Origin of the sequence: Pelagibius sp. Alg239-R121 (genome assembly GCF_947331435.1) — a bacterium.
Classification (GTDB): Bacteria; Pseudomonadota; Alphaproteobacteria; order Kiloniellales; family Kiloniellaceae; genus Denitrobaculum.
In genome coordinates, this window is sequence record NZ_CAMZOF010000006.1 from 55,172 (window position 1) to 168,507 (window position 113,336).

General features: G+C 57.2%; 112 protein-coding genes and 1 tRNA gene (2 of these 113 running past the window's edge). 66 read left to right on the forward strand and 47 right to left on the reverse strand.

Features of this window, described 5'->3' with window-relative positions; all coding sequences use genetic code 11:
• From QMZ18_RS19280 to QMZ18_RS19300, 5 genes are all read left to right on the forward strand, one after another.
• On the forward strand, window positions 1–643 hold the 3' portion of the coding sequence (locus QMZ18_RS19280) for a flagellar motor protein MotB (RefSeq protein ID WP_282607978.1). 23 nt of this gene lie to the left of the window's left edge; the window shows 643 of its 666 coding nt (coding positions 24–666); its start codon lies off the left edge, out of view; it ends in the stop codon at window positions 641–643.
• Window positions 640–1,449: a flagellar motor protein MotB gene (locus tag QMZ18_RS19285; RefSeq protein WP_282607979.1), complete on the forward strand. Its 810-nt coding sequence runs from the start codon at window positions 640–642 to the stop codon at window positions 1,447–1,449. The genes QMZ18_RS19280 and QMZ18_RS19285 overlap by 4 nt, the downstream gene beginning before the upstream one ends.
• Window positions 1,449–5,108 (forward strand): lipopolysaccharide assembly protein LapB, encoded by a 3,660-nt coding sequence (locus QMZ18_RS19290; protein WP_282607980.1) that lies wholly within the window; start codon window positions 1,449–1,451, stop codon window positions 5,106–5,108. The genes QMZ18_RS19285 and QMZ18_RS19290 overlap by 1 nt, the downstream gene beginning before the upstream one ends.
• Window positions 5,109–5,344: 236 nt before the next feature.
• Entirely contained in the window at window positions 5,345–6,499 is a 1,155-nt protein-coding gene (locus QMZ18_RS19295) for an AAA family ATPase (protein WP_282607981.1), read from the forward strand.
• 297 nt (window positions 6,500–6,796) lie between these two features.
• On the forward strand, window positions 6,797–7,315 hold the full coding sequence (locus QMZ18_RS19300; RefSeq protein ID WP_282607982.1) for a GNAT family N-acetyltransferase: 519 nt from the start codon (window positions 6,797–6,799) through the stop codon (window positions 7,313–7,315).
• A 36-nt stretch (window positions 7,316–7,351) separates the two neighbouring features.
• Here QMZ18_RS19300 and fliP read toward each other — a convergent pair whose 3' ends face one another.
• The 5 genes from fliP to csrA all read right to left on the reverse strand — a co-directional run bounded on the left by fliP (window position 7,352) and on the right by csrA (window position 9,752).
• Complete coding sequence (gene fliP, locus QMZ18_RS19305) at window positions 7,352–8,098, reverse strand: flagellar type III secretion system pore protein FliP (protein ID WP_282607983.1); 747 nt, start codon at window positions 8,096–8,098, stop codon at window positions 7,352–7,354.
• Entirely contained in the window at window positions 8,095–8,430 is a 336-nt protein-coding gene (locus tag QMZ18_RS19310; protein ID WP_282607984.1) for a flagellar biosynthetic protein FliO, read from the reverse strand. The genes fliP and QMZ18_RS19310 overlap by 4 nt, the downstream gene beginning before the upstream one ends.
• A 103-nt stretch (window positions 8,431–8,533) precedes the next feature.
• On the reverse strand, window positions 8,534–8,848 hold the full coding sequence (locus tag QMZ18_RS19315; RefSeq protein WP_282607985.1) for a hypothetical protein: 315 nt from the start codon (window positions 8,846–8,848) through the stop codon (window positions 8,534–8,536).
• Window positions 8,845–9,228, reverse strand: coding sequence for an EscU/YscU/HrcU family type III secretion system export apparatus switch protein (locus tag QMZ18_RS19320; RefSeq protein ID WP_282607986.1), 384 nt, complete (start codon window positions 9,226–9,228; stop codon window positions 8,845–8,847). The genes QMZ18_RS19315 and QMZ18_RS19320 overlap by 4 nt, the downstream gene beginning before the upstream one ends.
• Before the next feature lie 269 nt (window positions 9,229–9,497).
• On the reverse strand, window positions 9,498–9,752 hold the full coding sequence (gene csrA / locus QMZ18_RS19325; protein ID WP_282607987.1) for a carbon storage regulator CsrA: 255 nt from the start codon (window positions 9,750–9,752) through the stop codon (window positions 9,498–9,500).
• 177 nt (window positions 9,753–9,929) lie between these two features.
• Between csrA and flgB the strand changes: the two genes are divergently transcribed.
• From flgB to QMZ18_RS19365, 8 genes are all read left to right on the forward strand, one after another.
• Window positions 9,930–10,334, forward strand: a complete 405-nt coding sequence (gene flgB, locus QMZ18_RS19330) for a flagellar basal body rod protein FlgB (RefSeq protein WP_282607988.1) — start codon at window positions 9,930–9,932, stop codon at window positions 10,332–10,334.
• A gap of 81 nt (window positions 10,335–10,415) precedes the next feature.
• Window positions 10,416–10,823 carry a flagellar basal body rod protein FlgC gene (gene flgC / locus QMZ18_RS19335; protein ID WP_282607989.1) on the forward strand — a complete coding sequence of 136 codons (408 nt, stop codon included), beginning with the start codon at window positions 10,416–10,418 and terminating at the stop codon, window positions 10,821–10,823.
• Between the two features lie 113 nt (window positions 10,824–10,936).
• Complete coding sequence (gene fliE / locus QMZ18_RS19340; RefSeq protein ID WP_282607990.1) at window positions 10,937–11,248, forward strand: flagellar hook-basal body complex protein FliE; 312 nt, start codon at window positions 10,937–10,939, stop codon at window positions 11,246–11,248.
• 124 nt (window positions 11,249–11,372) lie between these two features.
• A complete protein-coding gene (gene fliQ, locus QMZ18_RS19345; RefSeq protein WP_282607991.1) occupies window positions 11,373–11,639 on the forward strand; it encodes a flagellar biosynthesis protein FliQ in 267 nt (88 codons plus the stop codon).
• A gap of 6 nt (window positions 11,640–11,645) precedes the next feature.
• On the forward strand, window positions 11,646–12,410 hold the full coding sequence (gene fliR / locus QMZ18_RS19350; protein ID WP_282607992.1) for a flagellar biosynthetic protein FliR: 765 nt from the start codon (window positions 11,646–11,648) through the stop codon (window positions 12,408–12,410).
• Window positions 12,411–12,466: 56 nt separating this feature from the next.
• Window positions 12,467–13,555 carry a flagellar biosynthesis protein FlhB gene (gene flhB / locus QMZ18_RS19355; protein WP_282607993.1) on the forward strand — a complete coding sequence of 363 codons (1,089 nt, stop codon included), beginning with the start codon at window positions 12,467–12,469 and terminating at the stop codon, window positions 13,553–13,555.
• A 58-nt stretch (window positions 13,556–13,613) separates the two neighbouring features.
• Window positions 13,614–13,781, forward strand: a complete 168-nt coding sequence (locus QMZ18_RS19360) for a hypothetical protein (protein ID WP_282607994.1) — start codon at window positions 13,614–13,616, stop codon at window positions 13,779–13,781.
• A complete protein-coding gene (locus tag QMZ18_RS19365; protein WP_282607995.1) occupies window positions 13,771–16,152 on the forward strand; it encodes a PAS domain-containing sensor histidine kinase in 2,382 nt (793 codons plus the stop codon). Before QMZ18_RS19360 ends, QMZ18_RS19365 begins: the two co-directional genes overlap by 11 nt.
• A gap of 20 nt (window positions 16,153–16,172) precedes the next feature.
• On the opposite strand, the gene QMZ18_RS19370 is transcribed toward QMZ18_RS19365, so the two are convergent.
• Window positions 16,173–16,979 carry a DUF3108 domain-containing protein gene (locus QMZ18_RS19370; protein ID WP_282607996.1) on the reverse strand — a complete coding sequence of 269 codons (807 nt, stop codon included), beginning with the start codon at window positions 16,977–16,979 and terminating at the stop codon, window positions 16,173–16,175.
• Between the two features lie 361 nt (window positions 16,980–17,340).
• Between QMZ18_RS19370 and recA the strand changes: the two genes are divergently transcribed.
• On the forward strand, window positions 17,341–18,408 hold the full coding sequence (gene recA / locus QMZ18_RS19375) for a recombinase RecA (RefSeq protein ID WP_282607997.1): 1,068 nt from the start codon (window positions 17,341–17,343) through the stop codon (window positions 18,406–18,408).
• A 308-nt stretch (window positions 18,409–18,716) separates the two neighbouring features.
• Here recA and QMZ18_RS19380 read toward each other — a convergent pair whose 3' ends face one another.
• Window positions 18,717–19,349, reverse strand: coding sequence for an invasion associated locus B family protein (locus QMZ18_RS19380; RefSeq protein WP_282607998.1), 633 nt, complete (start codon window positions 19,347–19,349; stop codon window positions 18,717–18,719).
• A 364-nt stretch (window positions 19,350–19,713) separates the two neighbouring features.
• Here QMZ18_RS19380 and alaS point away from each other — a divergent pair, with 364 nt between their 5' ends.
• A complete protein-coding gene (alaS, locus tag QMZ18_RS19385; RefSeq protein WP_282607999.1) occupies window positions 19,714–22,368 on the forward strand; it encodes an alanine--tRNA ligase in 2,655 nt (884 codons plus the stop codon).
• 115 nt (window positions 22,369–22,483) lie between these two features.
• Here alaS and QMZ18_RS19390 read toward each other — a convergent pair whose 3' ends face one another.
• From QMZ18_RS19390 to QMZ18_RS19405, 4 genes are all read right to left on the reverse strand, one after another.
• The gene (locus QMZ18_RS19390; protein ID WP_282608000.1) at window positions 22,484–22,972 is read right to left on the reverse strand and encodes a peptidylprolyl isomerase; all 489 of its coding nucleotides are present in this window, start codon (window positions 22,970–22,972) and stop codon (window positions 22,484–22,486) included.
• Between the two features lie 82 nt (window positions 22,973–23,054).
• Window positions 23,055–23,603 carry a peptidylprolyl isomerase gene (locus QMZ18_RS19395; RefSeq protein WP_282608001.1) on the reverse strand — a complete coding sequence of 183 codons (549 nt, stop codon included), beginning with the start codon at window positions 23,601–23,603 and terminating at the stop codon, window positions 23,055–23,057.
• A 9-nt stretch (window positions 23,604–23,612) separates the two neighbouring features.
• Entirely contained in the window at window positions 23,613–24,827 is a 1,215-nt protein-coding gene (locus QMZ18_RS19400; protein ID WP_282608002.1) for an NADP-dependent isocitrate dehydrogenase, read from the reverse strand.
• Window positions 24,828–25,001: 174 nt separating this feature from the next.
• Window positions 25,002–25,586, reverse strand: a complete 585-nt coding sequence (locus QMZ18_RS19405) for a TIGR00730 family Rossman fold protein (protein ID WP_282608003.1) — start codon at window positions 25,584–25,586, stop codon at window positions 25,002–25,004.
• Between the two features lie 411 nt (window positions 25,587–25,997).
• Here QMZ18_RS19405 and QMZ18_RS19410 point away from each other — a divergent pair, with 411 nt between their 5' ends.
• From QMZ18_RS19410 to QMZ18_RS19425, 4 genes are all read left to right on the forward strand, one after another.
• Window positions 25,998–27,680 (forward strand): LysM peptidoglycan-binding domain-containing protein, encoded by a 1,683-nt coding sequence (locus QMZ18_RS19410; protein ID WP_282608004.1) that lies wholly within the window; start codon window positions 25,998–26,000, stop codon window positions 27,678–27,680.
• Window positions 27,681–27,976: 296 nt separating this feature from the next.
• Window positions 27,977–28,675 (forward strand): phosphatidylserine decarboxylase, encoded by a 699-nt coding sequence (locus QMZ18_RS19415; RefSeq protein WP_282608005.1) that lies wholly within the window; start codon window positions 27,977–27,979, stop codon window positions 28,673–28,675.
• Window positions 28,676–29,506: a CDP-diacylglycerol--serine O-phosphatidyltransferase gene (gene pssA / locus QMZ18_RS19420; protein ID WP_282608006.1), complete on the forward strand. Its 831-nt coding sequence runs from the start codon at window positions 28,676–28,678 to the stop codon at window positions 29,504–29,506. It begins immediately after the preceding gene.
• A 53-nt stretch (window positions 29,507–29,559) separates the two neighbouring features.
• Window positions 29,560–30,183, forward strand: coding sequence for a CDP-alcohol phosphatidyltransferase family protein (locus QMZ18_RS19425; protein ID WP_282608007.1), 624 nt, complete (start codon window positions 29,560–29,562; stop codon window positions 30,181–30,183).
• A gap of 24 nt (window positions 30,184–30,207) precedes the next feature.
• Here QMZ18_RS19425 and QMZ18_RS19430 read toward each other — a convergent pair whose 3' ends face one another.
• The 3 genes from QMZ18_RS19430 to QMZ18_RS19440 are packed head-to-tail and all read right to left on the reverse strand — an operon-like array spanning window position 30,208 to window position 35,382.
• The gene (locus tag QMZ18_RS19430) at window positions 30,208–33,651 is read right to left on the reverse strand and encodes an efflux RND transporter permease subunit (protein WP_282608008.1); all 3,444 of its coding nucleotides are present in this window, start codon (window positions 33,649–33,651) and stop codon (window positions 30,208–30,210) included.
• The gene (locus QMZ18_RS19435; RefSeq protein ID WP_282608009.1) at window positions 33,648–34,751 is read right to left on the reverse strand and encodes an efflux RND transporter periplasmic adaptor subunit; all 1,104 of its coding nucleotides are present in this window, start codon (window positions 34,749–34,751) and stop codon (window positions 33,648–33,650) included. Before QMZ18_RS19435 ends, QMZ18_RS19430 begins: the two co-directional genes overlap by 4 nt.
• A gap of 58 nt (window positions 34,752–34,809) precedes the next feature.
• On the reverse strand, window positions 34,810–35,382 hold the full coding sequence (locus QMZ18_RS19440; RefSeq protein ID WP_282608010.1) for a PadR family transcriptional regulator: 573 nt from the start codon (window positions 35,380–35,382) through the stop codon (window positions 34,810–34,812).
• Window positions 35,383–35,759: 377 nt separating this feature from the next.
• On the opposite strand from QMZ18_RS19440, the gene QMZ18_RS19445 reads away from it, so the two are divergent.
• Entirely contained in the window at window positions 35,760–36,155 is a 396-nt protein-coding gene (locus QMZ18_RS19445; protein ID WP_282608011.1) for a flagellar basal body rod protein FlgC, read from the forward strand.
• Between the two features lie 227 nt (window positions 36,156–36,382).
• Window positions 36,383–36,739, forward strand: coding sequence for a PilZ domain-containing protein (locus QMZ18_RS19450; protein ID WP_282608012.1), 357 nt, complete (start codon window positions 36,383–36,385; stop codon window positions 36,737–36,739).
• A 442-nt stretch (window positions 36,740–37,181) separates the two neighbouring features.
• Here the strand turns inward: QMZ18_RS19450 and QMZ18_RS19455 are convergent, their stop codons facing one another.
• Window positions 37,182–37,835, reverse strand: a complete 654-nt coding sequence (locus QMZ18_RS19455) for a hypothetical protein (protein WP_282608013.1) — start codon at window positions 37,833–37,835, stop codon at window positions 37,182–37,184.
• Between QMZ18_RS19455 and QMZ18_RS19460 the strand changes: the two genes are divergently transcribed.
• The gene (locus QMZ18_RS19460; RefSeq protein WP_282608014.1) at window positions 37,825–38,184 is read left to right on the forward strand and encodes a hypothetical protein; all 360 of its coding nucleotides are present in this window, start codon (window positions 37,825–37,827) and stop codon (window positions 38,182–38,184) included. The genes QMZ18_RS19455 and QMZ18_RS19460 overlap by 11 nt on opposite strands.
• A gap of 185 nt (window positions 38,185–38,369) precedes the next feature.
• On the opposite strand, the gene QMZ18_RS19465 is transcribed toward QMZ18_RS19460, so the two are convergent.
• Window positions 38,370–38,594, reverse strand: a complete 225-nt coding sequence (locus QMZ18_RS19465) for a hypothetical protein (RefSeq protein ID WP_282608015.1) — start codon at window positions 38,592–38,594, stop codon at window positions 38,370–38,372.
• 301 nt (window positions 38,595–38,895) lie between these two features.
• Here QMZ18_RS19465 and QMZ18_RS19470 point away from each other — a divergent pair, with 301 nt between their 5' ends.
• On the forward strand, window positions 38,896–40,284 hold the full coding sequence (locus QMZ18_RS19470; protein WP_282608016.1) for an FAD-linked oxidase C-terminal domain-containing protein: 1,389 nt from the start codon (window positions 38,896–38,898) through the stop codon (window positions 40,282–40,284).
• A 240-nt stretch (window positions 40,285–40,524) separates the two neighbouring features.
• The gene (locus QMZ18_RS19475; RefSeq protein ID WP_282608017.1) at window positions 40,525–41,016 is read left to right on the forward strand and encodes a hypothetical protein; all 492 of its coding nucleotides are present in this window, start codon (window positions 40,525–40,527) and stop codon (window positions 41,014–41,016) included.
• A 68-nt stretch (window positions 41,017–41,084) separates the two neighbouring features.
• Here the strand turns inward: QMZ18_RS19475 and QMZ18_RS19480 are convergent, their stop codons facing one another.
• The 6 genes from QMZ18_RS19480 to sfsA all read right to left on the reverse strand — a co-directional run bounded on the left by QMZ18_RS19480 (window position 41,085) and on the right by sfsA (window position 49,724).
• On the reverse strand, window positions 41,085–43,340 hold the full coding sequence (locus QMZ18_RS19480; protein WP_282608018.1) for a CHASE2 domain-containing protein: 2,256 nt from the start codon (window positions 43,338–43,340) through the stop codon (window positions 41,085–41,087).
• Between the two features lie 121 nt (window positions 43,341–43,461).
• Window positions 43,462–46,371, reverse strand: coding sequence for a FecR domain-containing protein (locus tag QMZ18_RS19485; RefSeq protein ID WP_282608019.1), 2,910 nt, complete (start codon window positions 46,369–46,371; stop codon window positions 43,462–43,464).
• 156 nt (window positions 46,372–46,527) lie between these two features.
• The gene (locus tag QMZ18_RS19490) at window positions 46,528–46,959 is read right to left on the reverse strand and encodes a hypothetical protein (RefSeq protein ID WP_282608020.1); all 432 of its coding nucleotides are present in this window, start codon (window positions 46,957–46,959) and stop codon (window positions 46,528–46,530) included.
• A 165-nt stretch (window positions 46,960–47,124) separates the two neighbouring features.
• The gene (radC, locus tag QMZ18_RS19495; RefSeq protein WP_282608021.1) at window positions 47,125–47,844 is read right to left on the reverse strand and encodes a DNA repair protein RadC; all 720 of its coding nucleotides are present in this window, start codon (window positions 47,842–47,844) and stop codon (window positions 47,125–47,127) included.
• Window positions 47,845–47,911: 67 nt separating this feature from the next.
• On the reverse strand, window positions 47,912–48,754 hold the full coding sequence (gene map / locus QMZ18_RS19500; RefSeq protein ID WP_282608022.1) for a type I methionyl aminopeptidase: 843 nt from the start codon (window positions 48,752–48,754) through the stop codon (window positions 47,912–47,914).
• A gap of 247 nt (window positions 48,755–49,001) precedes the next feature.
• Entirely contained in the window at window positions 49,002–49,724 is a 723-nt protein-coding gene (gene sfsA / locus QMZ18_RS19505) for a DNA/RNA nuclease SfsA (protein ID WP_282608023.1), read from the reverse strand.
• A gap of 266 nt (window positions 49,725–49,990) precedes the next feature.
• Here sfsA and QMZ18_RS19510 point away from each other — a divergent pair, with 266 nt between their 5' ends.
• On the forward strand, window positions 49,991–50,521 hold the full coding sequence (locus QMZ18_RS19510; protein WP_282608024.1) for a hypothetical protein: 531 nt from the start codon (window positions 49,991–49,993) through the stop codon (window positions 50,519–50,521).
• A gap of 177 nt (window positions 50,522–50,698) precedes the next feature.
• Entirely contained in the window at window positions 50,699–51,487 is a 789-nt protein-coding gene (locus QMZ18_RS19515) for a molybdopterin-binding protein (protein ID WP_282608025.1), read from the forward strand.
• Window positions 51,488–51,553: 66 nt separating this feature from the next.
• Here QMZ18_RS19515 and QMZ18_RS19520 read toward each other — a convergent pair whose 3' ends face one another.
• Window positions 51,554–51,913 (reverse strand): DOPA 4,5-dioxygenase family protein, encoded by a 360-nt coding sequence (locus QMZ18_RS19520; RefSeq protein ID WP_282608026.1) that lies wholly within the window; start codon window positions 51,911–51,913, stop codon window positions 51,554–51,556.
• 180 nt (window positions 51,914–52,093) lie between these two features.
• On the opposite strand from QMZ18_RS19520, the gene QMZ18_RS19525 reads away from it, so the two are divergent.
• The 5 genes from QMZ18_RS19525 to QMZ18_RS19545 all read left to right on the forward strand — a co-directional run bounded on the left by QMZ18_RS19525 (window position 52,094) and on the right by QMZ18_RS19545 (window position 56,110).
• The gene (locus QMZ18_RS19525; protein ID WP_282608027.1) at window positions 52,094–52,423 is read left to right on the forward strand and encodes a PilZ domain-containing protein; all 330 of its coding nucleotides are present in this window, start codon (window positions 52,094–52,096) and stop codon (window positions 52,421–52,423) included.
• 555 nt (window positions 52,424–52,978) lie between these two features.
• Entirely contained in the window at window positions 52,979–53,245 is a 267-nt protein-coding gene (locus QMZ18_RS19530; RefSeq protein ID WP_282608028.1) for a hypothetical protein, read from the forward strand.
• A 244-nt stretch (window positions 53,246–53,489) separates the two neighbouring features.
• The gene (locus QMZ18_RS19535; protein WP_282608029.1) at window positions 53,490–54,200 is read left to right on the forward strand and encodes an HAD family hydrolase; all 711 of its coding nucleotides are present in this window, start codon (window positions 53,490–53,492) and stop codon (window positions 54,198–54,200) included.
• 495 nt (window positions 54,201–54,695) lie between these two features.
• Window positions 54,696–55,250: an RNA polymerase sigma factor gene (locus tag QMZ18_RS19540; RefSeq protein ID WP_282608030.1), complete on the forward strand. Its 555-nt coding sequence runs from the start codon at window positions 54,696–54,698 to the stop codon at window positions 55,248–55,250.
• Complete coding sequence (locus QMZ18_RS19545) at window positions 55,247–56,110, forward strand: hypothetical protein (protein WP_282608031.1); 864 nt, start codon at window positions 55,247–55,249, stop codon at window positions 56,108–56,110. The genes QMZ18_RS19540 and QMZ18_RS19545 overlap by 4 nt, the downstream gene beginning before the upstream one ends.
• A 38-nt stretch (window positions 56,111–56,148) precedes the next feature.
• On the opposite strand, the gene QMZ18_RS19550 is transcribed toward QMZ18_RS19545, so the two are convergent.
• The gene (locus QMZ18_RS19550; protein WP_282608032.1) at window positions 56,149–57,351 is read right to left on the reverse strand and encodes a hypothetical protein; all 1,203 of its coding nucleotides are present in this window, start codon (window positions 57,349–57,351) and stop codon (window positions 56,149–56,151) included.
• Window positions 57,352–57,491: 140 nt separating this feature from the next.
• Window positions 57,492–57,578: transfer RNA gene (locus tag QMZ18_RS19555), tRNA-Leu, on the reverse strand.
• Window positions 57,579–57,736: 158 nt separating this feature from the next.
• Between QMZ18_RS19555 and QMZ18_RS19560 the strand changes: the two genes are divergently transcribed.
• Window positions 57,737–58,537, forward strand: coding sequence for an SDR family NAD(P)-dependent oxidoreductase (locus QMZ18_RS19560; protein WP_282608033.1), 801 nt, complete (start codon window positions 57,737–57,739; stop codon window positions 58,535–58,537).
• A 21-nt stretch (window positions 58,538–58,558) separates the two neighbouring features.
• On the opposite strand, the gene QMZ18_RS19565 is transcribed toward QMZ18_RS19560, so the two are convergent.
• A complete protein-coding gene (locus QMZ18_RS19565) occupies window positions 58,559–58,807 on the reverse strand; it encodes a hypothetical protein (RefSeq protein ID WP_282608034.1) in 249 nt (82 codons plus the stop codon).
• Window positions 58,808–59,093: 286 nt separating this feature from the next.
• Here QMZ18_RS19565 and QMZ18_RS19570 point away from each other — a divergent pair, with 286 nt between their 5' ends.
• Complete coding sequence (locus QMZ18_RS19570; protein ID WP_282608035.1) at window positions 59,094–59,612, forward strand: hypothetical protein; 519 nt, start codon at window positions 59,094–59,096, stop codon at window positions 59,610–59,612.
• Between the two features lie 52 nt (window positions 59,613–59,664).
• Here the strand turns inward: QMZ18_RS19570 and QMZ18_RS19575 are convergent, their stop codons facing one another.
• The 4 genes from QMZ18_RS19575 to QMZ18_RS19590 form a co-directional block, all read right to left on the reverse strand.
• Window positions 59,665–60,756: an AbrB family transcriptional regulator gene (locus QMZ18_RS19575; protein ID WP_282608036.1), complete on the reverse strand. Its 1,092-nt coding sequence runs from the start codon at window positions 60,754–60,756 to the stop codon at window positions 59,665–59,667.
• A gap of 47 nt (window positions 60,757–60,803) precedes the next feature.
• A complete protein-coding gene (locus tag QMZ18_RS19580) occupies window positions 60,804–61,403 on the reverse strand; it encodes an HAD family hydrolase (RefSeq protein ID WP_282608037.1) in 600 nt (199 codons plus the stop codon).
• A gap of 30 nt (window positions 61,404–61,433) precedes the next feature.
• Window positions 61,434–62,660, reverse strand: coding sequence for an acetylornithine deacetylase (gene argE, locus QMZ18_RS19585; RefSeq protein WP_282608038.1), 1,227 nt, complete (start codon window positions 62,658–62,660; stop codon window positions 61,434–61,436).
• A 135-nt stretch (window positions 62,661–62,795) separates the two neighbouring features.
• On the reverse strand, window positions 62,796–63,737 hold the full coding sequence (locus QMZ18_RS19590; protein WP_282608039.1) for a transcriptional regulator GcvA: 942 nt from the start codon (window positions 63,735–63,737) through the stop codon (window positions 62,796–62,798).
• A gap of 144 nt (window positions 63,738–63,881) precedes the next feature.
• Here QMZ18_RS19590 and QMZ18_RS19595 point away from each other — a divergent pair, with 144 nt between their 5' ends.
• Window positions 63,882–64,124: a DUF1127 domain-containing protein gene (locus tag QMZ18_RS19595; RefSeq protein ID WP_282608040.1), complete on the forward strand. Its 243-nt coding sequence runs from the start codon at window positions 63,882–63,884 to the stop codon at window positions 64,122–64,124.
• A gap of 269 nt (window positions 64,125–64,393) precedes the next feature.
• Here the strand turns inward: QMZ18_RS19595 and QMZ18_RS19600 are convergent, their stop codons facing one another.
• On the reverse strand, window positions 64,394–65,161 hold the full coding sequence (locus QMZ18_RS19600; RefSeq protein WP_282608041.1) for an NAD kinase: 768 nt from the start codon (window positions 65,159–65,161) through the stop codon (window positions 64,394–64,396).
• Window positions 65,162–65,371: 210 nt separating this feature from the next.
• Between QMZ18_RS19600 and QMZ18_RS19605 the strand changes: the two genes are divergently transcribed.
• From QMZ18_RS19605 to QMZ18_RS19620, 4 genes are all read left to right on the forward strand, one after another.
• Complete coding sequence (locus QMZ18_RS19605; RefSeq protein ID WP_282608042.1) at window positions 65,372–65,860, forward strand: hypothetical protein; 489 nt, start codon at window positions 65,372–65,374, stop codon at window positions 65,858–65,860.
• A 49-nt stretch (window positions 65,861–65,909) separates the two neighbouring features.
• Complete coding sequence (locus QMZ18_RS19610) at window positions 65,910–66,191, forward strand: hypothetical protein (RefSeq protein ID WP_282608043.1); 282 nt, start codon at window positions 65,910–65,912, stop codon at window positions 66,189–66,191.
• A 17-nt stretch (window positions 66,192–66,208) separates the two neighbouring features.
• Window positions 66,209–67,339, forward strand: a complete 1,131-nt coding sequence (locus QMZ18_RS19615; RefSeq protein WP_282608044.1) for a cupin domain-containing protein — start codon at window positions 66,209–66,211, stop codon at window positions 67,337–67,339.
• A 122-nt stretch (window positions 67,340–67,461) separates the two neighbouring features.
• Entirely contained in the window at window positions 67,462–67,596 is a 135-nt protein-coding gene (locus QMZ18_RS19620; protein ID WP_282608045.1) for a hypothetical protein, read from the forward strand.
• 28 nt (window positions 67,597–67,624) lie between these two features.
• Here QMZ18_RS19620 and QMZ18_RS19625 read toward each other — a convergent pair whose 3' ends face one another.
• From QMZ18_RS19625 to QMZ18_RS19635, 3 genes are all read right to left on the reverse strand, one after another.
• Window positions 67,625–68,344, reverse strand: a complete 720-nt coding sequence (locus QMZ18_RS19625) for a PEP-CTERM sorting domain-containing protein (protein ID WP_282608046.1) — start codon at window positions 68,342–68,344, stop codon at window positions 67,625–67,627.
• Window positions 68,345–68,725: 381 nt separating this feature from the next.
• On the reverse strand, window positions 68,726–70,090 hold the full coding sequence (locus QMZ18_RS19630) for a hypothetical protein (protein WP_282608047.1): 1,365 nt from the start codon (window positions 70,088–70,090) through the stop codon (window positions 68,726–68,728).
• A 2-nt stretch (window positions 70,091–70,092) separates the two neighbouring features.
• Window positions 70,093–71,091: a hypothetical protein gene (locus QMZ18_RS19635; protein WP_282608048.1), complete on the reverse strand. Its 999-nt coding sequence runs from the start codon at window positions 71,089–71,091 to the stop codon at window positions 70,093–70,095.
• 277 nt (window positions 71,092–71,368) lie between these two features.
• On the opposite strand from QMZ18_RS19635, the gene QMZ18_RS19640 reads away from it, so the two are divergent.
• From QMZ18_RS19640 to QMZ18_RS19690, 11 genes are all read left to right on the forward strand, one after another.
• Window positions 71,369–71,860: an Lrp/AsnC family transcriptional regulator gene (locus tag QMZ18_RS19640; protein ID WP_282608049.1), complete on the forward strand. Its 492-nt coding sequence runs from the start codon at window positions 71,369–71,371 to the stop codon at window positions 71,858–71,860.
• Between the two features lie 161 nt (window positions 71,861–72,021).
• Window positions 72,022–73,164 (forward strand): glycine cleavage T C-terminal barrel domain-containing protein, encoded by a 1,143-nt coding sequence (locus QMZ18_RS19645; protein ID WP_282608050.1) that lies wholly within the window; start codon window positions 72,022–72,024, stop codon window positions 73,162–73,164.
• A gap of 152 nt (window positions 73,165–73,316) precedes the next feature.
• Window positions 73,317–74,153 carry a TauD/TfdA family dioxygenase gene (locus tag QMZ18_RS19650; protein ID WP_282608051.1) on the forward strand — a complete coding sequence of 279 codons (837 nt, stop codon included), beginning with the start codon at window positions 73,317–73,319 and terminating at the stop codon, window positions 74,151–74,153.
• A 319-nt stretch (window positions 74,154–74,472) separates the two neighbouring features.
• The gene (locus tag QMZ18_RS19655; protein WP_282608052.1) at window positions 74,473–75,642 is read left to right on the forward strand and encodes a cupin domain-containing protein; all 1,170 of its coding nucleotides are present in this window, start codon (window positions 74,473–74,475) and stop codon (window positions 75,640–75,642) included.
• A gap of 84 nt (window positions 75,643–75,726) precedes the next feature.
• Complete coding sequence (locus QMZ18_RS19660) at window positions 75,727–75,972, forward strand: hypothetical protein (RefSeq protein ID WP_282608053.1); 246 nt, start codon at window positions 75,727–75,729, stop codon at window positions 75,970–75,972.
• 275 nt (window positions 75,973–76,247) lie between these two features.
• Complete coding sequence (locus QMZ18_RS19665) at window positions 76,248–76,562, forward strand: helix-turn-helix transcriptional regulator (protein ID WP_282608054.1); 315 nt, start codon at window positions 76,248–76,250, stop codon at window positions 76,560–76,562.
• Entirely contained in the window at window positions 76,559–76,918 is a 360-nt protein-coding gene (locus tag QMZ18_RS19670) for an SRPBCC domain-containing protein (protein WP_282608055.1), read from the forward strand. Before QMZ18_RS19665 ends, QMZ18_RS19670 begins: the two co-directional genes overlap by 4 nt.
• A 48-nt stretch (window positions 76,919–76,966) precedes the next feature.
• The gene (locus tag QMZ18_RS19675) at window positions 76,967–77,587 is read left to right on the forward strand and encodes an ATP-dependent Clp protease proteolytic subunit (RefSeq protein WP_282608056.1); all 621 of its coding nucleotides are present in this window, start codon (window positions 76,967–76,969) and stop codon (window positions 77,585–77,587) included.
• A 93-nt stretch (window positions 77,588–77,680) separates the two neighbouring features.
• A complete protein-coding gene (locus tag QMZ18_RS19680; RefSeq protein WP_282608057.1) occupies window positions 77,681–78,211 on the forward strand; it encodes a class IV adenylate cyclase in 531 nt (176 codons plus the stop codon).
• A gap of 203 nt (window positions 78,212–78,414) precedes the next feature.
• The gene (locus tag QMZ18_RS19685; protein WP_282608058.1) at window positions 78,415–78,828 is read left to right on the forward strand and encodes an ester cyclase; all 414 of its coding nucleotides are present in this window, start codon (window positions 78,415–78,417) and stop codon (window positions 78,826–78,828) included.
• A 49-nt stretch (window positions 78,829–78,877) separates the two neighbouring features.
• A complete protein-coding gene (locus tag QMZ18_RS19690; protein WP_282608059.1) occupies window positions 78,878–79,051 on the forward strand; it encodes a hypothetical protein in 174 nt (57 codons plus the stop codon).
• A gap of 133 nt (window positions 79,052–79,184) precedes the next feature.
• Here the strand turns inward: QMZ18_RS19690 and QMZ18_RS19695 are convergent, their stop codons facing one another.
• A complete protein-coding gene (locus QMZ18_RS19695; RefSeq protein ID WP_282608060.1) occupies window positions 79,185–79,415 on the reverse strand; it encodes a hypothetical protein in 231 nt (76 codons plus the stop codon).
• 234 nt (window positions 79,416–79,649) lie between these two features.
• Between QMZ18_RS19695 and QMZ18_RS19700 the strand changes: the two genes are divergently transcribed.
• The 3 genes from QMZ18_RS19700 to QMZ18_RS19710 all read left to right on the forward strand — a co-directional run bounded on the left by QMZ18_RS19700 (window position 79,650) and on the right by QMZ18_RS19710 (window position 82,673).
• Entirely contained in the window at window positions 79,650–80,354 is a 705-nt protein-coding gene (locus tag QMZ18_RS19700) for an ABC transporter substrate-binding protein (RefSeq protein WP_282608061.1), read from the forward strand.
• Between the two features lie 451 nt (window positions 80,355–80,805).
• On the forward strand, window positions 80,806–81,588 hold the full coding sequence (locus tag QMZ18_RS19705) for an MOSC N-terminal beta barrel domain-containing protein (RefSeq protein ID WP_282608062.1): 783 nt from the start codon (window positions 80,806–80,808) through the stop codon (window positions 81,586–81,588).
• On the forward strand, window positions 81,585–82,673 hold the full coding sequence (locus tag QMZ18_RS19710; RefSeq protein WP_282608063.1) for a ferredoxin--NADP reductase: 1,089 nt from the start codon (window positions 81,585–81,587) through the stop codon (window positions 82,671–82,673). The genes QMZ18_RS19705 and QMZ18_RS19710 overlap by 4 nt, the downstream gene beginning before the upstream one ends.
• A gap of 92 nt (window positions 82,674–82,765) precedes the next feature.
• Here QMZ18_RS19710 and QMZ18_RS19715 read toward each other — a convergent pair whose 3' ends face one another.
• On the reverse strand, window positions 82,766–83,986 hold the full coding sequence (locus tag QMZ18_RS19715) for an MFS transporter (protein ID WP_282608064.1): 1,221 nt from the start codon (window positions 83,984–83,986) through the stop codon (window positions 82,766–82,768).
• A gap of 109 nt (window positions 83,987–84,095) precedes the next feature.
• On the reverse strand, window positions 84,096–86,171 hold the full coding sequence (locus tag QMZ18_RS19720; RefSeq protein WP_282608065.1) for a 4Fe-4S dicluster domain-containing protein: 2,076 nt from the start codon (window positions 86,169–86,171) through the stop codon (window positions 84,096–84,098).
• Window positions 86,172–86,445: 274 nt separating this feature from the next.
• On the opposite strand from QMZ18_RS19720, the gene QMZ18_RS19725 reads away from it, so the two are divergent.
• The 14 genes from QMZ18_RS19725 (at window position 86,446) to QMZ18_RS19790 (ending at window position 104,152) form a co-directional block, all read left to right on the forward strand.
• On the forward strand, window positions 86,446–86,982 hold the full coding sequence (locus tag QMZ18_RS19725; RefSeq protein ID WP_282608066.1) for a DUF3305 domain-containing protein: 537 nt from the start codon (window positions 86,446–86,448) through the stop codon (window positions 86,980–86,982).
• A 1-nt stretch (window position 86,983) separates the two neighbouring features.
• Window positions 86,984–87,757 carry a DUF3306 domain-containing protein gene (locus QMZ18_RS19730; protein ID WP_282608067.1) on the forward strand — a complete coding sequence of 258 codons (774 nt, stop codon included), beginning with the start codon at window positions 86,984–86,986 and terminating at the stop codon, window positions 87,755–87,757.
• A gap of 343 nt (window positions 87,758–88,100) precedes the next feature.
• Entirely contained in the window at window positions 88,101–88,718 is a 618-nt protein-coding gene (locus tag QMZ18_RS19735; RefSeq protein ID WP_282608068.1) for a molecular chaperone, read from the forward strand.
• 146 nt (window positions 88,719–88,864) lie between these two features.
• Complete coding sequence (locus QMZ18_RS19740; protein ID WP_282608069.1) at window positions 88,865–89,089, forward strand: twin-arginine translocation signal domain-containing protein; 225 nt, start codon at window positions 88,865–88,867, stop codon at window positions 89,087–89,089.
• A 70-nt stretch (window positions 89,090–89,159) separates the two neighbouring features.
• Window positions 89,160–92,036, forward strand: coding sequence for a formate dehydrogenase subunit alpha (locus QMZ18_RS19745; RefSeq protein ID WP_282608070.1), 2,877 nt, complete (start codon window positions 89,160–89,162; stop codon window positions 92,034–92,036).
• 14 nt (window positions 92,037–92,050) lie between these two features.
• Window positions 92,051–92,647 (forward strand): formate dehydrogenase FDH3 subunit beta, encoded by a 597-nt coding sequence (gene fdh3B, locus QMZ18_RS19750; RefSeq protein WP_282608071.1) that lies wholly within the window; start codon window positions 92,051–92,053, stop codon window positions 92,645–92,647.
• A gap of 147 nt (window positions 92,648–92,794) precedes the next feature.
• Window positions 92,795–93,001, forward strand: a complete 207-nt coding sequence (locus QMZ18_RS19755) for a hypothetical protein (protein ID WP_282608072.1) — start codon at window positions 92,795–92,797, stop codon at window positions 92,999–93,001.
• Between the two features lie 191 nt (window positions 93,002–93,192).
• On the forward strand, window positions 93,193–94,317 hold the full coding sequence (locus QMZ18_RS19760) for a formate dehydrogenase subunit gamma (RefSeq protein ID WP_282608073.1): 1,125 nt from the start codon (window positions 93,193–93,195) through the stop codon (window positions 94,315–94,317).
• Window position 94,318: 1 nt separating this feature from the next.
• Entirely contained in the window at window positions 94,319–94,726 is a 408-nt protein-coding gene (locus QMZ18_RS19765) for a hypothetical protein (RefSeq protein ID WP_282608074.1), read from the forward strand.
• A 151-nt stretch (window positions 94,727–94,877) separates the two neighbouring features.
• On the forward strand, window positions 94,878–96,236 hold the full coding sequence (locus QMZ18_RS19770; protein ID WP_282608075.1) for a cytochrome C: 1,359 nt from the start codon (window positions 94,878–94,880) through the stop codon (window positions 96,234–96,236).
• A 66-nt stretch (window positions 96,237–96,302) separates the two neighbouring features.
• Window positions 96,303–96,431, forward strand: a complete 129-nt coding sequence (locus QMZ18_RS19775; RefSeq protein ID WP_282608076.1) for a hypothetical protein — start codon at window positions 96,303–96,305, stop codon at window positions 96,429–96,431.
• A gap of 528 nt (window positions 96,432–96,959) precedes the next feature.
• A complete protein-coding gene (locus QMZ18_RS19780; RefSeq protein WP_282608077.1) occupies window positions 96,960–97,133 on the forward strand; it encodes a hypothetical protein in 174 nt (57 codons plus the stop codon).
• 297 nt (window positions 97,134–97,430) lie between these two features.
• On the forward strand, window positions 97,431–100,694 hold the full coding sequence (locus tag QMZ18_RS19785; protein ID WP_282608078.1) for a M10 family metallopeptidase C-terminal domain-containing protein: 3,264 nt from the start codon (window positions 97,431–97,433) through the stop codon (window positions 100,692–100,694).
• Window positions 100,695–101,158: 464 nt separating this feature from the next.
• A complete protein-coding gene (locus tag QMZ18_RS19790) occupies window positions 101,159–104,152 on the forward strand; it encodes a M10 family metallopeptidase C-terminal domain-containing protein (RefSeq protein ID WP_282608079.1) in 2,994 nt (997 codons plus the stop codon).
• Between the two features lie 154 nt (window positions 104,153–104,306).
• Here QMZ18_RS19790 and QMZ18_RS19795 read toward each other — a convergent pair whose 3' ends face one another.
• The 10 genes from QMZ18_RS19795 to QMZ18_RS19840 all read right to left on the reverse strand — a co-directional run.
• Window positions 104,307–105,818, reverse strand: a complete 1,512-nt coding sequence (locus tag QMZ18_RS19795) for a bifunctional UDP-sugar hydrolase/5'-nucleotidase (RefSeq protein ID WP_282608080.1) — start codon at window positions 105,816–105,818, stop codon at window positions 104,307–104,309.
• Window positions 105,819–105,954: 136 nt separating this feature from the next.
• Window positions 105,955–106,608 carry a phosphoribosylanthranilate isomerase gene (locus QMZ18_RS19800; RefSeq protein WP_282608081.1) on the reverse strand — a complete coding sequence of 218 codons (654 nt, stop codon included), beginning with the start codon at window positions 106,606–106,608 and terminating at the stop codon, window positions 105,955–105,957.
• Entirely contained in the window at window positions 106,605–107,585 is a 981-nt protein-coding gene (locus tag QMZ18_RS19805) for an adenosine deaminase (RefSeq protein ID WP_322097243.1), read from the reverse strand. The genes QMZ18_RS19800 and QMZ18_RS19805 overlap by 4 nt, the downstream gene beginning before the upstream one ends.
• A gap of 2 nt (window positions 107,586–107,587) precedes the next feature.
• The gene (locus tag QMZ18_RS19810; protein ID WP_282608082.1) at window positions 107,588–108,499 is read right to left on the reverse strand and encodes a phytanoyl-CoA dioxygenase family protein; all 912 of its coding nucleotides are present in this window, start codon (window positions 108,497–108,499) and stop codon (window positions 107,588–107,590) included.
• The gene (locus QMZ18_RS19815) at window positions 108,496–109,722 is read right to left on the reverse strand and encodes a phosphopentomutase (RefSeq protein ID WP_282608083.1); all 1,227 of its coding nucleotides are present in this window, start codon (window positions 109,720–109,722) and stop codon (window positions 108,496–108,498) included. Before QMZ18_RS19815 ends, QMZ18_RS19810 begins: the two co-directional genes overlap by 4 nt.
• Complete coding sequence (gene deoA / locus QMZ18_RS19820) at window positions 109,719–111,047, reverse strand: thymidine phosphorylase (RefSeq protein WP_282608084.1); 1,329 nt, start codon at window positions 111,045–111,047, stop codon at window positions 109,719–109,721. Before deoA ends, QMZ18_RS19815 begins: the two co-directional genes overlap by 4 nt.
• Window positions 111,048–111,050: 3 nt before the next feature.
• Complete coding sequence (gene deoC / locus QMZ18_RS19825; RefSeq protein WP_282608085.1) at window positions 111,051–111,818, reverse strand: deoxyribose-phosphate aldolase; 768 nt, start codon at window positions 111,816–111,818, stop codon at window positions 111,051–111,053.
• Window positions 111,811–112,620, reverse strand: coding sequence for a purine-nucleoside phosphorylase (locus QMZ18_RS19830; protein WP_282608086.1), 810 nt, complete (start codon window positions 112,618–112,620; stop codon window positions 111,811–111,813). The genes deoC and QMZ18_RS19830 overlap by 8 nt, the downstream gene beginning before the upstream one ends.
• Window positions 112,617–113,009, reverse strand: coding sequence for a cytidine deaminase (locus QMZ18_RS19835; protein ID WP_322097244.1), 393 nt, complete (start codon window positions 113,007–113,009; stop codon window positions 112,617–112,619). Before QMZ18_RS19835 ends, QMZ18_RS19830 begins: the two co-directional genes overlap by 4 nt.
• Before the next feature lie 2 nt (window positions 113,010–113,011).
• Window positions 113,012–113,336, reverse strand: the 3' portion of a protein-coding gene (locus QMZ18_RS19840) for an ABC transporter permease (protein WP_282608087.1). Its footprint extends 650 nt past the window's final position; the window shows 325 of its 975 coding nt (coding positions 651–975); the start codon falls outside the window, past its right edge; its stop codon occupies window positions 113,012–113,014.

Genomic DNA, 113,336 nt, shown 5'->3' on the forward strand with positions numbered 1-113,336 from the left:
CTTCCTGGGGCAGAGCGATCCGAATGTGATCGCACTTCTGAGCCTTAAACTGCTCCTTCTGGCGTTCTTCATTCTGTTGAACTCACTTTCTGTCATTGAAGAAGACAAGCAGCGTGTCGTGATCGACAGCGTCAGTCAGGCCTTCGACGGGCGTATCCAGGCTTACAAAAATCTCTCTGAACAATCAGCCGCTGCCGGGCAACTCGCCGGCGCAAAAGACCTGGCGGAAGAGCTGGCCGATCTATTGGATTCGACTTTGCCCGCGATCCGGCTGAACGAGGGCGCCAGCCATAGTGAGGTTCGGGTCGAACTTCCTGCAAGCATGCTTTTTGCCCGGGGCGCGACCGAGCTGCAGCCTGGACGGGATCTGATGCTCCAGCGGCTTTCGGCTGCGCTATTGAGGGGCGACGGAATCGTCTTTATGACCGAGGTGCGCCACGGAGTGCCGGAAGGGGCGCTGGAGCGTCTTGACGATCTGAAAGAGCGGTCGGTCGAGCTTAGGCGGATCGGGCACTTGGCCCAAAATCTTGTCGAGCAGGGTTTGCCGCGGGAAAGAATTTCGACCGGGCTCGAGCTCGGCCGGCCGGGGGCTATAATTCTGAACTTTCGCGCTGTCGAAACAAAACCTGGAGGCGAGCCGTGACGCCCCCGGATCTCCATAGCGAGGAAACGCTTGATGTGGCGTCCCAGCAGCTACGGGTCGTTCGCCCATTGCTGACGGAAGCTCCTCGCCCAAGCAACTCTTCGACTGCCTGGATGGTGACCTTCACCGATCTTGTTGCCTTGATGCTGACTTTCTTCGTGTTGCTTTACTCCATGTCGCGCCTCGATGTAGTGCAGTGGCAGAACCTCACAGGCTCGCTGGCGCGCAGCCTCGACAGCGTAACGGAATCAACCGCTGTCAAACCGAAGGCGCAGTTGGATATCGCGCCCGTACGCTTCGTGCCGGGTGCAGACCTTGATTACCTTGCCAACGTTCTTTCCGAACGGCTGCGCACTGACGATACCTTGAGCCAGGCGCTGTTTCGAAATCAGGGCGATCGCCTGGTTATTTCCTTGCCGGACGCCTTGATCTTCGACGCTGGTTCCGAAGAATTGGGCGCGCAAGCCGAGCAAACCATGTTTGCGCTGGGCGGTGTCTTTCGGACCATCTCCAACAGCATCGAGATCGTCAGTTATCCGATCGGAAAAGATCGAAAAAACTCCTCCCCGGAGGAGAGTCGAACAGCCCGCGAAGCCGCTTGGACACAGGCTTTGAGCCGGGCCATTACGCTATCACGTCTACTAGCCGGGGCCGGTTACGCCGGTGCGATCCGGCCCAAGGGTGTGGCCTGGGATCCAGGCAATTCAGACGTTCCAGACAACGGCGGATGGGCCGCCGAAGGAACTGAACAAAGGAGCGGTCACCGCATCGACGTGATTGTTCTCGATACCGCAGGAGAGAGATGATGCGCCGACTGCAACGCGCATTCCTGACTTTGTGTTTGATCCTGTTCACGTCTGCGCCTGGGTTTGCGGCGGATGCAGTCAAGGTACGCGGCGGAGTCCATCCGGATTTTGGCCGACTCGTGTTTGACTGGCCAAACGAAGTTCCTTTCGAAGTGCGGCGGGATGAAAACACGCTCGTAGTCCGCTTCGAGGCGTCGGCCGACTATGACCTTTCCGCGGCTCAGAAAGCCCTGTTCCGCTATATCGGCGCCGGAAAGGTAGAGGCGGAAGGACGCGAAGTCCGCTTCCCGCTGAAAAGCGACTACGACGTCAGATCTGCGCGGATCGACGGTAAGGTCGTGGTCGACCTCTACGCGCCGTCGAAGAAAGAACAACCCGCTTCGCAGACGGCCAAGAGCAAAGATTCGAAAATCCGTGTCAGAGCAGGAGAGCACCCCGGCTTCAGCCGGCTTGTATTCGACTGGGACCGGCCCGTTGGTGCACGGCTAGAAGAGAGCGATGGTCAGGCGCGTATCGTTTTCGATCAGCCTGCGCAGTTCGGCGTGGATCGCGTCCAGCGTGATCTGCCGCGTGGAATAACGGGGCTTACCGCGCCAACGAAGACGGATGGCAATAAGGTCATCGTCCGGGCGCCTGTAAATTCAGGCTTTCGCCTGTTCCGGGACGGCAACAAAACCGTCTTGGACGTCACGCGCCCCGCGAATGCGCAGACAGCCGAAGTTGCTAAGGAAGAGGCGGAGAAATCAGAGCAAACGGCGGCACCCTCAGAACCGAAACCTGCTGTATCCAAACCAGTATCGCTCTTGCCGAAGGAAACAAAAGCTTCGGTAACCGAGAGTCCTGCGCCGGCCGATGAGGGCTCCGCCAAGGGATCCGGGGTTCCTGAAGTATCCGGCTCGAACACATCGGCCGGCTCTGCGGCCGGTGCAGCCGGTGTTGCAAATGCCGAACAGCCGCAATCTGAGGAAGCGGCCGATGTTCCCGAACAACAGGCCGAAAAGTCAGCGCAGGTATCAGCAGCGACCCCAAGGGAAGACGAGACACAGCCCGCGCCCGCGGCCTCATCGGCGGATGCATCTGCTAAAAGCCCCAACGCACCGGTGCGGTTTGCGACACCAGAGAGCTTGCGGGCGGCGGTGGCGGCCGAGAAGGCCGGACAGCCGATTCCTGAAAATAATCTCGTTACACTCGATGCATTCCGGCCTGAGCTCAACGTCGACGACACCCTCGCGCATGGAGCGGATCTCGATGCCAAGTCGGAGTTGGTTATGCTTTCGGATGACCCCGACTTGCCACAGACGACGCCGGCGCCCGGTAAAACACCCGAACCAATTCGGCCGACGATTCTCAATTTTGGATGGGATCGTGAAACCGGTGCGGCTGCATTTCAACGCGGGAACCGGCTTTGGCTGGTGTTCGATCGCCGCGGTCCCTTCGATCTGACCCAGCAGCTGCGTAAGATTGCACCGCAACTGGAGCCGATCGACCGCGTTCCGGTACGGCGCGGTACGGCTGTGCGTTTGACGATGCCGCCCTTGTTCGCGCCGCGTTTGTCCTTCAAAGACAATACCTGGTCCGTCGACATAAGGCGGCGTGTGCCGCTGCCTGAAGAGGCCGTCAGGGTATCGGTCAAGTCAGGAGAGCAGGGGCCCGAAGTCGTGTTTTCGCGGGGTGGGGCGCGTGCCCTGCTGTCGATTGTCGATCCTGATCTGAATGACCGAATTGTCGTCGCACCGGTCCGCGAACCTGGTTTAGGCGTGGCCTCGGCCCAGCAGTTTGCGCAGTTCCTCGCTCTTGCCAGTTATCAGGGGGTCGTTCTGCAGCCTACTGCCGAAGGTCTTGCGATGGGTCTCGAAAAGCGCGGCGTCGTGGTAGAGGGACGGGAGCCGCTTCAGGTCTCCGATGCCGACGCCCGTGCGTTGCCGACCAGCGGCGAGCGGCACAAAGCGGCCGGTGGTTCTATGTTCGATCTCGATTCTGCGCGGCGCGGCGGGGACGATGAGTTCATCGCCAGCAAGCAGGAACTGCAGCGCGACGTTGTCGGCGGAGAAGAGCAGAAGGTCGGCGTGGCGCGGCTGGATCTCGCACGCTTCTACTTCGGCCACGGGCGCGCGCAGGAGGCCCTTGGTATCCTGCGTCTGCTCGAGGCTGAAAATGAACACATCGCGGCAGATCCCGAAGTGGCAATGATGAAGGGAATCAGCCAGTTTTTGGCTGAGAACTATGACGAGGCGGCGGCGACACTCGCTCATCCCGCTTTGGTCGGTGAACGCGAATCCGTGCTGTGGCAGTCCGCCATGGCGGCGAAAAACCAAGATTGGGAGGTTGCCGCCACCGGCTTCTCCGAGACCGACGAGTTGATCGAACAGTATGCGCGGCCGGTGCGAAATCGTCTTCGGCTGTTGTCGGCGGAGGCGCGCCTGGCATCAGGCGATACCGGTGGCGCCAGCCTGCAACTCCGCAAGATCGAAGCGGATGAGCCCACTGATTCGGAATTGGCGCAGATCGGCTACTTGAACGGCCGGCGGCTGTTGCTCGATGGCGAGGAAGAAGAAGCCCGCAAACTCTGGCGCCAGATCGCCCGAAACCGGCATCGACCTTCCAGTGCCCGTGCGCGGCTGGCGTTGGTGGATCTAGGACTTGAGAAGGGGACGCTATCTACCACCGAAGCCATCGATGAAATCGAAAACCTGCGGTTTGCCTGGCGTGGTGATCAATTTGAATTCGCGCTCCTGCGTCGCCTAGGCGACCTCTATCTGGATGAGGGCGATTATCGCAATGGTCTGAAGGCAATGCGGCAGGCCGCCTCGCATTTTCCGAACTCCCGGCGCTCTGAGCAGATCACGCGGAAAATGCAGGAAGAGTTCAAGGACCTCTATCTTACCGACAAAGGCGAGGCCGTTCAGGCGGTCACCGCAGTTGCGCTCTATGAAGAATACAAAGAGCTTACGCCACCAGGTGAAGAAGGCGACGCAATCATCACGAAACTGGCGGACCGCCTTGTCGAAGTCGATCTTCTGGAACGCGCCGGCGATTTGTTGGAGGACCAGGTTGATCATCGTCTGAAGGGCAAGGAAAAAGCAAAAGTCGCGGCACGTACGGCCTTGATCCGGCTGCTCGAGCAGAAGCCGGAAGATGCCTTGCGGGTCCTGGACGACAGTGAGGCGGTAGAGCTGCCCGAAGATCTCCAGCGTCAGCGCGGCCACCTTCGCGCCAGGGCTCTGGCGGAGGCGGGACGCGAAGACGAGGCCCTTGCCCTGCTGGACGGTGACAATGCTTCGGATGCCTTGCAGCTTAGGGCTGAGATCCTCTGGAAACAGCGGAACTGGAAGGATGCAGGACTTGCCTTGGCGCGATTGGTTCCAGCCGAACCTCCAGAAGGAGCGCTCAGCCGGAAAGACTCTCAAGCTGTCCTGAATCTCGCTGTTGCTCTCACTATGGCTGATGATCGCCCGGCGTTGGAGTTGTTGGCCGAGAGCTACCGTGAGATCATGGCGGAGACGCCTGAAGCTCAATCCTTTGCGCTTCTGACCGGAGATTTGATCGGTAATGATGTCAAATCAATCAGTGAAGAGCTGGCGCAGATCGGTCAGATTCAGGATTTTGTTTCCAGCTACCGCAAGCAGCTGAACTCGACCCAGCTGAGTGAATTGGAATAGGTGCGATTCTTCCAGCTAAATCTGTGTTTTACTCAGGCAAATCCACCAGGAACCCAATCTGAGTGGAGAGGCCTTGGCCTCGGATTTTTTTGTTGGAACTTGTGATTGCAATCATCTGAGGCACGAAACGAAACCTTCTCGAGGATTCGGAAGGGGCTGGTTTTTCCTCCAGAGATTGAATTGTAAGCTCTGCGCGCGTAGTAAGATGGCTGGTCCCGTCAGAGTTTGTCATTGCAATGCTCCTCACTCTATCCGTCTCCGGCTATCGCTCGCTGCGAGACCTAACGCTGCCACTCAAACGACTAAACGTGATCACCGGGCCGAACGGCAGCGGTAAATCCAGCCTCTACAGGGCCATCCGCTTACTCGCCGATGCGGCTCAGGGAAGGGTTATCGGATCCCTCGCAGCAGAGGGCGGGCTGGGTTCAACTCTCTGGGCTGGGCCGGAGGCTTTTTCGCGCGCTATGAAGGCGGGCGATGCGCCGGTTCAGGGAACACTCAGACGTGATCGGGTGAGCCTCAAACTCGGGTTCGCCGACGAAGACTATGGCTATGCGATCGATCTTGGATTGCCTCAGCCTTCCAGATCTGTCTTTGGGCGCGATCCGGAAATCAAGGCTGAGGCAGTTTGGGCCGGCGAGGTCTTGAATCAACGCAATATGTTTGCGTCCAGGGCCGGCTCCGCCGTTCGTATTCTCGACGACAGCGGTGCGCGCGTCAGCGTCCTGAACAATCTCTCGGCTTTTGACAGCATGATGACCCATGCCGCCGATCCGCGCAGTGCGCCGGAGCTTCTGGCGTTGCGGGAGCGCATGCGAGCCTGGCGGTTTTATGATCACTTCAGGACCGACCGCGAGGCGCCGGCCCGGCGCGCCCAGGTCGGGACGCGTACGACAGTGCTGTCTTCCGACGGATCGGATCTGGCCGCCGCGCTGCAGACAATCCGCGAAGTCGGGGATTCACGCGGTTTGGACGAAGCGATCGAGGATGCGTTCCAGGGCGGATCGGTAGAAATCTCGGTGACGGAAGGATTGTTCGAAGTTGAGATGCGCCAACACGGGCTGTTAAGGCCTTTGAAGGCGTCTGAGCTCTCAGATGGTACACTGCGCTACTTTCTGTTGGTAACGGCGTTGCTGACTCCGAGACCGCCGTCGCTTCTGGTGTTGAACGAGCCTGAAACCAGTCTGCATCCGGATCTGCTGCCGCCGCTCGCGCGGCTGATTGCGCAAGCCAGCGAGCGCTCGCAGATCATCGTGGTCTCCCATGCCGCGCCCTTGGTCGAGGCTCTGGTCGAAGCACCCGACAGCGCGGTCTTTGCACTTGAGAAGAGGCTTGGAGAAACCGTAGTACCCGGCAGCGAAGCGCCAGCCTGGGCTTGGCCGAAGCGATAAAGTCTGTTTGTTTTCGACAGACCAGGAAAAAGCGCAATTTATCCTATATATCATTTAGTTAGATCGCAAATTTTGTCAGCTTTTGTCACGTATGACATGACCGAAACTCATGGCAACGCTGTGGTCCAACCCGCTGCACACCTAGATACCTTTGTAGTTCCAGCGACTGCTGTGTGAACCCGGATGATGGCGATTCACGACTTCGGCCCGATCGGACCATAGAAATCCATGGAGACCTGTCTCGACGTCGTCTTAAATGGGCTGAAGACAGACTCCAATCCCATGAATGAGATACCAATGTCAGACGAGATCGTAATCAGGCCCTTTTGCGATGCAGATGCGCCGGACGTGCAGGCTCTCTTTGTCGAGATTAACCGCTCGCTTGCCACGCCCGGCCTGGAAGAGTCCTTCGAGGGCTATATTGAGCGGTCGCTGAAAGAAGAGATCTCGCGGATTCCCGAATACTATGCGGAACGAGACGGGAGCTTCTGGGTTGCCGATTGCAACGATGAAATCGTCGGCATGTTCGGTTTGGAAAGTCATGGCGACAGCGGGGTTGAGCTTCGACGCATGTACGTGAAACCAAGTTGGCAGCGTCGTGGCATTGCCCGCCGGCTGATACAGCACGCGGAAAAGCACAGCCGTGAAAGTGGCGTCGGCCAACTGCTGCTCTCGACCTCGGAACTGCAGGAGGCTGCTTTATCGCTCTACCGCAATGCCGGATATCGGACGGTCAGGGAAGAGGTGGCCGAAAACGCCAGCAACAAGACGATCGGTGGGGGAATTCGAAGATATCACTTTGTGAAGGATTTGTAGGAATAGGAGTTTCCAACCTAGGAGCAGCCGGGTTCGTTATCCAAAACTCTTCACCAGACTGCCTGCGACCAGATACCAGCCGTCAACCAGGACGAAGAAGATCAGCTTGAAGGGCAGGGAGATGACGATCGGCGGCAGCATCATCATACCCATGGACATCAGGATCGAGGCGATCACCATGTCGATGATGATGAAGGGCAGGAACAGCAGGAAACCGATCTCGAAAGCCCGCCGCAACTCACTAATCATGAAGGCGGGAATCAGGGCGCGCATCGGCGTTTCTTCAGCCGCCTCTACGCCGTCGACATCACCCAGTTCGATAAAAAGCTTGAGATCCTGCTCGCGCACATGTTCCAGCATGAAGGCACGGATCGGCAGGGCGCCGCGTTCGATAGCCTCGATCTCGGTGATATCCTCTTCTATCAGCGGCACGATGGCCTGATCGTAAATCGCCTCCATCGTCGGCATCATGATGAAGGCGGTCAGGAACAGGGCCAGGCTGACGAGCACCGTGTTGGGCGGTGTCTGCTGAATGCCCATGGCACTGCGCAGAAATGAAAGGACCACCACGATCCGGGTGAAGGAGGTCACCATCATCAGGATCGCCGGTGCGAGACTGAGGATCGTGATCAGCGCGACGATCTGAAGAATCCGCCCGGTGCCCGATCCAACGATATCGCCGCCCAGGTCCAGGGTAAGCGCCTGTGCAAAAACCGGATCCGCTGAAAAGGTCAATGCGAGCCCAAGAGCTGTCCCAAGCAAATTAACAAAGGAACGCCTCATGACGGCGCCGCTTCGCTGCCAGTGCCGGCTCCGGCGACCGGCGCCGGGGGCTGCGATTGTGGGGCCGCGGCTGCAATATCGTTTTCTATGACGAGATTGCTGGTCGGCCCCATCAGGACGAGATGCTCAGTGTTGTCTCGCCTAACCAGGACGAGCTTGTGGCGCGAATCCAGAGGCCGAACTTCGCTGACCGATAGGCGCTGCTGCTTTCCGCTATGTACTGCCATTTGCCCGCCGAAGCCGAACCGCCGCGCCAAAAGGGTGAGCGCGCCGATCAGGCCCAAAACGAAGACCAAAGCCAAAAGAAAGCGCAGATATACGTCGAATTCCATAACGCCTAGTCAGAGGGTTGCTGTGTTGAAGATAGCCGGGCCGATTGCTGTGAAATGAAGCCTGGTCCTTTATCGGGTCGACCTGATGCAAGAGGTTCTTGCGTCAGGGGGCCTTGCCATAGGCTGATACCGCTTTTTGGCGCTCTGCGAGGCTCTGCAGTTCCGTCTTGATGACATCGAGGCCGTGGGTGAGCTTGCCGGAGAGGTGAGACAACTCCTCGACGAGACTGATGACTTCACCTTGAAGGGACTTCGTGTCGTCTTTTGGGAGCGCTTCGATCTCTTTGCAGAGTGTATTAACCTCGATTTGAAGCGGCAGCAGATCCATGACTTCGCCTTTTTCGGCGGCTTGACTGCCTCTTCGAATTTTCTGTCGCAGGCTGCGTGCGGCTTCGGTGATCTTTGTGATGTCTGTCATGAGGAATTTTCCGAAGATAGTGGCGGTTCGCCGGATAGGGGCTGCTCACTGCGATAGATGTAGCTGAGGATATTGGCTACGGCAGTGAGTGCTTCGAGCGGAACTTCGCTTTCAACTTCCACTGCCGACAGGATGGTCGCGAGATCCGCATCGCTGCGCACCTTGACTCCATGATCGAAAGCAAGCTGCAGGATTTGCTCGGCGACCTCGCCGCTGCCTTTGGCAACAACTTGGGTTGCCTGTGCTTTTCCGCCATCGGATTGCAACGCAATGGCTATAGCGGGAGGATCGGTTTCTCGCCCCTTGGCGGCCTGCAGGCTGTCGACAGGACTGGCGGCCTGTTTCTGCCCGCGGGGCGGTATGTCCGACTGTCCGGCCAATTCGACATTCCTGGCATAGGAGCCTGCGCAGTGCGGCGCAGAAACTCAGGTGATCCTGTGCCGATTATCGATGGTTATGCTTAATGAAAGGTTTAACAATCAGGCTATGCTGCTGATTCGCATTTGTTTTTGCAGGAATAATCAGGAAATGCGCGTGCGGCTGACGGGGTACGGCCTTAATCGCCGCAATGCCGTGCGAACTTTTCTAAATGTCGAGAATATCTGAGGCGTAAGTGATTGTTTTTAAGGGGCTGCCGATCCTGAAACGATCAATCGCCGCCATCGCCACCGGGTTTGTCGTCTTTTTCGATTCCTGCGATCGATAGAGCCAGGGCTTCGCTGCCTGCAGCGGCGGCTCGGTTCTCTTCCTGGATTCGTTCGTAGATCTCGCGCCGCAGGACGGTCGCGTCTTCGGGGAAGGTGAATCCGAGTTTGATGGACTTGCCACGGATATCAACAACGGTGACTTCAATGTTGTCGTTGATGATGACGGATTCGCCGATTTTCCGCGTTAAATAAAGCATCGGCTTCGTAAAAACTCCCTGCCCCTAGCCGGATTCTAAACCGGCCCCCGAACCACACTCTAATACGCAGATTGTTCTATAACAAGTGAACCCTTTTTACCGAATCTTAACAACAGATAGTGGAAAGTTAAGATAAATCTTAGGGAATGGTCCCAAAAGTAGGTCTGTGCGGACGCTATGAACGGCAAATTTAGCATTACCGATGTGCTCACAAAACGCATGCAATGGCTGTCTGCGCGCCAGACTGTTCTGACAAAGAACATCGCCAACGCTGATACTCCGAAATATATCCCGCAGGATCTCAAGGATGGGTCGTTCAAACGCATGGTTGAGCGGCAGTCGCCGGCTCTGCGGCCGACCTCGACCAACGGCAGCCACATTCAGGGTGTATCGCTGCGTGATCCGGATGGGCGTTCGCGGGACCAAGAGGAACTCTATGAGACGGCGCCGGCAGGAAACGCGGTGGTCATCGAAGAGCAGTTGGTCAACATGACGCAAAACCAGACCGACTATCAGATGATGACGCAGCTCTACCGTAAGCACGTCAACATGATCAAGCTGGCGCTGAAGGGCTCCGGCTAAAATTTTTTTGCCACTGTTTGTCGCTGACGGCAGTGACCGATGTACGAGCGACGTCACGTTGGTTTGAGCCGAGGAGAAAAGATGGATCTGTTCAAGACATTGCATATCGCGGCTTCGGGGATGCAGGCGCAAGGCACCCGCCTGCGTGTGATTGCCGAGAACGTCGCGAATGCCGATTCGGTCTCGCAGACTCCGGGCGGTGTCCCATACCGCCGCAAGCTTGTCTCCTTTGGCAACGCACTGGACCGCGAACTGGGCGTGGAAACCGTTCGCGTGCGCAAAGTCATGACGGATAAGAGCGAGTTTTCGCGCAGTTACGAGCCCGGACATCCGGCGGCTGATGAGGATGGTTATGTCCTCCGCCCGAATGTGAACACCTTGATCGAGATGTCGGACATGCGCGAAGCACAGCGCAGTTACGAAGCGAATCTCAAAGCGATCGAGGCTTCCAGGAACATGCTGCAAAAGACACTGCAGATTTTGAGTTGATTTTGGCCTCTGGGGTCGAACGCGAATGACAAGGCCGCCAGGATGGCGGCTGCATAGTACGCCAAGAAGGCAGAGACGACAGACCCACAAACCTGGTGGGGGCGGAGTTGATCATGCCTGTGAATTTTTCCGATGCCGTCAGCGCCTATCAGAAGGTTGCTGGTAAAGACACCGTAAAGCCTTCGGGTTCCAATCCCATTGCGCCGAGTGAAGACTTTGCCTCTACGCTGCGTGGCATGGCCGACGAGGTCGTGGGCACCTTGAACGAAGGCGAAATGCAGAGCCTGAAGGCGGCGGCCGGTACAGCAGATCTGACCGAGGTCGTGACTGCCATGTCAAAGGCCGAGGTCACCCTGCAGACCGTTGTCACCGTCCGGGACCGGGTTGTACAGGCCTATCAGGAAATCCTGCGGATGCCGATCTAACGGCATCTTCGATCCCGACTCCCCGAGCCTCTGCACCTGACGGTCAAACTTCCTTTCAGTTACGCACAGTCTTACGCGCGCAATTCATCATTTCGTTTAGTACTTTTTTCCGAGAACAGGTCGTATGAACCCCGTAGAAGTCATCGAAGTTTCCAGGGAAGCCATTTACATCACGCTCAAGATCGGAGCGCCGATCATCTTGATCGCGCTGGGCGTCGGCCTTTTGATCGCCTTGTTCCAGGCACTCACGCAGATGCAGGAAATGACGCTTTCGTTTGTGCCGAAGATTGTTGCCGTGTGCCTGGGTATTGTCGTCTTCATGCCCTTCATGCTCGGAACCATGATGAACTTTACGAAGACCCTGATGGACCGCATCGTCTCGTTAGGGTAACGACGAATGCTCGAAGAGTTTTTATCCACCGAGCTCTTTGTCGTTCTCTTTATTTTCGTGCGCGTCGGTGCAGCGATGCTGCTGTTGCCCGGCTTCAGCGAGCCTTATGTCGCGCCGCGTGCGCGCCTGATGCTTGCTCTCTTCCTCTCGGTCATCATTGCGCCTGTGGTGCGCGAATACGTTCCGCCGCAGCCTGAGTCAGCCTTAGTGCTCGTGGTGCTGATCATTGGCGAAGTGATTATCGGATTTTTTCTCGGCACCGTGACCCGGCTGTTCATCGCTGTAATGGCGACAGCGGGAATGATCATCGCCTTCATGACGTCGATGGCCAACGCGCTGGTGAACGACCCCAGTTCGCAGCAACAGGGCTCCATTGTCGCGTCCTTCTTGACGACAATTGCCGTTCTGTTGATTTTCCAGCTCGATCTGCATCACGCGATGCTGATGGCGGTCGCCGACAGCTATGCACTGTTCAAACCCGGTGAGGCTCTGCAGCTCGGTGACTTCAGCGAGATGATAACCCGCGTTGTTTCAAAAACCTTCCTGCTGGCCTTCCAACTCGCCGCACCCTTTATCACCGTGGGCATCGTCTTTTACCTCGGGCTCGGCATTCTCGGCCGTTTGATGCCGCAAGTGCAGATCTTCTTCGTTGCCATGCCGATGCAGGTGGCGGTCGGCTTTATCATCCTGTTCATTTCGCTGCCGGTCATGATGGGCTGGTACATCACCCAATTCCGGGAAACCCTGATGCCGTTTTTGGCGCCGTCATGAAACAGATAATGATCTGTGTCGGCGTCCGGCCGTCGAAGCTATAGGAGCGCGAGACTATGGCTGACGACAATACGGACGAATCCCAAAAAACCGAAGACCCGTCGCAAAAAAAGCTCGACGATGCGCGCGAGAAGGGGCAGGTGGCCAAATCGCAGGAGGTTTCGCACTGGTTCATGTTGCTGGCCTTTGCCTCGATGATCGGGGTGTTCGGCGCCTCCCTCACGCAGGGCTTGGGCGATCAGATGGTGCGCTTTCTGGAAAACCCCCATGCAATCCGTATCGACCGCGAAAGTCTGGGGGGCCTCGTCAGCGAGGTTCTAATGGGTGTCGGTACTCTCGTCATTCTGCCGGCGCTTGTCGCAATTGCGGCTGCTGTTACCTCGTCATTTCTACAGATCGGCTGGCTGGTTTCGGCAGAATCCCTTAAACCAAGTCTCGAAAAGATCTCGCTGCAGAAAGGCTTGAAGCGGCTGTTTTCTGTCAAGTCACTGGCGGAATTTGCCAAGGGTATCGCCAAGCTCACCCTTGTTGGCGTGATCATCGTCATGATGATGTCGCCACGCCGGGAGATGATCCCGCAGATTACCTCGATGGAGGTGTCGCAGCTGCTTCTGCTGTTGCAGGAGATCGCCGTTCACATCTTGATTGGCGTGCTGTCGATTATGGCTGTGATTGCCGGCGCCGACTTCCTGTTTCAAAAGTTTCAGCATACCAAACAGCTGATGATGTCGAAGCAGGAGATCAAAGACGAGTTCAAGCAGACCGAAGGCGATCCGATCGTCAAAGGGCGCCTGCGGCAGTTGCGTGCGGAACGCGCCCGCCGGCGGATGATGGCGGCAGTGCCTGAGGCCGACGTTGTTGTCACCAACCCGACCCACTACGCGGTGGCGCTGAAATACGACGCCGAAACCATGGAGGCGCCGATCCTGACGGCGAAGGGTGCCGACGAGGTCGCGCTGCGAATTCGCGAGATGGCAAAGAAGCATGATGTCCCCGTGATGGAGAACCCACCGCTGGCCCGGGCCCTCTATGGCGGTGTGGAGCTGGATGAGCAGATACCGCCACAACACTATACGGCGGTGGCGGAGGTCATTGGTTACGTCATGCGTCTGCGCGGCAAGATGCCCAAGGTGCGGGGGACTTAACTTGGCAGCAGGAGCAACGAAGAGGCGTAGTGTTACAAATCTGGCGATGTTGGGATTCATGCCGGAGGTTGCCGATATCTCTCTGCCGACGGCCGATCTGGTGAAGATCCGGCGCAGAGGCTACCATGCGCTGGTATTTGGCGGCGATTCGCCGCGGTCGATTCGCGGCAGCCGGGATGCCGGACAAGAACAACAGCATAGGGCAGTGATCGCTCGTGGGTATTGAGATAGCGTATTGGATCATCATTGCCGTCCTGGCTGCGGTTGCGCTTTATGCTTTGATCGGCTGGCGCCGGATCAAGCGGGATCTTTCGCTTTACGAAGCCGCTTTCATCTCAGTCTCGCGGCCTCGCCAGATCGTGGCGCCGAATGGCAAGGTGGTGCAGTCAAACGCCGCATTTTACGAACTCTTCGGCCAGGTCGACAAACCGATCCCAGATCTTCTGGTCGCTGAAACACGCGGCGACCTGGAGGTCCGTGAGCAGATTGAGATGCTCGACGCCAAAGCCAAAAACGGACTGGAAGGCTACGCGGAAATCAGAATTCCGGGCGGCGGAGAAACCCTGTCGGGAGATGACGGCTCGCCGGGTGAGATTGAAACCCAGTGGCGCTACGTTGCCGCTTATCCGGTCAAAGGCTGGCCCGGCTACGTTTTTTGGTTTGTCGATGACATCACCCTGCGGCGCCAGATGGAGCAGGTGATCAACGATCAGCAGAACCGCTTTGCGGATTTGTTGGAAAATGCACCGATAGGGTTCTACTCGGTCGATGGCGAGGGCCGGTTTCTGTTCGTCAATCAGATGTTGGCGGAGTGGCTGGGACGCACCCATGCGGAGCTTGAGAGTGGCACGCTCCGCCTTCATGACATCCTGGACAACGACGGTGATTTTGCGCCCTACAGTCCCTTCACGGACGAGAACATTGCAAAGGGTGAGGTGACCCTTAAAAAGCGCGATGGCAGTAAGTTTGTGGCCTTCATCAGCCAAGATGTCGTGCCGGCGGACGAGCGTGGCGGACTCTGTACGCGTTCGGTGGTCCGCGATCTTTCCAGCGAGCGGGCTGTTGCCAGGGCGCTCGAGCGCTCGGAAGAGCGTTTCAAGAGCTTTTTCGAAAAGGCGCCAGTTGGTATCGCTCTGATCGACCCGAAAGGCTGCGTGACCGAGAGTAATCGGACCTTCCGCAGCCTTTTGCGTGAATCAGGCGATATCGGTGGACTTTCGCTGATCGATATGGCGGTTCCAGATGACCGGCCGGCACTCCAAGCTGCATTGGGCGATCAACAGAACAGTGGCCGTCAGATCACCCTGGAACTGGGGTTCCACGGAGGAGAGCTCGTCTGCACGGTCTACGTCACCCGGATGGCCGGCAGCGATGGCGCGACGGCAGGTTTTATTGCCCACTTTATCGACACTACCGAACAGAAGAACCTGGAAGAACAGTTTGCACAGTCGCAGAAGATGCAGGCTGTCGGACAACTGGCCGGCGGCATCGCGCATGACTTCAATAATCTTCTGACGGCCATGATCGGTTTTTCGGACTTACTGCTGCTGCGCCACCGCCCGGGCGATCAGTCCTTCGCCGATATCATGCAGATCAAGCAGAACGCCAATCGCGCGGCCAACCTCGTGCGTCAGCTGCTGGCGTTTTCGCGTCAACAGACGCTGCAGCCGAGGCAATTGGTGATCACCGATATCCTGGCGGAACTGTCTCACTTGCTGGCGCGGCTTATCGGCGAGAACATCGATTTGAAGATGGTTCATGGCCGGGATCTCGGATTGGTGAAGGCCGATCAGGGGCAGTTAGAGCAGGTGGTGATCAACCTGGCTGTTAATGCACGCGATGCCATGGTTGACGGCGGCGCGCTGACCATCCGCACCGCGAACGTCACGGTTGAGGAAGACAAGAACTACAAGGGCGAAGTGATGCCCAGAGGGGATTACGTCGTTGTCGAGGTCGAGGATACGGGCTGTGGCATTCCACGCGATATCCTGGATCGTATTTTCGACCCCTTCTTTTCGACCAAAGAAGTCGGCGCGGGGACCGGCCTTGGCCTCTCGACAGTGTATGGCATTGTCAAACAGACCGGCGGTTTCATCTTTGTCGATTCCGTGGTCGGGCGGGGGACGATATTCTCGCTGTTCCTGCCGCACCATGTCGCCGGTTCGGAGCCCGGGGTTGTTGCCGTCGAATCCGAAGCCCAGGGCCAAAAGGATCTAACCGGCATCGGAAACGTCCTGTTGGTCGAGGATGAAGACGCTGTTCGCGCCTTCGGGTCTCGGGCGCTTCGTAACAAAGGCTACAATGTGCTGGAGGCGAATTCCGGCGAGCAGGCACTGGAAGTTCTACGCGAAGCCAGTGAGCGCATCGATCTTCTGATCACCGATGTGGTGATGCCGCGCGTCGACGGGCCGACCCTGGTCAAGAAGGTGCGTGACTCGCATCCGGAACTCAAGGTCATCTTCATATCGGGTTATACCGAGGATAATTTTCGCCAGAAATTGGGTGAAGACGAGGGGATTCATTTCCTGCCGAAACCCTTCAGCCTCAAGCAACTTGCCGCCAAGGTGAAGGACGTCATCGGCAGCGAGTTGGTCTGACGATCAGGCTGTTGCCGGATCTATTGAGTGTAGAGGCGGCCGACGAAATTACCGATCGGAGCGGAAAGTTCGATTCTCACCGGGACCAGCTGTTCATTAGGCAACCGGCCGACCCAGATCACCCGGCTTATTTCGTCCTGTTTGTCCTTCCATTCCGACTCCCGGCGAAATCCGCCAATCGGTGTATAGGTCAGACGGCAACCGATGGCCGCGCCGCTATAAGCCCAGGGACGGTCCGGCGATAGTTCCGATTCACCGATGTGTTCGATCTTCAAATCATACCGCCTGCGCCCGTCCCAGACGCGCGCCTCAGCCTCGCAGGGATCGCCCTGTTCCAGCTTATCCAGTGTGCTTATGAGCACCGTAAAGGGATCCGCAGTGTCTGCGGTTTCGGCTTCGGGAACCGGCGTTACTTCGGAAAGATCGGGTTGCGGCTCGGCTTCGAGCGTCGGAAGCGGCTCGTTGACGGTCCAGAGCACCGTTGTTCTGCGGGTTTTGTCCTTATAACTGCCTTCGCTATCGTGCCGGGACACGCTGTAGCCGTCTGAAGTTGTCTTTCCGACCGTGCGGGCCGAACCTTTCCAAGGAAAGAAGAAAGCAAGAGCGCCCTGGCTTTCGCCGCTGCCCTCAATCTCGTACCGTTCCTCGCCCAGTGCAAAATTCACCTTGGCTTCTGCCAGCGTCATGTTTCCCCAGGCCACTTGATAGCGAAGTTCGGTGTTCTCGCCTTCCGCCACTGTGTCCTCTGGCCCAGAGATCAAAGCAGCCAGTGCCGCCAACAAGCTGACTGTGACTGATCGTCCTCGTGCCGCTACAAAACCAGTCATTCCTCAGCCCTTCGATCTTTGCGCCGATAAGGTAACGCCATCTCTATTCAGCATACCCCAGGTGAAGTTAGGGCGGAAAAAGGATTCCGCCAGCTTATGTGTTTCGATTTTCGCCAAGCTTGTACAGCTGGACATAACAATAGCGATAGGGAAGTGGAAGTCGGGTGTTCTGTTCGATTCGATGAAGGACGGTTCGAAATCCTGATGATTCACTTCCCGGCCAGACGGTAAAACTCGATGATTAGCTTTTGAAAACGTTGAATGTTCCTGTTTTGATCTTTTTTCTTGAACACCAGAACAAAACCGGTACAATCCGCGCATTGCAGTTGCGACACCCCTATGAGATAAGGAAGGCATCATCATGTCAGAGAGCGCATTGCGTCTGGTCGAAGGGAATAACGTGGACAAACAGAAGGCATTGGATGCCGCCTTGGGCCAGATTGAGCGCGCCTTTGGCAAGGGGTCGATTATGCGGCTTGGCGAAGATCAGGTCGTTGAGACTGAAGTGGTCTCGACCGGCTCGCTGGGATTGGATATCGGGCTTGGAATTGGCGGCTTGCCGCGTGGCCGAATCGTCGAGATCTACGGCCCTGAATCATCGGGTAAGACGACCTTGGCACTGCATGTTGTTGCCGAGGCACAGAAGGCAGGCGGAACCTGCGCCTTTGTGGATGCCGAGCATGCGCTCGATCCGGTTTATGCCGGTAAACTGGGCTGTAACGTCAGTGAGCTTTTAATCTCGCAGCCGGATGCCGGCGAGCAGGCGCTTGAGATTGTCGATACTCTGGTGCGGTCCGGCGCAATCGATGTTCTTGTGATTGATTCGGTGGCGGCGCTCGTACCAAAGGCCGAACTGGAAGGCGAGATGGGCGATTCGCTGCCCGGTCTGCAAGCGCGCTTGATGAGTCAGGCCCTGCGAAAGCTGACGAGCTCTATTTCGAAGTCCCAGACACTGGTGATTTTCATCAACCAGATTCGCATGAAGATCGGCGTGATGTTCGGCAACCCCGAGACCACAACTGGCGGTCATGCACTGAAATTCTATTCATCGGTCCGGCTGGACATCCGGCGGATCGGAGCGATCAAGGATCGCGATTTGGTTGTCGGCAACCAAACCAAAGTTAAGGTCGTCAAGAACAAGATGGCGCCGCCGTTCAGGATCATCGAGTTCGATATCATGTACGGACAGGGCATCTCTAAAACCGGAGAGCTACTGGATCTGGGCGTTGCGGCCAGCATAGTCGAAAAGTCAGGTTCCTGGTTCTCTTACGACGGGCAGCGGATTGGTCAGGGGCGGGAAAACGCCAAAAAGTTCCTGCGTGACAATACGGAAGCGGCAGAGAAACTGGAGCGGGCGATCCGCCAGAACGCCGGTCTTGTCGCGACTTCGATGCTGGAAGGCACCGAAGAAGCCGGCAGCGGGAACTGACGCAGGCACGGAAAGAGTCCGAGAAGGCTTTGTCTAACTGACCTCTGCCTCTGGACGATCTTTCGACAGCTGTAACCGGTGTTGATTTAAACCTTGGAAGTTCGCGTCCAGGGCTATCCATTAAGAAAGCCGGGTGGGAAAAAACCACCCGGCTTTTTGTACATTGGTGAGGCAGCTGTTTTGTGATGACTGTTCGGTGATTATCGCAAACAGGCCAGTTAACTGCGCGGTGCCGCGTGTGGGCCGCCGCTACCCGAAAGCGCTGTCGTACGAGCGGCACCGCCAATTATTTATCTGTGGTTCAATTCTTACTTAACGCCCGCGAAGGCAGCGGTGAAGCCCTTGAGAGAAAAGGGCAGGGCAATCGTGCGCCCTGTTGCATCCTGAAAAAGAATGCGCCCGCCGATACCTGCTTTGAATTCGTTCAGGGTCACGTCATCCAACGGTAATTGTGCCTGGCACCCAATTCTGAGGCAGCGCTCGAAGGGACGTTTCCGTTGTTCCTTGCCAGTTACCTCGATGGCAACGCCGGGCGGCAGCCTTACACCAAGCGGCAGCGTTACCAGAGCGACGTCCCGTTTGTCCGGTCCAAACTTGCCGATCGCGACCTGCAGGACGGCGCGCCCGGTATCGTTCGAGGTCACTTGCTGGACCATATAGCAGACTTCGGTCTGCGTCTGCGGGTTCGGGCCACAGCGAACCGTCCAATCCGCGTGCGTCGCCACAGTCGTTGCACCGTCGGGCGCGGGCGTGGTGCTTTGGGCTGGGACGGTGGTGGTCTGAGCCGAAGCGGGCCCGGCCATCGGCGCGGCAAGCGCGAAGACGGCGAGCAGGGTCGCCAGGACCTGTGAAAGAGATCCAGCTCTACGGGAGAAAAAACGGCCGAAAAGCGTGGATTTATCAGCCGCTTTGATGGCGGCTGCCTGAAGCAGATTAATCATGGCGCAATCCTAGAGAATTTGCCGGGCATTTGGAACCATTTGGCCGGGTTAATTTCGTGTCGCCGATACCCATTGATCCAATCAATTTTCCGTTGGCAGCGACCAACCCGGGCGTCGCCTTCTTGCTTACCTTCTATGTTCGGATCATCAAGCCCGGCATTGCACCAGCCTGATCTGAATTTTCCTTGTGGCGGCTTTGGGCTGGCGGCTGGGCGTGCTTGCTGGACAGCTTCGAAGTGGCAGGCTACAAACCGACGCCTTATGTTTAAGTTGAACATCGGATGAACCTGACCCCGTGGTCCGCGCAAAGCGCGAAAAATGGCGGCAGGAAGCGATAACGACGGTTGAGAGATGAAGTCGGACCATGACCAGCGGTAACGAGATTCGAAGCACATTCCTGGACTACTTTGAGAAGCACGGGCACGAGATCGTTGCCTCCTCGCCGCTTGTGCCGAGGAACGATCCGACGCTGATGTTTACCAATGCCGGCATGGTCCAATTCAAGAATGTCTTTACCGGGCAGGAGAGCCGGCCTTACAGCCGCGCCACCACGTCGCAAAAGTGCGTCCGCGCCGGGGGAAAGCACAACGATCTCGAAAATGTCGGGCATACAGCCCGCCACCACACCTTTTTTGAGATGCTGGGCAATTTTTCCTTCGGCGACTACTTCAAGGATCAGGCGATCGAAATGGCCTGGGATCTGATCACGAAGGTCTATGGTCTGCCAGAAGAGAAGCTGCTGGTTACGGTCTATTCCGAAGACCAGGATGCGGCCGGGTTGTGGAAGAAGATCGCCGGCTTGAGCGATGACAAGGTGATCCGCATCCCAACCTCCGATAACTTCTGGGCGATGGGTGATACTGGACCCTGCGGCCCCTGTTCCGAGATTTTCTTCGATCACGGTCCGCATATTCCCGGTGGTCCTCCCGGCAGTCCGGATGAGGACGGCGACCGCTTCATCGAGATCTGGAACCTGGTGTTCATGCAGTACGAGCAGCTTGACAAGGAAAGCCGCGTCAATCTGCCTCGTCCCTCGATCGATACGGGTATGGGGTTGGAGCGGCTGACCGCGGTCCTGCAGGGTAAGCATGACAACTATGACATCGACCTGCTGCGCACGATCATCGACGCCTCCGCGGACGCCGCGAACGTGTCAGCTGACGGCGAACATGCTGTCTCCCACCGAGTGATTGCCGATCACCTGCGCTCGACCGCCTTTTTGATTGCCGACGGCGTGCTGCCGTCCAATGACGGGCGCGGCTATGTCCTGCGGCGGATCATGCGACGTGCCATGCGCCACGTGCATATTCTGGGCGTCAAGGATCCGATGATCTGGCGGCTGGTGCCGACGCTGGTTGAGATGATGGGGCAGGCGTTTCCCGAGCTTAAGCGTGCGGAGGCCCTGATCGCCGAGACTCTGAAACTGGAAGAGGGGCGTTTCAGCCAGACCCTGGATCGCGGCATGAAGTTGCTGTCTGGCGAGACGGAGAAGCTTGGAGAGGGCCAGGCATTGAATGGCGAGGTCGCCTTCAAGCTTTATGACACCTACGGCTTTCCTCTGGATCTTACCCAGGACATTTTGCGCAACCAGGGTCAAACCGTTGACCTGGAGAGTTTCAACGCGGCGATGGAGCGGCAGCGTGCGGCAGCCCGCAAAGCCTGGAGCGGTTCGGGGGAAGCTGCGACAGAGACGCTCTGGTACGACCTCCATGACCGCCTCGGCGGCACCGATTTCCTGGGCTACGACACCGAGAGCGCAGAGGGGCAGGTGACGGCGATTATCGTCGATGGCGCTGAAGTTCAGGAGGCCAAGGCAGGCCAGGAGGTGATGATCATCACCAACCAGACGCCCTTCTATGGTGAGTCGGGCGGACAGATGGGCGATACCGGACTTTTGAGTGATGGCGACACCCGTGTCGAAATTATCGACACGCAGAAAAAGCTCGGGAGCGTCTTCGTTCACATAGGGAAGGTGACGGCGGGGGCGCTGAAGGTCGGCACCGCGGTTGAGATGACCATCGATTCTGTGCGCCGTGCAGCCTTGCGGGCGCATCACTCCGCGACCCATCTCCTTCACGAGGCTCTCCGGCGGCGCTTGGGAGACCACGTGACCCAGAAGGGGTCGCTGGTGGCACCTGACCGGCTGCGCTTCGACATCAGCCATCCAAAGGCGATCGAGGCTGCAGATCTGCTGGCCGTCGAGAACGAGGTCAACGAGCGGATTCGCGGCAACGCGGAAGTGACAACGCGTTATATGACACCCGACGAGGCGATTGCCGCCGGGGCACTTGCGCTGTTCGGTGAAAAGTATGGCGACGAAGTTCGCGTGTTGTCCATGGGCGGAGCGGACGGTGTGACCGAAGGCCATGCATATTCCACCGAACTTTGCGGTGGCACGCATGTGACGCGGGTCGGAGATATCGGCTTTCTGAAGCTTGTGAGCGAGGGTGCCCTGGCGTCTGGCGTTCGCCGGATCGAAGCAGTGGCCGGCCAAGCGGCGATCGATTATGTCGCGCGCCAGGACAAACTTTTGAGCGAGGCTTCCGCCACGCTCAAGGTCGCGCCTGGTGATCTGTCCGATCGTATCCAGAGCCTGATGGACGAGCGCCGGAAGCTGGAGCGCGAGCTCGCCGATACCCGGCGCAAGCTCGCAACCGGTGGCGGTGGAGCGTCAAATGACACCGCCAAGGACGTTGCTGGTATCAAGCTGGCGTCGCGAGTTCTGGATGGTGTTCCCGCAAAAGACCTTAAAGCGACCGCCGACGATCTAAAGCAAAAACTTGGCAGCGGAGTCGTAGCATTGGTTGCCGTCAATGACGGCAAGGCGTCGATCGTCGTGGGCGTGACAGAAGACCTGACCAGCCGGTATTCGGCTGTGGATCTGGTCCGTGCCGGTTCGGCTGCGCTTGGGGGACAGGGCGGTGGTGGCCGGCCCGACATGGCCCAGGCCGGCGGTCCCGATGGCGCTTCTGCGCAAGCGGCGATTTCCGCCGTGGAAACAGCGATCGCGGCTGGTTGACGTAACACAGCCATCCAAAACAAAGCCCGCCAGAACACCGATTGATCGGCGGATTGGCGGGCTTTTTCTTGTTTTCGCTCGGGCTTTAGGCCGAACTTAACACGCTATATTGGGTTTACGCGTCAATGTCGGCTTTGATGCGTACGCGAACCATTGCATCGGGATCTTCGACCTGACCGCTCTGGCTGCCGGCTGATGCCTTCTTGATCCGGTCGACATGATCCATGCCGTCCGTGACTTCACCCCAGACGGTGTACTGGCCGTTCAGGAAGCTGGCGTCGTCCAGGCAGATAAAGAACTGACTGTCCCCGGTATCAGGGTGATTGGCGCGCGCCATACCCACGGTGCCGCGGCCAAAGGGCTCGGACGTAAACTCAGCGCCGAGCCGCTGGCCGGAACCGCCAGTCCCTGTCCCTGTCGGATCACCGGTCTGGGCCATAAAGCCATCCATGACGCGGTGGAACACAATACCGTCGTAAAAACCTTCCCTGACCAGCTCTTTGATCCTGGCGACATGGTTGGGAGCAAGGTCGGGACGAAGGTTGATGGAGATTTCGCCCCATTCCAGTTCGATGACCATGGTGTCTTCGGCGTTGGCGGTCATGGCACTTTCTTTCTATTCGCAGCGGGGCTTGGATTTACACGCCCCGGATTTAGGATATCGGCTCGGCGAAAAGCACGCGGAGTTACTTAACGTCGGCCTGAACCTTCATGGTGACGATGGCGTCGGGATTATCGACAGTGCCGCTCTGGCGGCCGCGCGGCGCTTTTTTAAGCCGGTCGACGAACTGCATTCCGGAAACCACCTCGCCCCAGACCGTATACTTGGTATCCAGATGGCTCGCACGCTCGAAGACGACAAAGAACTGGCTGTCGGCTGAATTCGGATCCCGTGAGCGGGCCATGCCGAGCGTGCCGCGCTTGAAGGGTTCGCGGGTGAATTCCGCGGTGATATTCTGACCGGATCCGCCCCGGCCGGTGCCGGTGGGGTCGCCGGTTTGCGCCATGAAACCATCGATCACGCGATGAAATACCAGCCCGTCATAGAAACCCTGCCGGGTCAGTTCCTTGATCCGGGTGACGTGGTTGGGGGCGAGGTCCGGGCGCAAGGCAATCAGAACCTGCCCGGCCGGCAGTTCCATGACCAATGTGTTTTCCGGATCGGCCGCCTGGGCCGTACTGATGCTTAAGGCAACACCGAGCAACAGCGCGGCAAAGCTTTTCAAAAACCGCATGTTTCTTCCTCAGCTCATCGTTTTCTGGAGATTCTCATCGATCTTGCTCATGAACTCTTCTGTCGTCAGCCACTTCTGGTCCGGCGAGATGAGCAAGGCTAGATCTTTGGTCATGTCACCGCTTTGAACAGTATCGATGCAGACTTTCTCGAGTGTCTCGGCGAAGTTGGTGACCTCCGGTGTACCGTCGAAGGCGCCACGGTACTTGAGGCCGCGCGTCCAGGCGAAGATCGATGCGATCGGGTTGGTCGAGGTCGGTTTGCCCTGCTGATGCATCCGGTAGTGCCGGGTGACCGTGCCGTGCGCGGCTTCCGCCTCGACGGTTTTTCCGTCCGGGGTCATCAGTACAGAGGTCATCAGGCCGAGGGAGCCGAAGCCCTGTGCAACAATGTCGGACTGAACGTCGCCGTCATAGTTCTTACAGGCCCAGACGAAGCCACCTGACCACTTGAGGGCGGCGGCGACCATGTCGTCGATCAGGCGATGCTCGTAGGAGATACCCTTCTGCGCGAACTTGTCGGCAAACTCTGCATCGAATATTTCCTGGAAAATATCCTTAAATCGACCGTCGTATGCCTTCAGGATGGTGTTCTTGGTGGAGAGATAGACCGGCCAGCCGAGGTCGAGGCCGTAGTTCATACAGGCCCGGGCAAAACCGCGTATGGAATCATCCAGATTATACATGCTCATGGCGACGCCGCCGGCCGGGAAGTCGAAAACCTCATGGGTCACGGCTTCACCACCGTCTGCAGGCTGGAAGGTCATGGTCAGCTTGCCGGGGCCTTCCACGACCATATCGGTGGCCCGGTACTGATCGCCGAATGCGTGACGTCCAATGACAATTGGCTGGGTCCAGCCTGGCACAAGACGCGGCACGTTGTTCATGATGATCGGCTGGCGGAAGACGGTGCCGCCTAGGATGTTACGGATGGTGCCGTTCGGGGACCGCCACATCTTTTTCAGCTTGAACTCTTCGACCCGGGCTTCGTCAGGCGTGATGGTGGCACACTTCACGCCGACGCCATGTTCCTTGATGGCATTGGCGGAATCGATTGTGATCTGGTCGTCCGTCGCGTCGCGGCTCTCAACCGAGAGATCGTAGTATTTAAGATCAACGTCTAAATAGGGGAGGATCAGTTTCTCTTTGATCTTCGCCCAGATGATGCGCGTCATTTCATCGCCATCGAGTTCAACGATGGGATTTTGGACCTTGATCTTTGCCATATGCTCCTCCGGAATTACGCCCTTGGTCAGCTCGCCAGGACGTGTCGTCCGGCGATGCCGATGTCGAAAAGTCGGCGGAAACATAGCAGCCTTTTACGGCCACGCAAGGCGACTGGCTTCGCACCTGCAATAAGTCGCGTAGATGTTACGGTGTTTGAAGCTGTACCAGGGCCGTCAGAGGCGTGAACTGTCAGGTTTTACCTTCGCTGCCGCAGCCGATGCGATGGCCGTAAACACCCCTTCGATATCGTCAGCGAGGGAAAAGAGATAAGCCGGATCCTCATGCAGGTAACCACCATCAATCTGGCGCTGGACCATTTCCAACAGAGGTTCCCAGAACCCGAAAAGATTCAGCAGAATAACCGGCTTATCATGCAGGCCGAGTTGCTTCCAGGTAATGATTTCAAAGGTTTCGTCCAGAGTGCCGAGACCGCCTGGCAGGATGCAGAATGCGTCTGCACGCTCGAACATCATTTGCTTCCTCACATGCATGGAATCAACAACGACCATCTCTGTAACACCGGTGTGGGCGGCTTCACGCGCGCGGAGGTGTTCGGGAATGATCCCGATAACCCGTCCGCCGGCGGAAAGTGCGCCGTCAGCGGCAGCGCCCATCATGCCTGAATGACCGCCGCCATAGACGAGATCGATGCTTTTCTCAGCTGTTACCCGCCCTAGCTCACCTGCCTTCTCAAGATGGCGCGGATCGACGTTCTGTGAGGCGCCGCAATAGATGCAGAGAGCGGATATTTGTGTCATGTCGCAGGCTTCCTTATTCGGGCGGAAAAGTCATTGGCATTAGGCGGAAAGAGGCAGCGTTTCTGTTGGTTTACGTGTGATTGTTGGAAGCTGATGTCACAAGGTAGGAGCGGGGTCTTGTCAAATTTGAGTGAAGAATCCGGCACAGCCCAAGACTCGCACTTATATATTAGAGATCAAACTCGCAGTCTTAAGAAGACTTTTAACTGTACTAGAATCGGAGTCTTTACCAATTGACCCTTATCTGGTGGTTCGAGAGGGTTGGAAGATTAACCCGTTAAGATATTGATAGGTCACGATTTCTTGGATAATTCCAGTGCTCGATTTTGCATTGGCGAAGCTGCTGGGTGATGTAATTGCATACAGGGGGGGAGCATTATAGGCTAGAGACTTGAGTAAGGAGTCGGGCGTGTGCGTTCTCTAGGTCTTGTCGCTGCAGTTGTGGTCGTTATTTTCGCGGCTGCTTTTGGCGTTTACTACTGGCTGGGCGGCAGTACGGAATCCGATGTCCAGGTCGCAAGTCCCGCTGTGCCGGCTGCAGAAACATCCAGTTCTGGAGAGGCTAGCTCAAGCGAGTCTAGTTCAAACGAACCGAGCTCAAGCGCAGCAAACGATGAAGCGCCAGCCATTGACACGACTGCGAACGGAAGTGCGCCGGCTGCGCCCGCGGTTAATGACCAGCAGGCCGCAAACCAAGCCAATCCCGAACAACTCAAATCGAAATCCACGTCATCGAGCGCGGTGCCAGCCGACCAGCAGGCCAGTCGCACTGAGTCCGCTGCGAGCGGCAGCAAGACGTCGAGTACAGCAGCTGGCTCTGGTACCTCCGATCAAAGCGCCGGTTCGCAAAGCAACGAGACATCGGCGATCAAGCAACCGAAGCAGCCGCAGGTCGTCGCACGGGTAAAGGAGCCGCTTTCTACAGAATCTGCCCCGGAAAAGCCGGCTGGTCCGGTTCCGTCTTTCGATGTCGTTCGGGTCGAAAAGACAGGTGAGGCGATCCTCGCCGGCCGTGCGCCGGCCGGTAGCGAGGTGACGATCTATGATGGCGACACGCCGCTTGGAATCGTAACCGCTGATTCACGCGGCCAATGGGTTCTGATACTGGACGTTCCGCTGCGGCCGGGCAGCCACAGCCTCGGCATTACAGCCCGCCAGGCCGACCAGCCGGTGGTCGAATCCGACAATCTGGTTATTGTCGCTGTCCCCGAGCCGCAAGTCGAAACAGGATCTGGAACCTCGGTCGCGCAAAGCGACGTTGCGGGCACGCAGCCAGATGTCTCTGGCAACGCTGCTTCTGGCAATGATACCGGACCGGAAGCAAATCTGAGCGGGTCAGATGCCGCATTGACCTCTGCCGAGGGGGTTAAGCCGTCAGGCGGCGAGGATGCAAGCTCCCAGATTGCAGCTGTGCAACCACCTGTCGTCGATGACGACCCGGTCGCATCTGGAACGGCCAAGGACACTGTGACGCCTGGTGCTGTAGATGCGGATGATGATACCGAAGAAAATCCGGTTGCCCCGAGCCAGATTGCCACTGCAGAGGTTGAGGTCAAGGAACCGATCGCGGTTATCGTTCCCCGTAGCGGCACCGGCCCGACCCGCATTCTTCAGCAGCCAGAATTGACAGGTGAGGGCATTGGAAACGGAAGCCTGTTTCTTGATTCGGTCGATTACGACGATGAAGGTCGTGCTGTTATCGGTGGTCGGGCAACGCCGGGAGCCGCATTGATCATCTACCTCGATAATCTGCCAGTGGGCGAGGCCCTGACTGATGATGCTGGCCGTTGGGCCATGACGCCTGAAGATCTTGTGCCGATCGGACTGCATAAGCTTCGCGTCGATCAAATAGAAAACACAGGCCGCGTAACGGCACGTGTTGAATCACCTTTTTCCCGGGCTGATACTGTTGAGAGCCATCCGGACGAAAATTTTGTGACTGTCCAGCCGGGCAACAGCCTGTGGCGTATCGCCCGGGCGACCTACGGTCAGGGGACGCGCTACACGGTGATCTATGAAACCAACAAAGAACAGATTCGCGACCCCGATCTGATCTATCCCGGACAGATCTTCCGCGTGCCGAGCGGCGGTTGATCTTCGCGGCGAATCGATTCGGATTTGAAGATGGTGTAGCGAAGGCTGGCTGTTCTAACATTTGCCTTCCGCCGATAAGCGGAGGCCGGGTGCGGGTTTCAGGAACTTCGACCACTTCGGCCCGTCGAACGGAGATCACTAAGCTATTAGATCCAATAATAAAAATATCCGAGTGAAACTTGGTGACGGCAAAGACAATCCCAATGATGATAAAGGCTGATATGACCACGACACTGCGTTTGCGGTGAAGTCAGGCGATCTCTATGATGCGCCGAATATTTGCGGGTTTTGAAGCAATGGAGAAAGATTTGCTTAAGTACGTGCTGGTCCCGGTTAATCGGGCCGGCTGGCCATTTATTGCCGGTGCATTGCTGCTGGCTGTGATCCTCGCTCTGGTCTGGCCGCCGCTCGTCTGGCTGGGCCTTCTCCTTGCAGCTTTCTGCACCTACTTTTTCCGCGATCCGGATCGGTTCGTACCGGTACGTCCCGGCTTGGTCGTGAGCCCTGCGGATGGCCTGGTTTCCGCTGTTGAACCGGCCGTGCCGCCTGCTGAATTAGGCATGGGCGATGTTTCGCTGATGCGGGTGAGTATTTTTCTGAGTGTGTTCGATGTGCACGTCAACCGCGTGCCCACTGACGGCACCATTACTGAGTTGGCATATCATGAGGGCGCGTTCCTTAATGCGGCGATGGATAAGGCCTCTGATCTGAACGAACGCCAGTCGGTTCGGATGACGACGAGCGACGGCCGTGAAATCGCCTTTGTGCAGATCGCGGGGCTGATTGCCCGGCGCATTATCTGCAACCTCACTCACGGCCAGTCGGTCCGTGGCGGGGAACGCTTCGGTCTAATCCGCTTCGGCAGCCGGACTGATATCTATCTTCCCGACGGCGTCGCCCCCATGGTGATCGTCGGCCAACGGATGATCGGTGGCGAGACCATCATTGCGGATTTGACCTCGAGCGAAGAAATTCGAGCGGGGGAGATTCGATAAATGATCACGCGCCGTCGCCGTCGCCTACGCGGGCTTTCAATTAACCGGCTGATTCCCAATGCTCTGACGCTCATGGGGCTTTGTGCCGGAATGACGGCGATTCGCTGGGCACTCGAAGATCGCTGGGAAGTGGCGGTGGCTGCGGTTGTCGTTGCCATGGTGATCGATGGCCTGGATGGACCGGTTGCGCGGATGATGAAGGCGACCAGCGAGTTCGGTGCGCAACTTGATTCCCTGGCCGATTTTGTGAATTTCGGCGTGACGCCGGCGATCATCGTTTATCTCTGGGCGATGCAGGATCTTGGCGGCATGGCCTGGGCGCTCGTCCTGGTTTACGCCATGTGCTGCGCCATGAGGTTGGCGCGCTTTAATGCAGCCCTCACTCAGGATGATGCGCCGTCCTGGTCGAGTAAGTTTTTCGTCGGCGTCCCAGCGCCGGCCGGCGCGGGGTTGATGCTTCTGCCGATGGTCCTGAGTTTCAAGCTCGGGGACGATATTTTCCGGTCACAGATTTTAAATGGCGTGGTCTTTATCGGTGTCGCCGCTTTGATGGTGAGCCAACTGCCGACCTATTCCTCAAAGCGCATCAAGGTTCCACTGCGCCATGTCGGGTTTGTTCTGATCGCTGTGGGCGCCTTTGCGGCCTTCCTGGTCAGTACACCCTGGGTGACTCTCAGTGTTGCAGGGTTGGCGTATCTCGTGAGCATTCCGATGGCGCAGATTTCATTTCGGAAGATGCGTTCGTCCATGCCTGAGCATGAAACGGCGGTTACCGGGGACGCCGAGGCGGGTGTTGCAAACCCCGAAGGTCAAGAGCCCAAATCTCACTGAACAAGGTTTGCAAGATCGCATTCTCCGATACTCGACGTTAGGGGGAAACCGGTATGATTGATGCCTGGATGCGGCGTCAAATCGACCCGACGATGGATCGGATCGGCCGTTTCACTGTGCAGGTCGGAGTCCGGGCGGATCACGTCACTTATTGTGCAGTGGTGTTGGGCTTGGCCGCAACTGCAGCTATTGCATTTGAGGCCTATTGGATCGGACTGGTTCTGTTTCTTGCCAACCGGCTTCTCGATGGTCTCGACGGTGCCGTCGCGCGCCATAGCAAGCTGACGGACTTCGGCGGTTACCTGGACATTGTCGGCGACTTTATCGTCTATTCGGCTTTCGTCTTCGGCTTCGCGCTGGCACGGCCGGAGGAAAACGCTGTTGCTGCGGCCTTCTTGATTCTGTCCTTCGTTGGGACGGGCTCGTCTTTTCTCGCCTATGCCATCTTTGCGGAGAAGCGCAAGATCACGACGGACATCCGCGGGAAGAAGTCGCTCTACTACCTGGGGGGACTGACCGAAGGCAGTGAGACCATCGCCGCCTTCGTCCTGATGTGCCTGTTCTCTCAGAATTTCTCTCTGATCGCCTGGGTCTTCGGAGCACTCTGTTGGGTGACGACAATCACGCGGGTTACCGCTGCCGCTGGCAGTTTTACCGACGACGAGCCGCGCCACTGACTCCTGGGCGACGCCTTTGTCCTGCTATTCGGCGACGGCAGGCAAGCCATCCCCATCGTCATTTTTGGCACCTGAGGGAAGGACGGGCAGGGGCGGGAGCTTGCCGCGCCCGCTATGCGAATCTTTTGAATCGGTTTCCTTGGGGGCAAATCGCGTCCGGATATTTTCCCGCAACATCAGGGCACAAGGTGTGAAGAGCAGCGTGAGAACCGTCGCGAAACCGAGCCCAAAGACGATTGCAGTGGAGAGCTGCGTCCAGAGCTGTGTCGAGGGTGCACCGATCTGAACCAACCGGGAGGCGAAGTCGATGTTCATGGCTAGGACCATGGGCATCAATCCGAGGATCGTGGTGATCGTCGTCAGCAAAACCGGACGCAGGCGCTGTGCGCCGGTGCGCAGGATGGCCTCCCTTGCCGGCACACCGGTCTCGCGGATGCGGTCGAAGGTATCGATCAGCACGATGTTATTGTTGACCACGATACCCGCCAGAGCAATCACGCCGATGCCCGACATCACGATGCCAAAGGGTTGTTCCGTCACCAGCAAGCCGATCATGACGCCGATGGTCGACATGATCACAGCCGTCAGGATCAGAAATGCGCTGTAAAAGCTGTTGAACTGCGTGACCAGGATGATGGCCATCATGAAGAGGGCGACCATGAAGGCCTTGACCAGGAAGTCCTGCGCTTTCTTCTGCTCTTCGTCCTCTCCCTTGAACGTGATGTTGACGCGCGGATCGAGTTCCGCGTTTTGCAGCCATTCGCGCATCTGGGTAACTTTGGCGTCGGCGAGCACACCGAGCGCGACATCCGCTTTGACGGTCATGACCCGGTTGCCGTCCGTACGGCGCAGCAAGCCAACCTTGGGCTTGGCCGTGCGGGTGACGAAGTTCGCGATCGGCGCAAGTCCGGAATTGGTCTGGATGCGAAGATCGTCGAGGTGATCAATATTGCGATAGCTCCGGGGCAGGCGCACTACGATATCGATTTCTTCGTTGCTGTCGTCCGGCCGGAATTCGCCGAGTTTGGTGCCGTATGTCACCATCCGGACATAGCTGCCGATGAGGGTCACGTCCGCCCCGAACTTGGCAGCCTGTGCACGGTCGACAGCGAGCTCCCATTCGATACCGGGCACCGGGCGGCCATCCTCAATGTCCACGAAGTCGCCCATCTCGACCATGGCATTGGCGACCTTCTTTGCGACGGGCTCGATCAGGTCGGGAAAGGAAGATGACACCTGGACCTGGACAGCCTTTCCGACGGGCGGACCGGACTCCTCCTTCCGGGGTTCGACGAAGATGCCAGCCAGCGGATTTGTGCGTTCCCGGATGTCGGCGATGATTTCATCTGCCGGACGGCGGCTGAACCAGTCAGTGAATTCGAGCTGTATGATGCCGACGAGATCTTCCGCTTCGTCGTCCTGCCGGCCGGAGGCTGCCATGCTTTTGGCAAAGATGGTGTGAAACTCGCCATGTTCGCGCTGCAGATCCATGACGCGCTCTTCGACTTCGCGCAGCAGGGCGTCGCGTTCGTTGATCGAAAGATTGCCGCGACCATGCACTTGAAGGATCGCGTTCTCCGGTTCGACGTCAGGGAAGAATTCAACCCCCTTACCGTAGGTGCTGTAAGCGACTTGGACGGCGATAAGCATGGCGACTGCGACCAGTATCACCAGCGACGGCGCGCGCAGGGCACCGCGCAGAACACGTAGATATACGCCGGTGAAACCCTTGATCTCTTTTAAGTCGAACTCCGCATCTGCTGCCAGTGAATGATGCGACCCATCGGACACCGGCCGTACGGCATTTAGACTCTCGAAGGCGCGACGGCCAAGCCAGTTCCCGACAATGAGCCCTATCAGTGCGCCCAGCAGTCCCGATACCAGCCCGACAAAACTTGGCGCTTGGGCAAAGACACCGATTGCGACCAGAGCGCCGGGCAGGGCTTGCGCAAGAATCAACGCCCCGAGTGCTGTGGCCAGAACCGGCAGTAGGAACCGCATGAATCCGGCGAGATTGGCACCGAGGGCGGGAATGAAGATTAGTGCCATCAACAGTGATGCGCTCAAAGTCGCAATCAGCGTGATGGGCAAAAACTTCATGAACTCCCCGACCACGCCGGGCCAGAACATCAAAGGCAGGAAGGCGGCGAGCGTCGTCGCGGTCGCAGCGATGATGGGCCAGGCCATGCGTTTGGAAGCCAGTGCGTAGGATTCTTTCGGTGTCAGCCCTTCGCTCATTTTCCGGTCGGCGAACTCGGTGACGACGATCGCGCCGTCGACCAGCATCCCGACGGCGAGGATCAGGCTGAAGAGCACGACGAAGTTGACCGTGAAGCCGATGGCATAGAGGACCAGAATGCCCGCGAGAAAAGATCCTGGTATGGCGATGCCGACCAGTCCGGCAGAGCGCAGGCCCAAGGCCGCGACCACCACCACCATGACCAGCAGGATGGCGCTGATGACATTGTTTTGCAGGTCCAGCAGATTATTGCGGATGTCGTTGGACTTGTCCTGGCTGAAGGAGACGACAACCTCTTCCGGCCAGAACCTGCGCTCGTGCTCGACCACGGCACGGACTTTTTCGATGGTCTCGATGATGTTGGAGCCAGTGCGCTTGGAAACTTCCAGGGCGATAGCGGGTCGCCCGTTGGTGCGGGCATAACCTTCGCTGTCCTTGAAGGTCCGGCGCAGGGTACCGACGTCCCGGAAACGAACGATGGCGTCGCCGTTTACCTTGAGCGGCATGTTGAGAATGTCGTCAGAGGTTTCGAACAGACCCGGGACCTTAACCGAGAAACGGCCCTGGCCGGTATCGACCGATCCGGCCGCAATCACACGGTTGGAACGGGAGACCAGGTTGAGGATGTCGGTGACATTGAGATTATAGCTTTCGAGAGCCAGGGGATCGACAATCAACTCGACCAGTTCATCGCGGTCGCCGGCGATCTTGGCTTCCAGCACGGTCCCGATGCCTTCGATCTTGTCTTGCAGATCACGGGCCAGCTGCAACAGAGTCCGCTCCTGGACGTTGCCCGACAGCGAGACCACAAGCACGGGAAACAGGCTTAGATTGACTTCGTTGACCGTTGGCTCGTCGGCATCGTCGGGCAGTTCCGGTTTTGCGAGGTCGACCTTTTCACGCACGTCGGCAATGGCGATATCGACATTGAAGCCGGCTTCGAATTCCAGAAGCACGCTGCCACCGCCGAGGTAGGCTGTGGAGCGCATCTCTTTGACGCCTTCTACATCTCGTAATTCCTGCTCCATCGGCTTGACCAGCAGGCGTTCGGCGTCTTCAGGCGAGATGCCTTCGTGATGCAGACTGATGTAAAGAATCGGAATGTTGATGTCCGGTTCCGACTCCTTCGGGATCGTGATGTAGGCATAGGTGCCCGAAATCAGGATCAGGATCAGCGTTGCGATAACCGTGCGTGAATGCGTGACGGCTGCCTCGATGATGGCGTTCACGAATTACTCCCGATCTCTATGGGCTCGAGCGTTGCTTCGTCGATCGGATTGACCTTCTGCCCATCGGTCACGAACTCCTGGCCAACCGTTATCAGTGCGACTGCTTCCGGCAGACCGGTCAGCCACACGCCCGACGCGCCGTTGGCCACGATCGTCGCAGGGACGAACTTGACCAGGTTCTCGCTGGTGACGATCTTGACCCCGACCTCGCCCTCATCGGTCAAAGACAGGATGGCTGGCGAAACCAGGTGCGCGTTGATTTCTTCAAGCGGCAGGCGAACATCCGCGGACAGTCCATCAGGAATCTTTCGGTCGGGGTTCGGCACTTCAATTTCCACGCGGAAAGTGCGGGTCTGCGGATCGGCAACCGTGGAAATAAAGCGGATCTTACCTTCGACATTGTCGCCGGTGATCAGCCGGGCGTAGCCGGGTTCGCCCACCGAAAGCTGCTTGATGGCGCGCTCGTTGATTTGGGTCACGACCAGGATCGGATCCAGATCGACAACCTTGGTGATGGGATCGCCCTTATCTATGAAGTCGCCGATCTCAACCATGCGGTCGTCCACGAAGCCGTCGAAGGGCGCCCGGATGACAATGTTTTCCAACGCGACTTTGGCGCGTTTCACGGCGGCGTCGGCGGCTTGTAAATCTGCTTTTGAGGCTGCCAGTTGAGTTTCCGCCCGAAAGCCCTTTTTCGATAGCTTGCGTGCGGCTTCATACTCGATCCGGCGCTGTTCGTAGAGCGCTCGGGCTTCTTCCAGCATCGCGGGACGCTCTTCAGGCGACAGCCGAACAATAATGTCACCCGACTTTACGCTATGGCCCTTCTCCGAATTCAGCTCGACAACCCGGCCATAGGCTTCGGCTTTCACGTTGACCTTGCGGATGGCTTCGGTACTGCCGCGCAGAACCACATCGACACGGTAAGGGACGGCCGACTGCGCGCGGACCCGCACCGAAGCGATGTGCGTGCTGGCTTCTAGATTCGCGGGTGGCTTTTGGACGACCGGAGCGTTGTCGCTATGTCCCATCTGGCCGGAGGCGATCCAGCCTACGACGACCAGTGCCAGGACGACAGCTATGACAAGAGAGCGTTTCATCAGGAGATCCGTTTTCTTTGTGCGATCATGGCGTTTGCATCCGTGAGCGGACGCATTTCTATAGGGCTGCGGTCTTGGGTGCTTGTGGAATTTCCGCGTCGGCTGACTGTTCCGATGCGATCTGGTCAAGCAGTTGATCCATATTCTCTTTCAGGTATGTGATCTCTGCCCGGTAATGTGCAAGCCCAAGGCCATGCGTGAAACGCTCGCCGGGCGGCCGAATGGCGAGGTTGCAGTCTTTCATGCGTTCGACAACGCCTTCGTACCAGGTGATGCGTTTTTCAAGAATGGAACGCAAAACGTCGGTCGGCATTAGCTGGGCAAAGAAGGTCATGAAATAGAAGTCGGAATTCACTTTATCCGGAGCCGGCGGCAGCAGCAGCGTTTCGAACAAAGCCGTGCGCCCGCTTGGCGTAATTGAATAGACCTTCTTGTCCGGGCGCTTTTCCTGGCTCATTTGGTGGCAGTCGACGAGCTTTTCCGCCGAGAGCTTTGCCAGTGCCGGATAGATGGAGCCGAAGCTTGCGTCTTGAAAGTGACTGAAAGGCCCTTCCTCGCAAGCTTTCTTGATCTCGTAGCCGCTGGCATCTCCACGGCTGAGAACCCCGAGACAAAGCGTCTTTACGTCCATTCCATCGCCCTTATCATTTGCAACTGCTCGATCGCGCTTTGCCGCATTTCATCTGAATGGCAACTCGCCGCCACGCAGGATTACGTTCTCTCGCTGCCTGGTAAGCCAGCGCCTGCAAAACATCAAACAAGGAGCTTCAACCCTTGGTCGGTTCAACCAACAAACTGTTTCCTCCATAGGCTTGTGTCTCTATATGGCAGTTCGATATAGGTGACGCCAGCCTTATATTTAACTGATATAGGTTGATCTGCCGTGCATCCAACGCATGGCTCGGAAAAATTCGTCGAATTTGAGGAAAATATTGTTAAAAAACAATTATTTGTGATCTGTTCTTAAGTCGAGTACCGTGACTGCTTCGGCAATCTATAGAGTGACTTATGGCGATCACGTTTCATAGCTCGGTTTCCGGCTTGCAGGCCCAGAGCAAACGTTTGGCGGTCTCAGCGGATAATGTCGCTAACATGAGCACCGCAGGCACTCCGGGTGTGACTGACGGCCCGGATGCTGCTTATGCGCCGAAAGAAGTGATTCAGACCACGACGGCACAAGGCGGTGTGAAGGCGGAAACGCGCCCGGTTCAGCCGGCGTCTGTGCCGGTCTATGCTCCTCAGAACCCACTGGCGGACGACGAGGGCGTTGTGGAGATCCCCAACGTTTCGCTTGAGCAGGAGTTCGTCAATCAAATACTCGCAAAGCGAGCGTACCAAGCGAACGTGGCTGTGATTAAGACACAGGATGAAATGCTTGGATCCCTCATGGACTTGGACAGTTAAAACCAGTGAAAGTCGGGCCGGTATCCGCTCGAGGTTGATTTTGATCGGCGGCGAGCTCTTGCCACCTTTATTAGTTAATCGACGTTAACCCCAGGTCTTAGCGCCATCCTAACGATTACCTGCCAGAGTTTCGGTATTAACGTCCGGAATCCGACTGTTTTGATAGCGGCAATCAAAACCGGGAAGGAAGCGTCGGGACGTTCCATGAGAGTTGAGGGATCGAAGTTGTGGTTGCTAACAAACAACAGATTGACGGATCAGATGCACTGTCTCTAGTTCCGGATGACGATCGCAGGAACTATAAGCGTGCCTATGTCGTCGTATCAGGCCGGGTTTCGAGTGACGGAGATCATTCTGTGGATTGCGTCGTGCTCGATCTATCCGCAAACGGTGCAAAGGTTCGCTTCGAAGAGCCGGTGATGAGTGATGAGATTCTTAAGATCACTTTAGCTGGTGCGGTCGAGTTTGAAGTCGAGGTGGCCTGGACCAACGGTGTCTTTGCAGGATTAAAGTTCCTGGATACGCCCGCCAAGGTCGCGGGTGTTCTGGCCGGTATTCTGCCGGACGGTTGTCTGGAATTCTAATTCTGAATACCGTCCCTCTGGACGCGGTGGTTTTGGACGGTGAATTTTTGTCCACGACTCCAAGCTAAAACGAATCGATCTGAACGCTGAATTTGTGGAAACTGGCCGCCAAAAAGCGGAATTTAGGCCGGTTGGGATCATATTGTTTCCAAAATCGGTCCTTTTTTGGACAAGTCTGGCACTTTTGGTTTCCTTACGGTTAAAATACCGCCATTCATAGCTCATCTGAGAGGCGTGGAGCTGGTCAATGACCTAAGCACGCCGGCGCGAATGACCGGAGACCGTTGATGGCCAGGAAAACTATTTCCGCAATACCCACAAGTTCAAAAGCCAAGTCCGCAGCACCAAAAAGACAAGTACAAAAAACACCAATACCGAAAACCTCGACACCGAAACCCCCCGCAGCTAAATCCCCAGCAGCCAAACCTCAAGCAGCCAAACCTCAAGCAGCCAAATCCTCTTCTTCGAAGAAGGTTGCGTCCAAGCCTGTTGCCGCAAAGGCTACTGCAACGAAGCCAAAGGCGTCTAAGCCTGCGGCGGCGCGATCGAAGCCGGCAGCGGCTACGGCAGCAAAGTCGGCGAAGGCGACTGCACCGCGCGCGGCTAAGCCGAAAGCGACTGCACCAAAGACTGCAGCTGCAAAACCAGCGAAGGCAGCCGGCGCTCCTGCGTCACGTACAGCTAAGCCAAAAACAGCCGTATCGAGTACTGCTGCAGCGAAAAAGGCAAAAGCAACGAAGGCGACTGCGGCACGACGAGCGAAGCCGAAAGCCGCCGCTGCGAAAGCGACCGCACCGGCAAAGGCGACTACTGCACGCGCTGCCAAACCAAAAGCCGCCGCCAAACCAAAAGCCGCCGCAAAAACCAGCAAGGCTGTGCCCGCGCGTAAGGCGAAACCTAAAGCCTCACCGGTCAAGAAGGCCTCAGCGGTAAAGAAGACTGCGGCAGTCAAGAAGGCTGCGGCGAGTAAAGCAGCGCCCGCGAAGAGAAAAACAGCTAAGGCTGCACCGGCTAAAGCCGCCGCAGCCAAAACTGCGACCTCTCGCCGAAAGCCTGCTGCTTCTAAGGTCGCGGCAAAAGCAGCTGTGAAAACCACTGGCAAGGCTGCCGCTAAACCGGCGGCATCCAAGGCGAGTAAGAAAAAACCGGCACGGGCAAAACCGGCAACCGCTAAGGCCTCAACAGCCAAAGCAAAGGCGACGAAAGCTCCGGTAGCTAAATCCAAGGCGGCCAAAGCGGCACCTGCGGCAAAAAAGCCGAAAGCTAAAAAGACCGCCGCTGCAAAACCGGCCAAGAGTAAAACCTCTTCCAGAAAAGGCCGGGCTTCAAAAAGCGGAGCCAGCAAGGCGGCAGCTGGAAAGACTGATTATTCGGTATCGTTGAGCGTTACAGATGGCCGCTTAAAATCAGTCATCGCGACGTCGTTCCTCAAACGCGGCCAATAAGGTCCGATCGCTCCTGTCTGTCTCAGTCAGGAGCGATCAGCCTCTAAGCGATATCGCTCCAAGCACCTGTAAAGTACGGGAGGTGTTCGGGCCGACCCATGTGGTGCTCTGCCGTGGGGCTGCCGGATCCAGTTACTGTTGTGGGCTCTGGTTGCGACCACACGCCTTTCTGGAGCGGCTGAGACTTACTCGGGGAGTTTCACCGTCCCGAGTTGCTCCGATACGTGGAAACAATGCCCTTTATCGCAATAACGTACGGCGCCGGTGCTGACGTTGACGACGTAAGCAATGCCGTCACTGGATGAAACACTATAGCGATCGTCGCGTTGTTGTGACAATGCGGGCTGTTCAACGACGTACAGCACCCCGAGGACAAGCAAAATACCGGCAAAGAAGAGTCGTTCGGTCATATGAAGTGCTCCTGATGTTCCGTTTTTCTCGCGAGAGTTGGCAGCCCCGTTTTCGAACGCTGACCGGGACCTGCCGAAGGCTTCAAACTTGTTGCGCCATAGGTGATCATTGGTCCCGCCATCCACTTTCCGCCTGACTGGAGTGGCTTAGATACCGGTCCCGCTCTGTTCGGGATTGATCGTTTCCTCGGTGCCCATCTGCGCTATATTACCTTCAATCAGAGATTTAGGCCTGTAGAAATTCGCGGTACGCGACCGTTGATTTGACCTGCAGCCGGAATGCGACGGGAGATTGCTCGAGATGGCAGTGGCAGCGGCGAGAGACGTTGATAAGGTTGGAGTTGAGCTCCAGGCCCTCCTCGGAGACAGGGTCAGTACTTCTCAGGCCGTACGTGATCATCATGGAAAGGATGAGTCCTGGCATCATCCCGAAGCGCCCGACATCGTGGTCTTTCCTCACTCGACGGAAGAGGTTGCCGCCATTGTCAAAATCTGTGCGGAGCATGAAACGCCTGTAATTCCGTTCGGTGCGGGCACGTCGCTTGAAGGACACGTCATCGCCGACCGGGGTGGTGTTTGTATCGATCTGATGCGGATGGATGAAGTTCTGCAAGTCAACGCCGAGGATCTGGATTGCCGGGTACAGCCGGGTGTGACCCGTAAGCAGCTGAACAGCTATCTGCGGGATTCGGGGCTGTTCTTCCCAATCGATCCAGGCGCAAACGCGTCGATCGGTGGCATGACCGCCACGCGAGCAAGCGGAACCAATGCCGTGCGCTATGGCACCATGCGCGAAAACGTTCTGGGTCTTACCGTGGTTTTGGCTGATGGCCGGATCATCAAAACCTCGCGGCGCGCACGCAAATCGGCTGCAGGCTACGACCTGACTCGTCTCTTCGTGGGGTCGGAAGGAACGCTTGGTGTCATCACAGAGATCACTTTGAGACTTTACGGGATTCCAGAAGCCATAACCTCGGCTGTGGTCTCCTTCCCGGACCTGAAGTCGGCAGTGGATTCGGTCATCGCAACCATTCAAATGGGGATTCCCATCGCGCGGATTGAGTTGCTGGACAAGCTGCAGGTGCAGGCTTGCAACGGCTATTCCGGTCTTGAGCTGGCGGAGCAGCCCACCCTGTTTCTGGAGTTTCACGGGACCACGGCAGGTGCTGAAGAGCAGGCGCAGTTGGTCGGTGAGATCGCCGGTGAATTTGGGGGCGGAGATTTTCAGTGGACCGCCAAGGCGGAGGAGCGCAGCAAGCTCTGGCAGGCCCGTCACGATGCGGCTTACGCAGCGCAATCCCTGCGGCCTGGCTGTCAGCTCTGGGCGACCGATGTTTGCGTGCCGATCTCCCGGCTTGCGGATTGCATCATGGAAACCCAGGAAGATCTGGCCGGCAGCTACCTGACCGCGCCTCTGGTCGGCCATGTGGGTGACGGAAATTTCCACCTGACCTTCCTGATTGACCCTGACAAACCCGAAGAAATTGAGGAAGCCAACCGTCTCAATGACCGCTTGGTCATGCGCGCGCTGGCAATGGAGGGCACCTGTACCGGCGAGCACGGTGTCGGCAGCGGCAAGATAAAGTTTCTTCAAGCCGAGCATGGTGATGCCGTTGCCGTTATGCGTACGCTCAAACTTGCCTTCGACCCGCAGAATATTATGAATCCGGGCAAGGTTATCGCGCTTTAACTCTCACGCTGCCCAACAGATAGGCGATTCCTACTGCGCCGTTTCTGATCGGCTTCGGTGATTCCGTTCAACGTACCGTGGATTGCGGGGATTTACCGAGGTGGCGGATTACCACACGCGTTTCCACCAAATCCAGGCTTGCACAGCGTGCGCACCAGCCGCGAAAGGTTTTTATTGTAATCTTAAATCATATGTATACGTATTGGTTGAGATTCACAAGGAACACCTGGAGGGTTAGAGGTGGGGTTGCACAATCTGAAGAGCGAGAGTTTTTTTGATATTGTCGACGGCTGTTCGGAACAGATCGACCTCTCGCAGGCCCATGGCTGGCTTGATGACCTGTTGTCGCAGTACGGATCGTTGCCGAACGCGCCTTGGTCGACGCAGGCGGAATTGCTTGCGCATATGATTTCGGCGGTCCGAGGGCTTCGGTTTTCTTTTGCCCGGCGGAATGCCATGCAGAAGCTGGAAGCCTTGAACCGGGTGATCGAACTCCACGCTGACCGGCGGCTGGGTATCTATCTTGAGTATGTGGATATGGACAGTGTCGAGGAAACACTGAGCCGCTATACGGTCTGGAAGGGCACTCTGTTCGAAATCTATACCGATCGAAATCTGGTCTGCTGGCATCCCGACAAAGAATTTATGCCGAAAGCGACCGGTCGGGTCTACCGCACGAAATACAGCGAATTGGGCAAACGGCAGCGCATGCGCGACACCCGGCCGAAGTGATCTGCCGAAGTCATCGGCCGGACTTCTAGGCGCCGTCCAATATTACTGGATTAGCTTTGTCGTCCCGACTACTTCGTTTCGGCTGAGAACACGCCGTCCCAATCTGCTGGAGGCGGGTTGACCTGGAATGTCTGACAACGGCTGGCATAGAGAGCGTAGAGCTCGCCAAGCGATCCCTCTGCGTCGAGTTCGCGGCAAATTCTGCATTCGTCAAGCGCGCTCTCCCAATTGCCTGCTCGATATTCGGTCAATAGGCGTTCGTTGTGCGTTACCAGCTGATTGAAGTTTTGAGACTTTGCGAAGGCCTCGTCTCCGATTACAGAAAAGATGCGTTCCGGTTTCGTCTTCCCCTTCACCCGGATCATGTCAAGTTGCAGCAAGGCGAGGCGTCCCGTTAGCTGCTCTGCTGTCGCCTCGCCAACGATAATGGAAACCCCATAGGTTTTACTTTGGCCTTCCAGGCGGGCGGCGAGGTTCACGGCGTCACCAAGCACGGAGTAGTCAAAGCGTTGGTCGGAGCCCATGTTGCCGACGACGCAAACACCGGTGTTGATGCCTATGCCGGCGTGAAGCGGCAGGAACGGCCGCCCAGCGGCTTCAGCTTCCTGTTTGAGGTCTTTGTTAAGGCTGTCCAATCGACCGAGCATGTCCAGAGCCGTCAGACAGGCATGGGAGACGTGTTCCGGATCTTCCAGCGGTGCGTTCCAGAAAGCCATAATGGCATCGCCCATGTATTTGTCGATGGTTCCGCGGTTGCGCAGGATGCAGTCGCTAAGCGGTGTGAGGAAACGATTGATCAGCCGGGTCAAACCTTGCGGGTCGGAATGATAAAGTTCCGCGATAGAAGTGAAGCCGCGCACGTCGCAGAACAGGAAGGTCATTGTCTTGGTTTCGCCGCCCAGTGCCAGGCGCTTCGGGTCCTTCGCCAGTTGGTCGACCAGGGTAGGGGCCAGATACTGCCCAAAAGCACCGCGAACCTGACGCCTGCGGCCCTCTTCACGGAAGTAGTTGACGAAAACCAGCAGGATGTAGACGGCGCCGCTTGCGAAAAGGCCGTAGCTGACGTCAATCAGTAACTGCTGCTCGACAAACAGATACCAAGATCCAGTCATCAGAGCGCCTGCAATCAAAGCCCCGAACAACATTGCAAGGGAGGCGCCGAGCGCAGGCACAAGAAGGATCATCACGGCACCCGTGAGGGCCTGAAGTATCAATTCGGCACCGAGCGCATAGCTTGGCCGCAGCAGGTAGGATTTGGTTAGGATCGTCTCCAGAATCTGGGCATGAACCTCGACACCCGGAAGCGCTGAATGCACAGGCGTGGACTTGATGTCCAGCAAACCGGTCGCGGAAGTGCCGATCAGAATCAACTTGCCCTTCACCTTTTCTTGGGGCGCCGTTTCGTTGAGCACGTCGCTGGCAGGCAGGTATTTGTTCGGATCGCTTTTGGAGTAATTGACCCAGATCCGACCGAAACGGTCCGTGGGGATCTCAGCACCTGCAAGGTTGATACTGATCAATCCGAGTTCGTCACTCTTGATGATGTAGGCATCTGCCTGTGCGGCCACTCGCAGCATTTCCAGCGTCAAGGTGGGGACAATCCTGCCTCCGGCCAAGACGACGGCCGGAACACGGCGTACGAGGCCGTCTCGCTCACCCTCGAAATTGAAAATGCCGCGACCTTGAGCCGCATTGTCCAGGACCGGGATGTTGCGGAGGATATCAGCGTAATTGAATAGATAGGGTTTGGGATTGCCGCCAAGGGTGACAACCGGTGCGCTGTTGCCGGGGCTTTCTCTTTTGCTCAAAACCCGGGGGTGGCCCGATTGCCCAAGCACGACATTTGTGTTTCCGATTGCTTCTGCAAAGAGCTGATCATTATCGGGCAGAAGGCGAAGGCCGCCCCGCAGCTCGGGAGCGATACCTGAAAGATCTTCAGCGAGTTTTTTTGGGGAAAGCCTGTCGGCTTCGGCAAAAACGATATCGAATCCGATGGCCGCCGCGCCTTGCTCCTTCAACTGTGTCACCAATTTGGCGAGCAGGGTTCGTGGCCAGGGCCATTGACCAAACTCCGAAAGGCTCCGCTCATCAATATCGACGATCAGAACCGGTTGCTGGGAAAGGGCCCTGGGATGTATCTGCTGATAGAGGTCGAAAACCTTGAGGCGGAGGGTCTCGACCGGATTGGGATCCCAGGCCCGGATAACCAGGAAAACGCCCAGCAGGGCTGCGCCCAAAAAACGCCCGAAACCGATTCTTCTGAATAACGATGCAAGGCCGTGGCCGATCCGCTGAGTAAAGGCTGCGTTTGGCGTTTTCGGCACCCGCGGTTCCCTAGAATCTATTCGTTTTCCACTGGTTCACTGAAAAATGTGATTCAGTATCTTTCTCTTAGTTAGAGGGCGATTCACATCCTTGTTTGCTTCCAATAAGAACGTCCGCTCTCTAGGTCGTAAGGGCGAGGTTGACGGCATTGTCGAGTTCCTCGAGGGAAGAGATGCTATCCCGAATACCGTCCAGGACGATGGAGGTATCGCTGTCGAGCTGTAGGGTCACGGTCCCCGTGACGGCATTTTGGGAAAGGGTAACACCGAGCGCCGCTAAGTCGGCGATATCGCTGTCGCCATCCTGATCGCTGTCTAAGACATCGGATATTGTGATCAGGTCCTGGTTGGGATCAAAGCCGAAGAGTGTGTAGCTGCCAGCGGGATGCTGAGTCAGGCTGAAGCTATAGCTGTCCGGGTTTACGATCAGAGCCGCAGTTGCACGATCACCGTCTCCATCGGCGACTTGATAACTGAAGCGTTCTGTTTCGTGATCGAATTCCGGTCCTTGGTATCTGTAGTCGCCGGTCGAAAAATCGAAATCGAACTGACCGCCGAGCGCGGTCTGAATTGAGAGCTGTGGGCCGTCTGTTGCCACCCCTGCGTCCGATGTGATTTGGTCGCTGCCGGCGTCATAGTCATAAACGGCTCCATCGACTTCGAGCGAAAGCAGCTGCAAGAAACCGTCGGCGCCAAAGACGTCGCTGGCCAGCAGACCCAGGTTCGAATCCTGCGCATCCAGCAGTAAATTGCCCTCGGAAACCGGTTGAATTGAACCGGTAAAATCTGACGACAAATCGTCGACGCCGGTCAAAATGATCGGATCACCTTCTTGATCCGGCGAATTGACATCCAAAAGAGGTGCCAGGCTTTCGTCACCGGGGTCGACCGCCACGGCAATCGAAGTGATGCCCTTTTCGGTCAGAAAATCTTCCCAACCGCTCTCTGCCACTGATCGCCCCGTAGTGACGAAGCCATCGGAAATAAAATAGATCGAGTTCGACGCGCTTTCGGACGGATCTGAAATTAGCTGCTGTTGCGCGACCCCTTCGATTGCCTCGACGGCGCCGAAGAAATTGGTTCCATTATTGACGCCAGGATAGCCGTTTGCGTCGGTTACGCTGCGAACAGAGGTGGCGAATGATGTAAAGTCCGTAAAGCCAGAAAGAGGGCTGAGGGCCTCGGCACCGTCGGCGAAGACCATGAGGGAAAGCGTGACGCCGACGCCGGTTTGGGAGCCAACTTCAAAGAGCTTCCGGCCCAGGTTTTCTGCTGCGGCTTTGGCAAGTTCCAGGCGGCTCGACTGCTCGCCGTTTGCGAGCGTCATGACGCTGTTCATGCTGGTAGACACATCGATGGCGATCAGAAGGCCGAGTTGGCCATTGGGGCCTTCTTCAGTGCCTTCCGGCAATGCCTCGTCTTCGCTTGGTATCTCATTGCCGTTGCCGGAAATTTCCAGGCGCGGGGCGGCGATATTGTCGACTGCCTTCGGAGCATCATCCAGCACGCTTACATCGATCCGGCTGGTCACTGTGACAACGTCCAACTGTGCCGTAATCGCAAAGGAAAGTTCGAGGCTGTCAGCCGTTGAACTTTGCGCAGGATCAAGATGGTCGAGGGCTTCGAGAAGGGTAAATTCGAACGTGCCCGCGGATGAATCCATCGCAAGAAGGAAGATCTCTTTTCCGGCCTGCGGTCCGCTTCCGCTCGCTGGAACAAAGCCGACCAGTTGCTGGCCGTCGTTTTCGATCCTGGTCAGGATTGCATCGCCGCCAGAAGTTAAGGCCGCCGGATCGCCTCCCGAAGTGACGCTAAGTCCGTCAATCCTGATGCTATCACTTGAGTTGCCGGTCGCGGAAAAGCCGAGATTCCCGGTGACGGCGCCCTCACCAATTGCGATGGCCTCGTCTACCGATATGGCGGCAACCGGCATTGGGTCTTCGAGGAGCGTAAAGTCCTGCTCACTTAGAGGGCGCGTCAATTCGATGGAAGTCGTTGCAGTCGCTTTGTCGAGTACGCCTAGGGCGACAAGGGCCTCGAGGCCCTCAATGTTGCCGACATCGAAATCGGGCGGCAAAAATACCGAACCGGAGCTTTTCGTCACCGGCGGTGCATCGGTCTCCAATGCTGCTTGATCATAAAGTACACCGAGCAGGCTGCGTACCTGGACTTCACTGAGAACCTGAGCATCGAGGTTGCCGTTGAAGTTGAGCGCTACGACGGTCTCGAAAAGCTGGTTGAGTACGACGCTGTCGGCTGCATTGGTAAAGGCCAGTGAACCGACATGTCCGTTTCCGTCCTCCAAAAGAGCGCAAGCGGTGGTCCCGTCTTGGCTGTCGATACGGCAGCCGACCCGCGTGCCGCGGATGCCGATCGTGCCGGACGGGGTCTTGACCTCCATGGCATCGGGACTGGTTCCGGCGATCCATCCTGTGACGAAAACGAAACTCCCTTTGACCACCGACAGGATTGATGAACCTTCGGATCCCTCAGGGTTGTAAATCATTTCATCGATTGTGATGCGGGTATTTGTCGACATGGAGAACTCCATGCCATCAACGAAGATAATTTCGAGGATACCGTCGCCTGCGGTTTCAAGAACATCGCCTTGAAAGATCGAGGCGCCGCCATCCAGGTTTTCCTTCACGCCATCGGTGCGCGTGACCCAGGCTTCACCTTCAATCGTCGCGACCTTGCCGATTTCATCTGCTCCGCCTACCGCTTCAGTGGCCGCGTACTGAGCCGGCGTAAGAGAGCCTGCCAGCTTTTGAACGAGCTGGTGCGGGAAGAGGTGTCCGCCTTCTGTCCAGAGGTCTGGTTGCTGCGGGAGTCCAAAATAATCTTTTACAACAACATCATCACTGACGCCGTCGCGAAGAACCAGGTCGTCGTTATGGCGGGAGAACTCGGCATCGAAGGCAAAGTTGCCGCCCGGTAGAGTCGGTTGTTCATCCGCCGACAGGTAGACGGTTGTATCATGAGCCGTTTCGGTTACGCCGCCGCCGGACTGGTCACCCAAACTTAACGCCATCTTGGGTCACTCTTCGCCACACTTGATATTTATCGTTAGTAATCTATCAAATGACTAGGTGCAGTGCTATCTGAATCAACCTTTATGACTCAGCTGTTGGCGTGATGCTCTACAACCACATTGACCACGACTATTCCTGGTTGACGAATCGTGACACTACTTTACGTTGAAAATAGCTTGTTGTGACTTTCCTGTGGTTCCCGGAATGCGCAGAATGAATGTACCGGGACGGATGGTCACAAAAGAGATTTCCGCGGTGCCTTCGTCATCGAACTCCAGACTGTCGAGACCCAGCGGGCGCACTTCGATGTCGTTGATCACAACCTCGTTGACCCAGACATTGCGGAAAAAGCCTGCTCCGCCGATTGCCAGTTCCGCCGAGCCGTCGGCGATGATTTCCAGCCGATAGTATTTACCCGATTCCAACTCGTAAGGTGTTTCGGCCAGGGGCTTTCCCGATGCCAACGTGATTGGGGAGAGTTCTTGCACGCCACCAAGCAGGCCCGAAAAGCCAAGATCGTGACTATCCGCGCTTGAAGGGGCGAGTGCGAGGACTCCAAGTGCGAGACCGAGGACAGCGTGTTTCATAAAAGCTTTCTCCCGTTAAGCTGCTGTTGTTCAGTTGAATTTGGTTGAATCGCCGACTTCTGTTGTTCTTGCGACCCTTCAAGTCTGGGTCCACCTCAGAGGCCTGTCTATTGCCAATAGGTTGTACGGCGTTTTCGGAACCTAGGCGCTAATTTCAGAATGTTTCTACAGTAAACCCAGGCTGCGAAAGCTGCTCTCTCCGGCTCGTGTAATGATGAGGTGGTCGTGTAACTCGATGCCCATCCGGCTTGCGGTTTCCTTGATCTCCCGGGTCATGGCGATATCGCCGCTCGACGGTGTCGCATCGCCTGAGGGGTGATTGTGGACCAGGATAAGGGCGCTGGCCGAAAGCTCGAGCGCGCGTTTGACGATTTCTCGCGGATAGACCGGTGTATGATCGACAGTTCCGCGCTGTTGTTCCTCATCTGCGATCAGCCGGTTCTTGCGGTCGAGAAACAGGACTCTGAAGTGTTCGACAGGTGCTCGCCCCATGATCATCCGGCAATAACCGACCAGCTGGCTCCAGGAATCGATCACCGGCTGATCGAGAATATCGGCCCGGGAGAGCCGAGTGGCTGCTTCGGGGACGATGGCGAGCGCGGCGACCGAGGCGTCGCCCATGCCGGGAACTTGTTTCAGATCCCAGGGGGCGGCGGACAGAACGCCTGCGAGACTGCCGAACTGCGCAATCAGTGCTTTTGCGAGCGGTTTGACGTCGCCGCGTGGTTTGGCGCCAAACAGCAAAAATTCGATGATTTCGTAATCGCTGAGAGAAGAGGGGCCTTGTTCCAGCACGCGCTGGCGCAACCGCTCTCGGTGGCCGTGAAAATGGGGTTTGGATGGACTTGCGCTCTCACTGGTACCGCGGCCCGCCAGTTCATCCATTTCCCGCCGATCCCCCAAAGGACAATAATTCTGCCGGTCTGTCTCCGATCAAACCCTGCACAAGGTGTCAGTCTTCAAACGGTGGACAGGTCCAGCCTTTGGGTGACTTCGTGAAGATCTCATAACCCTCTGCAGTGACGCCGAGAGAATGCTCGAACTGCGCAGAGAGCGAGCGGTCGTTGGTCACTGCTGTCCAGCCGTCCTTTAAGATCTTCACATCCAAACGGCCAGCATTGATCATCGGTTCGATGGTAAAGAACATTCCTTCACGCAGGCGCGTTCCGGTTCCCGGACGTCCGTAGTGCAAAACCGACGGTGCTTCGTGGAAAATCCGGCCGAGGCCATGACCGCAAAAATCGCGCACGACGGAAAAACGATTCTTTTCCGCGAAACTCTGAATGGCGAAACCGATGTCGCCAAGCGTTGCGCCAGGCCGCACGACCTCGATGCCGCGCATCATGGATTCGTAGGTGATTTCGATCAGGCGCTTGGCCTTGATGCTGGGCTTGCCCACGTAAAACATACGGCTGGTATCCCCGTGCCAGCCATCCAGGATGACCGTCACATCGATATTCACGACGTCACCGTTGTGCAGTTTCTTTTCCGCGCTGGGGATCCCATGGCAGACCACATGATTGACCGAGGTGCAGATCGACTTTGGAAATCCCCGATAGTTTAACGGAGCAGGAACTGCATCGTGCGAGACGATGAAATCATGGCATAGTTTGTCCAATTCCTCGGTTGTCACGCCGGGCACCACGTGCGGCGTGATAAAATCCAAGGTTTCGGCTGCCAGCCGTCCCGACTTACGCATGCCTTCAAAGCCCGCGGCATCGTGAATCGTGATCCGTCGTTCCTCGGCGCTCAAAGGGAGCGATAATTCATCTGCTTCGGCTTGGCCGTATTGCATTTCTCTCGTCCTGCAGTTCGTTCCCGTCGAGGTGGAGAAACCTCGGCGTGCATCATCCATGTTGTTCCATTCAAATTATATATCCTGAAGTCTTAAACTTCCAGGAAGCGATGCGTGGATACCGGTGGTGTTACGTCAGGCGTTCCGTCGGAGAGACTGATGCTCTCGCGGGACCGTGGAGTACAACAGCGTACCGGCAGCCTGCAAAACCAGCGCGACCGCAGAATAAATTCGAATATCCCGTGGCTTAAGTATCCAATGGCAGCGCGCGATTCAAGTCGATCGATTCCGGCGTGACCTTGCAGTCGTAACAAAGGACCTCGACGCCGCGCGACAGCGCCCTGGCGAACGCGGTCTCGTAATTAGGATCGATATCGCCGGCGATAGACACTTTTGAAGAGTCGGCGCGTTGGACCAGGAAAAACATGACTGCCCGATAGCCGGCTTCGACCGCGTCACCCAACTCCTCAAGATGCTTAGCGCCGCGGCTAGTGACAGAATCAGGGAACTCCGCTGCGTGAGCACCGCGTTTTAAGGTGACGTTCTTGACCTCGACGTAACAGGGCGGTGTGTTGCTGGGCGGGGCTACATCTTCCGGGCCAGTGAGGAGAATGTCGATGCGCGAATTCTTGCCGTACCGCACCTCGCGCTTCAACTGGGCGTATCCAGTCAGTTCGGGGATACTGCCGTCCGCAATGGCATCGGCCACGATCGCGTTGGGATGGCTGGTGTTGATCCCGACCGGCTCGCCCTTTGCCGTGGCAATTTCCCAGGAGAACTTAAGCTTGCGGTCGGGGTTACGCGCCGGGGACAGCCAGACCTGGGAGCCAACTTCCGCAAGTCCCATCATCGACCCCGGGTTGGCACAATGGGCTGTCACAACCTCGCCGCTGTCGAGCTTCACGTCGGCCAAAAAACGCTTGTAGCGTTTGATCAAGCGGCCGGGCAGGAGTGGATCTGGAAATTGCATTTTTAAACCTTTGGTCGAGCAATCAATCTTGAAGGTTTCTTGCAGTGCAAAAAATATATTTCGCACCGGCCGAATCTGTGCAGGGAGGGTATTTTCCTTATTGTTCCGTGATTTAACGCAAATTCTTCTCACGTGATAGAGTTTTAAGCTTTGTGAGATATATGTGCTGCTTCTTGCTTCCCGATAACGAAGCGACCAGTTTACTTTATAGAACCCCTGTATCTATCCGATTCGCCAACGCATTTATGTATCGAAAGAGTCCTGAAATGGCACGGACCACCCCTGTTCTTTCCATTGCACCTGTACTGCTCGTGATCGCGTTCGGTTTGAGCGCCTGCTCTTCCTTTCAGCAGCAGGAGTATAAGCGGCAGCCGGCGCCTGCGAGCACCTTGGCCGCCCCTCCGAGCAATGCAGGCAGCCAATCCGGCGCGAAGGTTCAGGTTCCTTCCAATTCCGGGACTTATCCCTACGGCACCGCGGAAGAGACGTCCGAGGCCAATGCGGCTGCTAAAGGCGATTCTTATGTGAAAGGGCCTGATGGCTCCATTTGGAAAGGCTCCCCGAGAGACTCGGAGGCGCACAATGCGGACATCGAAGCCTGCTACCGCTATGCGGCTGCACAGACCACCAACGATGCGCGGATCGAACAGGACCGGCGAGCAGTGTATGGTGATGGCTTCAGCGATACGCAGAGTGTCGGGCTGCTGAACTCGAAAATCCGCAGCTACGACCATGAAACGCGGCGCCGGTCATTATTCTCGAACTGCATGCGCTCCAAGGGTTACGCGTCGCGCTGAACCCGCGGTAACAACGCACGCCAAAAATCGCTGAATGCGAAGGAGCCCAGGACGGCTTTGTCGCCGCTCACGCGATTGCTTGCCCATGGTGTGAAGGCCGTGCGCTCTGTAAGATGACGTCGATTTATCCCCGCCAACCCGGCGAGCCTGTCTTTCACGTCAACCAGCAGAGTGTTTATGTCCTCCAACCCCTCCGCGCCCGAAAGTCTTGATTCCAAAGAAAACGTGACGGTAACAGCGTGCCTGATGATCATCGGCAACGAGATCCTGTCCGGCCGCACTAAAGACGCCAATCTGGGTTTCCTGGGCGAACAGCTTAATGAAATCGGTGTGCGCTTGATGGAGGTCAGGGTCGTCCCCGACATCGAAGCCGTCATCGTCGAGACGTTGAACGAGGTGCGGCAGAAGTTTGACTACGTCTTTACGACGGGCGGTATCGGGCCCACGCATGACGACATCACTTCAGCCTGCGTGGCCAAGGCTTTTGGCGTCGCATGGAGCCTGCATCCGGAAGCTCATGCGCTTCTGAAAGCTCATTACGCAGAGGGCGAGTTAAATGAAGCCCGCCTGCGCATGGCCCATACACCGGAAGGGGCGTCTTTGATCGAAAACCCGATCAGTAAGGCACCGGGCTTTCAGATGGATAATGTCTTTGTTATGGCAGGCATCCCGCGCGTCATGCAGGCGATGTTCGAGAGTCTGAAGCCCCGATTGACCGGCGGCGCTCCCGTGCGCAGCGCCACTCTGGCCGTTTCGCTGCCCGAAGGCAAAATCGCAAAGGGGCTGGGGGAGGCGCAGGATCGCTTTCCCGATGTCGAGATGGGCAGTTACCCCTATCGGAACGGCGACCGCTTCGGTGTCCGCTTGGTTCTACGCTCGGTCGATGACACCCGCCTTGAAGGGGCGGTCGAAGATGTCGCCGCTACTGTGCGTGCACTTGGGGATGAGCCGGTGCGCGAATCCTAGAACCTGACCATCCTTCGCTGAATTTGGGAATCCGGCGCGAAACTAACAATCAGCCGATCGCGGGACTTATTCGAAAATCGACAGCTTGAGGCTCTGTTGCTCACCGAGCCAGACTGCGTAGTCGCGGTGATCTGCGAGGTGATCGCCTGTTTCCGCGTGTGTGAAAACGGTCAGACCGTCACGGTTGAGCGCGAGCCAGGGGATGATTTCACCGAACAGATCCGGGGTAAAGGCGACCTGATAACTACCCGTAGGATGCGGTCCGACCGGCGCATCACGCCAACGGCCCATCTCCACCTTAAACCGCGTCTCGATCGCATCCCGCAGCCGGGCGGCTCGTGGTTTCGACGTTTCGTCGTAATAGACATGGGCGTGGTAGCCAGTAATCAACGAAATGTCTTTATTATTCTGTTTGTTATCGGTCATTGTTGCATTTCTTTCTGGAGTGCTGTCCACGCCCTTAAAGTCGCAGATTTAATATCTTGGCAAGACCCTGTCCTTAAGCTTGAAAGGCCTGATCGTTTGGTCTTTCTAAAGAACGATCAGGCTCACGGGCTTCATAGATCAAGCTTGATGCAATAGATAGGTATGACAGGCGGATATTTCATGACCGGAAAGACAAGCGGCAAAGCTTCCGCCGAACGGCGCAGTTTTCCTCGGGTTTCCACCCGCCTTTGTGTGAATCTGCAGCTCATTGGTGGCGAGCGCATTACCTGCACGGTGCTGGATGCATCGGTCAGCGGGGTCCGCGTAGAGGGTGAGGCGACCGTTCCGATCGGCAGCGATGTCACATTGATCATGCCGGGATCCGTGCATTTCGGAGGTCGTGTTGTGCGCCATCAAGGCGGCAACATGGGGATCGAATTTTCGCACGCACCCGAACGCGTAGCAGAAATGATATCAGACCTTTTGCCAGCGCTGCAGGCTAGTTCTTAGGCTTAAACCGCGTCATAACGCGTTGTTACAATGAGATGTCTTCAACTTTGCCCGTCTTAGCGGAGCCGCCGGAATCTTGTCTGTCGGCGACAAGCCGGACCCGAGTCAATAAACGGGAGCCTACCCAAAGGCGGCTCCCGTTTTTTCGCTTCGTGTTCCCGAGGTAAAGCCGTGCAAGTGGTTTTCACTTTCAGCTCAGATTCACCTTGAATATTCAACCTGACGTTAAGTCGGGCGCTCAACTCAATGTTGCACTGAGTGAATTTGACGACAGTCCTCTAGGAGTCGCCGTACAGGCACTACGGCGGCTATTTCGTCACCGGTTTTCCAGTAACGCAGGGGAGTATTCTGCCCATTTTTCACTTACATTGTCAATATATCTAAAGTTGTACAGGCTTTGAATTGCAATCTAAGATAACTAAGGCAATGTCTTCTCTACTCAAAATAGATTTCCGGTGATACCTTACCGTTCAATCAGCGGGGTCGTTTGGTAAAAAAAACACAACCCCTAATATTACACAGCGAAAATTACATCGAGCTGTGGTAACATTAACCATGCTGACTTTGAACGAACTCGCAATTCATAAGGCCCGTCTTCTGCGTGGAGAGGGCGAGCACGACGAAACCCGGATCGCGGAGCTGGACCGTTTGATCATCGGCCAACATGCGCTGAATCTTGATGACGCCATCATTAAACTGGAATTGGCGCGAGAGATGGCGCACAAGCTTGACCGATCGCTGGAACGCGACTACCGGGATATTGAAGACACCGCCGAAATCGTCACCTTGATCGACGATGTTCTTCGGGTCCTGAGGCATTAGGCCGGAATCCGACCTTCGATATCTCTTGAATTTGTTGGCGCCGATCCGAGACGCATGTCGTATTCATTGGCATAAACCGCTCTTTTTCAATGTAAAAAATCAGGCACAACTCTCTCTAATCGCTTGAGGTTTCATGCATCTCGATCGATGCGACAGCTACCATGCTGCGTGCCGGAAAGCGGGTTTACATTGCGGGCACATCGTCTCAACATCTTGCTTTCCACTGTTCCGGTCAGCACGCCCTATGAAACTTGCGATCTTTGACATTGATGGAACGCTGGTTAGAAGCGGCTCTCACGAAGACGGCCTCTTCTGGCATGCGCTCAGTGAGATTTTAGGTGTGGTGAAGGAGCCGTTTGACTGGACCGAATTCGAGCATGTGACCGATAGCGGTATTACCGGCGAAGTCTTTCGCCGTCAGTTTGGGCGGAAACCTTCCTTGGACGCGCTGGCGGCAACAGAACGTTTTTTTGCCGAGCTATGGCGCGACACCTTGCGGGCTTTCTCTCATGAAGAGGTCGAGGTGCCTGGCGCAGGCTTATTGCTCGAGAAGCTCGATGCGCATCCGCAGTGGCAGACTGCTGTTGCCACAGGCGGTTGGGGACTGTCAGCCCGGGCCAAGCTGACCGCTGCCGGAATTGCTCACGAAGCGCTTTCATTGGGCTGTGCCAACGACGCCATCGCACGGGAAGAGATTATTGCGGTCGCCCATGATCGTGCCCGGTCTGTAGGTAATATCAACGAATTCGAGCGTGTTGTTTATGTGGGTGACGGTTCCTGGGACGTGAAAACCTGTGCCAATCTCAAGATGCCTTTGGTCGGAATAGCGGTAGCACCCGAAACCCGCGACCGGCTAAACGCGCTCGGTGTCAGTCATGTTTTAGATGACTATCGCGATACAGATGCTGTGTTCGCTGCGCTTGAAGCGGCCACTGCTCCCCACGACTCTCGCTAAATCGCATGTTTAGATGAGACTTGCCAGGCAATGGGACGGCTACGGTCATTCGATCTAGCCCGAATTCAATTGGACTTCATAGGTTCAACATTTTGGTGGGTTGTCTCGCTCTTCCACAGGGTTCTTTCAAAAGTGATCGTGCACTGGATTTTAGGCAAGCGCAGCGAGTCACGAGCCCGTGAGATTGCGGCTATCCTGAAGCGGGGAGGCCCCGAAGGGCTTGCATCCGGTGGATCAGAGGCCATCTTAGCTGAGCTGGCGAGAGAAGCCGGCAACAGGTCTACGATCGGTTTTCGCTATGGGATTCGCAATTAATGACGATCCCAAGCACTCCTTTCGACGGGTGAACGGTAAGCAAACTGGTATGTCAACGGTGTGGCTAAACGCGGAGCTTGGCAACAAGCCTGGCAGAAGCGGCACCAAAACTGAAATTGAATTCTGTTTGGGACGTGCCGGTTCTCCGTTACTCTTGTAATCCGTCAACACAGAAAACCGATGAATATTCACTACGAAATGACGAACCCTGATCACAACCCGGTGAAGTCGGGCCTGCCTGAAATCCTCTCCAGGTTATGGCGTTTTGCCATGGTTCTGTCCCACAACGAAGAAACAGCAGGCGATTTGGTGCAGGCAACCTGCCTAAGGGCGTTGCAGAAGTGCGAGCAGTTTCAGGCCGGAACACATCTTGATCGCTGGACTTTTTCGATCATGGCTTCACTTTGGAAGAATGAACTGCGTGCGGAACGCATCCGCCGTGGCGGCGGGTTCGTAGATGCTGAAGAAGTTCTGGTGACCGACGGCGCCGAAAAAATAGAAACGAATATTTTGCTGGCTGAGGTGTTGGCGGAGGTACAGGCATTACCCGAAGCACAGCGAAGCACGGTATTGCTGGTTTATGTGGAAGGATTGACCTACGCCGAAGCGGCGGAAACACTAGAAGTGCCGATTGGGACCATCATGAGCAGACTGGCTGCCGCCAGGCTCAAACTCGCCGCCTTGAAACGAGCGGAAGACGGCGGTTCGAAACGGCAGGTGAAGACAGGACAATGACGAGCGAACTGAACGATCAAACCGTAACGGACGAAACTCTTGTCGCGTATCTGGACGGTGAACTGCCGCCTGGGGAACGCAGCAGCGTAGAGTCCGCCCTTGAGAGCGACGAAGAGCTGCGTGAACGCCTTGCGTTACTCGACGATGGCGCGCGACCCTGGAAGGATGCCTTTGCCGGTCTCCTGGAGCAGGCGCCGATGGAGAAGCTTGAAGCAGATCTTGCCGCCGCAATCCAGCAGCAGGCCGAGCAGGCACCCACGTCCGGCTCTGCAGATCTGCCTCCAATCATTAAGGTTCCTGCAAACGATCACGGTAACCGCCGCTGGTGGCGCCCTGCAATGGCGGCCTGTGTGGCGGTTACGCTCCTGGTCGGCTTTGCAGCCGGGTATGGAACGAACGAGGCCCAGAATCCCGAGGTGGTGGCCGCTGTCGGCACTGAGGCTGAGGCCTGGCGACAGGCGGTTGCCGATTATCAGGCGCTTTACACGCGTGAAACACTTTCTGTCGCACTCACCGACCCGGTCGTACAATCGGCCGGTCTGCAGCGCGTTTCCAAGTCGCTCGGTCTTACTTTGCCGGACAGTGTCTCCGAAGTTGGCGGGCTCGACTACAAGCGTGCCCAGATTCTCAAGTTCGGATCGCAACCCCTTGCACAGTTGGCTTATCTCTACAAAGACGAGGTTCCTGTTGCCTTTTGTATCGTACGCCTGGACGAAACAGATCGTGCCGCCAGCAACGAAGTACGCAGTGGCTTGAATATCGTTCACTGGTCGAAAGGCGGTTACAGCCTGATGCTGGTCGGTGATCTGCCCGTCGAGGAACTCAATGACTTTGCGCGCGAACTTGAGGGCCGGGTCTGATTTGCTGCGAGAGTGTTTTCGTCAATCGCGAACACCCATTAAGTCTGTGATGAGGTTGCTTTGAGTTTGCGCCAGCGTGTGACGAGCCAGACGCAGAAACCGAACAGTCCCGTGGTCACGGTCGCGACGAAGGCATAGATCGGTTCCGCCCGCGAGACCACATCACCGACCTGGTCAATGGCATGAACATCAACCTGGATCGGGTCGGTGTAGCTGCGCACCGCTACCACCTCCTTCTTTTCTCCTGCTTGCTCAAAGACCACGTAAACATTCAGCGTAAGCGGCGCGTCGCCTTCTTTTTGCGGCGTAATACGCCAGTCCCATCTTGTCGGAACGATTGGTGAAAGCGTCTTGAGCTGGGCTCCGGCGGGCATAATCTCGAAGAGTGAACCGGCGATTTCCGCAGACATTTTCCGGGTGACCTCGGTTTTCGTTTCGATCACTTCTCCGGTCAGGGCGCGCATCTCGACCTTTAGATCGGCAGTGCCCGCAGGATCGATCACCAGGGAGATTTGCTCGGGTTCGCCGCGGTACATGGTCTGCGGCCGATTATAGGCGATCGGTGCCTTGGCGAGCTTTTTGACCAACGCAGCTATATCCAGACAATCCTGAGACGCCGAGATGATGCCCTGGCTGAGACAGGAAGCGACTTCTGATGGGGCTTGCTTGGTGCCTGCGACCACGATGTCCGGCTGAACTTTAGTGGGCGTTGTCGTTGCCGTTGTCGTCGCAGTGGCTGCCGTTGTGGTGGGGGGCTTGCTGGGTTTGCTCGTGGGAACCACCGAGTTCACGCCTTTGGAGCCGATCTTCGTTCCGGCTTTTTTACCGGTATTTGATTTGTTGGTACCGGTCTTTGTTTTGCCGGTGACCACGTTGTTTGTGCCTAGCCCTATGCCCCCAATCCCGCTTGTCGAGTTTTTACCGATCGCAATCGAGGTGCCGCCGAGATGTATCGTGGTGTTACCCGATTTGACGCTGCTTGCTGCCGGTAAGGCAATCTCCGTCCGGGTTTCTTCCCGAATCTGCCAGTACCAGATCCACACACCGGCAAAAACAAGAGCTATGCAGATAGGGGTAAGAAGCGAGACCATGACGCGACGTTCGCTCTGCGCGCCGTTGCAGCGTGTGAGAAAGCGGCGATAGAGCCTGCGACGGCCTAAAAACAGCAACAATGCCGCCAAGGTCATGACGACCGCGGTGGTCAGCGCAGCTGTTTCAAGCCACTTGGCGTCAATTTCCACGCTCTATGCTCTCCCGCGGTTGCGCCTGTCGTCACGAGAATCGGTGTTAGGCGAATCGCCACAGCATAACGCATGCCTGCGTATGTTTGTGCTTATTTTCCAATAAGCACGGCGATTCCGATGCGCTGAGTTCTTAAGATTGGTGCCCGCTCCCGGACTCGAACCGGGACGGCCTTTCGGCCTCAAGATTTTAAGTCTTGTATGTCTACCAATTCCATCAAGCGGGCGAAGAGCAGGATCCGGGTCCGGATCAGTCTGTGATTTGGTAACAGTTCCTCTTGTGCCAAAGCCGCGCCGCCTGTGCAACGGCGATTTGACCTTGGGTCGATTGGTAAAGCCGCTAGGATGTCGCCCAGTAGAAGCGTGATGGCAGGGAGAGGCGTTGATGGGTGACAGGTTGAAGGGCCGGGTGGCGATTGTCGTTGGGGCGGGGTCTTCTGGCCCGGGCTGGGGAAACGGCAAGGCCGCTGCAGTGTTGTTTGCCCGCGAAGGGGCCAAGGTTCTGTGCGTTGATATCAACGAAGCATCTGCGCAGGAGACCGCCCGGATTATTGCCGACGAGGGCCATGAGGCCGCCGCCGTGCAGGCCGATGTTACTCAATCGGATCAGGTTTCGGATGTGGTGTCGGACTGCGCCGGGCGGTGGGGCAGTATCGATATTTTGCAGAACAACGTGGGTATCCTGGATTCCAGTGGACCGGTCGAATTAAGCGAGTCCGAATGGGACAAGGTGATCGCGGTTAACCTGAAGCCCATGTTTCTGACCTGCAAATATGTGTTGCCCGTTATGGAACGACAGGGCAGGGGCGCGATTGTCAATGTCGGCTCCATTGCAGGATCCCGCTGGCTCGGTGTGCCCTACATTACCTACAGCACGACCAAGGGGGCTATTCCGCCCTTTACCCGCTCCATCGCCCTGCAGTACGCGGCGAAGGGGATACGGGCCAATTCGGTGCTTCCCGGATTAATGAATACCCCCATGATCCAAGAGCCTCTGAAGGATGCCTACGCCGACGGGGACATAGACAAGATGATCGCAATCCGTGATGCGCAATGTCCGATGGGTCACATGGGTGATGCCTGGGACGTGGCCATGGCGTCACTGTTTCTGGCCTCAGACGAGGCGCGCTACATCACGGGAACCGAATTAGTGGTTGATGGCGGCATCACCGCAAAGGTTTCCTGAGGCCGTCTCGCAAAAACGAGTTTAGTAGCCCGGAGACAGGGAATCGACGGTCACGATGAAGTCTGACGATTCTGCTTTTTCGTCGTCCAGGAGCGTGTAGCCGTTCCCTTCGAACTCTCGCATTAATTCTTGGGTCGCGGCAAAATCCAGTTCCTCCTGGCTAGGCGCGCGAACCCCAATATCGACCGGATCCATACCATCCAGGTGATACCATAACAGGGGTACCGCCAAGGGAATGGAGAGTGAGAAGGGCAGGACGAAATATCGCATAGGCGCCGGTGCTGCTCCGAAAGGATAATCCCTGGTCCTGACTTTGCCGCCCGAAAATCCTTAACGGGTGTGTCAAAAAGCTGATCTCTCTTCCGCGCAACGGTAACTGCCCGTTACGGAATGCGATTGCCCCTAACTGCAGGCTTATGTATTAAGAGCTCAGCAGGTGCTCAGGGGCGCCTCACCCGCCGAAAGACTCCTCACCCTGGCTCGAAACTTCCACTGTCATCCTCACGGTTCTCTTGGATCACATGGAGCGGGACGATCCGAAACAGGAGAAACGGTGATGGTCGAACTTATCGACAAGTTAAAAACTGAAGCTCGGCTGCTGCATCGCAAAGCGGCCGAAGGCGATTCCGCAGCTCTTGCCCGAATTCGTAAGGTCCACGAAGACCCGAAATTGGATGATGCGGAGTTGAAACCTGCCGTCAAACGCCGGCACTGCCTTGGTGCCATTGCGCGGGATCTCGGTTTTGACGGCTGGGCGCATGCAGTCCAGGTGATTAAGGGCAATAACAGTCGAGACTTCGGAAAGATGCTTTACCCGCACGGCTGCAGCGCACATTCCAACATTTGGTCCGCCAGCTATGCCGAAGCCCGTAAAATTCACGACGACGTCGGGGGATATCTTCTTGCCTACCGGCACCACTATTTCATCGTGGATGCGGACTACATCCGGACCCTCGGATTGGACCCGGAGGATTCAGACTGGCAGGCGATCGGCTACGACTGGGTGAAGCCAAAGTCCACAGAGGCACGCGAACGACTGTACAGCAAGGTCGTTCAAGTACAATTCGATCGCTGACGTTTGTTCACCGGCGGCGGCCGTCTTCGTTTTGTGCACGGCCGCCGTTCCCTCATTCTCTTGACGAGTCTCCGAGTAATTTCTGTAGCAGCTGAAAGAGCAGGGGGGCGCAGACCACGATGATGAAAATTCTCACGATGTGATGGGTCGCGACAAATGCGCTGTCGAGCGAAAGAGACAGGGCGATCAGGCTCATTTCCGCCAAGCCGCCTGGTGCGAAGGCCAGAAACAGGGCCACGAATGACAGTCCGGTTAGGCTGTGCAGGGCCCAGGCGAAGATCAGAGAGATAGCGACAAGAATGATCGTTCCTCCCGTGGCCGCTGCAATGCATCTGGCAACCAGGCTCATCTGAATTCCGGCAAAACGGCATCCGATGGCGGCGCCAACCACCACCTGGGCAACAGCAACGAGTTCGCGCGGAGGATTGGCCGTTGTTAAGCCTGCGAGATGCACCACCGCACTGAGGATCATGGGCCCTACGATCGCGGCGGCAGGAAGTCGGAGTGCCTTTGCAGCAAAGAATCCCGCAATTGCACAGGTGGTCAACACCGCCATGTCGCTGAGCGGTACTTCCGCCAGCGGCAATCCGACCGTGGGCCGGGTTGCGGGATCGTACGCCAGCCAGAGCTGGAAAAAGAACGGCAGGGTCATGATGACGGAGAGAATCCGCCAAGCCTGAGTCAGTGAAATTATCCGGCTGTCGCCGCCCATTTCGCCGCCGACGGCGACCATCTCCGATAATCCGCCGGGCATGGCCGAGAAATAGGAGCTGATGGGACCGTAACGGCAGAGTCGTCGAAAGTAGAGAATGCCGATGCCCCCGGAGACAACGACGTAGAGCAGCAAGGCTGAGAGGCTTACGGCCCAATTGCCCAGTTGTGGCAGGATATCCGGTGAAAATCCGCTGCCCAGCATGATGCCGAGAACCACCACCATGACACTGCGAAGTTGGTTGGGAAGGGCGAGCGGCAATCTCAGCATAGCACCTGCGGTTACCGCCACCATGCTGCCGATCATCCAGGGCAGAGGAATCCCGATCCAGGTCGCCAACCATCCTCCGATGCCGCCAATTGCCAGAGCGAGAGCCGTGGATTGCAGTGTCGGTTTGCGCTCAGGAATGGAGTTTTCGGACGTTGCTGGCAAGTTGGAACCGTGGATTGTTGTCGAGGTGGAGACTTTGAAATGCCTGCTTAGGCGAGAAATCTATCTATGTCCTGTTTGAGGTTCGATGCCGTAGTGAAGTGAATGCCGTGCAGACCGAGTTCCTGGGCCGCTTTGACGTTCTTTGGCGTATCGTCGATGAAAGCGGCGCCCTCGAGGTTCAGATCATAGCGTTCTGCCAGCAGATGGAAGATCTTATGGTCGGGTTTCTTCAAACCTTCTTCTCCGGATACCAGGATGCCTTCGAACCAACTGAGAAACTCAAAGCGTTCCCGCGCCATGGGGAAGGTTTCCGCCGAGAAGTTGGTCAACGCAAACAGCGGCACCTTGCGTTGCTTGAGGTCGGCCAGCACCTCCACCGTTTCCTCCAGCGCACCGCCCAGCATTTCTGTCCAGCGACCGAAGTAGGCTTCGATGTGTTCGCGGAATGCAGGGTGCTTTTCACTTAACAGCGCCATGCCTTCGGCGAAGGGCCTGCCGGCGTCCTGCTGTTCGTTCCAGTCTGTGGTGCAGATCCGGCTCAGAAAGTCTTCCATATCTGATTCCTGATCGAAAAGCTTGCGATAGAGGTATCGGGGGTTCCAGTCGATCAGAACACCGCCGAGATCAAATATTATCGTTTTTTCCATGAGGCCTAGTTTCGTTTCCTAGAAAGGGTTTCAGAAATTCAGGTCGCGGATGCCCGGGTTGCTCAGACGTTCGATGAGCCGTCCCATGAAGGCTTCACAGGCGCCCAGTTGCTCCAAAGTGATAAATTCGTCGGGTTTGTGGGCCTGAGCAATGGACCCGGGGCCACAGATGATTGTTGCGATACCCTGGCTCTGGAAACAGCCGGCCTCGGTACTGAAGGCCACCTTGGTCGTGGCATTGGCTTGCGCACAGCTCTTGACCAAAGTCACAAGATCACTGTCTTCGGCAAGAGAAAATGCCGGGTAGTGACAGAGCTCCTGCCAGGAAAAGCCGCAGGCCTCTTCGATTGCCTTCATGTCAGGTTCGATCCGGGTTCGGGCAAAGTCTGTGACTTCGGCAAAAAGCCCGGATATGTCATCATCGGGGAGATTGCGGAATTCGAACTCGAAGCTGCAATCCTTAGGCACAATATTGAGAGCCGTCCCGCCTTGAATGACTCCGGCCTGGATCGTCGTGTGCGGCACATCGTAATCGTAATCGAAGGGTCCATCCACGGCCCTGCGGCGCGCCATCTCGTCCAGTTGTGCGATCATGCGTGCGGCGGCCTGAACCGCGTTGACGCCCTGTGGCGCGAGAGACGAATGGCACTCCAGGCCGCGAACATCGCAGCGATAGCCGATTCCACCCTTGTGGGCTGTCACGACCTGCATCTCCGTCGGCTCGCCAATCACACAGGCAAGTGGCACGACGTCCTGGGACTGCAGGAATGTCATCAGGCGCTTTGCGCCGCCACAGTCGACCTCTTCGTCGAAAGATAGGCAGAGGTGGATTGGAATCTGAAGGTCGGCCTCCAAAAACCTCGGGACGTGAGACAGGGCAACCGCGATGAAGCCTTTCATGTCGCAAGTGCCACGACCGTAGAGGCGGCTGTTATCGTGCCTGACGGTCCAGGGGTCGGAAGACCAGTTCTGGCCGTCTACGGGTACCACGTCGCTGTGACCGGACAATGCGATGCCGCCGCGACCGGCAGGGCCGACCGTGGCGTAAAGGTTGGCCTTTTTTCCGCTGTCATCAAACGAGAGCTGCGAGCTGACGCCGAGCTTCGACAGGTAGGTCTCGACATCGTGGATGAGCTCAAGGTTCGAATTCCGGCTGGTGGTGTCGAAACCGACCAGCCGTTCGATCATCGCGACGCTGCCCGCGGTCACGCGCGCCGGGCTTACAGTTCCTATGGTGGACTTTTCAGACTGGGACATGGATGAGGCGGAATTTCGGCTGGAGGCTAACATACGAATTGCGGGCAAAGCATGGCAGAGCCGTTCAGGGAACACCAGAAGCTTGGATGCGGGCCGGCCAGATCCCTGGCACGGCAGTTCGTGACCTGGTGGCTGTCATTCGACCAGAGGGTTGATCGGGGTTTCAGGATAGGAAAAGGCCGCGACCTCTTCCTGGATCCAATCCCTGAAGGCGCAGATTTTCGGCTGCTCCGCCGTTTCCTTCGGACCGACCAGATAATAGCTGAATGGACCGGGTATCACTGGGCCAAAAGGGCAGACGAGGCGGCCAGCCGCGAGATCGTCACCGATCAGCGAAGTCCGGCCCAGAGCCACGCCGTGGCCTTCGATGGCTGCTTGGATCACCATGCTTGAATGACTGTAGGCCGGCCCGCGATCCGGGTCGACACAAGTGACTTCCGCCGCCCGTAGCCAGCCCTGCCAATCGTTTGCCGATGCGTCGGTGCGGGCCATATCGTCGTGCAGCAAAATATGGTGGCGCAGATCTGTCGGCTCGCATAAGGGATGTTCGCTTTCGACCAGCCGTGGACTGCAGACCGGAAAGATCCGGTCGCCCATCATCGGGTCGATGTGATGCCCCGGATAATTGCCCTTGCCGTAGCGGACCGCCAAATCGAAGTCATCCTGGTCGAAGTCGACGATCTGATCGTTTGCAGAGACCAGAACATCGATCGCGGGATTATGTTCGCTGAAACGCGGCAGGCGGGGCAGCAGCCACTTGGCGGCGAAGGACGGCAGGACACTGATTTTGAGATTTCCGGTCTTGTCCTGGCCGCGAATCCGCAGGGTCGCACGGCTCATCATATCCAACGCGTCCCGGAGTTCGGGGAAATATGCCTGTCCGGCATCGGTCAGCAGCAATCTGCGGTTCAAGCGTCGGAACAGCTGAATACCGAGATGTGCTTCCAAAGTTTTGATTTGGTGGCTGACCGCCGCCTGGGTGACGAAAAGCTCGTCTGCCGCCTTGGTAAAAGACAGGTGGCGGGCGGCGGCTTCGAAGGCCCGGAGCGCATTGAGAGGCGGAAGTTTACGAACCATAAATTCAGATAAATAAAACTAATCCGATGCATCAGATATCATCGTTTGAAAGAGGATGCAATTCGCAATAAATCATATGCATACAAGATGTACTGCGCGCCGGCCGGAAATAGGTCCTGCCGGGCATAGGATAGGAGAAGAGAGATGACGAATTTTTCAACACACACTCACGCAAGGCCTGTTGGTTTCGCAATCAGGACCCCGGCTGATGTCCTTCTGTCCCCAGTGCGCATCGTCATGTATCTCTTTAATGTTTTACTGCTTTGGCAAGATCGCGCAACCCAGCGCCACCATCTGGCGTCGCTCAGTGATCGACGCTTGCGGGATATGGGCCTGACGCCGACCGATGTTGGGAAAGAAGTCTCCAAACCCTTCTGGAGAGCCTGACGGAAGAACCGAAGTCACGAAACCGCAGCCAAGCTATTCACCACTGCGTTAAGCTTAAAAATTGTACCCTGACATTATCCAGGTTTGGGCAAGTCTACTTCAACTCCCTGCGAAGCCGGTCTTGCCCGCCTGCCTTTTGCGCTGCCGTTTTCACCGATGTCCCCCCATCGCCGGAAACGTGCAGCGTTCTTTTTGACCGGTAACGGTCACGGCAATCTGATTTTTTTCCTGCCCCTCAAAGACGCGCCAAATAGGGACTGACTGTTCCTCTAAACGATGAACTGTTCCTTCACGATCCGTTCCTCGAGACTGTGCTCGGGGTCGAACAGAAGATGAAGGTCCACGGTGGTGTCTTCGTAGACCGAGACTTCTTTGACATCCCGGATCTCGGTGTAGTCCGCAGTCGCACTGACCGGGCGCTTAACCGGATTGACGACTTCGAACGAAATTCTCGCAGTATTGGGAAGCAACGCACCGCGCCAGCGCCGGGGCCGAAACGCACTGATGGGCGTGACGGCAAGTAGGGCCGCGCGGATCGGCACGATTGGGCCATGGGCCGAGAGGTTATAGGCCGTGCTGCCGGCGGGCGTCGCGACGATGATTCCGTCGCAAATCAACTCTTCCATGCGCTCCACATCGTCGATCTTGATCTTAAGCTTGGCCGCTTGCCGGCTTTCGCGAAGCAGAGAAACTTCATTGATCGCCAGCGCGTTGTGGCATTGGCCTTCCATGGTTTGAGCCGTCATGCGCAAGGGATGGAGAGTCGCTTTTCGTGCGTTGTTGACCCGTTCGACCAGACCGTCTTCGTCATGCTGATTCATGAGAAAGCCCACGGTGCCCCGGTTCATGCCATAGATCGGCACGCCCCGCTCCAGATGGGCGTGCAGTGTTTCCAGCATGAAGCCGTCACCGCCCAGGGCTACAATAATGTCGGCTTCTTCCGGCGCAACATGGCTGTAGCGTTTTTTCAGGCGATCGAGCGCGGCGTCGGCTTTATCGGTACCGTTGGCCACAAAGGCGAGGCGGGGATCGGTCACAGGCACCCTCTTGTTTTTTTGCGCCCAAGCCGGTTGGTCGGCGGACGCAGTCCGAATTCTGTTCTCCGGCGGGCTTTTTCGGCGCCAACCGCAATTTCCGCTCTTGTGTCACGGCTGCTGTAACCGCAAGCAAGCTTGTCAAAGATCTGATGTGAATGCACTTTAGGTCATGACCTGACACAAGAACAATAAAGTCGAATGGGAGAGGATATGTTTCGGACCTGCGTGACGACGGGTTTTTTGATCGCTGTGATGCTTGCGGCGGCTGTGGGCAACGTCCTTCGGGCTGAAGACCGGCATTCCGGCTACTACTATCCTGAGCCCGGCAGCCGCGAAGTCTACGACGCTCGTGCGCAAACCCTGCCGGGGGTCGGACGCGCCCAGCGCATTGGTTTCGTTACCGGCATTACCAATGAAAAGCTGAAAAGTCCCTATCCGCCCGAGGCGGCGATCTTTGCCAAGGGCGAGCAGGCGGAGAAACTCATCATCGTGGCTTTGCAGGATGAGCGGATCGATACGCTGTTCCGCGCCCGTGCGATCTTCGCCAACTTGACCGCGTCGGCCCGCGTGCTGCCGGTTTTTCAGGAGTTCGGCGTCCAGGACTGGTTCACCTTTTTTGATTTGGCCAAGATGCTCGGTTTCAAGCAGATCACCATCTCCAACGGGCGCGAGTTCTCCCATCAAGTGATTATCAACTAGTGCCTCCTGTCCTTGATAAACGAGTCCCTGGAACGTCGGCGAGTCCGAAATGAGTGCGTCCGGCGCAGAGTCATTCCTTGATCGTCCCGTCGCGCGCCTGGCGGCTTTGGGCGTGGCGGGCGTGACCATTGCTTTGCTATTCTATATCAACCGGCAAGACTTCCTGCCGGGGTCCGCACCCGTTTCGCCCGCGGAGACCGCCTATCTGGCCTGTGTTTCGGAACGCCATGGCCAGGTCGACGCGATGATCGAGGATGGCGTTGTGACCGAAGCCCAGGCGGCCACATTCAAAGGGCGCGCCGAAGCGCTTTGCCGGGCAACGGCGCAATAGACCAAAGAGTTTCAACCATGACCGACACCTCTCTCTCCCAAACTGCGCCTGAAAGAATTACCGCAGCGGAAGTGGTCCTGCCCTGCACGGATCTGCCCGCCACCATGAAGTTCTTCAACGAGCGGCTGGGCTTCAGACTGGACGCCATCTTTCCGGCGGACGGTCCCGCGACGGCGGTGATCTCAGGTCATGGCCTGCGTATCCGGCTGTCACGCGATGCTTCGGAGATGGACCCCGGGCGGGTGAGCTTGCGCTGCGCCGATCCCAAGGCGGTGGCGGGCGGCGAGACCGAACTGACCGCGCCCAACGGCACTCGCATCGAACTGGTCGAGGCCGACCCGCCGCTGGCCCTGCCGCCAATCGACCAGTCCTTCGTGGTGACGAAGATGGGCGGCGACGCCGCCTGGGGCGTGGGGCGCGCGGGCATGCGCTACCGCGACCTGATTCCAAACCGCCAGGGCGGGCGCTTCATCGCCTCTCACATCGCGATCCCCGACGGCGGCCTGGTGCCCGACATGGTGCACTTCCACAAGGCCCGCTTTCAGATGATCTACTGCTACAAGGGCTGGGTGCACCTGCTCTATGAGGACCAGGGGCCGCAGTTCACCATGAAGGCGGGCGACTGCGTCCTCCAGCCCCCGGAGATCCGCCATCGGGTGCTGGAATGCTCGCCCGGCTTCGAGGTCATCGAAATCGGCTGCCCCGCCGACCACATGACCTGCATCGACCACGAGATGCCGCTGCCCAACGGCGCGGTGAACCCGGATCGGGTTTTTAACGGGCAGCGCTTTGTGCGGCATCAGGCAGATAAGGTGGAGTGGCAGCCGGGGCGATTGGAAGGCGTCGAGTTCCGCGATATCGGGATTGCTGCGGCGACCGACGGTTTGGCCAGCGCGCAGGTCTGGCGGTTAGGGGCGGGGGTGACTGCCGTGCCGGCGGTGAAGCATGCGGCGGAGTTCGTCTTCTACTTCGTGCTGGAGGGGGCGATGACCCTGCAGGCCGAAGGGCAGGGGGCGCAAGCCCTGAGCGCGGGGGATAGCTTCGTCGTTCCCGAGGGCATGGTCTTCGGGATGGAAGGCGCGTCGGCAGATCTGGAACTACTCGAGGTGGCGCTGCCGGCGGATTATGGGGTGGAGTTGAAGGAGTGAGGCCGGGCTTTATTTCAAGCACGTCCCAGCAACTTCCTTAACGCACAAATCGCGACCTGACCCCATCCACGGAACTTCCCGGTCACGAGAACCCGATCTATGTGGAGAAGTCACGCACGCTCATGGCCGAGCGCGATGCGGAGATCTTCGGAAAAGGTCGCGCCTTCGCCACGCGCACGGACCAGGGCTCGCTGCCGCCCTCAGCGAAGAATGTCGACGCGATGCTGGCGGAGCATGCCAAGGAGACCGAAGCGTAGCAGGGGCGCCGGGGCCTGTGCTTGAGCGCTATGCGAGTTGGCGTACGACCGCCCTGCGCCGGCGCGCGATGCCGAGGCCCGCGAGACCGAAACCGAAGAGCGCCAGCGTGGCTGGTTCAGGCACGGCGACGATGTCAGGAATGTCGACGAAATCCGGCACCGACGGATCAATTCTGACCTGCTGTAAGGTGAGTGTTGCGTTATCGTCCAGGTCGAACTGAATGTTGTTAAAGTGGATGTCGAGAAAGCCGAGGCCGGGGGCCAATCCCGCCTGTTCCTGACTGACGTCAAAACGCCAGGTCAGTATGCCGGCGTCAATCAGCGCAGCCCTATCAAAGATGTTGTCAGCGAATACAGAAACGTCGGGGGCGCCGCCATCGACGCCCGTGAACAGCAGGTCGCCATCCTCCCGTGGCCAAGTTACATCCGCATTGTTGCTCGTCGTCGCGAAGGTGAGCGTGATTTCCCACGGATTTTGCGGGGGCGGAAAGCCGGGGAAGGGCGGAGGGCCAAAACCAGGATCGCTCAACACGATGCGTGGGCCGAAAAGGATATCGATATCCACCGTGGCGGTGCCAGTAGCACTCAGTGGAATAACGCCTGCACCTCCAATGACGTCGATGCAGGTCGCGCTGCCGTCACAGGTAACGACGGAAACATCGTCGGGGGTGAGGGGCAGCGCATGCGTCGTTGAGGTACCGCATAACAGGAAGACACTGGTGAAGCCTAATGCAAATAACTGTTTCATAATATGAACCCTTCAATTATTTGCCTGTAGGCTATTGATGCCTGCCGGCGCCGTCATTCCTCGAAATTCGAATAGGGCTATACAGGATTTTTGCAAGGCTTTGCCGCAAGCGATGGGAGCCCGCGTGAATGAGCGGGACTATTCACGGGCAGAGCTTTGCTTCCGCGCTGCGGCCGCCATTGGAATGCGCAGGCGCCGATCAATGACCTCTTCTGATCGAAACAAGCACCGCAAGGAGCAAGAGTCCGCCGCCGTGTGTTAACGGGGTAGCTCACATGCGGTTATTGCGGGTTCTTGTATGTCCCCCGATACCTCCCTCGTTGCGATCAGCGGAGACCAGGACTGCGGCCTTTCAGCTGATCCATGCCACCGGAGCGTCGGTCATTGGAAGCAAGCGACACGATGTCTGCTGGACGCGTTTTCGCCCTCTGTGAAACCATTGTCTCTAACCGTCTGATACTTCCGGACGTACTGATCGACATATTGCGCCTCGGCGGTCCAGATGCCGAGATGTGCATCCTGCGAACGAAGTTCCGACAAGCGCCCGCGCGCTTCGCTCACAGCCGGAAGCCGCAACCCCCGTTCCCTGCAGTAGGTGCCCGCTTCATCCCAGGAAAGATTGGGACCCAGGACAATGGCCGTCGGTCCGGAAGGCTGGCTGCCCGAGCCCGATGGCGTTGCCTTCGCTTCACTGCTCGAAGGCGCCGCTTGTGCCTTTGGTCCGCGCGCCAGTTCCTCGATCTTGTCCAGCTCCAGGGTAGGGACGAAGGGCTGGTTGTTTCTGACGCGGGCCCTGATCCGTTCAAAGTCCTCGGCGGCGAGGGCAATGATTTTCTTGCCGCGCGAGTCGATTTCAGCGATTTCGTCCCGCTTGGCCGTGAGCGCAGACATCAAGCCATCGTCGTTGAGCCCGCTGCCGCCAATGGGCGTGAACTGGTCTTGCCATCCTTTGCAGCTCTGCCGGCGCTGCGCTTCAACGCGGGCGATGTGCTGTCGAACCGGGCCGTAGGGGTTTTCGTAACAGGCGCGGCCTGACAAAGAGCAGGTACAGAGCCGTTCTATCTTCCCATGCGCGGCCAAGACCTGCGAGCTGGGCTGCGTGGAAGCGTGCGCGCGCGCTGGATACTGTTGCGTGGAAGCCGGTCGGTCCGGGGCGTCCCCGGACAGGTTTGCCTGATCGGGCGTATCCAGAACGCTGTCGAATGTGACGATCTGCAACTCTTCCAGCTTCTTTGGCGTGGGCAGAGGCGCAGGCCAATCCCTGAAGTAGGCCTGGATGCAACCGTATCTCTCCAGGCAATAGTCGCGCACGGTGTTGTAGTCTTCCTGGCTGACCGGGGTTTGCGTTTCAAGAAACTTCAGCCGCGTCTCCAGGCACATATACTCGCTGCGGCATTCGATCGTGATGTTCAGATCTCTATCGACCTTCTTCGACAGGTCCAGCCGGCTTCCTTCCAATGGCCGTTCCGCATAGGCCTCCTGGACCGCGTCGTTGAGTTGTTCCTTGTCCTGGGCATCCAGGAACTTGTTACAAAAGGGGCTGTTCCGGTAGATCTTCTCCTTCAACCAGGACAGTGCGTCGGGCAGGCTGTCGACAAGGTAGCCGTGACATGCCGATCTGATCGTCTTGTCGAGATGCAGTTCGAGTCCCTCGATGTCCTGGGCCAGGGCCGGGCCGGGCATCAGGGCGCTGAAAACAAGGGCGCAGACGCTCAACCTCTTAACGAGGCATTCCAAACCGCTCATCATTAGCCCTCCGCCTTAGAAATCATTCTCAGGGTCGCGGTGTAGTAAGGCGAGTCGACACCTTTGGTTTCGACGATGTGGTTTAGAAAGCGATACAGCTTCGCCAAGCCGGCTTGAGTCTGCCCTGATTCGACCAGGGACCATCCCCAGTAGAAGTTTGTGTTCGGATCGATCGGCACAGGCAGCGCATCGAGTTTTTCGAACAGGGGCAGCGCCGATTTGAATGTACCCTTCTCGACCATATCGGCGATCTGTATCACCAGTTTGTCGCGCTGCACGGTGGCCGGGAGGTTTGGCGTGTTTGCTCTCTTCGCGCCATTTGCGAGTTGTGCGGTTGCCACTGCCTTATCGCGTTGTTTCTGTGCGACCCTGGCAATCAGCGCATCTGCTTCGCCACCGACCAGCAAGGTCTGGCTTGGCCGATCGACCATCGACATCTTCACCAGAGGTCTTCGTTCGCTTGGCTGGTGCGCATAGGCGAGCAACCGGTCGCGGCGGGCTAAATCCTTTACGGTGCCCTGCCGCGTCAGCCCGACGCAGTCCAGACAAAGAGTCCAGTCGCTCTCGAAACTGCCATCCGGTCCAAGCCTACGGTCGCTGGGCAGTTTGACCGTCACGAGGTTTATCGGGCCTCCTTCGTAGGCAAAGATTCTGGCCTCGGCATAAGCCGGCCAAGCATCGATAACATCCTGCGTGTGGTTCCGGGGTGCGAAGCGCATCTTCGTCAGGGGGAGACCGGATACCTCCTTAAAAACGAACGCGATATCGACGACATACAAAGCCCGCGGGTCCGGGGCTGATGCGTATCCAGACCACAGCTGTGCGGGTTCAGAGCCAAGGGCAAGAAATCGCGTGTATTGTTCGCCTGTTCGTGCGGCCGACACGCTGCTCAGTGGGCCATGAAGCTTTGTAAAGCTGGGGTTGTCTGGCCTAAAAACCTCATCGGCGGCACATCCACTCAAAAAGACGCCGACTCCAAGAATGATGATTCGTGTGAGCATAGCGTCCATTTGCGTACGCACTTTCTCTTCGTTGCAGTGAATTGTGGATGGGGGTTTTACGGGAAACAGTTGGGGGCTTTACAGGCAAACTAGTTGGTCTGAATTTCCGTAACCTTAACACGGTTAGGATTTTGTATAGTGTCAAGCTAGCCTCGAGACTCAATGGTGCATTTGGAGTGTGAATCTGCAGAGGAACTTCGTCGCCGTGGCGTAAGGCGTCGCTTCAGAGCTATTGTCGGGCGTTGTTTTGAGCCGTGACAACGAGAGACCTCTATAAATGAAGCCATTCAGCCTCGATGCGACCGACATTCGCATTCTCAGCGCGATCCAGAATCATGGTCAGCTCAGCAAAAGCAAACTTGCCGAGATAGTGAACCTGTCACCGACTCCTTGCTGGGTCCGGCTGGACAGGCTGAAGGCGGCCGGTTTCATACGAGGGTACCACGCCGACATCGCGCTGGGTCGCATCGGGGATTTCACGCAGGTCGTCGTGACCCTGTCGCTCACGCAGCATCGAAAATCCGATTTCGATCGCTTCGAGACCACTATCGGCAAGCTGGATGAAGTCACCGAATGCATCGCGACGGGTGGTGGCATGGACTATGTCCTGAAGGTTGTCACGCCAAACCTGGCAGCTTTTCAGTCCCTGATGGAGACCCTGCTGGCCGCCGAGTTGGGGATCGAGCGCTACATAACCTACATCGTGACCCGTGAGGTCAAATCCGCGCGACCGAATCTTGCGGGGCTGACCGCCAAGACCGGAAATTGACGGGACGCGACTGAAGAGTTTGTTAAGCACGCGACAAATAGTCCGTTCGGTCTTTCAGTGGCGCAATTTCAGTCCACTATCGCGCCGGAACCGAAGCTATAACCCCACCCGGTTTTCTGTAACCACGGCCGCTCGGCCGTTGGCGCAGCAGGGTGAATATCATGACGCAGTTAAACGACTTCGGCTTTGGGACGCAGATCCGCAAATCCCCCTTTTTCGACGCAACGCTCCGCTGGGGCGCTAAGGGCTTCTCGGTCTATAACCACATGTACATCCCGCGCGATTTCGGGGATCCGGAGCAGAATTTCTGGAACCTTGTGAACGATGCGATCCTGTGTGACGCGGCCGTGGAACGGCAGGTCGAGATCATCGGGCCGGATGCGGCCGCGTTCACGCAAATGCTGACCCCGCGCGATCTGTCGAAAATGGCCGTGGGTCAATGTAAATACGTGCTGATCGTCAATGCGGACGGCGGCATCCTGAACGACCCGATCCTGCTGCGCCTGGCGGAGAACCACTTCTGGATCTCCCTGGCAGACAGCGACATCCTGTTGTGGGCGCAGGGCGTGGCTGTTCATTCAGGGCTCGATGTCACCATCCGCGAACCCGACGTTTCGCCCTTGCAACTGCAGGGACCAAAATCCGGTAAAATGATGAAGGCGCTTTTTGGCGAGAGCATCATGGACCTGCGGTATTACTGGCTGCGCGAGGTGGAACTGGATGGCATCCCGCTTATCGTGTCGCGCACCGGATGGTCCAGCGAACTGGGCTACGAGCTCTACCTGCGGGACGGGACACGCGGCGATGAGCTGTGGGAAAAGATCATGGCGGCAGGGAAAGCCTTCGGTTTGAAGCCCGGCCATACCTCTACGATCCGCCGGATCGAGGGCGGAATGCTCTCCTATCACGCCGATGCCGATATTCATACAAACCCCTATGAGCTTGGTCTTGACCGGCTCGTAAACCTCGATATGGAAGCCGACTTCATCGGGAAGGCAGCCCTTCGCCGCATCAAAGAGGAGGGCGTGCGCAGCAAACAGGTGGGGCTGGTCATCGAGGGCGCCCCGCTGAAGGGCCCAAACACCAGGTTCTGGGCCATCATCAAAGAGGGCGCCGCCGTCGGCAAGGTCACCTCGGCCGTCTATTCGCCCCGGCTGGAGCAGAACATTGCCTTGGCCATGCTGTCGGTCGATTTCGCGGGCTTCGGCACGGAGGTTGAGGTCGATACCGGCTCCGGAACTGCCCGCGCCACCGTCGTCGTGCGTCCCTTCTACGACCCCAAGAAAAAGCTCGCCGCTGCTTGAGTGTCCGAGCCAACAACCCGAGACGAACGCGTCGTGGCGGGGACCCTGGCTGCGCCACGCAAACCCGGGCTTCAGTCTAGCTAATAAATCGCAGTTGCCGTCTATCGCTCCTCCGGTAAACTCCCAGGCGCAACAGCACAGGGAGGTGTGAGATGGAAATTCGGCCTTTAACCGGCGGGCTCGGCGCTGAGATTCTCGGCGCGGATATCCGGCGCGCCCAGGATTTCGATGCGATCTTCGAGGCCTTTGTGAATTACTCCGTTGTTGTGCTGCGCGGGCAGGACTGCACACCTGAGGATCATCTGGCCTTTGCGCGGCGGTTCGGACCGATCAACGTCAACCGCTTCTTTCAGCCGGTCGAGGGTTATCCGGAAATCGCTACGGTTCTGAAGGAGAAGGATCAGAAGCAGGCCATCGGCGAGGGCTGGCACACCGATCATTCCTATGACGAGATGCCCGCCATGGGCTCGATCCTGCATGCGATCGAGGTGCCGCCTATCGGTGGGGACACACTCTTAGTCTCCATGGCGGCGGCTTATGAGGCGCTCTCGCCGGCCTTGCGGATCTTTCTTGATGGGCTGACGGCGGTCCACTCCTCGCGCCACACCTTTGGCGCCTCGGTGCAGGATAGCGAAGCTTCGGTCAGCGGGCGGCTTGGCAACGCGCTGGCGGCGACGCAGGACGCGCGGCATCCTGTCGTCATCACCCATCCGCTGAGCGGCCGCCGCGGGCTCTATGTGAACCCGGTCTTCACGACCCATATTGAGGAGTTGTACCCCGATGAGTCTGATGCGATCCTCGCGATGCTCTACGCCCATTGCAAGCAGCCGGAGTTCCACTGCCGCCTGCGCTGGCAGGCCCGGGACATCGCCATCTGGGACAACCGCGCGACCTGGCATAAAGCCATCAACGACTACCACAGCCATCGCCGCCTGATGCACCGGGTGACCGTCGCGGGTGTGGCGCTGGCCGCGGCACAGGCGGCGTGAGGCTCCGTGCTGACGATGCTCTTCTATTGATGCATCTGTATTCAGAGTCAGGTCATATTTTGTGCTTTTGTTCAGAACTTAGGTGCGTACAAATTTAGCCGTGACCCCACTACCACCCATTCGCATCAGGCCCTAAACCTGCCGCCGCCTGTACCAGAAACTCTCATCAGAAATGGCACTGGACTTGGGGGCTGATGAATATCGCGTTTAACTGTATTCTCAGGCCCTGCCTTCGAAAGAATGGGATCAGTTAAACGCAACAGGCTATAGACACGCCCACGCCCTAACGAGCGCAAGCTTCTCAACATCGGATCCTGTGATGTCCTCTTCTCTTGGCACTCTTGCTACTCTCGACGCTCTGCCGACGATTGTAGATTTCTATGCGCACTACTGGAACAAACGCCCGTTTCTTGTGCGGGGCGCCATCGATCAGGCCGTGATGGAGGGGCTGATCACGCCGGATGAGCTTGCGGGGCTGTCCATGGAAGAGACTGCGCGGGCGCGCATGGTCTCGCGGGACGACTGGACCTGCCGATTTGGGCCCTTCACCGAAGAAGATTTCAACACCGCCGGAAAGCCGTCCTGGAGCCTGCTGGTCCAGGACGTCGAACAGTTCCACCCGGACACCGCCACCTTGTTGCGCGCGTTCAAATTTGCGCCCCGCTGGCTGATGGACGACGTCATGGTCAGCTTCTCCACCAAGGGCGGCACCATCGGCGGTCACGTCGACAGCTATCACGTCTTTCTTGTCCAGGGCCAAGGCGCGCGCCGCTGGACCATTGGCCGTGAAGCCGTCATGGATGAAGTCTACATTGACGGTCTCGACCTCAAAATCCTGAAAGACCCCATTGATGGTCATAGCGTTGAGGTTACCTCTGGCGACGTCCTGTACATCCCTCCGCATTTCGCGCACGAAGGCACCACGCTTGAAGATGCCTTGACCTTTTCCGTTGGTTTCCTCGGGCCTAAATTGTCCGAACTTTATGGCGCCTATGGTCAGTACCTCGCTGAACAGGAAGGGCTCGATCACCGCTACGAAGGCGAGGGCTTAAGCGCAGACAGCGCGGGCTTTTCCCTCTCTGCCGATGCCGTTGAGACGCTTCGCGATCATCTCAACCGTGCGCTGGGCACGCCTGCATTTTCCGAGTGGCTGGCGGCCTTTTTCACCGGCTCAAGCAATGAAGACATTGACGAGGACAGCGAACGCGACGACACGCTTAGTCTGGCGGCCTTCACGGAAGCCTTGCAGGCAGGGGCCGGTCTGATCAAACCCGTCTACGTGAAATTCGCGCTCATCCCGTCGCCCAAGGGGACCTACAGCCTTGGCATCAATCGTCAAACCTTTGACATCAACGATGACGCCATGGCCGTTATCCTAACCCTGATGAAAGAAGATGCCGTCACCACAGATGACACGCCCGCGCTGCTCGATCACCTCGATCTTTTGCTCACGCTCTATAACCACCAGGCGCTGGAATTTTTCAACTAGAGTAGATAGGGTTTAGTGCAGGTCGCGTTTGATTGCATTCTCTGGCCCAGCCTTCGAATAGGTGAGTTCAATATGAGGTGAATGATGGGATACTTCAGACGGCCGAAAACCCAGAATGAGCGGAAAGGCGATCAGGCGCTGCTGCACAATACCGACCACGTGGATGTACCGATTAAAGGCCGGGCGCGTTCAATCGCGAAGGTTGAGGCTGCACCGCCCACGGAGCGCAGCGATATCGTGCCGTCATCGCGCAACGATAGATCACGCGGCAAACCGAGCCACAGCCCTGCGCGAAAAGCCCGGGACAAGAGGCGCGGAAACATCTTTTGAACTGACTGCTTCGTAAATTTGATCAGCGTCAGGTCACGCTAAGCCGCCGCGCGCACCGTCCTTCTCCAATTTTAGCATAGGGCTATCCAATTATTTGGACCCGTTGAAGGAGGACGCATCGGACTCTTCTTAAATCGTTGGAGGTCACGTTACCAAAGGACTGTGCTTTAGAGATGACGTCTTAGGAGGGTCTCCGGTAAAGCATCACCGCCCAGCTGCAGACACGGTAAAAAAAAGAATTTGAGAATCATATAAGTGTGTGCTTATGTGTTGTTGTGATCGAGAATGACATATTCAGGGCTCTTGCCGATCCCACACGCCGGACGATCTTCGAGAAGTTGGCGGGCGGCGGCATGAACGCCAGCAAGTTGCGCGAAGGTATGGAGATCAGCCAACCGGCTATGTCTCAGCACCTATCGGTGCTGCGCAACGCAAGACTGGTGCGGGAAGAACGGCAGGGACGCTTCGTGAACTATGAAGTTGATCCTGAGGGTCTGGCGCTCATAGCCCAATGGCTTGCCAAGTATCGCGCCTATTGGCCCGAACGGGTCGACGCTCTGAAGATTATGCTGAAGGACATGGACCAATGAACGAACTGGAGACCAAAGAGCAGACGAAGGATTTGGTGTTTGAATTCGAGCTCGACGCGCCACCCAAAAAGGTATGGCGGGCGATCAGCCTTCCAGAGTTTCGCGACATATGGTTGCCAAAGGGTGATTTGGCCGACGCGGCGCCGATTTCTTCCGCACCGGACGAGGAAGTCAGCTACAGAATGAAAGACAACGAGCCGCCTTTCCTAGAAAGCGAGGTCACATTTCAGGTTCGACCCGACGGTGACGGCGGCACGATCCTCAGAGTCATTCATGTTCTGCTGGACGAACAAGTGACGCAGCAGCCCCTCAAGGCGGCGAACAATAACCGGCCTGTCATGATGCACGCGGCCTGACGCTTCCCCCGATTAACAAAAGAAATTCCGGAATAGAGGAGTTCGCCGATGCGCGAAGCGATGCAACTCGTCCCTATGGTGGTTGAACAATCAAGCCGGGGAGAACGGTCCTTCGACATCTATTCAAGACTCCTGCGCGAGCGGATCGTCTTCCTCAACGGTGAGGTCAACGACACGGTCTCCGCATTGGTTTGTGCGCAGTTGCTCTTTCTGGAGGCCGAGAATCCGAAGAAGCCAATTCAGTTCTACATCAACTCGCCAGGTGGCGTGATTACCAGCGGTCTCGCCATGTACGACACCATGCAGTACATCAAAGCGCCGGTACAGACGCTCTGCATGGGAACGGCGCGCTCCATGGGGTCGTTCCTTTTGATGGCGGGGGAGGCGGGTGAACGGGCGGCGCTGCCCAATGCGAGCCTGCACGTCCATCAACCGCTGGGTGGCTTTCAGGGACAGGCATCGGACATTCTCATCCATGCTGAGGAGATACAGCAATCCAAACGCCGCATCACCAGACTCTATGCCGAGCATTGCGGGCGCAGCTATGAGGACGTCGAACGCACGCTCGACCGAGACCGCTTCATGACAGCGGAGGAAGCGGTGGAATGGGGACTGATCGATCGCATTCTAAAGGTGCGGGAAGTCCAGGACGCGCAGGAGAAGCCGTAGAACCCTTACCAGAACCGCCTCGTTGCAAGTCGTTGTCTCTCAAGTCTAGGTTCAAAGAAACGCAACCCTATTTGACAGGTGACGACGACACCGATGGCAAGAAACGTAGAAGTAAAAGCGCGCGTGCGTGATTTCGGCAAAGTGCGGCAGCGGGCGGCAGAGCTGTCTGGCGGATTGCCGGAAATCATAGAGCAAGAAGATGTGTTCTTTCAGACGAGGCAAGGGCGATTGAAACTGAGGCGGCTGGCACAGAATGTCGGCGAACTTATTTTTTATAACAGGCCCGATGTTTCCGGCCCAAAAACAAGCACATATTCGATCAGCCATACAGATGACCCTGCGCAGTTAAGGACCGTATTGGCGGATGCGTTGGGTGAAACGGTGCATGTGAAGAAAGTTCGAGAATTGTATCTCGTGGGACCGGCCCGCATTCATCTCGACGTGGTTGAGGGGCTGGGTGAGTTTTTGGAGTTGGAAGTCATTTTGGGCGCGGGGGAATCTGAACAATTTGGCGAAACCATTGCTCTTGATCTGATGAAAAAACTGGGCATCGACGAGTCCGAGCTTGTCGAAGGCGCGTACGCCGACCTCCTTTCAAAGACCGCGGCACCTGTTGCGCCATAAATTGCGCAAGGTCCAGCGTTGTTGATTGTTGATTTTGCAGTGAACCGCCGGGAATTCCCGCAATCTCGCAAATGCAGCAGTAAAGTTACTGCAGGCTGATAAAGGAAATTACTGCATCCGTGCGATACCACGCGGTAGGCTTGCGTGATTAGCCTGTAACCCTGTTGGCCAATTCCGGCTACCACCACATGGGGGATTTATCAATGACGCAAGAACAAACGGCGCGCGACTTCTTTGAGGCCTGCGAGACGGGCAAGGGTTGGGACGTGTGTCACAGCTGGTGTCACGACGGCGCGACCTTCTCCTGCCAGGCGGATGCTCTGGCCGATACGACCACCCTGGCGGCCTATGCCGACTGGATGAAGGGTCTGTTGGGGCCAATTCCGGATGGCCGCTACGAACTCAAGGCCTTTGCTTCGGACGTTGAACGGGGAAGTGTTGTTGCCGCGGCCGTATTTCACGGGACACAAACCGGCGAAGGCGGTCCGGTCGCACCGACGGGTAAATCCGTGGCATCAGAGTACGCTTATGTCATGGTGTTTGATGGTGGCAAGATCAGTCACATGACCAAGATCTGGAACGACGTCCAAGCACTGCGCGCACTTGGCTGGGGCTAGTGCGTTGGCGCATATTGGTCTTGGGTTCTAGTTTCAAAACTTGGGCTCCGTGGGCGACAATCTCGTTGTCGCCTTCGGATTTGACTATGCCGAGATCGGCTTTCTGATTGTCCTGTTCAACGCAGGCTATGTCGTGTACCTCGCCTTCGGTCCCAAGATGCTGGTCGCTATGGGTGCTTCGGTGTTGGGCACCGGCCCGATGATTCCCTGGTTTTTGGGATGATTTGTTGGCAAGCGTGGTGCCCGCTGCACTCGCTTTCCGACACGTCAAGCCACGCTTTGCGGGAACGAATGGAAAGGGAGACTGGGAACGTATGCTCGAAAAGCCATCGTGACCAAACATAGTGTGGGCAGGGTTACTTCCGGTCCTTCGACCGCTCATGTTCGTTGAAGAATTCCAAGGCTTCACATTGAGCTGCAAATTCAGCTGCGATCTGTCCCCAGTCGTCTTTCATTCCGACGTCTGCGCCGGCATCTACAAAAAGCGTAACAGTAACGGGATTTTCGTTAACCCTCATCGCTCGGTGAAACGGTAATACGCCATCGTTATCGCGCGCGTTTTCGCCAGCGCCAACATCAAACAACACCGCGCCCTTCCGGTGAGGCGCTCTGGTCAAGCGAATGGATTGGCTGCTAGTCTGTGGAAGCAGCAACTCGTCAGGCCGCGTGAGTTCGCAGAGTAGTGTCCAGAATCTTTGAACCTGTCATCGAGGTAGAGAATCGAGATGCCACTATCGAGTCGATACGTTGGAATTGGAGCACTGTTAAAAAGACTAACGCTGTGCATCTGCTTTGTTTATGCAGTCTGCGGATCGCGGGACGTGCTAGCCGAGGATAAATTCGACACGATTTATTTTGCCGAGGAGGCGAACTGGCCACCGTACACGCCGAATGCCTATGGCATTGCAGAAGAAGGATTGTCGCTTGAGTTGATGGAAGCGATTTTCTCTCAATTGAACTTAGAAGTTGAGGTGGAATTAGTGCCGCAGAGGCGCATGTTGCAATATATGCGGCTTGGAACAAAAGATGCTGTCACAGTGATAACCAAAAGCCCAGAAAGACTGAGGTATCTTGAGTATACTGATCCTATTATTTCGACAGATAGAGGTTTGATTTACTATCTGTCTGATCGAAAAGAACCATTCGAGTGGCGGAGGTACAGAGACCTCCAAGGTCTAAGGATAGGTGCAGTTTCTGGCCACAACTACGGTGTTGAATTTAATCAAGCCGTTGAGGAGTTTGATCTTGATATGGTTGAGGTGGGTCGTGTGGTGCAAAATTTCGATATGCTATTAGCAGGGCGAATAGATATTTTTCTGGCGGCAGAAAGCACGGCAAACGAGTTTCTAAGTAATACGAAGTACAATGGAAAAATTACGTCTGCAAAAAAGCCGACACGAGAAATCAGCTTCCATATCGCCTTCTCAAAAAAATCGCGTGCGAAAGTGTTAATACCTCGCGTGAATGGCGTGATCCAGAAGATGCGTGCTGATGGATCGCTGCAGGCCATCGTCGATAAGTATTAACGCTGTTTCTCTGCAGCCACGAGATTGGTGCAGATGTAAACTTCCAAGCAACGTCGTAACTCAGAAAGTGAACCTGCAGATATCCCTGTCGGTATCAGTGAGAAAGCATCCAGCCTGCACCTATACCAGAGGCCCAAATCGACATAAGCAACCCTAAAACGGATGTTTTGGAATAAAAACCTGACATAGAGGCCGGCACCGTTTTATCGGCACGGCAGAGGTTCTTTACTTGCAAGGTTCAGGATCGCGAGATCCATGCTTCCAATGTTCCATGCGAGACTGTCGCGCCTGCTTACAAGCAGAACAAACTCCCTATTTGCTCAGATACAACAACTGCACTCCCGTATCCGAAGGCTTTGTCCCTCCTTTGGTAGCGTTGTGAGAAATTCTGGAATATGGGACCATTGCTCATCGGCGTATCAAGTGAGGTGATGACAAAGGAGCTTGGTGCATGAAAATAGGAACAATCGAGAGTATCTGGCGCTATCCGGTAAAAGGCATGCGGGGGGAAGAGATTTCCCATGTCTATACGGGTTTCGCCGGCCTGATGGGCGACCGGGTCTACGGGGTGATTGCCGCGGACGGCGATCCGGCCTTTCCCTGGCACACGGGCCGAGATCAGGAGGAATTCGTTCTTTACGAGGCCAGCTTCCGCTCCGGCGACGCGCTGCTCATGCCGGAGAACCTGGACGCCTTCGAGGGCCTGGCGCCCGGCATTAAACCGGTCGACCCGAGCGCCGAAGCCTTTAAGGTTGACGTGAAAACGCCCGGTGGCGCCACCAACGACATCGACAGTCCGGAATTCCTGGCAGACCTTCAAGAGACCGCCGGCCGGTCGCTGAAGGTACATATGACGCAGAAGGGGCAGCATGACTGCCGCCCGGTCTCGATCTTCTCGCTGTCGGCTGCCGCTAAGTTGGGCGAGGAAGTCGGCATGGAGATCGATAAGCGCCGCTTTCGGGCGAACTTTTATGTCGAGTGGGAGAATCAGGACGATCCCTACTATGAATTCTCGCTGGTCGGAAAAAATTTGAAGATTGGAGAGCGTCTGGAAGTGGCGGTGATCGAGCGTGATCCGCGCTGCAAGATGATCACGCTCGACCCCGATACTTCGGAGGAATCGCCGAAGCTCTTGCAGCATGTCAGCCGGAACCATGGCGGCGATGCCGGAGTGTTCGCGGCGGTTCTGCAAGAGGGCCGCGTGAAGAAGGGTGATCCGATTTTCCTGACATGAACGACCGTCAAGAAGATGAAGACGCCGCCGGGCCGTCCTACCACAGGCTGACGGTAAGGGCGGTCCGCGATGAAACAGCGGATGCCAAAAGCTTCGTGCTCATTCCCGAGCGGCATGAGACGGCGCTCTATCGTTACAGGCCGGGGCAATTCCTGAGCTTTCGTATTCCTCATGAGGTAGGTCCGATAGTCCGCAGCTACTCGCTGTCGAGTGCGCCCGGCACGGATCCCGATATGACGGTCTGCGTTAAACGCGTGGTCGGCGGGCGCGGTTCGAACTGGTTCAACGATCACCTGCGCACCGGTGCGCGTATCGAAGCCACGCGACCGGCCGGCCGTTTCGTCCTGCGGGACAACGACAAGCCATTGCTGCTGATTGCCGGGGGCAGTGGCATCACGCCCTGCATATCGCTCATCAAACAGGCCTTGGCCGAGACGGGGCGGCGCGTGAAGCTGATCTACGCAAATCAAAACGCCGCCTCGGTGATTTATCGCGCGACTTTGGATCTGCTGGAGAGCCGCTTTGACGGGCGATTTACATGCCAGCATTGGCTGGATGACGATCGCGGCTTCCTGACCGCCGACGACGTCATGGCCGCGGCGGAGGGATGGGAATGCGCCGACAGCTATATCTGCGGTCCTGCTCCTTTGATGGATATGACCGAGGAAACCTTGGGCCGGCAGTTCGGGGGTGATGCGGTAATCCTGACCGAGCGTTTCCTGTCGCCTGATGATCCTGTCCAGCCTGCCGTTCCTGCCTCGGCGGAACCTGTTCCGGCACCCGCGGCAGCGTCGCCCTTTGTCCAGCACGCGTGGTTCCGGCTGTCGCTTGACGGCGAGGACCATTCCGTGCCGATTGCCGAAGGCCAGACTCTGCTTCAGGCTGCGCTCGCCTTCGGGGTCGACGTGCCCAGTTCCTGTACCGAAGGGCATTGCGGAACCTGCATGGCCCAACTGCGCTCCGGTGAGGTAACGATGGCATCGACCCGGGCGCTGTCGAAACGCAATATCGCGCGGGGTTACGTGCTTGCCTGCCAATCCACGCCTTCGTCGACCGCCGAGATCTGGTTGGATTTCGATCTCTGAGGTGCAACAGATATCAGGTGCCGGACCGACTCTGACTACACGTCGGTAAGGTGATTCCGCGTGCAGTCGTTCATGACGGAAACGATCAAAAGCTAAATTTCAGTAGGCGTGGGGCGAGGCGAAAGGCTGGTGTAGCTATTCACATTTCGAAGCTGACTGAACAACGCGGCGGCAAAGGAACAACAAAAGGCCAGGAGAACGAACATCATACCGGCGCGCGGTGACAGAGTTCCGACGATAACGCCGCCAGCCAGCGCGCCGAGAGGGCGCACGCCGTAAATTGCCGTTTGGATGACTGCGTTAACACGCCCGAGCATGTGACCCGGTGTCACGAGTTGTCGGATCGAGTTTTGTGTGATGAGCCACATGGCGGGACCGAACCCCACCAGAAAGAAGGCGGCATAGATGGCTTCGACGGGGCCTGTTGCCGGAATGCAGAGCAGTGCCAGTGCGGCCAGCAGCGAACTCCCCGGCCCAAAGAGCAGGATGACGTTGGGAGAGACCCTGTGGGACAGCCGGCCTGCCATCCAGGATCCGGCGACGGCTGCGACCCCAAAGGCTGACAAGGCAATTCCAAAAACACCTGGGTCCATGCGATAGAATTCGACGATGAGCGGCACCATCACGACAAGCAAGGCGGCAAAAGCCAGGTTCCAGAAAACGGCGCAAAGCGAAATCGGGCGTAGCAGCTGATGGCGAACAACGAACCTGCCGCCTTCGATAATCATGCGCAGCACGTTCTCTTTTTTTCGGGAAAAGCCATCGAAGTGCGGTAGACCGGCGACAAAGAAAAAGGCTGTTGCTGCGCATACGATGGCTGCCGGGAATATAAATCTTGCCGTATTTTCGTCGATGAGAAGGCCGATGGCGAGGGGGATGGCAAAGGAGGAAACCGCGCGCGGAATCTCGATCCTTGAGTTCGCTTTGGCGAGCTGGGTCGCTGCAGCAATGCGGGGGATGATCGATAGACTCACGAGGACGAACAGAACGATTCCGAAGCCGGATAGTGTTACTGTAACTGCGAACCAGATTGCACTGACGGCATAAACACTCACCGCGACGCCGGCAAAACCCAGAAATGAGATTGCCGTTGCCGCGATGGCAACATACTTGGCCTGAATCTCGTCCACGATCAGCCCTGAGGGGATCGATCCCAAGAGGTGCGCCATTGATTGGCAGGCAACAAGAACACCGATGAATTCAGGGGACGCTTTAAAGATCAAAGCGGCAACAAGCGGTACAGACACCAGCGCAATCTGATCCGCCACGTGCATACCGTAGGCCGAGAACGTCAAGCGATTGAGTGTCTGCATGGGCACTGCCTTCGTAGGTTTTTCAGAACCTAGAAGGCAGATGCTCTAAGCGGCTATCCGTTTCTTGTGCGCTCGTGTTTTCAAACGGACAGGTTGAGGACCGGCGCGTTTAGTTCTCGTTCTCCCGCTCGGCCTTAACTTTGGCCCGTGCCTCTTCGATTTCGCGTTCACGCAAATAGTCGTCGGTTGTCTTGGGGATCGGGCGGTCTCCAGAGACGAAGGGGCTGTCCTTGGCCTGGAACTGAGAGACAACGCGGCAGTCTTCGCACATCTTGATGCGCTCGATGGCTTCCGGGTTCTGGAACATGGAATGCTTGTTCCCGAGCTTCTCGACAATCTTCTCGATTGAGCCTTTGGAGCCGAAGGGCTTGCCGCAGCTGACGCATTCAAACGGCTCTTCTTCTTTTACGACCTTGGCGTTACGCGCATCGGGCGTAAAGTTCATGCGTGGCTCCAACGCCATCACACTTTCCGGACAGGTCGCGACGCAAAGACCGCACTGGATGCAGGCGGATTCCTGAAAGCTGAGCTGGGGCTTATCCGGGTTATCGATCAGCGCCCCGGTTGGACATGTGCTTACACAAGCGAGGCAGAGCGTGCAGCCCTCGGCGCCGATTTCGACCGAGCCAAAAGCTGCACCGCCGGGGAGGGGCAGCACGTCGATCGGGGCCGGAGCCTTGGCATGGAGGTGCTCAACGGCCATGCGCGTGTTTGTGCGTTTACCGCTCATCAGCAGGAAGGAGGCGGTTTCGGCCTGATTGCGCGCAGTGAGTTGACCGAGGCGTCCGGCAAGCGCGTCCGGATCTGTTTCGATCAGAAGATCGGTTCGGCCGCCGCCATAACCCAGGCCTTCCATGACCGCTTCGGCCATGCCTATCTGGGAGGCCAGGCCCGCCAGTTCGCTTTGTTGCTGTGGCGAGGCCAGCAGCAAGACCTGGCTTGTTCCATAGGCATAAGCAGCAGATATAATGTCGAAGCCGACCTGGGTGACTTCGGTGACCGCGAAGGGAATAACATTGGCCGGCAACCCAGCGCCGAAGCGAGCGACCAGGCCGATCAAAGGCGCGCCGTGCTTTTCGTCGTGGATCAGCAGGATCGGGGCTTCACCGCCCGCGGTCCGATAACTGGTCAGCAAAACGCGCAGACGTTCCATAATGTCCGTGGCGGCGGGAACTGCGTAACCCGCGGCGCCCGTCGGGCAGACCGCGCTGCAGGAGCCGCAGCCGGCGCAGACGAAGGGATCGAACTCTACGACGTCGCCGGCGGGCGCAATTGCGCCGGTTGGGCAAACCTCCAGGCAGCGGGTGCAACCCTGTTTGCGACTGCGCGAGTGGGCGCAGATATCGGCATCGAACTTGACGTAGAGCGGCTTCTCGAATTCACCGTTGAGGTCGCTGAGTTCGAAAAGGGCGCGTTGTACCGCTGCCGGGTCACCGGGATCAGGCCGGAAGTAGCCATCGCGCTTTTCGGACGCCGTGAAGAGAGGCGTGCCGCCGCAGAGATCGAGAATCAGATCGCATTTCGAAGCTGCGCCGTTCCGGGGCGCTTCGAACGCCATGGCGCCACGGGCGGAGACGACACTGGGGGCATAGTCGTCAACGATGATCTCGAAGGCACCGAAATGACCCTTTGCCCCGGCGATGGTTCCTTTAAAGATGGGCACGTCCATTACCTGCGGCGGAACGATCTCGGCAGGCTTGGTCAAGAGAACCGTAACATCGAGCCGATCCGCGAGCTGGCGGGCGGCTTCGATAGCGGTTTCGTCTCGGCCGTAGACCAGACACGCACCTTCGGACTGCATGGTGACGCTGGGGGCCGGCTTGACCGCGACGGCGGATTCCGCGAGTAAGGCGGCAATTTTGGGCGTGGCTTTGGCGGCCTGGTCGGACCAGCCGGCGGTCTCTCGAATGTTCACGAAGCGGGCATCGCCTTCATAGCCGGCTTCTTCGAGGATCTCTTCAAACAGCGGCGCTTCCTGCGTGCAGGCGATGGTGATTGCTGCACCCGAGGCAGCGGTACTCTGTAGATCACCGATCTGGGCGCGGCAGAGCTGCGAATGTATTTTAGCTGAGCCGTCCTTGCCGCAGGCCTTGGCCAGTGCGTCCCCGCGCAGTGGCATGGTGTTTTCGCAGTTGCAGATGAACAACTGCCTGTCGTCGTTCTCCATCGATCCGCCGTTTCCCATAGATACTCTCTCCTCGCCGTCCTGACTTTTGAAGTGTGATTGCTACCTGCCAAAATCTCACACGTTCGGCTCCGTCTTCTGTACAGATTTATGCAATATGATGCATATCCCGACGATCAATCGAGCTGACAACAGCCGGAGTAGAGCACAGAGCCACGGCTGTCAAAACTCAAACATGTGAATGGGAGTTCGTCTCGAACCTTCACTTAAGCGCTACTTGTCGGGAGAGGATCTTTCGCCCAGACTGTTCAAAGGAACAAGGACAGGCGTAAGTATGGACAAAGAGCTTTCGATGCCGTTGGGCGTTGTCGTCGAACGGCGCGAGATCGATAATCCCTGGCAGGACTGGAGTTGGCGGCCGGTGGCCGTGATTCCGGGAGCGCCCGAAGTGGAGGCCTGGACCGAGCTGTCGAGAGATGCGGTTTCTGTGCGTTTTCATGCCGCCACGCTGCCGGTTATTCTGCACCGCCAGGAGACCGAGGCTTATCGCCAGAACTTGTCGAACAATCCGCCCGTGGTCTATGTGGTTCTGGAGCCTGACCCCCAGGAAGACGCTGTCTATGACTATAAGCCCGCATCGGTCACGGTTTCACCTTACGAGGCGCAGGATTCGCTCGATTCCGGGGAAGAGATTGTCGAAGGGGTCACTATGCCCGATGGCATGATCGCCTGGGTTCAGGCCTTTATCGATGCGCATCACGTCGACGAGCCCTTTAAGAAACGCAAACGACGTCGCTATGCGACCCATGATGTCGAGTTCGGCAAGCCACCGCCGGTGAGCAAGAAGCGAAACAGCGGGGGTGATCACTAGGGTGGTTGGCGATAAGGAATTCCCCAACGATCTGCCGAAAGCCGCCGCCGAAGGCTCTGCTGGCGACGAAGGTTTTTTGCGCCGCTGGTCGCGCCGCAAGGGATCTCAGGTGAAAGCGCCGCTGACACAGAAAGCCCCAGGAGTGGAAGAGGCGGTGGCAAGCCTCGCGGACCCGACTGCGGATGGTCTGATGGAACAATCCACGGAAGTTCCCGTGGAAGCTCCCGTCCGGGGACGCATGATCACTTCGGCACCGGGGGAAAGCTCAAAACCCGCCGAACCCGACGAGGATGCCGATGTTGATGAAGCGGCGCTGCCTGAGATCGAGGAGTTGGAGGCGGATTCGGATTTTACGCCATTCCTGAAAAAGGGCGTTTCCGAGCAACTGCAACGGCGCGCCTTGAGAAAGCTCTGGCTCTCAGACCCGGTGCTGGCGAATGTCGACGGTCTGCTGGACTATGGTGATGACTTCACCGACGCGGCGATGGTCGTCGAAAACCTGAAAACCGTCTACACGGTGGGGCGCGGGATGGTTCCGGAACCGGCCGAAGAGGAAGAAGTAACGGAAGATCCGGCAGAGGCGGAAATTCAGGAGCTTGCTGCCGATCAAACCGAAACGCCCGAAGAAGGCGATATGGCGCCGGGCTCCGGTAAAGAGACGGACAAAGTTGACGACACGGAACACGACGTCACGCAGCTTGAAAGTAATGAGGAAGAGTCCCTCGAAGAAGGCGCTCGCAGTGACCTCGAACCACTGGCTTCACCCAAAACTTAGTGCGTTTATCCGGCATATTCGAGACACCGATTCGAAGTCTTCGTAAGTGAACGTTCGAATGATTGGTATAATACCTGTGCCACTTAGCCATTATTCGGGCCCCAAATCTGTTCGCATGCTGAATAATGCATTCAAAATTCTCTGTGAACGTTTTCATTGAATAGGAAGCATTGTTGCAGTGCACACGGAGAAAACACGCAAATACTTAAGTAAATGCTGCAGCGCACAATTTTCATTATCATTTTCTGGGTAAAGCGTCACAGCAAAGTGTTGAGCCTGAATTCGTTAATTGTCATAATCTGAACACATCAAGAATAAGAAAACACAGGGGCGCTCTTACGGAATGGTTCACCCATCCGCGGTGTCAGACTCAGAGCCTTTGTCCGAAGAGGACATTTTAAGGGCACAAATGTACCGGTTTTTGGCGCGCCTGCTGGCGGCGCCACCGGATTCGGCCACGCTTGAGGCTGTATCACGCCTGAAGGGCGATGATACGGATCTGGGGCAGGCTTTGAGTACGACTGCTCTGTTGGCCGGAAAAATGTCCGTCGCCGATTCCGAGCGGGAGTACAATGCTCTCTTCATCGGATTGGGCCGCGGCGAACTTGTCCCGTACGGCTCTTACTATCTGGCCGGCTTTTTAAACGAGAAGCCGCTCGCCAAACTCCGTCAGCACATGATCCAACTTGAAATGACCCGGGCGGACGATGTTTCCGAACCGGAAGATCATATTGCGTCACTGTGCGAAATGATGGCCGGGATGATCGACGGCCTTTATGGCGGCGAAGACAATCTACATGGGCAGCAGGCGTTTTTCGAAACGCATCTTGCGTCCTGGGCGCCTCAGTTCTTCCAGGATCTGGAGGGCGCGGAAAGTTCTAAACTCTATGCTCCGATCGGATCGGTCGGGCGAGTGTTTATGGAAATCGAAGCGACTGCATTCAAGATGGTCGCCGACTAGGAGTGTGAAACGAAGGTAACTGACAGCTTGTTCGAATCCGTGTGAAGAGGTGTTGGGTTCGAACGCATCCGTTAAGAGGTCGACAACTTACGGATGTTGCATTTTGAGACGTCGCAGCGTGCCGGCCATTCGATCTGAATTGGCCAATGACACAAAAAGAAGAGGTGGATCCTATGAACGAGGAACGGGCAGAAAAAGTCGCGAAACGCCGCGATTTCCTGAAGCTAGCCGGCCTCGGCGTTGTTTCGGCGGGGGCTGGTTTAGCCGTCGCGTCGAAGGACGGCGAAGCGGCGGAGGTATCAGCCAACGGCGGTGCCGACTATCGCGAGACGGAGCACGTTAAGACGTACTACGAACTCGCGCGCTTCTAGGCGATTTTCCACCAAAGATTCAGACACGACCCGGCCTGGAACCCCTGCCGGGATTGAGTGGGAGAGAAATATGCTCAGGAAAAAAGTAAACGGAGCGTCGAGAAGCCCGCGGCTTTCGAAAGCTCTGGCCGGTTTGACCGGTGGCGCTATTGATCGCCGTTCCTTCCTCCGCCGTTCCGGTTTGACCGCCGGTGGTTTGGCTGCCGCAGGCGCCATGGGTGGCGGTATGGTCAAAAAGGCCGAAGCCCAGTCCGCAGGGACGGGCGGCAAGATGGAGATCGTGAAATCGGTCTGCACGCACTGCTCAGTCGGCTGCACGGTCCTCGCTGAAGTCGTCGACGGCGTCTGGGTCGGCCAGGAGCCCGGCTTTGACAGCCCCTTCAACCTTGGTGCGCACTGCGCCAAAGGTGCATCGGTGCGCGAGCACGCCCATGGCGAGCGCCGCCTGAAGTATCCGATGAAGATGGTCGACGGCGAATGGAAGAAGCTGTCGTGGGACGACGCCATCAACGAGATCGGCGATAAGATGCTGTCGATCCGCAAAGAGTCCGGCCCGGATGCGGCTTACTGGCTCGGTTCGGCGAAGCACAACAACGAACAGGCCTATCTGTTCCGTAAGTTCGCGGCCTTCTGGGGCACGAACAACGTGGATCACCAGGCACGTATCTGTCACTCGACCACGGTCGCGGGTGTTGCAAACACCTGGGGCTACGGCGCCATGACCAACAGCTACAACGACATCCACAAGAGCCGGGCGATCTTCCTGATCGGCGGTAATCCGGCCGAAGCACATCCGGTGTCGCTGCTGCATCTTCTGAAAGCTAAGGAAGAGAACAACGCGCCGCTGATCGTTTGTGATCCGCGCTTTACCCGCACGGCCGCGCACGCCGACGAGTTCGTCCGCATGCGTCCCGGAACGGACGTGGCCCTGATCTGGGGTATCCTCTGGCATCTCTTCGATAACGAGTGGGAAGACAAGGAGTTCATTCGCCAGCGCGTCTGGGGCATGGATCAGATCAAGGGTGAAGTCGCCAAGTGGAACCCGGAAGAGACCGAACGGGTCACCGGTGTCCCGGGCTCTCAGCTCAAGCGCGTTGCACGCCTGATGGCCAACAATCGTCCCGGTACCGTGATCTGGTGCATGGGTGGTACGCAGCACACCAACGGCAACAACAACACCAGGGCCTACTGCATCCTGCAGCTGGCACTGGGCAACATGGGCACCTCCGGCGGCGGCACCAACATCTTCCGCGGCCATGACAACGTCCAGGGTGCCACCGATCTTGGCGTGCTCTGCCACACCCTGCCGGGTTACTACGGCATCAAGGCCGGTTCCTGGAAGCACTGGTCGCGGGTCTGGGATGTCGATTACGACTACATGCTCGGCCAGTTCCAGGACGAGAAGTTGATGCAGACTGCCGGCATGCCGGTGTCGCGCTGGATCGACGGCGTTCTTGAAGACAAGGACAACATCGATCAGCCAGACAACGTCCGTGCCATGGTGTTCTGGGGACATGCTCCGAACTCGCAGACTCGTTTGACCGAGATGAAAGTCGCGATGGAGAAACTCGACCTGCTGGTCGTGGTCGATCCTTATCCGACGGTTTCCGCGATCCTGCATGACCGTAAGGACGGCGCTTATCTCCTGCCGGCCTGTACACAGTTCGAAACCTACGGCTCGGTGACGGCTTCCAACCGTTCGATCCAATGGCGCGACAAAGTCGTCGAGCCGCTGTTCGAATCCAAATCTGACCACGAGATCATGTATCTCCTGGCCGAGAAGTTCGGGTTCGCCGACGAGATGTTCAAGAACATCGAAATCAACGGCAAGGAGCCGCTGGTCGAAGACATCACCCGCGAGTTCAACAAGGGGATGTGGACGATTGGTTACACCGGGCAGTCGCCGGAACGCCTGCGCAAGCACATGGCGCACCAGCACACCTTCGACCGTACGACGCTGCAAGCGAACGGCGGGCCTTGCGACGGTGAGTACTACGGTCTGCCCTGGCCGTCATGGGGCACGGCGGAGATGGGCCATCCCGGTACGCCGAACCTCTACGATATCTCCAAGCCTGTTGCGGAAGGCGGTCTGTCGTTCCGCGCACGCTTCGGTGTCGAGCGGGAAGGCGACAACCTTCTAGCTGAAGGCTCCTATCCGGTCGGTTCGGAGATCAAGGACGGTTATCCCGAATTCACCATGGCCATGCTCAAGAAGCTGGGTTGGGATGGCGATCTGACGGATGACGAGCGTTCCGCGATCGACGCGGTGGCCGGTGACAAAACCAACTGGAAGACCGACCTTTCGGGCGGCATCCAGCGGGTTGCCATCAAGCATGGCTGTTCGCCGTTCGGTAACGCCAAGGCCCGGGCCGTGGTCTGGAACTTCCCGGATCCTGTTCCACTGCATCGTGAGCCGCTCTACACACCGCGGCGCGATCTGGTGGCCGACTATCCGACCTATGAAGATCGTCAGATGTACCGTCTGCCGACCATGTATGCGTCGATCCAGGAGAAGGATTTCGCAACCGACTTCCCAACCGTGCTGACCTCAGGACGGCTGGTCGAATATGAAGGCGGCGGCGATGAGTCTCGCTCGAACCCCTGGCTTGCTGAACTTCAGCAGGACATGTTCGTTGAGATCAATCCCTACGATGCCAATTCCAACGGCATCCGTGACGGGGTCATGGTCTGGGTCCATTCGCCGGAAGGCTCCAAGGTCAAGGTCATGGCCATGGTGACTGAGCGGGTCGGACGCGGTGTTGCCTTCATGCCGTTCCACTTTGGTGGACACCTGGAGGGTGAGGATCGAAGGCACAAGTATCCTGCGGGCGCCGATCCTTATGTGCTCGGTGAATCGTCGAATACCGCTCAAACCTACGGGTACGACTCGGTGACGAACATGCAAGAAACCAAAGCTACGCTCTGTCGTATCGAGCTGGTGGCGTAAGGAGGAGCTGAGAAATGGCTAGAATGAAGTTTCTTTGTGATGCCGAACGCTGCATCGAATGCAACGCCTGTGTCACGGCTTGTAAAAACGAGCATGAGGTTCCCTGGGGCGTAAACCGCCGCCGCGTCGTCACCATCAATGACGGCAAACCCGGCGAGCGTTCCATCTCGGTGGCCTGCATGCACTGCTCGGACGCGCCTTGTATGGCGGTTTGCCCGGTGGACTGCTTCTATCAGAGCGACGAGGGTGTGGTTCTGCACTCGAAGGACCTCTGCATCGGTTGTGGTTATTGCTTCTACGCCTGTCCTTTTGGCGCGCCGCAGTATCCACAGGCCGGCAACTTTGGCTCTCGTGGCAAGATGGACAAGTGCACCTTCTGTAATGGTGGCCCGGAAGATAACCACAGCGAGACTGAGTTCCAGAAATACGGCCGAAACCGTCTTGCCGAAGGCAAGCTTCCCCTCTGCGCCGAGATGTGTTCGACCAAGGCTCTGTTGGCCGGTGACGGCGACATGGTTTCCAACATCTACCGCGAGCGTGTCGTTGCCCGTGGCTTCGGATCCGGTGCCTGGGGCTGGGGAACGGCCTACCAGGCCAAAACCGGCGGTTGATATCAACCCCGGGAGTGCGAGTGTGTTTGGGGGGCGGCTTTGTGCCGCCCCTCTTCATAAGAGCCTGAATTTGTCTCGCTAAATGAGGCAATAAAAATGTATCTTGCTGAAGATAAACGGGTTTTTTGTTACGAGAGGGACATAGCGTTGAAGAAGACGAAACAGTCTCGGCGCGATTTCATGGCGTTTGGTGGAAGCCTGCTGCTCGGCCTGTCACTGGCCGCTTGCCGCAAGGAAGAGCAGGGGCGGGCGCTGAGCTACGACAAGGGTAGTTATCAGGGGAAAGCCGACGAAAAGCTTTCTGAAGAGGAACTGATGACTCTACGGCAGAGGGCGGCTCTGCAAAGACAATGAGACCTCTCCGCAGGTTCGACAGTGAAATCCCGTCCGGCTTGAAATGTCGATCATCGACCGATCGCCGCGAGACGACGGCATGTGCCGAACTTCTGCACGGGCTTTGACGTCCGATGAAGCGGAAAAACCAACAGATTAAATAGTGCTTTGGATGCATTGGAAGGGTGGCGATGTCTATCTTGAGGCGGAGTATGAGGGGCTTAGTCCCGGCGGTTCTGGTTCTGGCCGCGATCTACGGAGCGGTTTCGATCGCCGGCGGCCTTTGGCTGACTGACCGTGCTGCGGTCGCACAAAGCACAACAGGTGAGGCCGGGGCAGGCTCTGGAGAAGATCCCTCCAGCGGCAAGGTCAAAGGCTTTGTGCCGGGCAATACACTGGGCAACAACAGCGATACAGAGCTCTGGCGCGCGATCCGCCGCGGGGCTCAGGGCAATGTGTCCGCGCCGGGCGGTCAGGGCGGTCAGCTGATCCAGTCCGAAGGCGACAACTGGCGGGCGCTGCGCAACGGGCCGGTCTCCAAGTACGGTGTCTGGGGGATGCTCGGCATTATCGCGCTCCTGGCGATCTTCTTTGCCATTCGCGGGCGTATCAAGATCGATGCCGGGCGTTCGAACCAGACGATCCAGCGCTTCAACGCTGTCGAACGCTTCAGTCATTGGCTGATGGCCGGTTCTTTCGTGATTTTAGGCCTGACGGGCCTGAATCTGCTTTACGGCCGGTACTTCCTGCCAGACGTCGTCGGCAAGTCGGTTTTTGCCGCGCTGACTTCCTGGGGCAAATATGCGCATAACTACCTCGCCTTTGCTTTCATGGCCGGTCTGGTGTTGAGCTTTGTTCTTTGGGTCGTTCACAACATTCCAAACGGGACAGATCTGCGCTGGCTGCTCAAGGGGGGCGGTCTCTTCTCCAAAGGCAGCCATCCGCCGGCGGAGAAGTTCAATGCGGGACAGAAGATCCTGTTTTGGTTAGTGATGCTGGGCGGCCTGTCGATCAGCCTTTCGGGATTGGCGTTGCTGTTTCCCTTTGAGATTCCGATGTTCGCCAAGACCTTTGCGGTATTGAACGTTGTTGGCTTCGACTTGCCGACCGAACTCTCCATGATGCAGGAGACTCAGCTGGCACAGCTCTGGCATTCGGTGATTGCGCTGGTTCTGATGATCGTCATCGTGGGTCACATCTATATCGGCTCGGTCGGGATGGAAGGTGCGTTCGATGCCATGGGCAATGGCCAGGTCGATCTGAACTGGGCGCGCGAGCATCACGGCCTCTGGGTCGAAAAGACTTTGGGGCGGGCACCTTCTGACGGGAATCACTAGAATGATCCAGGGCGTCGTCAGAAGGATCTCGCGCTCGGGCAGATTGTTGTCGTCGGGGACGCTGGCGTGCATGGTCGTTGCCGCCTCCTCAACGCTCGCAATGGCACAGGTTCGCTCCTTGGAAGAGGTGGCAGCGAGTGTTGGTGCTGAATACGACGTCGAGGTTCTGAAAAGCGCGGAAGTCGAGATGTCTGATGGCTCTCTTGCTTACGAACTGGTGGTTATGAACCAGGGGGGAGATTTCAACGAAGCCTTTCAGGTCACGCGATTGCTGGTAGATCCCAATACAGGCAACCTGATTTCGCGCTTTCAGCATGGCAATTCCGGTTACGATCTTTCGGGAGCACCACGCTACAACCCAGGCAGAGATGGCGCGGATTCGATGTTGCGAAGAGACAGTCTGAGGTGATCACGCTCGCCATAATCCCGACAGTTACCGACGGGCACTGCCTAAAATGCTTGTGTGACACCGCGGGCCATCGTGTGGTTTGCGTTGCGGAAGGCAGACCCGCTTGCAGGGGACGGGCAGTGGATCAGGATCGGCGGGGGGAGTAGTGCGTTTGACTGTCCGGTTCATTTTGTCGATTGCGGCTCTTTACCTGGTCTTTGCGGGTGGTGTGGCGCGCGCAGATCTTTCCGGGCATGGTGGCCCGGTAAATGGCTTGGCGATTTCGAACGACGGCCGGGCGGTGCTGACTGCGGGTTTCGATTACAGCATCATCCTCTGGGATCTTGAGAGTGAGCAGGAGAGGCAGCGTCTGGAGGGCCACGATGCTGCTGTGAATGCAGTTGCTTTCCTGCCGGACGGGCGTAGGGCGGTTTCCGCCAGCGATGATCAGCTTGTCATCCTTTGGGATTTGGAGACAGGGCAGGAATTACGGCGTTTCGCGGGTCATCAAGGCAAGGTCGTGGATCTTGCGGTCTCGCCTGATGGCCGCTATGTAGCTTCATCCTCATGGGATCGCACCGTCAGGATCTGGGACATGACGGACGAGGAGGACGAACCTGCGTTGCTGCTCCAGCATCGTGCGCCGGTCAACGCTGTGGCGTTTCTCGTGGACAAGGGGCGGATCGTAACCGGCGCGGCCGACAGCACCATCAGAGTCTGGGATCTTTCGACCGGTAATCTCGTGCAACAGATGTCGGCGCACGATTTTGGCGTTTCTTCCCTGGCGGTTGCCGGGGACGGACGCCACGCCGTCAGCGCGTCAGCCGACGAAACTCTGCGCTACTGGGATCTAGAAACGGGCAGGGAGATCGCGGTTCTGCGGGGGCACGAGGGGGCAGTTCTGGCCGCGGCGATTTCCCGGGATGGACGCTTTGCGGCGTCAGGCGGTACCGACGGCAAGCTGCGGGTCTGGCGCCTGGATAGTGAATTCTATACGCCCCAGGATGTGACTTATAAGGGCGTCGTCTGGTCGCTGGCATTTACGCCGAAGGCCGATATTTTGATCTCTGCCGGCGCGGATTCTCTAGCCCGTGTCTGGCGTCTGGACGACAGCGGCAAGGAACAGAGGGCTGGCGCCGTTGCGCAGCCGGCGGCTGTGCGGGAATACGCCGACCTGCCCGGCGCCTGGCAGTTCCGGAAATGTGCAATCTGTCACAGCTTGACTGAAGACGGCGAGCACAAGGCCGGACCATCGCTCCATGGCCTTCTTGGGCGGCCCATCGGAACCGTAGAAGGTTACAGCTACTCCCGGGCCTTGAGCGGCGGCGATTTGGTTTGGAATGAGGAGAATATCGATGCGCTGTTCCGTTTGGGACCTGATGTCCTGACACCTGGAAGTAAGATGCCTTTGCAGCGGATCCCCAAGGATGAGGACCGTGCCGAACTGATCGAATTTTTAAAACTGGCGGCGGGCTATCACAGCGGATCGAAGGCGAAGGACGACGGCACCGGGCAGGGTACTAGAAACTGAGCTCTTGACGCCGGTTGACCCGGGTCAAGATCTAGACGTATAGAGATTAAAACGGGAGTGCTGAAGATGAAGGCTTTTTGGGCGAGTGTTATCGCAGCGATCGCAATTTCGGTGGTCGCAGCCGTCGCATTGGATATGGCAGACTTTTCCGCGGAAAGCGTGCATCAATCGCAAAATGGTTCGGTTCGCTTGTAAGAGACCTCGAGCGCAACAGGATCCCCTTCTGAGGTTCTAAAGCTTACTGTGTGAATCCACAGTGGATAGATTTTTATCTTCTGTGAAATAGGGTTAAGAACGCAAATTCTTCCCTGATATTTCTTATTGAAATTGAGTATTTTAATTCTGAAACTCGGTATTGATGATTTAACTGCGCCGTTTTTTAGGCCATATTGGAGCGTGAGTACTTTTGTATTGCTAAAACATTTTGGTATTAATCGATAAATTTCATCAGTAACAGGCAAATTATTTCGTATTATTTCTTGTTATCTAAAATTTAACAAAAAACATTATTCCTTCTCCGACCTTCTATTTTTATCTATTACTAACAACCATACCGCATTCTATGTAATGTAAATCTGTTGTTAATATGCCACCCCTAGATTGCATCTCGAATTAGGAATTCAACATTAGCAGGCTTGTTTGCAGGCGAATGTTGGTGGGTGGTTAACGTCGCCGGTCCGTCGGCGCGATGAAAGATGGTGCTGCAAAGACAGGGGATTGGCGATGGACACGATCTTCGGAACTTCCGGCGACGATTCACTAATGGGTATTTCAGCTTGGGGTAAGATTACTGACCTCGGCAGGAACAACACCATCTATGGCCTTGCGACGGCGACTAGCTCTTTGGCAATGATCGTGACGATATTCTTTATGGCGGCGTGGGGAATGATCTCCTGAACGGCGACAGCAAGGTGGATATCATTGCTGCAGGCGCCTTCGGCTCGATCGGCGATCTGGTCGATGATGCCGCTACCCAAATCTTCGCGGTCTAAACCTGATTAAGGCTTTCATGAGGTCATTTCCTATGCAGGCTGCGGTTTTGCATGGTTATCGAAACCTTAATGAAAAATTGAATAAAATCAGTTAATTAACGCTTCGATAACGGATGATTGAGATAGTGGTAACCGTGATTGGAACTCGCTGAACGGCTTGGTTGGAGCGTGCCTTACTGATTGGGCGGCAACGCCGAAACCAATGAAAAATGTCGCGGGTCTGCAGCAGGAGGTTGCCATTTCCCAGGTTCATAACAATACAACGGGCTACGCCTGTTGTTGCGCCGCTTGTGGCGGCGGGATTGAATCGGATCCATTCGATGCTGGTGGTGCAGTTGGTGCTTCAGGCAGTAAGCCGGTCTGGGATCTTTCGCAAATCACCAGCAATCTGACGCGCTCCAACGCCGAATGGGCCGGCGGGACAATTTCCTACAGCTTCTTCAATTCGAAACCGGCTGGTTACAGCGGTGAAGGCGACGGCTTTTCGGCCTTTAGTGCTGCGCAGCGTACGGCCGCGCGCGAAGCCATGCAGCTTTGGGACGATGTTGCCGGGGTTTCCTTCACCGAGACCAACGATGCCAGCGGCGATATCCGGTTTGCGAACACCACGACTGGTCCGGGTGTGGCCTGGGCCTACTATCCGGGCGGCGGCCGGGGCGGCGATGTCTGGGTCAATCCGAACTATTATCATAACAGCCAGCTGAACCCGGACGACTACGGCTTCCTGACCATGATCCACGAGGTCGGTCACGCATTGGGTCTCAGTCATCCCGGTGCGTACAATGCCGGGTCCGGCCAGATGATCACCTATGCCAATTCCGCGGAGTATGCGCAGGACACCCGCGAGTTCACGGCGATGTCCTATTTCAACGCCAGCTATTCCGGGGCTGACCATGTCAATGGCGGCACCAGCTTTGCGGCTTCTCCGCTGCTGCATGATATCGCGGCGATCCAGAGCATTTACGGGGTCGATACGACGACACGGACCGGCGATACGGTTTACGGCTTCAATTCGACCGCCGGGCGCGATGCGTTTGACTTTACCATCAACAGCAATCCCGTAGTTGCGATCTGGGATGCCGGCGGCACGGATACGTTGGATTTCTCCGGCTACACTTCCTACTACGCCACCGCCAAGATCGACCTGAACGAAGGCGCCTTCAGCGACACCCCTGGCATGACCCGCAATATCGCCGTTGCTTACGGCGCCAAGATCGAAAACGCCGAGGGCGGAGCCTGGCACGACCAGATTATTGGCAATGCCTTGGACAACGTTCTGGACGGCGGCAGCGGCGGGGACACCATCTGGGGCAATGACGGCAGCGACAGCCTGATCGGTGGCGCCGGTAACGATACTCTCGACGGTGGCGCGGGTGACGATTTCTTTTTCGGTGGAACGGGAGACGATTCCTTCGGCGGCGGTCTGGGGCTCGACCGCGTGGTCTATAGTTCCGACTCCAGCGATTTTTCCATCACCAAGGATCAATACGGCATCATCACGGTTGTTGACCTGAATCTCGGTGATGGAAACGACGGAACCGATCGGGTCGATACCGGTGTTGAGTGGCTGAATTTCATCGACCTGCAGATCCTAACATCAAGTATCACAGCCGCACCGGCAGCTGACATGATTGTCACGGGCTCCTCGGCAAGCGACAGCCTTGAAGGAAGTGCTGGTAACGATACGCTTTCAGGGTTATCGGGCAACGATCGCCTGTTTGGTCTGATTGGCGATGACACATTGATCGGCGGGTCCGGGCACGACACACTATTGGGCGGGGACGGCAATGATGTTGCTGTGTTCGAAGGGCTGCGCGAGGGCTATTGGATCACGTTTGACGGTGGTGGTACGGCGACGGTCCAGTACCAGGGCAAGAAGTCTGCCTATTGGGGCACGGATACGGTCGCGGCTGATGTGGAAAGCTTTACCTTTTCGGACGGTACGTGGGCGACGGGAAGCCTGCCGGCGAATGTCGCGCCGGATCTCTATATCAAAGCCAAGTCTAAGGGTGGCAAGCTTTCCGGCGGCAACGGTGACGACACTCTGATCGGACGCGGCGGCAACGACAAGCTTTGCGGCGGCGAAGGCAACGATATCCTGAACGCCAAGTCGGGCCACAATATAGCCTACGGCGGCGCCGGCGACGACCGTCTGTACAGCAAGAGCGGCAACGACAAGCTCTATGGTCAGGACGGCAACGACTACATCAGTGCCGGCGGTGGGAACGACAAGGCCTATGGCGGTGCGGGCAACGACACGATTTTCGGTGGCAGAGGCGCCGATAAGCTCTACGGCCACGATGGCAATGATTATGTCAATGGCGGTAGCGGAAACAACAAGGCCTATGGCGGGGCCGGCGACGACCGTCTGTACAGCAAGAGTGGCGCCGACAAGCTCTACGGCCAAGACGGTGACGACTACATCAATGCGGGTAGTGGGAACGACAAAGCCTATGGCGGTGCGGGCAACGACACGATTTTCGGTGGCAACGGTGTCGACAGGCTCGTCGGCGGCGACGGCGACGACTACATCAACGGCGGCAAGCACAACAACAAGCTGTACGGCGGGGCCGGCGACGACCGTCTGTACAGCAAGAGTGGCGCCGACAAGCTCTACGGCCAAGACGGTGACGACTACATCAATGCGGGTAGTGGGAACGACAAGGCCTATGGCGGTGCGGGCAACGACACGATTTTCGGTGGCAACGGTGTCGACAGGCTCGTCGGCGGCGACGGCGACGACTACATCAACGGCGGCAAGCACAACAACAAGCTGTACGGCGGGGCCGGTAACGATACGCTGATCGGCGGCAGGCATGTCGACAAGATCTACGGTCATGACGGCAATGACCTGCTGACCGGCGGCGGCGGCAAGGATACGCTCTACGGCGGCGCCGGCGACGATACCTACTTCACGGACGGCAGAGACAAGATTCGCGAGGGCCTGGGCCAAGGTGAGGACACGGTGGTCGTGGGCCGAAGCTTCGGTTTGGGCAGCAACTTCGAGAACCTGACTTTATCTGGTAGTGCGAACATCCGTGGCTATGGCAATGCAGAAGACAATGTTCTGACTGGCAACAACGGGAACAATGTTCTTTCCGGTGCCTCTGGCAGCGATACTCTAATTGGTGGTCTGGGGGACGATATCCTTGTTGGTGGAACAGGGGCGGATATCTTCTTCTTCAGCCTGCTCACCGATGCGGGGGGCGACCGGGTTGTGGATTTTAATCGATCTGAAGATATTTTGCACTTTTCGGACGTATTGGATGGGGTTGGCAACGATTTTGCCGACATCGATATGCAGATCCTATCGATCGTCAATGAGGGGGCGGGCGGCAATGTAGAGGTGAATTTCGTAAATGGCGCGGACATCATCTTTGATGGTCTTGGCAGCGGCGCCGCCGGGAACTTCAGCTCGATCGCCGACCTGGTTGACGACGAGGTAAATCAGGTTTTTGTCGTATAGCAGCGAAAAAAGTTGATTTCACATGATATGGTCTTGAGGTTTCTATTGCAGGCATTCGCCACACGCTTTCCGATGCATTAAACCTTTAGTAAGCGCTTGCTTTAAGTGTCTGAATATTCACTAAAAAATATAATTTCAGAGGTGTTTTTGCCTTAATTCTGTCATGTACGTATAATTGTGCCCGACGTGAGATATTTTCGTCTTAATAGTTGCAAGGTACCTTAAGTACTATTAATATTCCCTAACAGAGTGTTAATCGGCGTCATCAGTTTAGATATGTATGCGTGCAGGTAGTGCGGTTTGACAGAGCTTCGGGAGCTCTGGGTTTTCTCACGTTGTGTTCAGTCCGCGACATGTCCATCACACTTGCCGATGGTATTAACCGTTTTTCGGACTGATATCGCTTGCACTCTTCGAGGATGGCCAGTGTAGGCCGTTTGTTTGTGATCGAAGGGAATTAAGCCGTGGCGAAGCCAAACTGGGCACTGGATCAGATCGTCAGTAATCTCAACCGCAATGGTGAGTTCTGGGACGGACCCATCATTTACTACAGTTTTGCCTACACAGCGCCGCCGGAATACAACGGTTATAACATAGGTTTTTCGAGGTTTAACTCCGCACAATCCACCGCCGCGCGTGAAGCCATCAAGCTTTGGGACGATGTGATCGGCGTTAATCTGCATCTAGGTCATCCGGAAGCCGGCGACATTCAGTTTTTCAATGTGACCGATCCCGCCGTCCCGATTGCCGGTACGTTTCTACCGGGAACCGTTGTTGAGGGCCGCGATATCAGTGGCGACGTGTTGTTTAACCCAAACTATGCAGACCTCAACGATAGCCGAACACCCGGCACCTATGGTTTTACTGCATTCGTTCATGAAATAGGCCATGCACTGGGGCTGGAACATCCTGGCAGGTACAATGATCAGGCGTTCAGCTACGACAGAAGAGCTGAATATCGTCAGGATTCTCTGCAATACACGGCCATGTCTTATTTCGGTGCCCATGAAACGGGTGCGGATCATTTTAAGGGTAAAAATGGCGAGTATGTCTATGCCGCAACGCCTCTGCTTCATGATATTGCTGCGGTTCAGGCTGTCTATGGCGCGGATTACACGACCCGTACGGGCGACACGGTTTATGGCTTCAATTCGACGGCTGGGCGTGACGCCTTCGATTTAGACCAAAACTTCTACTCTGCCTTCGCCATTTGGGATGCCGGCGGCATCGATACCCTGGACTTTTCAAGGTATCGAAACTCCACAATCATGAATTTGGAGGAAGGCAGTTTCAGCAGCACAGCCAATATGACCAACAACGTTGCGATTGCCTATAATGCAATTGTTGAAAATGCGGTCGGTGGTTTGGCGTCCGACGTGATCAATGGCAACGAAGTTGCCAATGTCCTTGAAGGTCGTTCCGGGAACGATCGCATAGACGGTAAAGCTGGAGACGATACGATTCTCGGTGGTTCGGGAAATGACCGGATTGTCGGAGGAGAAGGTAATGATTCTCTTGTGGGAGACACTGGGAACGACGCGATGTACGCCGGCGACGGTGATGATGTCCTTATTGGTGGCGCTGGAAATGATTGGCTCGTTGGTGACGCCGGAAATGACTTCCTAGACGGTGGTTCGGGAAGAGGTGACATTGCGGTTTTTGGAGGACGTTACGCCGACTTTGAGATCACGCGTGACCATCTCGGGGTGATCACAGTCACGGATGCAAGAACGTCACCGCATAATCAGGGTGTCGATACGGTCGACGGGTCGACGGAATGGCTGAGATTTGACGACCGGCGTATCGCGACTTCCAAAATAGCAATTCCACCCGCCCCGGATATGGTTATCAATGGCACGAATTCCGCGGAAAACCTGGAGAGTGACGGAGGCAACGATACGATTTATGGGGCCGACGGCGTGGACGTTCTTTCAGGAAAGGGAGGCAACGATACTCTTTTAGGTGGCAATGGCGACGACACGTTGTTCGGAAACCACGGCGACGACACCCTTGTCGGCAATGAGGGGATCGACACGGCAGCTTTTGAAGGCAAGCGCAGCGATTACATAATTAACGATGTTGCCGGCGGCGCCGTAACCGTTGAATACCAAGGCCGGGATCCCAAAGCTAACGGCGGAACCGATCGGGTCGAGGGCGACGTAGAAAAATTTGCCTTTTCCAACGGAACCTGGTTGGCCTCGGAACTGCCCGGTAATGTGGCCGCGCCGCTTTATAAGCGTGGGAAATCGAGCGGCGGTAAGCTACTTGGCGACACCGGTGACGACACGCTGATCGGCCGCGACGGACACGACAAGATTTACGGCCGTAGTGGCGACAACCGCATGATTGGCAACGGCGGCAATGACAAGCTTTACGCTGCTGAAGGGGACGACTATCTGGCTGGAGGCAGCGGCAATGACAGGCTTTACGCTCGTGCCGGCGACGATACGCTGTCGGGTGGCAGCGGCAATGACCTGTTATACGCCAATGAAGGTGATGACGTTGTCTATGCAGGAGGCGGCAATGATAGGGTCTATGCACACGAGGGAGATGACACCGTCTACGGCGGAACTGGAAATGATACGCTGTTGGGCTATGGAGGGAACGACGTCATCAGTGCTGGCAGTGGCAATGATAGGGTCTATGGGCATGATGGCGATGATGATCTGAATGGCAGTACCGGCAAGGATACGATCTATGGGGGAACCGGCGACGATACGCTGATTGGCGGTAAGGATGCTGACAGGCTCTACGGCCAGGATGGGAACGACATTTTAACCGGCGGCAGCGGTAAGGATACGCTGTCGGGTGGCGCCGGCAATGACACCTATTTAATTGACAGAACGGACAAGATCGTCGAGGCCTTTGACCAGGGCATCGATACTGTTGAGGCGAATTTTAGTTACAGTCTTCGCAGCAACTTTGAGAATCTGGCCTTGACCGGTGCCGGGAACATCAATGGCACGGGTAATACACTGAACAACTATCTCTGGGGCAACGAGGGTGACAACCGTCTGTTTGGCGGCGCCGGTGAGGATACACTGAATGGATATCTGGGGGATGATCTTCTGATCGGCGGTGAAGATAGTGATACCTTCCTCTTCACCTTCGCTGAGGACGAAGGTAAGGATATAATTCTCGATTTCGACCGGACACAGGATGTTCTGGCCTTTGATGATGTGTTCGATGGCGCTGGCGATGACCTCGCGGACATCGCGGCACATTTGACAATTGATAACGAGGGCGAAGGTGGTGACGTTGTTCTAAAATTCAAGAATACCGACACCGAAGTGAGGCTTAGCGGCCTCGGTACTTACACTCTGGACCCTTTGACCTTAGCAGACCTGGTTGATGATGCGTCGACGCAGATAGTCACTGCACAATCCGTGGGTTTGATCGGCTTTATCACAGAAGAGAGCCAGCATAACGTGCTTAACGATAACTTTGTGATCACCTAAGTAGGTCGAAGAGCACTGAGGTTTCTTCATAGCACCGCCCTGGCGTTGCTTCAGAGTTGGACGCGGCTTAAGACTAATAAGGGCGCCGGGGTTTTCCACGGCGCCCTTTATCTAAACTCAACTCAGAGCGATTGTAGAAGCTTTCACTCCCTTGTTATTCTGCCGAAACCAGACGGTTCTCTGCAGCCGGAGAAATTTTTCCCGCGGCCTCGATGTATTCGACGACCATGAGTGCCATGAGTTGCGCGGCGGCCGGATCGATCAGGTTCTTGGCATTTTTGAATACGCTGTAACCGTCGCCACCGCCGGCAATGTAGTCGTTGGCGGCCAGGGTGTAGACCTTGGCGGTATCGATCGGGCTATCGCCGACCATCACCGACTTAACCCGCGAACCGGCAGGGGCCTTGGCATCCCAGGTCACTGTCATGCCCGAAACGCTTGGGAAACGACCGGCGCCTTTCTCGACCTGACTAAAACCATTCTCCAGCGCTGCGACGATCTGCGTGCCGGTGACTTCGAGCTTGACGGTGGTATTGCCGAAGGGCAATTCCGTCTGGATGTCGCGCCGGGTCAGAACCGTGCCGGCGTCGTAAATCTTGTCGCCGCGGATGCCGCCGCCGTTGGTGATCGCAACGTCCGCATTGACGCCCTTGCGAATGGCGTCGCTGATCAGATTTCCGATGGCGGTCTCAATACCGCGCACGGACGCCCGACGGCTATCCAGTTGCGTCGTCGTGGTACCGATTTCGACATCGAGTTCAGCGCTCAGCTTGTCGAGATAGCCCTGGACCTTGCCCGCCATCTCGGCGTCCTGCTCGATGCCCGTGGTGGGGATCGTGCGGAAACTGGGGCTCCAGACAAAGCGCTTTTTGCCGCGCTTTTCGACTGTATCCATGGTCACTTCCAGGATGCTGACGTAGTCGGCCTGGGATCCGGATTCCATCATCGCAACCTTGCCGTTGTAATAGCTCATCAGCAGATGATCGTGCCCGGTCAATAGAACATCGATCCCGGTGTCGCCGTTGACCAGATCGAAGTCTTCCTGAACATCGGTGTGGGCGAGGGCAACCACCAGATCGGCACCATCCTCGCGCAGTTTGGCGGCCATCTCACGCGCGGTTTCATCCAGTGATTTGAAGGTAACACCGTCAGGGCTGGAGATGTCGGTGGTGTCGGGCGTCACCAGACCGAAAAAGCCAATTGTGTAGTCGCCGGCATTGGCGGTCCAAGAGGCAATGGCGCCATCGATGATCTCGCCGTCGCTGTCGATGGCATTGGTGGCCAGAATTGGGAATTTGGCTTCGGCCATGCGCTCCATGGCGACCTTTGGGCCGAAATCGAACTCATGGTTACCCAGCACCATAATGTCCACGCCTGCGGTGTTCAGCAGGTCCACCATATGCGCGCCCATGTCAAAGCCGGACAGCAGGGACGGTGATATGGCGTCACCGCCATGGGTAAAGATGACGTGCTCGCCTGCTGCGCGCTCCGCCTTGACGACCGACATCAAGCTGGCGAACCCGCCCTTGCCACCGGATGCTTCCATACGGTCGAGATCGTTGGTGTGGACGAAGGTGACTTTCGTCGGTTCCGCGAAGGTTGCGGATGCCGTCAGCAAAAAAGCGACGGAGCTTGCGATCGCGGTTGTCCTGATAGGAAGACTCATGTCCCTCTTACTCCCTGTTTGTTCCATTGGTCGTCAGTTTACACGCGAAACTAGATTTCTGACTAGGTCATGATCGTTTTCGACGAAAACAACTGCCAGGATCATCGTGCAACATGCGCAATGAGAAAAAGATGCTTTAAGCGGCACGCACGGCATCAAAGAAATCGCGCAACTTGTCCGCATCCAGTGTGTTGTCGGTCCTGACCGAGCTGCAGAGGTCCAGCCCGTAGGGACTGACTTCGCGGATGGCATTGGCGACGTTCGAGCTGCGCAGACCGCCGGCCAGAAATACCGGACAAGTGGCCTCTTCGACGATACGTCGGCTGAGGCTCCAGTCATGCACGCGTCCGGTGCCACCCAGTTCTTTGACTTGAAGCGCTGGGTTTCCGGAATCCAACAGCAAAGCGTCGACGTGCCGTGCGAGGGAACAGGCCTCGGTGACGCTGTCGTCATTGATCACATGGATCACCTGAACAATCTTCAGGGACGGCAGCTCTTTTCGCAGCTTTCCGTAAACGCCGGGCGCGACCGCATCGACCAGTTGAACCGTATTGGTCCGGCAATTTCGGACGTGCTCGACAATGGCGTCGGCATCGATCCTGCTGGTCAGCAGGAAACTTGCGACGGGTGGTGGAATCCTGGAGGCGATTTCGGCGATCAATTCATCATCGATGACGCCGGGTCCGCTCGGCATTTCCGCCACGAGGCCGAGCGCTGAAGCGCCTTGCAGAATGGCGAGTCGGGCTTCTTCGAGGGAGGAAATGCAGCAGATTTTTACCCGTGGCGTCACGCGACAACCTTTTGGCGCAGGTTTTCTCGGGTCTCCTCGTCCACGAAGGCTGCCTCGATGGCGGTCAAGGTAACTTCGCGCAAAGACGCGTCGTCGAAGCCGAATACCGCCGATGCGCGATCATATTCCCGGCCAATTGTGGTGTCGAAGTAGGGCGGATCGTCGGAATTCAATGTGATGCGGCAGCCGGCTGCGCGCAGCTCCAAAAGCGGGTGGTCGCTATAGCTGCCGTACACTCCGGTGGCGATGTTGCTGCCTGGGCAGACTTCCAGGACGATCCCCCGGTCAGCCAGTTCGCGCACCAGTTCCGGATCTTCCATCGCACGGACCCCGTGGCCGAGCCGTTGTACCGGAAGTGCCTCCAGGGCAGCGCGCACGCTTTGTGCGCCGGCAACCTCGCCGGCATGGACGGTGCAGGGAAGGCCTGTGGCATGAACGATCCCGAACGCAGGCGCGAAATCGCGCGGCTCGAAGGCGTTTTCGTCACCGCCCATACCGAAACCCGTAACCAGCTTGTGCGGATTTGCCACAACTTGGCGGGCAACTTCGACACCACGCTCGGGGCCCAGGTGACGTACGCAAGTGACAATGATCCGGCCTTCAATTCCGGACTCACTGCGGGCATCCTCGATCCCGGCGGCGATACCTTCCAGATGATCGGTGTAAGACATGCCCACGGCGGCAGCGTGATCGGGCGAGGACATGACCTCAACGTAGATCGCACCCTCGGCGGCACAGTCCATCAGATACTGATAAGTAACGTCGCGATAGTCTTCCGGTGTGCGGATGACCGAGCTTGCAATGTCGTAGACCTTGAGGAAATGCAGGAAGTCGTCCCAAGCGAAATTGCCGTCTGCATCAAAGGTCTCAGCCGGTAACGTGACTGCATGCCGTGCCGCCAGTTTACGCACCAGGTCGGGCGAAGCCGCTCCTTCAAGATGACAATGCAATTCGGCTTTAGGCACCATGGTGATCATCGCTAAAATCCCCGCAGAGGCAGGGCAGGATCGCGTTGCAGCCAATTGTCATCGAGATAGCGGCAGGTGCCGTCGATGATGTGAAGCGTATAGGCCTGGCGCGAAACCGGTGATCTATTGGGTCCGCTGAGGTGCGGAAGCTGGCCGTGCAGCACGATCAGAGACCCCTTTTTCGCTTCGAGAGGTACAGCCTCTTCTGCGGACCAGGGTGTCGGGTCCAGCACTTCGGTTGCGAATGCACCCTCCTTGCGATGAAAGCGCTTGCGGATCGGATCCTTGTGACGTCCCGGCAGCGCCCAGAGACAGCCGTTGTTGAGGGTCGCATCCTCGAGGGCGAACCAGAGGCCGATGACGCTCAGTGGATCCGTCGTCAGAAAGGTCGAATCCTGATGGCACACGACTTCACCGCCAATATTGGGCTGCTTGAAGATGTACATGGATTGCAGCAGCAATGCTTCGGCAATCCCGACATCGCTGACCAACCGGGCCAGAGCCGGGGTGCGAGAAAAACCGTCGAATACGGGATCCAGGTCATGCATGGCATGCCCGAACTTATTGATGGAGAGTGCTTTGTCCTGGTTCAGCGCGCCGGTTTCGTCGAAGGCGTCCTCCTCGAAGAAGAAGCGGATCTTGTCGCCTGACTCAGCGAAGTAGCTGTCGCGCGTATGGGCCAGAGACGTGGTTGAAAAGATCGAGGCCACGTCGTCCGGCGTGAAGTCTTCCACCAGTTCCGCCGCGCGGGTCATCAGGGCATTACAGCGCTCGGCAGGGACAAAGTCTTCAATCAAGAGGTAACCGTCTTCATTGAAGGCGGCGTTCATCTCGCTGTCCAAGCCGGCTGCTGCTTCATACGCTGCCATCTGGAAACGGCGTGGGCATTGACCGGAGGTGGTTTGAGAGGAGGGCAGGGTCATGCGGCTAGAAAGTCCGTTCCATGGTCCAGCGGGGCAATGCCCAGGTGTCTGGCGAGCGTCTGGCCGATATCGGCAAAGGTGGAGCGGCGTCCGAGGGAGCCGGGCTGAATATCCGGTCCGAACGCCAGGACAGGAACATGCTCTCGGGTGTGGTCGCTGCCCGGCCAGGTCGGGTCGCAGCCGTGGTCCGCCGTGATAACGGCAAGATCTCCCGGACGCAGCAGAGATTCGAAGTTCGGGAGCAAGCGGTCAAAATCTTCCAGGGCCGTTGCATAGCCGGCAACATCTCGGCGATGTCCGAAGAGCGTATCAAAGTCGACGAAGTTCGTGAATACGAGCGAGCCTTCTGGTGCCGTTCTGGTCTCGGCCAGAGTTGCTTCGAAGAGCGCGTCGTTGCCGTTGGCCTTGACGGTTTTGGTCATCCCACGATGTGCAAAGATGTCGGCAATCTTGCCGATGGCGATGACTTCGGCGCCTTCGTTCTTCAGCCGGTCGAGCAGGGTGGCCGATGGCGGCGGTGTGGTGAGATCGCGTCGATTGCCCGTACGCTGGAACGAGGCTGCGTCTTCACCCACAAAGGGGCGCGCAATGACCCGGCCGATGTTGTAGTCGTCGACCAGTTCTTTCGCGATGCGGCAGAGTTCGTAAAGACGCTCCAGGCCGAAGTGAGTTTCGTGCGCCGCGACCTGAAAGACGGAATCTGCCGAGGTGTAGACAATCGGCTTGCCGCTGCGGATGTGCTCTTCGCCCAATTCAGCGATGATCTCGGTTCCCGATGCGTGGCAATTTCCCAAAACGCCGGATAGATTGCAGCGCGCAATCAAAGCGTCAGTCAGGGCCGCAGGAAATGTGGGTGTCTCCTTGGGGAAAAAGCCCCAGTCGTATTCGACCGGAACACCGGCCATCTCCCAATGACCGCTTGGAGTGTCTTTGCCGAAACTGCGCTCGGCAGCGTGTCCATAGGCGCCGGTAATGTGATCCGGTTTGGCGAAACCCGCCGGCGGCTGTCCTGCGCTTTCCTCTGCCGCTAGGCCAAGACCGAGTCTTGCAAGGTTGGGTAGCCGCAAGGGGCCTTGCCGGCCGTTTGCGACATCGGCTTTACCCTCATCGCAGGCCTGCGCGATGTGCCCGAGCGTATTTGCGCCTTGATCGCCAAAGGTCGGTGCGTCCGCGGTGGCGCCAAGGCCGAATGAATCCATCACGAGAATGAAGGCGCGCGTCATTCCGCTTCCTCCGTAATGCGCTCATACACGCTATTCGTTGCTTCGGGAGGCTTGTCTTCAATGCGCATGGCATTGCGAAGGTCGGCTGCTGCTGCCTGGGCCGTCGTCTCATCCTTTGCGAAGACATGGGCGAGCGGTCGTTCGCTGCCGACTTCAGCACCAAGCGAAGCGATCTCCGTAAATCCGACGGCGTGATCAATAGTGTCGCTGGCACGACGTCTTCCACCCCCCAGCGCGACGACGGCAACACCGACGGCGCGGGTGTCTATTTCCGTCACGAACCCGGAAACTTCCGGATATACCGCCTGGGTGACCGGCGCCCTTGGCAGATGATCGTCTGAACGTTCCAGGAAATCGGCGGGCCCACCAAGCGCAGCGACCATCTTGCCGAAGATCTCGGCTGCCCGTCCGCTGTCCAAGGCTTGGCGCAACCGGGTTGCCGCGTCGTCCTGGCTTGTTGCAAGACCACCGAGCACCAGCATTTCGGAACAAAGCGCCATAACCACCTCGTCAAGCCGGATATCGCGACGCCGACCTGTAAGGTAATCCAAGGTCTCCGCGACTTCCACAGCATTTCCAGCGGAATGACCCAATACCTGGTTCATGTCGGTGATCAGCGCCGTGGTCGCCATGCCAGCGCCGTTTGCGACGGCAACAATGCTTTCTGCCAGCGAGCGCGCCATCTTGGTGGAGGCGGCAAAGGCACCGCTGCCGGTTTTGACGTCCATCACCAGACCGTCGAGGCCGGCGGCCAGCTTCTTGGACAGAATTGATGCGGTGATCAGTGGAATCGATTCCACGGTCGCGGTGACGTCGCGGATACCGTAGAAACGCTTATCTGCCGGGGCGAGGTCTGCGGTCTGGCCAATGACGGCGCAACCCACATCTCGTACTGCGTCGCGGAATCGTTCGATGCTCGGTGCGGTATCGTACCCGGGGATCGCGTCGAACTTATCTAAGGTTCCACCGGTGTGACCCAGGCCGCGCCCGGAGATCATTGGTACATGCCCGCCACAGGCCGCGACCATCGGCGCCAACATCAAGCTGACCTTGTCGCCGACACCGCCGGTCGAGTGCTTGTCCAGAACCGGACCTGAGAATCCGGCATCCCCCCAGTCCAGGACCCGGCCAGACTGAGTCATGCCGCGGGTCAGTGCCACCCGTTCTTCCATGGTCATACCCTGGAAGAAGACAGCCATGGCGAAAGCAGCTACCTGTCCTTCGCTGATGCTGTCGTCGGCGATGCCGCGCACCATAAAGGAGATTTCCTCTTCGCTTAGGGCCTCGCCGTCTCGCTTCCGCCGTATGATTTCCTGCGGCAGCATGGCTCAATAGCTTTCTTTGGAAGGGGCCGAAGCATCGCCGCGGAGGACTGCTAACAGGTCGTTTAAGAGACCGCTGGCGCCGAAGCGGAAGTTTCCGGGAGCCGCCCAACCGGTGCCGAGGATCTTATCGCTTAACGCCAGATAGTCGGCCGCGTCGCTGGTCGAACGAATTCCTCCAGCCGCCTTGAAGCCTGTCGTGCCGCCGGTTTCCTTGATGGCGTTTAACATGGCTTCGGCTGCGGGCAGGGTCGCGGAAATCTCGACTTTGCCAGTCGAGGTCTTGATGAAATCCGCTCCGGCCTCGATGGCATCCAAACTCGCAGCCGAGATGTTTTCCGCTGTCTCGAGACGGCCAGTTTCCAGAATGACTTTCAGTAATGCGCTGTCGCCGCAGGCAGCTTTACAGGCGGTTATCAGTTCGCGGGCGAGTGCACGGTCACCGGCAAGCCAGGCGTTGTAGGGCATGACTACGTCAACCTCGTCGCCCCCGTCGGCGACGATTGCCGCCGTTTCCTCGACAGCCCTTCCAACATCGGTGGCGCCGGCCGGAAAGTTTGCGACCGCGGCCACCGCGACACCGCTTCCAGAAAGCAATTTCTTGGCGTGGGGGACGAATTGCGGCCAAACACAAACCGCTGCCGTATGGCCGAAATCGGAAACGGCGCGTTTGCAAAGCTCCGTGACATCGGCTTCGCTATCGCCATCGTTTAAACTGGTAAGATCCAGCAGCGTCAGCGCTTTCTGCGCGACGGTGGTCACATCGTCAGTCATTGGCTTGTCCTTCAAAGAACGCGATCGCCAGCTTTTTGAAGTCCTGCGCCGCGAGCGCGGCTTTCTCCATGGTCTGCGCATGGCTGAGAGGCATGTCGTCGAGTCCTGCGCCATAATTTGTGATGATGGAGAGCGCCGCGACCTTGAGCCCCAGATGCCGGGCCAGAATCACTTCGGGCACGGTTGACATGCCGACGGCATCGGCGCCCAGGATCTTGGCGGCGCGGATTTCAGCAGGGGTCTCGAAGTTGGGGCCGGAAAACCACATGTAAACGCCTTCATTCAGGGTCACACCCTGCTGTCGTGCGGACTCATGTAGCTGAGCACGATAGTCCGGGCTGTAGGCGTCGATGAGGTCGACGAAACGGGTGGGGGCGGCTTCGCCGATCAAGGGAGACGTGCCTGCGAAATTTATGTGGTCCGTAATCAGCATCAGACTGCCCGGGCCGGCGCCCTTGACCAGACTGCCGGCGGCGTTGGTCAACAGCAGAGACTTGCAGCCCGCTGCCTGTAAAGACCGAATGGGCCCCTTCATTGCGTCTGCCTTGCCGGCCTCATAATAATGGGCGCGACCCTGCATCATGGCAATGGAAACACCCCCAAGACGCCCTAGCACCAACTGGCCTTCATGGCCTTGAACCGTTGGTTTCGGGAAGCCTGGCAGATCGGCATAGGGGATGTGTTTGGCGTCTTCGACTGCATCGGCCAAGGCGCCCAGTCCGGATCCCAAAACCATACCGAAGGTGGGCGGGGTATCGCCGGCAGCCTCAAGGATGATTTCAGCCGCGTTTTTCGTACTCATTTCAGGTTCTCCGGTCCGAACGACAGGGGCAAAAGCTCGTCGAGTGTGGTTGTCTTACGAAGCCCTTCGGGCCCGCAAACGTGAATCGCGGTCGCGCCGGCCGCGAACTCACGAATTTTCTGCCGGCAGCCGCCGCAGGGGGTCACCAACGCGTCGCCTTTCCCCATAACACAGACTTCGCTCAGACGCCGGACACCGGCATTGACCATCGCTGCGATGGCAGAAGCTTCGGCGCAGAGACCTTCGGGATAGGCCGCATTCTCGACGTTGCAGCCGCTGTAAATCTCTCCATTGTCGGCACGAACGGCAGCGCCCACGGCGAACCCGGAGTAGGGGGCGTAAGCCCGACTCATCGCATCACGCGCCGCCGCGATCAGGTCTTCAGTCACGTTTATCTCTCTTTTACGTAGGGTATTCCACTGGCTTTGGGAGCCACGGCCTTGCCGATAAATCCGGCGAGCAGGATCACCGTTAGGATATAGGGAAGCGCCTGAATGAGTTGAACCGGAATCTCTCCGACAACCGGCATTTTCACGCCCTGAATTCGGTTCGCCACGGCATCCAGGAAACCAAAAAGAAGACAAGCCAACATGGCCGGTACCGGACGCCACTTCCCGAAGATCATCGCGGCGAGGGCAATGAAACCCTGTCCGGCGGTCATGTTTTTGACAAAAGCGGCGTTCTGCGCTGTCGAAAGGTAGGTGCCTGCGATACCA

Excerpts from the sequence above, each read along its gene's own strand:
- QMZ18_RS19650 (WP_282608051.1), top strand. The coding sequence starts at position 73,317 with ATGGAAATTCGGCCTTTAACCGGCGGGCTCGGCGCTGAGATTCTCGGC.
- QMZ18_RS19610 (WP_282608043.1), top strand. The coding sequence starts at position 65,910 with ATGAGTGCGTCCGGCGCAGAGTCATTCCTTGATCGTCCCGTCGCGCGC.
- alaS (WP_282607999.1), top strand. The coding sequence starts at position 19,714 with ATGACCAGCGGTAACGAGATTCGAAGCACATTCCTGGACTACTTTGAG.
- QMZ18_RS19520 (WP_282608026.1), bottom strand. The coding sequence starts at position 51,913 with ATGACCGATAACAAACAGAATAATAAAGACATTTCGTTGATTACTGGC.
- sfsA (WP_282608023.1), bottom strand. The coding sequence starts at position 49,724 with ATGCAATTTCCAGATCCACTCCTGCCCGGCCGCTTGATCAAACGCTAC.
- QMZ18_RS19560 (WP_282608033.1), top strand. The coding sequence starts at position 57,737 with ATGGGTGACAGGTTGAAGGGCCGGGTGGCGATTGTCGTTGGGGCGGGG.
- QMZ18_RS19675 (WP_282608056.1), top strand. The coding sequence starts at position 76,967 with ATGCGCGAAGCGATGCAACTCGTCCCTATGGTGGTTGAACAATCAAGC.
- QMZ18_RS19470 (WP_282608016.1), top strand. The coding sequence starts at position 38,896 with ATGGCAGTGGCAGCGGCGAGAGACGTTGATAAGGTTGGAGTTGAGCTC.
- QMZ18_RS19645 (WP_282608050.1), top strand. The coding sequence starts at position 72,022 with ATGACGCAGTTAAACGACTTCGGCTTTGGGACGCAGATCCGCAAATCC.
- QMZ18_RS19785 (WP_282608078.1), top strand. The coding sequence starts at position 97,431 with ATGAAAAATGTCGCGGGTCTGCAGCAGGAGGTTGCCATTTCCCAGGTT.
- QMZ18_RS19485 (WP_282608019.1), bottom strand. The coding sequence starts at position 46,371 with ATGGCGTTAAGTTTGGGTGACCAGTCCGGCGGCGGCGTAACCGAAACG.
- QMZ18_RS19625 (WP_282608046.1), bottom strand. The coding sequence starts at position 68,344 with ATGAAACAGTTATTTGCATTAGGCTTCACCAGTGTCTTCCTGTTATGC.
- QMZ18_RS19425 (WP_282608007.1), top strand. The coding sequence starts at position 29,560 with ATGATTGATGCCTGGATGCGGCGTCAAATCGACCCGACGATGGATCGG.
- QMZ18_RS19660 (WP_282608053.1), top strand. The coding sequence starts at position 75,727 with ATGGGATACTTCAGACGGCCGAAAACCCAGAATGAGCGGAAAGGCGAT.
- QMZ18_RS19395 (WP_282608001.1), bottom strand. The coding sequence starts at position 23,603 with ATGCGGTTTTTGAAAAGCTTTGCCGCGCTGTTGCTCGGTGTTGCCTTA.
- QMZ18_RS19360 (WP_282607994.1), top strand. The coding sequence starts at position 13,614 with ATGCCGGAGGTTGCCGATATCTCTCTGCCGACGGCCGATCTGGTGAAG.
- QMZ18_RS19590 (WP_282608039.1), bottom strand. The coding sequence starts at position 63,737 with ATGGTTCGTAAACTTCCGCCTCTCAATGCGCTCCGGGCCTTCGAAGCC.
- QMZ18_RS19565 (WP_282608034.1), bottom strand. The coding sequence starts at position 58,807 with ATGCGATATTTCGTCCTGCCCTTCTCACTCTCCATTCCCTTGGCGGTA.
- QMZ18_RS19830 (WP_282608086.1), bottom strand. The coding sequence starts at position 112,620 with ATGAGTACGAAAAACGCGGCTGAAATCATCCTTGAGGCTGCCGGCGAT.
- flgC (WP_282607989.1), top strand. The coding sequence starts at position 10,416 with ATGGATCTGTTCAAGACATTGCATATCGCGGCTTCGGGGATGCAGGCG.
- QMZ18_RS19615 (WP_282608044.1), top strand. The coding sequence starts at position 66,209 with ATGACCGACACCTCTCTCTCCCAAACTGCGCCTGAAAGAATTACCGCA.
- recA (WP_282607997.1), top strand. The coding sequence starts at position 17,341 with ATGTCAGAGAGCGCATTGCGTCTGGTCGAAGGGAATAACGTGGACAAA.
- QMZ18_RS19390 (WP_282608000.1), bottom strand. The coding sequence starts at position 22,972 with ATGACCGCCAACGCCGAAGACACCATGGTCATCGAACTGGAATGGGGC.
- QMZ18_RS19370 (WP_282607996.1), bottom strand. The coding sequence starts at position 16,979 with ATGACTGGTTTTGTAGCGGCACGAGGACGATCAGTCACAGTCAGCTTG.
- QMZ18_RS19515 (WP_282608025.1), top strand. The coding sequence starts at position 50,699 with ATGTCCTCCAACCCCTCCGCGCCCGAAAGTCTTGATTCCAAAGAAAAC.
- QMZ18_RS19760 (WP_282608073.1), top strand. The coding sequence starts at position 93,193 with ATGAGGGGCTTAGTCCCGGCGGTTCTGGTTCTGGCCGCGATCTACGGA.
- QMZ18_RS19570 (WP_282608035.1), top strand. The coding sequence starts at position 59,094 with ATGGTCGAACTTATCGACAAGTTAAAAACTGAAGCTCGGCTGCTGCAT.
- fdh3B (WP_282608071.1), top strand. The coding sequence starts at position 92,051 with ATGGCTAGAATGAAGTTTCTTTGTGATGCCGAACGCTGCATCGAATGC.
- QMZ18_RS19775 (WP_282608076.1), top strand. The coding sequence starts at position 96,303 with ATGAAGGCTTTTTGGGCGAGTGTTATCGCAGCGATCGCAATTTCGGTG.
- QMZ18_RS19540 (WP_282608030.1), top strand. The coding sequence starts at position 54,696 with ATGAATATTCACTACGAAATGACGAACCCTGATCACAACCCGGTGAAG.
- flgB (WP_282607988.1), top strand. The coding sequence starts at position 9,930 with ATGAACGGCAAATTTAGCATTACCGATGTGCTCACAAAACGCATGCAA.
- QMZ18_RS19405 (WP_282608003.1), bottom strand. The coding sequence starts at position 25,586 with ATGACACAAATATCCGCTCTCTGCATCTATTGCGGCGCCTCACAGAAC.
- fliR (WP_282607992.1), top strand. The coding sequence starts at position 11,646 with ATGCTCGAAGAGTTTTTATCCACCGAGCTCTTTGTCGTTCTCTTTATT.
- QMZ18_RS19435 (WP_282608009.1), bottom strand. The coding sequence starts at position 34,751 with ATGAAACGCTCTCTTGTCATAGCTGTCGTCCTGGCACTGGTCGTCGTA.
- QMZ18_RS19680 (WP_282608057.1), top strand. The coding sequence starts at position 77,681 with ATGGCAAGAAACGTAGAAGTAAAAGCGCGCGTGCGTGATTTCGGCAAA.
- QMZ18_RS19605 (WP_282608042.1), top strand. The coding sequence starts at position 65,372 with ATGTTTCGGACCTGCGTGACGACGGGTTTTTTGATCGCTGTGATGCTT.
- QMZ18_RS19640 (WP_282608049.1), top strand. The coding sequence starts at position 71,369 with ATGAAGCCATTCAGCCTCGATGCGACCGACATTCGCATTCTCAGCGCG.
- QMZ18_RS19465 (WP_282608015.1), bottom strand. The coding sequence starts at position 38,594 with ATGACCGAACGACTCTTCTTTGCCGGTATTTTGCTTGTCCTCGGGGTG.
- QMZ18_RS19810 (WP_282608082.1), bottom strand. The coding sequence starts at position 108,499 with ATGACCCTGCCCTCCTCTCAAACCACCTCCGGTCAATGCCCACGCCGT.
- QMZ18_RS19720 (WP_282608065.1), bottom strand. The coding sequence starts at position 86,171 with ATGGGAAACGGCGGATCGATGGAGAACGACGACAGGCAGTTGTTCATC.
- QMZ18_RS19300 (WP_282607982.1), top strand. The coding sequence starts at position 6,797 with ATGTCAGACGAGATCGTAATCAGGCCCTTTTGCGATGCAGATGCGCCG.
- QMZ18_RS19315 (WP_282607985.1), bottom strand. The coding sequence starts at position 8,848 with ATGACAGACATCACAAAGATCACCGAAGCCGCACGCAGCCTGCGACAG.
- pssA (WP_282608006.1), top strand. The coding sequence starts at position 28,676 with ATGATCACGCGCCGTCGCCGTCGCCTACGCGGGCTTTCAATTAACCGG.
- argE (WP_282608038.1), bottom strand. The coding sequence starts at position 62,660 with ATGTCCCAGTCTGAAAAGTCCACCATAGGAACTGTAAGCCCGGCGCGC.
- QMZ18_RS19805 (WP_322097243.1), bottom strand. The coding sequence starts at position 107,585 with ATGATCACCATGGTGCCTAAAGCCGAATTGCATTGTCATCTTGAAGGA.
- QMZ18_RS19415 (WP_282608005.1), top strand. The coding sequence starts at position 27,977 with ATGGAGAAAGATTTGCTTAAGTACGTGCTGGTCCCGGTTAATCGGGCC.
- QMZ18_RS19765 (WP_282608074.1), top strand. The coding sequence starts at position 94,319 with ATGATCCAGGGCGTCGTCAGAAGGATCTCGCGCTCGGGCAGATTGTTG.
- QMZ18_RS19535 (WP_282608029.1), top strand. The coding sequence starts at position 53,490 with ATGAAACTTGCGATCTTTGACATTGATGGAACGCTGGTTAGAAGCGGC.
- QMZ18_RS19510 (WP_282608024.1), top strand. The coding sequence starts at position 49,991 with ATGGCACGGACCACCCCTGTTCTTTCCATTGCACCTGTACTGCTCGTG.
- QMZ18_RS19745 (WP_282608070.1), top strand. The coding sequence starts at position 89,160 with ATGCTCAGGAAAAAAGTAAACGGAGCGTCGAGAAGCCCGCGGCTTTCG.
- QMZ18_RS19380 (WP_282607998.1), bottom strand. The coding sequence starts at position 19,349 with ATGATTAATCTGCTTCAGGCAGCCGCCATCAAAGCGGCTGATAAATCC.
- QMZ18_RS19490 (WP_282608020.1), bottom strand. The coding sequence starts at position 46,959 with ATGAAACACGCTGTCCTCGGTCTCGCACTTGGAGTCCTCGCACTCGCC.
- QMZ18_RS19740 (WP_282608069.1), top strand. The coding sequence starts at position 88,865 with ATGACACAAAAAGAAGAGGTGGATCCTATGAACGAGGAACGGGCAGAA.
- QMZ18_RS19735 (WP_282608068.1), top strand. The coding sequence starts at position 88,101 with ATGGTTCACCCATCCGCGGTGTCAGACTCAGAGCCTTTGTCCGAAGAG.
- fliQ (WP_282607991.1), top strand. The coding sequence starts at position 11,373 with ATGAACCCCGTAGAAGTCATCGAAGTTTCCAGGGAAGCCATTTACATC.
- QMZ18_RS19310 (WP_282607984.1), bottom strand. The coding sequence starts at position 8,430 with ATGGAATTCGACGTATATCTGCGCTTTCTTTTGGCTTTGGTCTTCGTT.
- QMZ18_RS19795 (WP_282608080.1), bottom strand. The coding sequence starts at position 105,818 with ATGAGTCTTCCTATCAGGACAACCGCGATCGCAAGCTCCGTCGCTTTT.
- fliP (WP_282607983.1), bottom strand. The coding sequence starts at position 8,098 with ATGAGGCGTTCCTTTGTTAATTTGCTTGGGACAGCTCTTGGGCTCGCA.
- QMZ18_RS19400 (WP_282608002.1), bottom strand. The coding sequence starts at position 24,827 with ATGGCAAAGATCAAGGTCCAAAATCCCATCGTTGAACTCGATGGCGAT.
- QMZ18_RS19685 (WP_282608058.1), top strand. The coding sequence starts at position 78,415 with ATGACGCAAGAACAAACGGCGCGCGACTTCTTTGAGGCCTGCGAGACG.
- QMZ18_RS19710 (WP_282608063.1), top strand. The coding sequence starts at position 81,585 with ATGAACGACCGTCAAGAAGATGAAGACGCCGCCGGGCCGTCCTACCAC.
- QMZ18_RS19545 (WP_282608031.1), top strand. The coding sequence starts at position 55,247 with ATGACGAGCGAACTGAACGATCAAACCGTAACGGACGAAACTCTTGTC.
- fliE (WP_282607990.1), top strand. The coding sequence starts at position 10,937 with ATGCCTGTGAATTTTTCCGATGCCGTCAGCGCCTATCAGAAGGTTGCT.
- csrA (WP_282607987.1), bottom strand. The coding sequence starts at position 9,752 with ATGCTTTATTTAACGCGGAAAATCGGCGAATCCGTCATCATCAACGAC.
- QMZ18_RS19580 (WP_282608037.1), bottom strand. The coding sequence starts at position 61,403 with ATGGAAAAAACGATAATATTTGATCTCGGCGGTGTTCTGATCGACTGG.
- deoC (WP_282608085.1), bottom strand. The coding sequence starts at position 111,818 with ATGACTGACGATGTGACCACCGTCGCGCAGAAAGCGCTGACGCTGCTG.
- QMZ18_RS19725 (WP_282608066.1), top strand. The coding sequence starts at position 86,446 with ATGGACAAAGAGCTTTCGATGCCGTTGGGCGTTGTCGTCGAACGGCGC.
- QMZ18_RS19290 (WP_282607980.1), top strand. The coding sequence starts at position 1,449 with ATGCGCCGACTGCAACGCGCATTCCTGACTTTGTGTTTGATCCTGTTC.
- flhB (WP_282607993.1), top strand. The coding sequence starts at position 12,467 with ATGGCTGACGACAATACGGACGAATCCCAAAAAACCGAAGACCCGTCG.
- QMZ18_RS19295 (WP_282607981.1), top strand. The coding sequence starts at position 5,345 with ATGCTCCTCACTCTATCCGTCTCCGGCTATCGCTCGCTGCGAGACCTA.
- QMZ18_RS19440 (WP_282608010.1), bottom strand. The coding sequence starts at position 35,382 with ATGGACGTAAAGACGCTTTGTCTCGGGGTTCTCAGCCGTGGAGATGCC.
- QMZ18_RS19715 (WP_282608064.1), bottom strand. The coding sequence starts at position 83,986 with ATGCAGACACTCAATCGCTTGACGTTCTCGGCCTACGGTATGCACGTG.
- QMZ18_RS19705 (WP_282608062.1), top strand. The coding sequence starts at position 80,806 with ATGAAAATAGGAACAATCGAGAGTATCTGGCGCTATCCGGTAAAAGGC.
- QMZ18_RS19530 (WP_282608028.1), top strand. The coding sequence starts at position 52,979 with ATGCTGACTTTGAACGAACTCGCAATTCATAAGGCCCGTCTTCTGCGT.
- QMZ18_RS19655 (WP_282608052.1), top strand. The coding sequence starts at position 74,473 with ATGTCCTCTTCTCTTGGCACTCTTGCTACTCTCGACGCTCTGCCGACG.
- QMZ18_RS19670 (WP_282608055.1), top strand. The coding sequence starts at position 76,559 with ATGAACGAACTGGAGACCAAAGAGCAGACGAAGGATTTGGTGTTTGAA.
- radC (WP_282608021.1), bottom strand. The coding sequence starts at position 47,844 with ATGGATGAACTGGCGGGCCGCGGTACCAGTGAGAGCGCAAGTCCATCC.
- QMZ18_RS19815 (WP_282608083.1), bottom strand. The coding sequence starts at position 109,722 with ATGACGCGCGCCTTCATTCTCGTGATGGATTCATTCGGCCTTGGCGCC.
- QMZ18_RS19630 (WP_282608047.1), bottom strand. The coding sequence starts at position 70,090 with ATGAGCGGTTTGGAATGCCTCGTTAAGAGGTTGAGCGTCTGCGCCCTT.
- QMZ18_RS19635 (WP_282608048.1), bottom strand. The coding sequence starts at position 71,091 with ATGCTCACACGAATCATCATTCTTGGAGTCGGCGTCTTTTTGAGTGGA.
- QMZ18_RS19595 (WP_282608040.1), top strand. The coding sequence starts at position 63,882 with ATGACGAATTTTTCAACACACACTCACGCAAGGCCTGTTGGTTTCGCA.
- QMZ18_RS19780 (WP_282608077.1), top strand. The coding sequence starts at position 96,960 with ATGGACACGATCTTCGGAACTTCCGGCGACGATTCACTAATGGGTATT.
- QMZ18_RS19445 (WP_282608011.1), top strand. The coding sequence starts at position 35,760 with ATGGCGATCACGTTTCATAGCTCGGTTTCCGGCTTGCAGGCCCAGAGC.
- map (WP_282608022.1), bottom strand. The coding sequence starts at position 48,754 with ATGCAATACGGCCAAGCCGAAGCAGATGAATTATCGCTCCCTTTGAGC.
- QMZ18_RS19620 (WP_282608045.1), top strand. The coding sequence starts at position 67,462 with ATGGCCGAGCGCGATGCGGAGATCTTCGGAAAAGGTCGCGCCTTCGCC.
- deoA (WP_282608084.1), bottom strand. The coding sequence starts at position 111,047 with ATGCTGCCGCAGGAAATCATACGGCGGAAGCGAGACGGCGAGGCCCTA.
- QMZ18_RS19525 (WP_282608027.1), top strand. The coding sequence starts at position 52,094 with ATGACCGGAAAGACAAGCGGCAAAGCTTCCGCCGAACGGCGCAGTTTT.